The sequence below is a fragment of the Streptomyces sp. NPDC002446 genome, assembly GCF_053595675.1.
Window position 1 is genome coordinate 1 of record NZ_JBSFYC010000021.1, and the last position, 108,767, is coordinate 108,767.

A 108,767-nucleotide genomic window follows, 5' to 3' on the forward strand; every position below is an offset into this window, starting at 1 on the left:
CATGATGTTGCGGTGGAGGCCGTCGTAGCTGCCGGGGATGCCCTTGGCCTTCATGATGTCGAGCGACTCACGGATCCAGCCGTCCAGGTTGTTCGTGTAGCGCTTGGGAGCGGCCTTCGGCGCCTTCTTGGGGGCGGCCTTCGGCGCGGCTATCACCTTGCGCTCCACGGAACGGCTGGCGGCCTGCTGGGCGGTGTGGCCCTGCTTCTCGACAGCGGTGACCTTGAGGCGGTCGGCCACGGACGAGGCGACCGGCCGGCTCTTCTCGCCGTCGTCGGCCCGGTCCTTGGCGGTCATCGGCATGCCGTTGGCGCTGACCGGCTTGACGGTGCCCGACGCGGCCGAGGTGGTCGCGGCGTCGCTCGGAGCGGCGGTGAACGCCAGGGCGGCGGCGCAGCCTGCGGATGCCACCAGCGCAGCGGAGATCTTGTGCGTGCGGGTGATACGGGCAGTGCGGGGCAGGGTGAAGCTGGGCATGCGAGGTGACCTCTTCCAGGGCTTGGCGGCGGGGGGAGCGGCCTTCGGTTGGCGCGTGAGGACCGAGGGTCATTGCCGCGCTCGCCGCTCTGGCTGAGTTCGCCGGCTCGTTCTCGGTGCTACCCGGAACATGTTTAGCGAGGGCCCTGGATGGTGGCAAAGGTGCCTTGTACTACCTATCTTCGTGAGTTAGGGCGAAATGTCCGCAATAAGCGCCCTGTTTTACGGCGTCCGCCCGGAATCGCCTCGACTAGCCGGGTTCGTACGTGACGTACGTCGCGTGCCCCGCATCACCTGGAGGAGCTCGCAAAGCCGCCTCCGCGGCCCCGTGAAGTTGCCTGGGTCACACCGGTGAAGGGGCGCCGGGGCGGTGTCCGCCCGTCCGCCTGCCGTGCCCCGGAGGTCAGTCCTCCAGGAGCCGGGCCGCGAGATGCTCGATCCGGTCGTGCCAGGCGTCCAGCGCGGTCTGTGCGTCGAACCCGCGCGGGCCGGTCTGGGTGAGGACGAGACGGGCGCCGTGGCCGGTGCCGCCGCCCAGCTCCCAGCGGACCACGCCGTCCCGGTGCGACCGGTAGGCGAGCACCGTCGGGGCCCGCACCTCGGTGACGGGCCCGCCCGGCACCTTGTGTGTGGTGAACCCGGCCGGCGCCGGCGCGCCCGCCACGGGCTCGTCCCCCGACGTCAGCACCGCCCAGACGGTCTCGGCGGGGCGTACGAGCTGACGCTCGAAACGGATCCGCGGCCCCGCGGCGGTCTCCTCGACCGTGCCGTGGCCGAGATCGAACTGCTCCAGATACGCCTCGTGCAGCTCTCCGGTGTCGGGATCCACGGCCGTCGACTCGCCGTCGAGCAGCTGCGACAGCGCCGAGAGGCACAGATGCCAGCCGGAGGCGAAGCTGGCGCCGCCGAACCGGTCGCCGAAGGTGTGCACCAAGGTCAGCAGCGAGCCGTCGCCGTCCGGAGTGATCTCCCAGCGCAGATGGTCCTCGCCCCAGGTGAAGGCGAAGAGGCGCGGCTCCTCGGCATCGGTGACCGTGCCGGTCATGGCCACGTCGCCCGCACCGGGCATGGTGAAGGCCATCGCCCCGCCGGGCCGGAGCTCCACCGAGACCTCGGCGGGGAACCACTGCCCGAGCTGCGCCGGATCGGAGATCGCCGCCCAGACCTTCGCGGGGGAATGGGCCAGCCGGCGCTCCATGCGCAGCGCGGTGCGGCCGCCGGACGTGGTGAGGGTGTCGGAGTGCGGGTTCATCAGGGGGTGTCCTCCGTGGCGTCGGGCCCTCACACCAGCGCATCCGCCGCCTCGGTGACCACCGTCCGGTGCGTCGTACACGCGGCGGTACCGGGCACCGGCAGCTCCTCGCGCAGGACGGGCGCCAGCGCCGGCGCCGACCCCAGCGGCTCATCGGTGAAGAACCGGGTCGCCAAGTCCGCGACGTCCTGGGCACGTTCGAGCACCACCCAGTGATCGGCGTCGGGAATCGTCAGAAAGCTGCTGCCCGGGATGGTGGCCGCGAAGTCCCGCTGCCGGTCCGGCGAGGTCACCGTGTCGTGCTCGCCGCTGAAGACGAGGGTGGGGATGTCGTGCAGCCCGCCGGAGAAGTCCGGGCGGTCCGACAGCGCGCGGCGCAGCGAGTCGACGGCGTGCCGTGAGTGCCGGGCGGCGTGCAGCATCGAGCGCCGGACATAGCGGTACGCCAGGGTCCGGCCGACGACGTACCGGCGGTCGTCGAGACACATCAGCGCCTCGGTGACCAGCGTGGCGAAGGACTCGGCGTTGCCCTGTGCCAGCTGGTCGGTGGCCCGGCGCCACAGCTCCAGCTGCGCCTGGCTGGCATGTGCCGGTACGCCGCCCAGGGCGAGCCGCGCGACGCGTCCGGGCAGGTTCCGGGCGCATCCGAAGGCGAGGCCCGCCCCGTAGGAGAAGCCGAAGAGATTGACCTGCGGGACGTTCAGGTCGTCGATGATCCGCTCGATCGCGGCACACATCAGGGAGCTGCTGGGCCCCGGCGGCAGCGGGTCGGCGCTGCCCATGCCGGGCAGGTCCGCCGTCACCACGTCCGCCACAGGCCCCAGCTGGTCCTCCATCTGCGGCCAGCCGTGCATCCCCTGCAGCGCGCCGCCCAGCACCATGACGGGCTCGGTGATCCGCTCCGGCGGCCGCAGCCGCCGGTAGGCGAAGGACACCCCGCGCACCGACAAGGACCGGATCGTTTCCTCGTACATCTCTGCTTCCTCCTCGGAGAGTCCGGCGGGACCGGCCGGGTCGGCGTCCGCCGGACTAGCGGGTCAGTACGAGTGCGGCGTTGTGGCCGCCGAAGCCGAGCGAGGTCTTGACCGCACAGCCGAAGTCCGCCCGCCGGGCCCGCGCGCGGACGATCTCGATGGGCAGCCGCGGATCGGGGACGTCGAGATTCGCGGTCGGCGGCACCAGCTGCTGCTCCAGTGCGAGCACGGTGAGTGCGGCCTCGATGCCGCCGGCGGCACCCAGCGCATGCCCGGTCATCGCCTTGGTGGAGGTGACCAGGGCATGATCGCCGATCACCCGTCGCAGCATGGTGGCCTCGATCAGGTCGTTGACCACCGTCGAGGTGCCGTGCGCGTTCACATGGCCGACGTCACCGGGCGACACCTCCGCATCCGCCAGCGCGGTGCGCAGCGCCCGCTCGATGCCGTCGCCGTCCGGATCCGGGGCCACGGCCGCATAGGCGTCGCTGGAGGCGCCGTATCCGCGGAGGTGCGCACGGACCGGCGCCCCGCGCGCCGCGGCGTGCTCGGGCCGCTCCAGTACGAGGAGGCCGGCGCCCTCGCCGACGACGAACCCGTCGCGTTCGGCGTCGAACGGGCGGCAGGCCCTGGCCGGATCGTCCCGGCGGGTGGAGGCCGCCTTCATCCGGCAGGCGCTGGCGATCAGCAGCCGGGAGACCGGGGACTCGGCGCCGCCGGCGATGGCGATGTCGCAGGCCCCGGTGCGCAGCAGCTGGTGCGCGGTGCCCACCGCCACGGTCCCGGAGGAGCAGGCCGTCGACACCGCCAGGCTGGGGCCCTTCGCGCCGACGTCCATGCACACGCTGCTGGCCGCTCCGTTGACGACGGTCAGCGGCGCGAGCTTGGGGGAGACCCGCCGTGCCCCGCGCTCGGTCATCGTCGTGTGCTGCTGGTCGTAGAAGGGCAGTCCGCCGTGTGCGGAGCCGATGACCACCGCCACCCGGCTGCCGTCCCAGGCGTCCGTGTCCAGACCGGCGTCGGCGATCGCCTCGCGCGCGGCGATGACCGCGAGCTGCGCGAAGCGGTCCATCAGCCGCTGGGTGGCCACCCCGAGCAGCTCGGTGGTGTCCAGGTCGGAGGTGTACATGAAGTCGCAGGGCAGGTCGGCGAGTTCTTCGAGCCGCCGCACGCCGGTCGGCCGTGTTTCCTCGGTGACGGCGTGCCAGGTCGCCTTGGCCCCGACGCCCGCCGCGGTCACCATGCCCAGTCCTGTGACGGCCGCGGCGAACGGCTTGCGGCCGCCCGTCACGCCGGAACCAGACCGTCGACCGCCGCCACCAGCTGTCCCACGGTGTGGCGCGGGGTCAGCGGTACGTCGTCGAGGTCGACGTCCAGCCGCTCCTCGATCATCACCCGAAGTTCCTCCAGGGCCAGGGAGTCGATGCGCAGCGTGCGCAGCGGGGCCTGGTCCGCGAGGTCGCCCGCCGCGACACCGAATCGCTGGACCAGCAATGCGTTGACAACTTCTGCCGCATTCACGTGGCGCTCCTCCACTTGTTGTAGGCGTGCTGCCAACCGCGTCCTGGGCGGATGTTCGCCGGCGGCCCGGCTGGTTTGGCCACCCTTTATACGCCTTCGTCCCGATATCCCCCCAACATTGGTAGCTCGATGGGGTGATGGCGCAGCAGGACGCAGGAAAGGGACTTTCCCGGCGATACGGGTGCCCGGCGAGAAGCCTACGTTCCTGACGCCGTGAACCGGCGAGAGGCGCGGCGGGAAGCGTGCCGGAGAAGCCGGAACGCCGGTATCAGGCCTCGTCGAGTGCGCTGGTCACGCGCCCCAACAGGGTTCGGAGGGTCCGGAGTTCCTCGATGGTCAGGCCGGTGGCGGCGAGCATCCTGCGGGGGACCGGCAGGGCTCGTTCGCGCAGGTCATCGCCTTCGGGGGTGAGGTGGATGGTGACCGAGCGCTCGTCCTCGGTGCTGCGTTCGCGGCGGACCAGGCCCGCCGTCTCCAGGCGCTTGAGGAGCGGGGAGAGGGTGCCGGAGTCCAGCCGGAGCTGTTCGCCGATGGCCTTGACCGGCTGGGACCCGTGCTCCCACAGGACCAGCATGACCAGGTACTGGGGGTAGGTCAGACCCAGGTCCTTGAGGGCGTCCCGGTAGACGCCGCCGAACGCGCGCGAGGCGGCGTGCAGCGAGAAGCAGACCTGGTGGTCCAGGCGGAGCAGTTCGGCGTCGGGCACGGGGAGCGTGGTCATGGGTCCAGGTTAGCTCCCCGTAAGCGATTTAGTTGTGCGCAACTTAGTTGCGGACAATTTAAATGTGTGCGATCGTTGGCGGCGTCGGGCGGCCGGGGAACGGCCGCCGAGCTACCGAAGGGGTTCGTCATGGACGCGCTGTACACCGCTGTCGCCACCGCCAACGGCCGGGAGGGCCGGGCCGTCAGCTCCGACGGCAAGATCGACCTTGCCCTGGCCATGCCGCCGGAGCTCGGCGGCAACGGCGCCGGCACCAACCCGGAGCAGCTCTTCGCCGCCGGATACGCGGCCTGCTTCGCCAGCGCGATGAGCAACGTCGGCCGCCAGATGAAGCTCGACACCAAGGACGTCTCGGTCACCGCCGAGGTCTCCATCGGCAAGGACGACACCGGCTTCGGCCTGGCCGTCGTCATGCGGGTGGAGCTGCCGGACGCCCTCGCGGGCGAGACCGGGCGCCGCCTGGTCGAGGCGACCCACGCGTTCTGCCCGTACTCCAAGGCCACCCGCGGCAACATCGACGTCGAGCTCGTCATCGAGTGACGCGGGCTGGGACCTGACCCCTCGGACAGGCCCTGGTGGTGACCGGCCCCGTCACCTCACGGAGGCCGGTCACCGCGCCGACCAGCGCTGTGCCGATCGGACACGGCGGTCCGATGACGCCGATGGGCACGACCAGCGGCACCGGCTGGTCGTCGGGCCGCGTCCTGGTCGGAGCCGCGTCCCGGTCAGGGCGGCGTACCGGTCAGGGCGACGTACCGATCGGGCCGCGCTGTGTGCTGCGGCGGTGATGGCTGCGGATCAGCTCGGCGTAGTGCCGGCCGCTGTCCTTGAGGGTGCGGGCCTGGGTCGGGTAGTCGACGTGGAACAGGCCGAAGCGCTTGCCGTAGCCGTAGGCCCACTCGAAGTTGTCCATCAGGGACCAGGCGAAGTACCCGGCCAGCGGGGCCCCCTTACGGGCCGCGCGGGCGCACGCGGCCACATGCTGATGCAGATACCCGGCGCGCTCCGCGTCCGCGACGGTGCCGTCGGCGCGGACCACGTCCGGGTAGGCGGAGCCGTTCTCGGTGACATAGATCCTGCCCGCCGCGTACTCCCTGGTCAGCCGCAGCAGCAGGGTCTCGATGCCGCCCGCGTCGATCTCCCAGTCCATGCCCGTACGGGCGACATCCGGCCGGCGCACCGGGCGGGCGAACGGGGGCGGGCCGGCCGGGTCGGCGGCGACCACCGCCGGGAAGTAGTAGTTCAGCCCCAGCCAGTCCAGCGGCTGCGCGATGACCTCCGCGTCACCGGCGCGCTCCGGCAGCTCCACGCCGTACACCTCGCGCATGTCCGCCGGGAAGCCGCGGCCGTGGACGGGGTCGAGCCACCAGCGATTGGTGTGCCCGTCCATCCGCCGCGCCGCCTCGGCATCGGCCGTCGAGCCGGTGGCGGGCGCCACCGGGCTGAGATTGTTGACGATGCCGACCTCGGCGCCCGCGGCCCCGGCACGGATCGCGGCCGTGGCCAGGCCGTGCCCGAGCAGCAGGTGGTACGAGGCGCGTACCGCCGCGGTGAGGTCCCGCAGGCCCGGCGCCATCCGGCCTTCGAGATGGCCGATCCACGCCGAGCACAGCGGCTCGTTCAGCGTGGCCCAGTGCCGGACCCGGTCACCGAGCTTCCCGGCCACCACCGAGGCGTACGCCGCCAGATGCTCGGCCGTCTCCCGCACGGTCCAGCCGCCGCGGTCCTGGAGGGCCTGCGGCAGATCCCAGTGGTAGAGGGTGACGGACGGGGCGATGCCCGCCTCCAGGAGGCCGTCGACCAGCCGGTCGTAGAACGCCAGGCCCTCGGCGTTGACCCGGCCGTCACCGTCCGGGACGATCCGCGGCCAGGCGACCGAGAACCGGTAGGCGCCGACGCCCAGTTGGCGCATCAGCCCGATGTCCTCGCGCCAGCGGTGGTAGTGGTCGCAGGCCCGGTCGCCGGTGTCGCCGTCGTCGGTGCGGCCCGGCGTGTGCGAGAACGTGTCCCAGATGGAGGGCGCACGGCCGCCCTCGGCGACCGCGCCCTCGATCTGATAGGCCGACGTGGCCACGCCCCACGCGAAGTCGTCCGGCAGGGCGGCGAAGTCGATCCGGGCGAGGTCGGTCCGGTCGCGGTCGATCCGGTCGGTCACGGGGATCCTTTCGGCACGGTTCATTTGACGGCCCCGGCGGTGAGCCCGGCGACCAGATAGCGCTGGAGCAGCAGGAACCCGGCGACCACCGGGACGCTGACGACCAGCGACGCGGCCATGACCTGGTTCCAGTAGACGTCGTTCTGCGTCGCATAGCCCTGCAGCCCGACCGAGAGGGTGCGCGTGGTGTCATTGGTCATGACGGAGGCGAACAGCACCTCGCCCCAGGCGGTCATGAACGCGTACACGGCGACCGCGACGATCCCGGGGAGCGCGGCCGGCACCACGACCCGCAAGAGCGTGCCGAGCGGACCGCAGCCGTCCACCGAGGCGGCCTCGTCCAGCTCCCGCGGCACCGAGGCGAAGTAGCCGGTCAGCATCCACACGGAGAACGGGAGCGAGAAGGTCAGATACGTCAGGATCAGACCGCCGCGGGAGCCGTAGAGGGCCACGCCGGCGGAGTTCCCGATGTTGACGTAGATCAGGAACAGCGGCAGCAGGAAGAGGACCCCCGGGAACATCTGCGTCGACAGCACGGTCACGGTGAAGACCCGCCTGCCGCGGAACCGGTAGCGGCTCACCGCGTAGGCGGCGAAGACTGCGATGACCACCGAGCAGACCGTCGCCGAGCCCGCCACGATCAGCGAGTTGGCGAAGTACCGGGCCAGCGGCACGGTCTCCCAGATGTCGAGGTACGGACGGATCGTCACCTCGCTGGGCAGCCAGCGAAAGGCGCCCGAGACGTCCCGCAGCGGCTTCAGCGAGCTGCTGAACATCACATAGACGGGCAGCAGTACGAAGCCGGTCAGCGCGGTGAGGAAGATCCGGCGGGTCCAGAGGAAGGAGCGGGGCGGCGCGGTGGGCGAGCGCCGGCGGGTGGCCGGGCGTGGGGCGCGGGCAGTGGTGCTAGCCATCGGCGTACTTCCTTCCGCGCGAGGTGACCAGGAGGTAGCCCGCCGTCACCACCAGCAGGAAGAGCAGCAGCAGAACGGACATCGCCGCGCCGGTGCCGAAGTTCCAGGTGACGAACGAGGACTGGTAGATGTGGATGGACAGCAGGTCCGCGGCCTCCGGAGCGGCCTTGCCGAACAGCACATACGGCGTGTTGAAGTCGTTGAACGTCCACAGGAACAGCACCAGCACCAGCACCTGGTTGACCGGCCGCAGCGACGGCAGGGTGATCCGCCGTATCTGCCGGAGCATGCCCGCGCCGTCGAGCGCCGCGGCCTCGTAGAGGTCCTTCGGGATGCTCTGCAGCCCCGCCATCACCACCAGGAACGCGAACGGCCAGCTCTTCCAGACGGCGACCACCAGCAGCGCGACAAGGCTGTTGCCGCCCAGCAGCCAGAAGGGCCGCCCGTCGGTGAGCTGCAGCTGGTCGTGCAGGACGTGATTGACCAGGCCGTTGTCCCTTTGGAACATAAACGCCCAGGTGATCACGGCGGCGTAGACGGGCAGCGCGTACGGGGTCAGGAAGACGGCACGCAGCAGACCGCGGCCCCGGAAGTTCTCCTGCAACATGATCGCCGCCGTGGTCCCGATGAGCCAGCACAGCCCGACCGACAGCACACTGAACGCACAGGTGACCCAGAACGAGTGCAGCAGCGCGGCGCCGACCGGGGCGTCGAGGTCGACGCTGACCCGGTAGTTGCCCAGCGCCTTCCAGGGAGCCGCGCCCCAGTTGCCGATGTGGAACTGCGTCAGCTCCTTGAAGCTCATCACGATGCCGATGACCATCGGGACGAGATGGACCAGCAGCTCCAGCGCCAGTGCGGGCAGCAGGAGCAGATAGGGCAGGCCGGCGCGCCGCAGCCGGACGGTCCGCCGCCTCACTTCGCCATCTGCTGTTCTGCCTTGGCCAGGCGCGCCCGGACCGACTCGGTGGTGACGGGGTGGCCGGCCGCCGCATCGGCGAACAGGTCCTTGATCGCCGTGCCCACGGACGTCTCGAACTGCGCCTCGTCGGTGACCTGCGGCAGCGGCGCCGCGCTTTTCGTGAGCGTCTCGCGCAGCACCCTGGTGTCCTGCCGGTTGAACGCCGGGTCCCGCTGCGCGGCCCTGACCGGCGGGACGGAGCCGTACGCCTTGTTGAGCAGCCGCTGCTCGGCGTCGCTCGTCAGGAACTTCACAAACTTCCGGGCCCCGTCGATGTTGTGGGTGTTCTTGAAGACGGCGACATTGATGCCGGCGAGCATGGAATTGGTCTGCCGGCCGCCGCCCGGAGTGCCGGACGGGACGGGCACCGGGACCACGCCCCAGTCCCCGGGCTCCATCCCCGCGGCCGCGAAGCTGGTGGCCGCGGCCTGCCACAGCACCATCGCCGTCCTGCCCTTGGCGAAGTCCCGGAGCGACTGGTTCTGTCCGTACTCCGCGTTGCCCGGAGCGATGATCTTGTCCTTGGCCATGAAGTCCACGTACTGCTTGACCGCCGCGACCGCGCCGTCGGAGGTGAAGGCGGGCCTGCCCGCGGCGTCGAAGAAGTCGGCGCCGTGCTGCTTGCCGAGGACGAAGGCCTGATGGATGTTGTTGGTCAGCTGACCGCCCTCGGCGCCCAGGCCCCATCTGCCGTCCCTGGTCACCCTCTTGCCGGCCGCGACCAACTCGTCCCAGGTGGCGGGCGGTTCGCTGATCCCGGCGTCCTTGAACATCCGCTTGTTGTAGTAGAGCGCGTACGTCAGCGAGTACAGCGGCACCGCGGCCGGGTCCTTGCCCGCCGCCCCCGTGGCGCCCAGCGCCGGTGCCGCGAACCGGTCGCGTCCGCCGATCGTGTCGAAGTTCCGCTCGTCCCAGGGGAGCAGCGCACCGGTGGCCTGCAGCGAGGCGGACCAGGTGTTGCCGATGTTGAGGACGTCGGGTCCCTGCCCCGACGTCGTGGCCGCCAGGATCCGGTTGAGCAGATCGGGCCAGGGAATGACCTCCAGCCTGACCTTGATCCCGGTCCGCCGTTCGAACTTCTTCAGCTCGGGGCCGAGGATCTTCTTGTCCGCCTCGACGTTCGGCCCCTGGTTGGACGCCCAGTAGGTCAGTGTCCTGGGGGAGTCGTTGTCGCCCCCGGCGCCGGGGACCGTCCCGCCGCCGCATCCGGAGGCCGCCGCGGCGAGCGCGGTGACGAGGGCGGTGACGGTCGCTGCTCGGAGTGTGCGCATGACGGATACGCCTCTCTCTGAGGAGTCCGAAGTCGGCCAACTTCAGTTACTGAACAGGCCTCATGGCTTAACTTAAGGTGTGAGTTAAAGCCCGAGAGAAGGACGCGTCAAGGGATCGGACCCCGGCAGGGTGCGGGACGGAAAGGGGCCAGATGGCTGAGCACACCCGACGGACCGTGCGTGACCTGCGCAGGGCCAATCGCTCCGCGGTTCTGCAACGGTTGTATTTCGAGGGCCCCTTGAGCCGCCAGGAACTCGGACCCGCAACAGGCCTCAGTTCAGGATCCGTCAGCAACGTGGTCGCCGAACTCGTCGAGGACGGACTGCTGGAGGAGGCCGGCCTGGTCGGCTCCGACGGCGGCCGGCCCCGCACCCTGCTGCGGGTCGCCCCGGCGAGCGGCCGGCTGATCGGCGTGGACGTCGGCGACACCCGGGTCAAGGTCGAACTCTTCGACCTCTCCCTGGCCGAACTCGCCCGCTCCGACACCCCGTTGAGCGACCGGAGCTACGACGCCGGCCTGATCGCCCGGCAGATCGCCGACGGCATCGCCACCGTACTGCGCGAGAGCGCCACGGACCCCGCACTGCTCCTCGGCGTGGGCGTCGGCGTCCCCGGCATCGTCGACCGGACCGTCCCCGGCGGCGCGGTCGTACACGGCCAGACCGTCGGCTGGGACGCCATACCACTGGAACAGCTGCTGCGCGACGCCGTCGAACTCCCCGCCGACGTACGCCTCTTCCTCAACAACGGAGCCAAGGCGCTCGGCCAGGCGGAGATGTGGTTCGGCGGCGGGCGCGGCGCCCAGGACGCGGCCATCGTGCTCCTCGGCTCCGGCGTCGGCGCCTGCATCGTCACCGACGGCACCGTGCACGGCGGCGCCCGCGACAGCGCCGGCGAATGGGGCCACCTGACCGTCCGGGTCCGCGGCCGGCGCTGCCGCTGCGGAGCCCGCGGCTGCCTGGAGGCGTACACCGGCTCCGAGGCGCTGCTACGACGCTGGCGGGAAACGGGCGGTCAACCGCCCACCGACGCCGACGAGGAGACGGCGCTCGCCGCCCTGATCGCCGCCGCCCACCCCCAGGACGGCGCCGCCCCCGACCCGGTCGCCCGCGCCGTCCTGGACGAGACCGCCGAATACCTCGGGGCCGGCATCTCCGACCTCATCAACCTCTTCAGCCCCGAACGCGTACTCATCGGCGGCTGGGCCGGCCGCCAGCTCGGCCCGCACCTCCTCCCCGCCATCCGCACCCACGCCACCGCCTACTCCCTCGCCCACCCCGCCGGCCGCGTCACCATCGGCCTCGGAATGCTCGGCCCGGACGCCGTCACGGTCGGCGCGGCGACGCTGCCACTGGCGGACTTCCTCACGAACGGCGGCCGGCGGCCGACGGCGGCGCAGCAGCCGGCGGAGCGGGCGGCGACACCGGCGTGGCGGACGGCGCTGGAAGCCCGGACGCGGCAGACACCGCGGTGAACCGCCGCCCCCGTACCAGCGTCAGCGCCACCGCACAGGCGACCAGGCCCGCCGCGCAGCTCAGCCCGAACGCGGCCCGGAACCCGTAGGCCTGCGCCAGCGGACCGGCCGCGACCGCGGCCGCACACTGCCCGACGATCAGCCCGCACCCCAGCAGCGCCATCGCCTCGCCCATCCGCGCGGCCGGCGCCATGCGCTCCCCGAGCCCGAACACCGCGATCAGATGCGGTGCCACCGCCGCACCGATCCCGGCGATCACCAGCGTCGCGCCGGCGAACCCGTCCACGAGGAGCAGCGGCAGCACCAGCAGCGTCTGCGCCATGATCGCGATCCGCAGCCGGACCGTCAGACCCCGCTTCCCCGGCCGCGCCGTACTTACCAGACCCGCCACAGCGCTGGTCACCGCCATCGCGCCCCACACGAACCCGGCCATCCCCGCATCGCCCAGCTGCTTCGACAGGGCGCTCACTCCCGCGTTGGCGCCGCCCCAGATGACCCCCTGGGCCAGCGCCATCGCGCACAGCACCATCAGGGCGGGCGACACCAGCGGCACCCCGGCCGCCGCCCCCGTCCCCCCTCGCCCCAGGGGAGGTGCCCCCGTGACCCGCACCGGCCCCGGAGCCGTCGGATGCAGCGCGAACAGCACACCGAACACGGCGCTAAGCGCGGCCGCGAGCAGGAGTGCCGCCGAGGGGTGGAACAGGACCACGACGGTGGCCGCCAGAGCGGGCCCCGCCATAAAGCTGATCTCGTCGATCGTGGTGTCCAGGGACAGCGCACGCGCGGTCAACTCCTTCCCCTCCGGACGCGCCGCGGTCAACGCGATCCAGCGCGTCCGCGACAGCGGCCCCACCTGCGGCATCGTCACCCCGACCAGCGCCGCCACCAGCGCCTGCACCGCCACCGGCAACCCACCGAGCACCGATCCCACCAGCGCCACGATCGCCACCGCGTTCGCCGACGCGGCCACCAGGATCACCGGCCGGTGCCCGCACCGGTCGGCCAGCCGCCCGATCGGCGTACCGCCGACCGCCTGCCCCAGCCACAGCATCCCCGCGACCACCCCGGCCCGGCCGACCCCGTCCAGCTCCGTCAGCATCACCAGCGTGCCGATCGGGCAGAGCGCCGCGGGCAGCCGCGCCAAGAACGAGATCACCGCCAGCCCCGGCCCCGCCACCGAGAACACCGCACGGAACCCGCTCAACCACGACACCGCATCCCCCCCATCCCCCGCATGCCTCGGATCCCCACCCCGCATCCCCGCGGCCGCATGACTCGCCCCAGTACACCCGCGGCCCCGGCCGCCGGACCACCGGCACGTCATCCGAAGCGACGCCACGGAACTGCCGCCGGGTGTGGAGGAACACCCAGGAGGGGCCGTTCCCGGCACCGGCCGCGGCGCCCGCCGGAGGATGAAGCCGGAGGATGAAGTACGTCACGCCGGGAAAATCCCCGCATACCGGGGGCGGGGGTGAGGACGCCCCCTCTCGCGGCACGTCAGGGCGGCTTCACAGCCCTTCTCGCAACGTTTGCCCGATTCCTCCCCTCGCTCTGAGCTACAGACACTCGACGCTCCGCTCAACTCCACGCCACCACTCCACACCACCGCCCCTCCCCCTCCGCTCCAGGGGCGCCGGACTCCCCACCTGACGCTTCCTCAGTGCCGTCCCACTTGATAGACACGTCCGAATCATCCGCACGTGGTATGGGACGCGCATCATGAACGACCGCAACACCTCGGACCACCACATAGTCGAGTTCGACCTCACCGATCACGAGGCCCGCCGGAGGACCGAAGTCCTGGCGGCGCTGGGCGACGGCTGGGACCCCCTCGCGGTGATGGAGGGCGAGGCGGAGGCGCACCGCCTGCTCTACTCGGGCCTGGACGCGGAGCAGCAGGCCACCTACGACATGCTGGTCGCCGCGGGCGTGCTGCCGGCCTCCGGACGGGCCTGAGCATGCTTCCTCTGGACCCCACCGCCGACATCGGCCGCCGGGCCTGGGTGCCGTGCCCCGGCTGCCAGGACCACCAGGGCTGCGGAACCTGCCTCGACGGCCGCACCTGTCATGAACACTGGCGCTACCTCCTGTCGAACAAGGGCAGCGTGCTGCATCTGCAGTGCCCCAACTGCACCCATCTGTGGGCCTGGCAGTCAGGCTTCGGAGCGGGCGGCCGCACCGACGGCTGAGGTCACCGGCTGGGACCGATCGCCGTGATCAGTGGCTGAGACCGGCGGCTGAGACCGGCGGCTGGGACCGATGGCTATGACCAGTGGCTGAGGCCGAGGGCTGAGGCCGGGGGCTGAGGCCTGCGGCTGGCCGGCGGCTGAGACCGGCAGCCCCGCTACGCCAGGCGTCGTATCGCGTCCTCGTACGCCTCATCCAGCGCCCTGCCGGCGGATACGGCACGATCCGGCTGCACCCCGACGCCCTCCCAGTTGGTGCCCGTGACGGCGTTGATCGTCCGGGCCGTCGGCACCGTGACGGTGATGTGCTCCGTCACCGGATGCCGGTCGGTCGGGTGCGCGCCGCCCCGGCTCGTCTCCCCGACCACCACCGCGCGCCCGAGCGCCTGCAGCGTGTACGCCACGTCCTCGCCGCCCGAGAACGTGATCGCGCTGGTGAGGACGTACACCGGACGGCCGAGATAGCGCGGCGCGGGCAGATGCGCGGCGGTCCAGTACTGCCGGGTGGAGTCGGTGGAGCGCTCGTAGAAGTCGTTGAGGTGCACCTGATCGTCGGGGAAGAAGTAGCTGCACCACATCGCGGCGCCCGCCGGAGAGCCGCCCCGGCACTCCCGAAGATCGAGGATCAGGGCGCTGGAGTGCGCGACCAGCTCCATGGCCGCCCCGATCGCGCGGGCGCCTTCGCCGACGTCGGCGATCCACCGGATGTCGAGGTAGCCGACATTGCCGTCGAGGTGGTCGAAGCGACGGATGCCCTGGTTCTCGGCCCGAAGGAGCGCGAGGAACTCCGCCCGGCCCCCATCGTCGTCCTCCGGCTCGATGGACCGGGGCTCGTCCCGCCACAGCAGCCGCAGGTGGCTGTCCGGGCAGACCTCCTGCATCTGCGCGGTCACCGCCTCGCAGAGCGCGGCGCCGTCCAGCGCGTCGTACTCACCGGCCGCCAGCCGGCCCCGGATCGCCCGATCGACCTCCAGAGCCCGTTCCGGGAAGACATATCCCGCCACTATGCGCGCCAGGGCGCTGTCGATGATCTGTGCAGGGGCAAGCGGATGCGGCGTTGCCGGCGTTGCGGTCATTGCTGGTGAGCCCTCGATTCGGATCGGTCGGTGGGGGAGGGGCGGTACGGGTGGTCCCTGCGCGCCGGTGTGCCCGGGAGCGGTGCACCGGACGGCCGGCGGCGGTAGCGTGCCACGCATGGAGCTGCACGCGCGATCGCTTTGGCTGATGACCGAGCCGCTGCACGCGGTCTGCTACTTCGACGAGGAGTGCCGCGCCCTGGGAAAGGCCCTCGGCCTCAAGGGCTTCTGGATGGGGTATTTCGCCTCCCGTACCGCTCCGTTGGGGGCCGTGGGACCCGCGGCGGCCACGGCCGTACTCGGGGTGTTCGCCCCGGGGATGGTGGCCCGCGCGCTGCCCGCCGCCTGGAGCATCGCCGGCCCGGAGCATGTCCTCGACGAGCGGGGCAGCCGGGCCGCCCGCGCCCTGCGCCGAATCGGCCCCGAGCTGGAGGACCGGGCCGGCGAACTGCTGCCCCCGCTCCAGAAGATCGTCGACGATGCGCCCGCCCTCGCACGCCCCCTCTTCGCCGCCAACCGCGCGCTGTGCGACCACGCGGACCCCGTCGAGCGACTGTGGCAACTGGCCACCACCCTGCGGGAGTTCAGGGGAGACGCGCACCTCGCCGTGCTCGCCGACGAGGGCCTCGACGGCTGCGAAGCACTCGTCCTGGCCGCCGCGTCCGGCCGCGTACCCGAGGACACCATCCGGCAGGACCGCGGCTGGACCGAGGAGGAGTGGGCGGCCGCCGCCGACCGGCTGCGCTCCCGCGGCCTCGTCGACGCACGGGGCGGCGCGACCGAACACGGCCTGCGGGAACGCGAGCGCATCGAGCACGCCACCGACCGGCTGGCCGGCCGGCTGCTGCACTCGCTGACCGCGGCGGAGACCGAGGCGCTGCTGCACGCGTTGGAACCCGTCGTCCGGCGCATCCTGGCGTCGGACGTCCTCCCCTTCCCCAACCCGATCGGCCTCCCGCACCTCGACGAGCCCCTGCCCTCGCCCACCGGCCGCGACACGCCCCAGCCTCCGCCTGGCCCTGACCCAGCGGACATCCGCTAGCCCAGCGGCTTCCCCGCCCCCTTCAGCTTCTGCTCCAGATCCATCGTCTCGGAGGCGGGCGGCGCCTGGACCGTGACCGGCTTGTTGACGTCGAAGAACCGTATGGTCACGTCGAGCGGGCCCCGGTTCGCCTGCGCACGCTCCCGGAACTTCACCATCCGGTCGTCGGGGCCGACCCACATGTCCAGCTTCAGACTGCTCACCCCGAGCTGCTTGTACTGCTCGACGACGTTCTTGCGGCGCTCGGCGTTCAGCGCGCTCTTGCCGGGCCGCCTCGTCAGCAGATCCGTCACCTCGACCGTGCCGGCGTAGTGCGTTGTCCGCACCCCGTCGACGGTCTCCTCGCCGATCTTCTTGATGTCGTCGGACTGAGGAAGCAACGACGCCTGCGCCGCCGGGTCTTGGTTGGCCTGCCGCTGCATCCCGCCGAAGCCGCCCGCCTTGTCGGAGTTTCTGCGCTTCATGGGCAGCTTGAGCCAGCGCTTGCCGTCCATCGCGGCCGCCGCCTCCTTGCCGCCGCCCAGATACAGCGAGCCTCCGACGAGCCGCACCGAGAACTCGCCTTCCTCCGCGCCCCCGGACGCCTTCATCCGCATGTCGATGGCGCGCGGGCGGAGGCTGAACGACACCTTGCCCTCAACGGTCCCCTGTCCCGGGACCTTGCCCGAGAGGCGATAGGACACGGAGTTGAGCCTGGCGCCCTTGTCGACCGCCTTCCGTACGGCGGCGACCGGAGCCGCGTTGATGTTCTCCGAACTACCGGACCGGTCCGCGGACTTGCCGCCGGACGCCGAACACGCCGCCGTACCGCCGCACAGCACCGCACCGGCGAGCAGCGCACCCAGCACCCGCGACGACGTACGGGAACGAGCGCCGCCGGAATGCGGCACACCGGAATGCGAGATACCGGAATGCGGGATCCGGGAATCGGAGATGCCGGAACCGGCGATGCCGGAATCGGAGACGCCGGAACCTGCGATACCGGAATCGGTGATGCCGGATCCAGAGAAGCGCGAAAGGCGAGTCATGGTCCCCCCACGGACGCAAAGTACTGTGAAAATGTGACTGATCAAGACAGTAACCCACAGCACTGACAATCCGCTTCGAGTATCTCCGCCGCCGCTCTGGCCAGCGGATACGACACTTGGGTGATCTTGCACCACCCATCCGCCGGACACGCAGGGTGATTTTCATCTGGTGGTTCGATGGGTGCTTTGGGGTGCTTTGCTATGCCAGATCGGGACACCTCCGTGCAAGAGGCGTTGAATGGGTATGGATCCTAGAGAGTTGTGGGACCGCAACGCCGTGCTGGCGGAGGCGTTTTGTTTGGGTGACGAGCGCGTGCGGGAAGCCCAGGCCAGGCTTGACGAGGCGCAGGCCGACCGGTCACGGGTCTTGGCGGCGTTCGCGGTGACAGTGGGCAGCACCGGCGCGGTGGCCGGTCTGTTCGGATTGAACGAGCGGGAAGTGCGGATCGCCCGGCGCACGGTCGGCAAGGACGACGCCCGCGCCGTCGCCGAGAAACTTCTGGCCACCGGAAACCCCGCCATGACGCCCCCCTGCGAACCGGACGACGCTTCCCCAGGCCCTGATACCACTGCCGAATATCCCCACCAGAACCCGCATCCCGCAACCCGCCCCACCAGTCCGCACCGCGAGGCAACAAGCGGCACGACAACAACTCCCGACCAGAACTGGTCCCCGGCAATGGACGCGGTTCTCATCGGCAGTTGGCAGACCGGAGTGGATCTGCGCGAACTCGCCACCGAATTCGGGCTCGACCTCACGCGCCTGGTTACCCGTGCCCAACAACTGTCCGCCCAGGGGCGGTTCTACCCCGGCGCGGCGGAATCCCACGCGGGACGCCACCGCCGCGGCCCCGGAGACGTTCATGAAGCCGAGTTCGCCATCCCCGCACAGCAGACGGCCGCGTGGAACGCCGCCGCCCCCGCGACCCACCAGATGGCGTCGGCGTGGCAGACGGGCACGATGCCGTCCGCCGAATGCGTCCCCGACGTGACCGCCCTCGCCTCCGAGTGGGACACCGCGCTCGCCCCCTGGGGCAGCATCACACCCCCGCACGAGGAGACCGCACCCTCCCATCAGCCCTGGACCCAATACCACCTCAGTTCTTGACCCACGACGAACGACCCGGTTGCTGACCCATGACGAACGACGAAGAGCCGGCGCGCACGCTGGACGGAAAAGTGGCTCTGGTGGCCGGCGCCACCCGAGGGGCCGGACGCGCCATCGCGGTGGAACTCGCCCGCGCAGGCGCCTTTGTCCACGCCACCGGGCGCAGCAGCCGGACCGCAGGCCGGTCGGAGATCAACCGGCCCGAGACGATCGAGGAGACCGGTGACCTGATCGCCGCGGCCGGCGGATCCGGTACCGCCCTGCGGGTGGACCACCTCGACAGCGAACAGGTCAGCGACCTGATCCAGCGCATCGACCGCGACCACGGCCGCCTCGACCTCCTCGTCAACGACATCTTCGGCGGCGACAGATACGCCCAGTTCGGCACCACCCTCTGGGAACACGACCTCGCCGGCGGGCTGCGGATACTGCGCATGGGCATCGACACACACGCGATCACCAGCCACCACGCGCTGCCGCTGCTCATCCGCCGCCCCGGCGGCCTGGTCATCGAAATGACCGATGGGACCGCGGAGTACAACACGGCCTACCGGCACCACGAGGGCTTCTACTACGACCTGGTCAAGGCCGCCGTCCAGCGCATGACCCTCGCCCAGAGCCATGAACTCGCCCCGCACCACTGCTCCGCCGTCGCGGTGACCCCCGGCTGGCTCCGCTCGGAGCACATGCTCGAGGCCTTCGGCGTCACCGAGGACAACTGGCGCGACGCGACCGCCGATGTGCCGCACTTCTGCATCTCCGAGTCACCGGCATACGTGGCGCGGGCGGTGACCGCACTCGCCGCCGATCCCGACGTCGCCTGCTGGAACGGCAAGGTCGTCTCCAGCGGCCAACTCGCCCCCCTCTACGGCTTCACCGACACCGACGGCACCCGACCGGACTGCTGGCGCTACCTCGACGAGGTCCAGTCCCGCGGCCTCCCTGCCGACGACACCGGCTACCGCTGAGGCCTGGCCCCCCCCGACGCACCCAGGGCCTCCACTCGGCCGCGGCTCCGGCCGGGGTGGCCGTCGTCGGGTTGGGTCGGGTTGGGTTGTGGTGGGGTTCGGCAAGTCCTCGACCGAGCGCAGAGGGCGGCCCAGCACACGCTGAACGCCGTTGCCGAGACCGGTCACGCCCTCCTGGCGATAGTTCGCGTACAGGCCGTACAACCTGTCGATGACCGACGGCGTGACTCCACGGGACGGCAGCGTGCCCCGCCAGGCGTCGTCGAGGGGGAACGTCGACGTACCGCACAGGCCTGCCGAGAACCGCGCCGAAGCGGTCGGCAAGCTCCGGCAGCGTCAGCGCCTGCGGCCCGCTGATCTCTATCTCGCCGACGACTGGACGCTCCGCCAGCAGCTCGGCGACCGCGACCTCCGCGACATCCCGCACGTCCACATGTCCCCGAGCGCCCGCCCCGGCAGGATCGGCCAGCATGCCCCCGCCGATCGAGGCGGCTGCCGGGAGGGAGTTCTGCAGGAAGCGGTCGGGCCGCAGCACGGTCAGTGATTCGTCTCGGTGGCAACCTGGTCCTCGATGAACGGATGCGCCAGATAAAGCCGGTCCATGCCGACGACCGCACGCCGGACGTCCGCCGCATTGCTGGGCTCACCTTGGTGCAGCAGCCAATCGCTGGACGGCTTCGCCTCAGGACGCCAGTTCCCCCAGCAGGGCCCAGGTCCGGCGACGGTCGGCCTCGCCGGCTGTCTCCGTACCCGAGAACACCACCTCCGTCGCCCCGGCGTCCCGGTAGCGCCGTACCTCGGCGGCCACCGTCCTCTCGTCGCCGATCACGGCCACATCGGCGGCCCGTTTGCCGCCGGAGAGCTCGATGGCCCGCGCGTAGGACGGTATCTGCTCGTAGAACGCGAGCTGATCGGTCACCACGTCACGCACGGAGTCCACGTCGTCGGTGACCACGCCGTGCACGAGCGCCACGATGCGCGGCGCGGGACGGCCCGCGGCCTGTGCCGCGGCGGTCACGGCCGGGACGATGTGCTCGGCCAGGGCACGAGGCCCGGCCAGGTAGGGCAGGATCCCGTCCGCCAGCTCACCACTGACACGAAGGGCCTGAGGGCCCATTGCCGCGACGAGCAGCGGCACGCCGGCCTCGGCGCCCGGCACACGGGCGGGCAGCGGTGTGGTCGCGGTGAGCAGCTCGCCGTGGAAGTCCGCGGTACCGGTATCCGTCAACTGCCGCAGAGCGGTGAGGAATTCACGTAGACGGGCGATGGGCCGCTCGAAGGGGATGCCGAAGCCCGCCTCGGTCAGGAGCTTGGTGCCGAGCGCGAGTCCGAGGTGGTACCGGCCGTGCGTGGCCGCCTGCGCGGTCTGCGCCTGGCTGGAGACGAGCAACGGATGGCGTCCGAAGACGGGAATAGCGGAGGTGCCCACCTGCAGGCCCGGTACCTCACGCCCGACGATCGCCGCGAGTTGAGGCGAGTCGGCGCCGAAGGTCTGCCCGAACCAGGCGGACCGCAGCCCCGCGGCAGCCGCCTCCTCGGCGAGCCGCACGGTGGCATCGATCTGGTTGTCGGAACCGGTCGCGTCGAGTGCTACTCCCACGGTCATGTCAGTGAAAACCGCGGTCGGTTGGGCGCGTATTCCCCGTCCGTACGACGGTTTCCCGCCAGGCGTGTGCAGACGCGTTTCCGCAGTGCGTGCGGAGGTGTGGGTGTGTGGGCGCCTGGGCACCGTACTTGACCCCCGGCCCACGGCTGATCAGCGCCGGCGCCATACCAGCGTGTAGCGCCAGAACAGCCGACGGCGCAGCCGCGCGCCGGGCAGTACGCGACGGGCTTCGTCCACGATGCCGGGGAAGCTCATGACCGCCGGCCGGGTCGGGGCGGTCATCGAAGTCGGCCGGGGTGCGCTGCGGCCACGGTTCTTGATCCAGCCCATGGCGGCGTTCAGCGGGGCTGCGACCGTACCGAGCAGGTGATCAACGGGAGTCCGCGCGCGGGAGAGGCCGACGATGACCAAGGTTCCGCCGGGCGCCAGGTGCCGGCGGAATTGGCTGAGGGCGTCGGTGAACGGCAGGTGGTGGAGGGCGGCGACGCAGGTGATCACGTCGTAGGGACCGGGCGGTATCCCGGTCGGTGCATCGGCGACGGTGAAGGTCACCGGGGCGGCCTGGGCGACTTGGGTGGCCTGGGCGGCCTGAGAGGTCTGAGAGGTCAGCTTCCGTGCCTGGACGACGATCGCCGGGTCGGCGTCGATGCCGTGCACTGCGTCCGCGCGCGTGGCCAGGAGCCTGACCAGGTCACCGCTGCCGCAACCGACGTCCAGGGCGCTGCCGAAGCGCCGGGGGAGCTGCCGCAAGATCCATCGGTGGTAATGGGCGTTGTGGTCCCAAGGGTGGGCGGCATTGAACCGGTCAAGGGCCTGGAGGACGCGGCGCGGCAGTGTCGTCATGCGGTGAGTCCACCACGCCGTCGTGCCGCCTGCGACACCGTCACACCGTCAAGCCTGCGGTGGGGAGTTGCCGCGGGAAGGGTCCGCAGGCCCTCACCGGGTCTCTCAGCCCGCCGTCTCGCCCGCGTTTGGCGCCAGGACTCCCGCCGCGACCAGGGCGAACAGGGCTATGCCCAGCAGGATGCGGTAGACGACGAAGGGCATGAAGGACTTGTTGGAGATGAACTTCATGAACCAGGCGATCACGGCGTAGCCGACGACGAAGGCGATGATCGTGGCGAAGATGGTGGGGCCCCACGCCACATGGCCCCCCTCGCCGGCGTCCTTGAGCTCGAAGACGCCGGAGGCCAGTACGGCGGGGATGGCGAGCAGGAACGAGTAGCGGGCCGCGGACTCGCGGGTGTAGCCCATCAGCAGGCCGCCGCTGATGGTGGCACCGGAGCGGGAGACGCCGGGGATCAGCGCCATGGCCTGGCAGACGCCGTACAGCAGGCCGTCCTTGACGCTGAGGTCGGTGAGGGTCTTGCGCTGTTTGGCCGCGCGGTGCCGGCCCCCGGTCTCGTCACGGGCGGCCAGCCGGTCGGCGATGCCGAGTACCACACCCATCACGATCAGGGTGGTCGCGATCAGCCGCAGATCGCGGAACGGGCCCTCGATGGCGTCCTTGAGTGTGATGCCCAGCACACCGATGGGGATCGAGCCGACGATCACCAACCAGCCCATCTGGGCGTCGTGGTCGTGGCGCAGCTCACGGTTGAACAGGGAGCGGGACCAGGTCGAGATGATCCGCCCGATGTCCTTGCGGAAGTAGATGATCACGGCCGCTTCGGTGCCGATCTGCGTGATGGCGGTGAAGGCCGCCCCCGGGTCCTGCCAGCCGGCGAAAGCCGCGGTCAGGCGCAGATGCGCACTGGAGGAGATAGGGAGAAACTCGGTCAACCCTTGGACAAGTCCGAGGACGAAAGATTCAAACCAAGTCATGGAATTACGCTATCCAAGGGTGATCAAGCGCTTACCTGCGCGAGCGGGGTGACAGCGGACGCCGGTGGCGGATGTGGGTCTCCGCCGACCGGGGCAGCGTAACGTCCGAAGGTGACCGGCTGACCAACGGGTCCAGGTCCAGGCGCCCAATGAGTCCTGGAAGGACCGTGCCCGGCCGGATTCCGTCACCTTCCGGCCGGTACGGTCACCTCCTGACCGTTCTGGCCGGCGCGGTCACGTCCTGATCGTTCTGGCCGGTGCGGTCACCGTCTGACCGTTCTGGCCGGTGCGGTCACCTCCTGACCGTTCCGGCCGGTGCGGTCACTTCCTGATCGTTCTGGCCGGCGCGGTCATCTCCCGATCAGCCTCCGCGCAGCGACCTGCGCTTGCACCAGGCCACCACCAGCGCGCCCAGTCCGCTCAGGACGATGAACCCCATCGAGACGAGGAACGCCGGCGAAGTGGGCGTCGAGGCACGGGCGCCCGCGACGGCGTACGCCGCCGTGTTGGGGATGCTGCCGAGCGTCGTCGCCAGCAGGTAGGGGAACCAGCCCATACGGGAGACCGCGGCACAGTAATTCGTGGCACAGAATGGCAGACCGGGGAAGAGCCGGACCGCCAGCATCGAACGGAACCCGTGCTCGCTCAACTGCCGGTCGGCGGCCGTCAGCCACCGGGCGCGCAGCAACGGGCGCAGCGCGTCCTGACCGAGCAGCCGGCCCAGCCCGAAGGCCAGTGCGGCGCCCAGCACCGTACCGGCGAGCGCGGCCGCCAGCCCCACCATGCTGCCGAAGAGCGCACCCGCACCGAGGTTGAGGACCGGGCGCGGCACGAAAGCGGTGGTACACACGCCGTACGCCAGCACGAAGACCGTCATGGCCGCCGGACCGGACAGCTGCGCCGGCCAGCCGCCGACCAGCAGACGCTGCGGATGCCACAGCAGCATCGCCACCGCGGCACACGCCAGCAAGGCGAGCAGCAGGCCCAGCCGTGCCCACGGCGAGAACAGCACACGCGTGCAGCGTGCGGCGAGGCCATCGGCCGGTGCGGCAGGGTCGAGCATCCCGGGAGCGTAACCGACGTACCCGCCGACGAGCCGCATCCTGCGCGTACGGCTCCCGGAGCGGCCGCCCCGGCCGAGCGCCCTTCTCGCGGCATCCCCGCCACGCAGCGGCGGACCACCGACCGCGCACTCCGCATCGTCACGTACGAGCCTCAGGACGCGACACGACGTGACGTGACGCGCTACGACACGACGCGACGCGACACGCTACGACGCGACACGACACTCGCGAGATGACTCCCGGGCGGGAGCCACACGGCCCGCCTGGCCCGCCTCACCCCCCCCACACGATCCTCAAGCGCGTCATCACACCACCTCGGCCGCGCCAACTCCCCGGCCCGAATAAATCGTTCGACGCGACGGCCCCCGCCCGGCAACCTAAGACACATGTTCCGGCACGCCTTCCACTCGCTCCCGTCCGCAGTCGCGGACGAGCCGAAGGCTGCCGCCGACTTCCTCGCGGCCCTCGCCGCAGCCACCGACGGCGCACGAAGCTGACCCTCTCCGGATCGTCCGGCGGACCCCGCAGGGGGAGGGTCGGCTCGGCCAAGGGGTCCCCACGGCGCCAAGTCGCCGTCCTCACCGCATCGTTGCGAGGAAGAACACCATGCCCAAGACGGCATACGTACGCACCAAGCCGCATCTCAACATCGGCACCATGGGCCACGTCGACCACGGCAAGACCACCCTCACCGCCGCCATCACCAAGGTCCTCAGCGACCGCGGAAGCGGCACCTTCGTACCCTTCGACCGGATCGACCGGGCCCCGGAGGAGGCCGCCCGCGGCATCACCATCAACATCTCGCACGTCGAGTACGAGACCGACACCCGGCACTACGCCCACGTCGACATGCCCGGCCACGCCGACTTCATCAAGAACATGGTCACCGGCGCGGCCCAGCTCGACGGCGCGATCCTCGTGGTCTCCGCGCTCGACGGCATCATGCCGCAGACCGCCGAGCACGTGCTGCTCGCCAAACAGGTCGGCGTACGGCACATCGTCGTCGCCCTCAACAAGGCCGACGCCGGCGACCCGGAGCTCACCGACCTGGTGGAGCTGGAGGTCCGCGAGCTGCTGAGCGCGCACGGCTACGACGGGGAGCACGTACCCGTCGTACGGGTCTCGGGGCTGCGCGCCCTGGAAGGCGACCCGCGCTGGACGGAGGCGATCGAGGCGCTGCTGGACGCCGTGGACACCTACGTCCCGATGCCCGAGCGCTATGTCGACGCGCCATTCCTGCTGCCGGTGGAGAACGTGCTGACCATCACCGGGCGTGGCACCGTCGTCACCGGGGCCGTCGAACGCGGCACGGTGCGCGTCGGCGACCGGGTGGCGGTGCTCGGCGCGGACGCGGAGACGACCGTCACCGGGCTCGAGACGTTCGGCAAGCCCATGGAGTCCGCGGAGGCCGGGGACAACGTCGCGCTGCTGCTGCGCGGCCTGCACCGCGACCAGGTACGCCGCGGGCACGTCGTCGCCGCGCCCGGCAGCGTCACACCACGGCGCCGTTTCACCGCCGAGGTGTACGTGCTCTCCACCGAGGAGGGCGGCCGCCGCACACCGCTGTCCACGGGCTACCGTCCGCAGTTCTACATCCGCACCGCGGACGTCGTCGGCGACCTCGACCTCGGCGAGCGGGGCGTCGCCCGCCCCGGCGAGACGGTGACGGTGTCGGTCGAACTGGGCCGGGACGTGCCGCTGGAGACCGGCCTCGGCTTCGCCATCCGCGAGGGCGGCCGGACGGTGGGCGCCGGCACGGTCCGCACTGTGGAGGAGTGAGCACTTGCCTCACGACACCGCGCATACCTGAAGTCAGCACCGCATTGCGAACAACTGAAGCCAAAACCGCATTGCGGACAACTGACGTCAGTGCCCCGTGCGAAGTGCGCACCGCGTGACACGACGCCGCGCCCCGTACCTGCCTCCCAGGTACGGGGCGCGGCCGCGTACTGTCCGACGGGAGCGCGGGGTGCGAGACTGCTCGCCCGGACGGACGGATGGGTCGGCCGACGTACGACGTCCTGGCGCACGGAACGCGAGCGGCGAACCTGGCGCATGGCGATGGCGATGGCGAACGCGTACGGGCCCACGACGCATGGCGAACGCGGACAGGCACATGAAACGCGGACAGGCACATGAGTGGACGAGCCCACGGCGCATGGCGAACGCGGGCGGACGAGCCCCGAGCAGACGGGCCGACGGAACGCGGGCGGCCGACGGGCGGAACACCGCAAGGGACAGCTCACTGACGGAACAGCTCACTGACGGAACAGCTCACTGACGGAACAGCTCACTGACGGAACAGCTCACTGACGGGGCAGCTCACTGACGGGGCAGCTCACTGACGGGACAGGTCACTGACGGGACAGGAGGAACATCTGATGGCGGGCAAGGCACTGGTCCTCGGCGGCGGAGGGCTCACCGGAATCGGCTGGGAGGTCGGCGTGCTCGCCGGCCTCGCGGACGCGGGCATCGACCTCACCGACGCCGATGTCGTCATCGGTACCTCCGCCGGATCGATCGTCGCCGCCCACCTCACCGCGCAGCAGCGCACACTGCGGGAGCTGTACGAGCACCAGCTCGCCGCGCCCCAGGGCGGGGCCGCCGCCCGGATGGGGCCGGCCGCGCTGGCCCGGTTCGCGGCGATCGCACTGCGTTCCCGGGACGCGGCCTCGTTCGGTGCCCGGATGGGCAAGCTGGCGCTCGCGGCCCGTACGGTCCCAGAGGCGGAGCAGCGCGCGGCGATCGCCCGGAACCTGGGCGGCCTGGCCGACTGGCCGGCCCGCCGCCTGATGATCACGGCGGTGGACGCGGCAACAGGGCAGCGGACCGCCTTCGATGACACCAGCGGCGTGCCGCTGATCGACGCGGTGGGCGCGAGCTGCGCGGTCCCCGGGATCTACCCACCGGTGACCATCAACGGCACGCGGTGGATCGACGGCGGAGTGCACTCCAGCGCCAACGCGGACCTCGCCGCCGGATACGCCCGTGTGGTGATCGTCGCGCCGATGGCCGTCAGCGGCGGGCCGATCGCCGGCCCCCGGGCGCAGGGCGAGCGCCTGGCGCGAAACGGTGCCCGGGTGTGCGTGATCACCCCCGATCGCGCAGCCCGGTCGGCGTTCGGACGCAACGTCCTGGACCCCACCAAGCGAGCAGCCGCAGCACGCGCCGGACGACGCCAATCAGTCGCCCACGCCACCGAGCTCCGCCAGCTCTGGTCAGAAACACCTTGATCCGTCCAAACCCTGACCATTCAAACCTGATCCGTCCAAACCCGCGGCATCACGCGCCGAACGGTGGCCTGACGCCTGACATCCGGCCTGCCGTCACCCGGCGTGCCGGGATCCGGCGTGCCGGGATCCGGCCTACGGGGCCCGCCCTACGGGGCCCTGCCTACGGGGCCCGGACACCGAGCCCCGGCCCGTCGGTGCCCGGACTGTCGGACCCGACCCGTTGGCACCTCGATCGCTTGGACGGAGATCGTCGGCACCGGATGGCCGGGATCCTGACCACTGACCCCGGCCCCTCGCACTGGCACCTGGCTTGCCGGGCCCCGGTGCGCCCGGCTCGGACCGCCCCAGCCCGGACGCCAGACTCAAACCGCCGGGACCATGACCACCGCCAACCTGACCACCGGCACCCGGCTTGCCAGGACCTGGGTGACCGGTTGAGCCCGACCGCCAGACTCAGGTCACCGCGACCTTGACTAGGGGCGGCCGGCACCCGGCTTGCCAGGACCTGGGTCACCGACTGGGCCGGACCGCCAGACTCAGGCCACCAGGACCCAGATCACCGGCACAATGAGACGGTGGAACGACCCCCCGCGCTGGCCGCCGCGATAGCCGACCAGGCCCCCCAGGTACCCAAGCCTGAGGCACTCAACTCGGCCCCCATGCCCCCCGAGCCGATGCCCAAGCACCCGGAGTCACTCAAGACCCCGCAGCCACTCCAGACCCCGGACCCCATACCGGTTACTCGACCCGTGGACTGGGGCATCGCCAAGCTCCTGCCGGACGTCGACCGCCCCCGCGCCTGGCTGCTCACGGTGGACGGTGCCCCCCAGTCGTACGTCGACCTCGACGAGCCCACGCATCTCGAATTCGAGTACGTGCGCCGACTGGGCCATGTACTGGACGAACTGGCCATGCCGGGAGAGCCCCTCGACGTGCTGCACCTGGGAGGCGGGGCGCTGACCCTGCCGCGCTATCTGGCCGCCACCCGCCCCGCCTCCCGGCAGGACGTCATCGAGGCCGACCGCGGACTGCTCGCCCTCGTGGCCGAACACCTGCCGCTACCTGACCCACTGCCCGACGGATCCGGCATCGTGGTGCACCCGCAGGATGCCCGTACGGCGCTCGAGGCGGCGCCGACGGACAGCGCCGATGTCATCGTGGCCGATGTCTTCGGCGGCTCGCGGGTGCCGGCGCAACTCACCTCGGTCGAGTACGCGCGGGCTGCCGCCCGCGTGCTGCGCCCGCACGGCTGCTACGCGGCGAACCTCGCGGACGGTGCGCCCTTCGGCTTTCTCCGCGCCCAACTAGCCAATTTCGCCACGCTCTTCGAGCACCTCGCGCTGATCGCCGAGCCGTCGGTGCTGCGCGGGCGGCGCTTCGGGAACGCCGTGCTGCTCGCTTCGCGCGCGGAACTACCACTCGGCGCGCTGGCCCGCCGGGTGGCCGCCGACGCGTTCCCGGCGCGGGTCGAGCACGGCGCGGCGCTGCGGCGGTTGATTGCGGACGCGGTGCCTGTACCGGACGCCGAAGCGGTGGCATCTCCGGTGCCACCGGACGGCGCGTTCAGCGTGGGCTGATGTCGTGCGCTGGCGCCAGGCGGTGATTGACCCGGGTGCTAGTTGGTTGGCTCGGGGACCACGAGAGTCGCTAGGGGGCCATGAGGGGCGCTAGGCGGTTGGGTCCGGGGGCTACGGCTACGGGGCTCGTGTGCCGTCCGTCTTGTCTTGGTCTTGCTCGTGAGGCCCCTTCCTTCCTCTCTTGATCCCTCCCTTCTCTCCTCTCCTGTTCCTTCCCCCTTCCGCGTTCCCTTGTTCCGCCTTGTGTGCCTGTGCCTCCCTCCTTTCCTCTCGGCAACGATTACGGAGCGTGGTGAGTTCCCCCTATTTTATTACCATGGGTGATTGCAGTGGAAGGGGGAGGGGAGGAGGGGGCTGAGGGGGAGGAGGGGTAGAGGGAGGGGCTGGGGGTGGTCGATGTGTTGCTTAGTTAGGGGGTGGAGGGGGTGGCCTGTGGTTGGGGGGATGGTGAGGTGCTTGGTGGGGATTCGCGGCGGGTGAGGTGGCGTACGTCGGGGACGCACAGGACCGCGGCGGTCAGTAGGGCTATCAGGGTCGAGCAGGCCCATAGGGCGGCGGTTCGGCCGATGAGGGTCTGTACGGGGCCCGCAAGGGCGGTGGCCACGGGGACCATGGCCACGGAGCCGAGCCAGTCGTAGGAGGAGACCCGGGAGAACTTCTCCTCGGGGATCTCCTGGTGCAGGGCCATCATCCATGTCACCGCGAAGACCTCGATGGCGATTCCGGTGGCGAACATGACCGCGGTGAGTCCGGCGGCCGGCAGTGGCACGGCGAGCGCGGCGGACGGTAGGGCGAGCGGGAAGACGCACAGGGTGCCGGTGAGCAGGATGCGGCGCGGTCTTAGGCGGGTCATCAGCAGGGCGCCGCCCGCGGTGCCCGCCCCGAAGGCGGCCAGTGCCAGCCCCCAGGGGCCGGGGCCGCCCAGGTGCTGCTCGGCGACCAGTGGTCCGTAGACCGCTTCGGCCGCCGCTATCACCGCGTTGACGATGGAGAACTGGACCACCACCGCCCACAGCCAGGGCCGGGAGGCGACCTCGCGCCAGCCGTCCCGTAGATCGTGGAGTATCCCTCCGCCCGGGGTGCGCTCGGGGACTTCGCTGACGTCGAGGAAGGCGCGCAGCGCGCCCGCGAGGGCGAAGGCGGCGGAGTCGACGGCCAGCACCCAGCCGGGACCGACCGCGGCGACCAGCGCGCCGCCCAGGGCTGCGCCGCCGATGTTCGCGCCGTTCATGCCCATACGGAACACGGCGAAGGCGCGCCCCGCGTGCGCCCCGGAGACGCTGGCGAGCACCATTCCCTCGGAGGCCGGGGCGAAGAACGCCTGTCCGGTGCCGCCCAGTGCGGCCAGTGCCGCCATCTGCCACAGGTGTGGTTCTCCGGCCAGGACGAGCAGGGCGAACAAGCCCTGGGAGACGCAGCTGAGGGCGTTGGCGGCGACCATGACGCGGTGCCGGGGGAGCCGGTCGGCGATCGCGCCGCCGATGAGCAGGAACAGGACCAGCGGGATCGTGCGGGCGGCGGCGACCAGGCCGACGTCGGTGGCGGAGCCGCCGGAGCCCAGTACGGCGAAGGCGGTGGCGATGAGTGCGCCGGAGTGGCCGAGGCCCGCGATCACCGTGGCGCCCGTGAGCAGTAGGTAGTTGCGTCCTGCCCAGGTGGGGGCCCAGGTCCGGCGGTGGAGCGGGGTGTGGGGCGGGGTGTGTCGCTTGCGTCCGGTCGTCCTGGTTCCGCCGGTCACCTTGGCGTCCCCGAAGTCTCCGAAGTCTTCGAAGTCGTCGAGACCTCTGACGTCCCCGGTATCTCCGAAGTCCCTGGTGTCGCCGAAGTCTCTAGGGCCTCTGGCATTGCTGGCGTCTCCGGGCTCCCCGGTCCCTTCGGCCTTTCCGGTACCTCTGGCCTCCTCAGTGACTCCGGCCTTTCCGGTGTCTCCGGTAACTCCGTCCTCCCCGCCCTGCCCATCGTTCCCGCCGTTCCCGGTGCCCCCGGCGTCCCCGTCGCGTCGTCGTCCTGAGCGCATGGAGGTCAACGATATGCGGGGCGCGGGAAGGGAGGGATGGCGCGTGGGTGCGGTCGCTGGGGTGGTCTTGCGGCCGCGGTGCGCCTGGCTCTTCACAGCTAAGCTACTGCTAGGTAACATGATCTCATGTCCTCTGAGACCCTGCCGTCGATCGGCGAAATGATGGCGGCCTCCGTGCCGATGGTCCGCACCCTGAACCTTGAGTTCACCGAGACCACCGCCGAGCGCGCCGTGGTCCGCATGCCTGACCAGCCCGATTTCCACAACCACGTCGGCGGACCGCACGCCGGTGCCATGTTCACCCTCGCCGAGTCCGCGAGTGGCGCGATAGTGATGACGGCCTTCGGTGACCAGCTTGGACGCGCGGTGCCCCTGGCCGTGCGCGCCGAGATCGGCTACAAGAAGCTCGCCATGGGGCCGGTCACCGCCACCGCGGAGCTGGGCCGGTCGGTGGCCGAGGTGGTCGCGGAGCTGGACGCCGGTGAGCGTCCGGAGTTCCCCGTGAACATCTCGATCACCCGCGAGGACGGCGCGGTCACCGGCGAGATGAGCATCGTGTGGACCCTGCGCCCCAACAAGTGAGCCGGTCCGGCCCCAGGGGGTGAGTCAGGTCCGGCCCCGGCAAGTGAGTCGGGTCCGGCCCCGTAGGTGAGCGGTGAGCCTGGCCGAGCCGCAATAACGGTGAGGCGCCGTGCCGCGGCAGCGTGGGTCGCCATGCCGCGGCAGCGTGGGTCGGCGCGCCGCGGGAGCTCGGGTTCTTTCGCTGAGGAGCCGGATGTCGTGAACCGCACGTGGATTCGGCTGTCGGGCGGTGCGATCGAGTACGCTTCCGGGGCGCGCTGCGGCGTGTCAGGGGAACGACCGGCACCGGTGTCGAGAACGCCGGGGCGACGGCCCACGGGGGCCCTACACCAGCGGAGGAATCGGCGTTGCACATCCAGGAGTGGCTCGAGACGGTACCGGCCGTGGTCGTCTATCTCCTGGTGGGGGTGGTCATCGGACTGGAGAGCCTGGGCATTCCGCTGCCCGGCGAGATCGTCCTCGTCAGTTCGGCGATCCTGGCCGCGACCCAGGACCACATCGACCCGTTCGTGCTGGGCACCTGCGCGTCCGTCGGTGCGATCGTCGGTGACTCCATCGGCTATCTGATCGGGCGCAAGGGCGGCCAGCCCCTGCTCCAGTGGGCCGGACGGAAGTTCCCCAAGCACTTCGGCCCCGACCATGTGGCCATGGCGGAGGAGAAGTTCGACAAGTGGGGCATGTGGGCGGTCTTCTTCGGCCGTTTCATCGCGCTGCTGCGTATCTTCGCCGGTCCTCTCGCCGGTGTGCTGAAGATGCCGTACTGGAAGTTCCTGATTGCCAACGTCCTCGGTGGCATCGTGTGGGCCGGCGGTACGACGGCCCTGATCTACAGCGTCGGCATCGTCGCCGAGCCGTGGCTCAAGCGCTTCTCGACGTGGGGCCTGGGGGCCGCCGTGCTGTTCGGCATCGGCTCGTTCCTCGTCATGAAGCGCCGGGCGAAGAAGGCGGCCGCCGCGCGTGAAGCGGCACAGGCTCCGGTCGCCGCGACGGTCGACTGACCTGACCTGACCTGACCTGACCTGATCCGAACCGGACCGAACCGGCCGCGCCCGGTCGTGGCGGCGCGGCACCGGTCGCTCAGTTGCTCACCGCTTCTGCCCTCCAGCCGCTCACCGCTTCTACAGGGGCAGTGGCGGCATCTGCCAGGGTCGCTCACGGCATCTGCCAGATGTCGGGTCCGCCGTCGCGCCACTCGAAGACGGTGGTGTCGTCCCAGACGAACTTCGTGTTGCGGAAGCCGGCGCGGCGCAGGATTGCGGCCACGTCACCGGGGCGCAGCGCCCGGCCGAGGTCCTGCCCGTGGAGCGTCACTCGGCGACCGCCGCCGGTGGACGGCGGATGCACGATCACGGGGGCGCGCCTCATGGCCCCAGGATGCGGCCGGCCCGGCGTACCCGCATTCCGAGTGCGACCGGCACGTCACCCCGTGTGTCGGGCGGCCCCCCCGCACCCCGCCCCCGTCCCGCCTTCACGCCCCCCGCCCCCGTCCCGCCTTCACGACCCCGCCCGGAGTCGGGAGGAGATCGGCTGCGTCCGCGCGCCGTTGCCGCTGCCGCTGCGCTGCCACCAGGGCACGTTCTCGCCGAGGTCCGGGACCGGGCCGCCGGCGCGGAGCTCACGCCGCAGGCCGGCCAGCATGTTGCGGGCCCCCGCGATGAACAGCGGGTCACCGACGAGTTCCTTGGCCGCCAGCGCCTTGCGGCAGGCCCGCAGGGCCGCCGTCGGCTGCCCGTGGGTCCGTTCGGCCAGGGCCTCGGCGTACAGGACGGTCGAGTACAGCCAGAAGTCTCCGTCCGAATGCCGTCCCGCCCAGGCGTTGCGGGCCGCCGCCCGCGCCCGGTCCGCGTCCAGCGGTGCGAGGGCGATGGCGAGCAGTGCCAGGCTGTGCGCCGGACCCGGGCCGAACCAGGGATCGCGGGAGCGGTGTCCGGCGGCCTCCTCCAGACATGCCACGGCCGCGGCGCTGTCCTTGCGGTACATGGCCAGCACGGCGTGTGCATGCGCGATACGGGCCAGGCCGTCCGAGTCCGCGTGCATCACGGCCGCCGTCCAGGCCTGGCCGAGCAGCGCTTCGGCGGTGTCGGACGCATGCTCCTGCGCTGCCAGGTAGCCGGCCAGCCACAGTGCCCGCGCCCGTACGGCGGTGTCGTCGCGGGAGAGCAGCAGCAGTCGGTGCAGATGTGCCCGCCCCTCGTGGCGGAATCCGCAGGCCACCCAGTGGAACCACAGCGAGACCGCGATCTCCAGTGCGCTGAGCGCGTCGTCCGGGTCCTGCGGCGGGTGGGTCAGCGCGGCGTCGAGGTTGTGCTGTTCGTCCTCCACCAGACCCACCGCGACCTGCTGGTTCGGGCCCTGCCAGGCGATCTGTGCCTCGGCCGCGAGCGCCGCGCAGGCCTGCCGGAACCGGCGCAGTGCCGCGGCCTCCTCGCCCGCCTCGCGCAGCTGGGTCCGGCCGAAGTCGCGGGCGGCGCGCGGGAGCCGGTAGCGGGGCGGCAGCGTGGCCTCGGCGCCGTGGTGCGGACCGCCCGCATCGCGTACGCAGTCGATGACCGAGGCGGTGCGGAGCCGCTCCAGGGCGCCGTCGACCGCGCCTGCAGGAACGTCACTGCTGGTGCAGACGCAGCCGGCGAGCCAGGGGTCGAAATCGCCGGGCAGCACCGAGAGTCTCGCCCAGACCCGCCGGTCCGTGGGCGAGCAGAGGGCATAGCCCGCGGCGTGCGCGGCGTAGAGCGAGGTGTGCCGCACGCTGACCGCCGGCCCCGAGTAGTACAGCGTGCCGTCGGCGCCCACCTGGGCCGCGAGCTGCGGCAGCGACATCCGGTCCAGCTGGTGCGCGGCCAGCGCGATCGCCAGCGGTGAGCCTTCCAGCGCCTGGCAGACCGCGACCAGGAGCTCCGGTGTGGCGGGCCCGGTCCGCGCGGCCAGCAGCTCGACGGCCGGTCCGGCGATGCCCTCGCCCAGCGTCACCGGCAGCGGCGCGAGCGCGACCACCCGCTCCTCGGCCAGCCCCAGCGCGCGCCGTGCGGTCGCCACGATCCGCAGCTCCGGCTCGGCCCGCAGCAGCCGCCGTACGAGCTGCGCGCACTCGTCGAGCACCGGATCGCAGTCGTCCAGCAGCACGGTCGCGCGATACCGGCGGCAGTGCGCGGTGAGCGCCTCGACGGCCTCGTCGGGCGCCGGGGGAGCGGCCGACGGGGAGGCCCCGGCACCCGCCCGGGTGCGCGCCGGACGGCTGACGCACGGATGCGCGGTACGCCGGGCGAGTGCGTGTGCGGTGCTCCGGCGGGCGGCGTCCGGCAGCCCCGCCGCCCGCAGCAGCGCCTCGGTCACACCGCCCTCGGCCAGGCCGTCCCAGCAGGCCACCCGGATGACGGTGCCGTCGAGCCGGGCGGTGTGCTCCTCCAGTACGGCGCGGGCCAGGACGCTCTTGCCCACCCCCGCGGCTCCGGTGAGGGTCACCAGCGGGGCGCTGCGCAGCAGGCCGGACATCTGCTCGTGCTCAATGGCCCGCCCCACTACGCCGGGCAGCGGCCCATGATCGGCCCACGCGGTCATCGGTCATCCCCAACCACGGCACAGCGCCGCGCCCTTCCGAATGGGCAACCAACCATGCCAGAACCGACCGCGCGGTAAACGGGGAGTGGCCGCATCGAACGGGGGAAACGCCGCCGGCGGCCTTGACGCCACTGCCGTCTTCTTGCGGGCCGAGTGGTGGAGCCGCAGGTCACAAGGCCGGGGTCGGCGTCGCGGGGGCTGTGGCCGAACTTAAAGTGGTGTCTTCAGACCGGTGTCGCGGTGGCAGCGTGGGTGCCCGCGGCCGGCCCAAGGATCCGAGGAGAACGTCCCGATGAAGTGCCTGCGGGTGGGAGCTGCGGTGAGCGCGGTGGCTGTGGCTCTGGGGTTGCTGGCCGGATGCGGCGGCGGCACGGACGTCGTCGACGCGTCGGCTGTGCCGCGGCTGAGGGCGCAGCCCGCGGACGCGGACAACGGCATGCCGCGGGTGGTGCCGCCCCGTGGCCCGCGCTCCGCGTTCACCCCGTTCCGTACGACCGGGGACGACGGCACGCAGGTGGTGCGGACCACCTGGCACGGCCGCAAGTCGGGCTTCACCGGCGACATATGGGCCTGGGTGCCGCCGCAGTACCACCAGCCGCAGTACGCCAAGAGCGGCTTCCCGGTGCTGATCGCGCTGCCCGGTGCCTACGGCTATCCGTTCAATTACTGGGCCGGGGCGCCGTTCGCCCTCCAGGAGCGGATCGCGCAGTGGTCGCAGCAGGGCAAGACGCTGCCGTTCATCGTGGTGATGCCGGTGCTCAATCCCGGCAAGAAGTACTACGACGGCAGCGACATCCCGGGGCAGCCGAAGATGGGCACGTGGCTGACCGAGGACGTCCCGGACTTCGCGCGGGCCAACTTCCGTACGTACGACAGCCGTGACGGCTGGGCCTTCATGGGGTCCTCGTCCGGTGGCTTCGCCGCGCTCAAGGCCGTGCTCAAGCAGCCGGAGAGGTTCAAGGCGGCCATCGTCAACGGCCCGGACACGGCGCCGGATTCGCCGATGTGGCGGGGGTACCCGGCGGAGATGCGCGCCAACGACCCGCGCCATCTGGCGCGGCGGCTGGCCGCGCGGCAGGGGCCGCCGGTCTACCTGGCGTTCGAGCTCGGCAGCCGGGAGGCGGCGGTGCCCGATGTGAAGCGCTTCATCAAGGAGTACACCGGCGGGCCGGTCCGTTCCACGCTCTTCGAGATACCGGACGGCGTGCACAGCGCGCAGACCTATATGCAGCGCATGGCCGAGTCGCTGCACTGGATCAGCGAGCAGATGCAGGGGCCGGTGCCGGGGCGGTCGTCCAGGGGGTAGCGGAACACCTCCCTTGGCCCGGCCCCCGGCGCCCGGCCCCCCGGCGCCTCCGCCGGGGCCTGTCCGGACGGGGCATGGCCGGGACCGCGGCCCCTGCCCCGTCCGTCGGACAGCCCCTAGCCCTCCTGCACCGCCTCCCGGTGCTGTGCCGCCAGTTCCAGGTACATCGTGGCGTTGACCTTGATGAGCTCGCGCTCCTCGTCGGTCAGCCGGCGCTTGACCTTCGCCGGTACCCCGGCGACCAGGGAGCCGGGCGGGACCTGCATGCCCTGGGGGACCAGTGCCTGCGCGGCGACCAGGGAGCCCGCGCCGATGCGGGCGCCGTTGAGGACCGTGGCGCCCATGCCGATCAGGACGTCGTCCTCGACGGTGCAGCCGTGCAGCACCGCGTTGTGCCCGACGGAGACCCGTTCGCCGACGGTCACCGGGAAGCCGGGGTCGACATGCACCGTGCAGTTGTCCTGGATGTTGCTGTCGGCGCCGAGGGTGATCGGGCCGCAGTCGGCCCGGAGCACCGTGTGGTACCAGACGCTGGTGCCCGCGGCCAGGGTGACCTCGCCGAGCACCACGGACGTGGGCGCGATGAACGCCTTCTGATCGACCGTCGGCTGCTTGCCGCCCACCTGGGAAATCAACGCGCCTGCTGTCATCACCGGATCTCCTTGCCGCTCGTGCGCCGCGCCAACAGCACCGTAGACGACGGCCGGACCGCTGGGCGGGGGCGGCCGCCGGTGGGGCGAAGATCACAGCATGGCGCGCGGCCGGTCGCCCGGCGGGCCGATTACGGTGTGCGGGTGCCGATAAACCAGAACGTGTTCTCATCCGTCGCGGCCTGGCGGCGCCGGGCCGTGTCGCGTGCCGTCCATCGCGGTGCGCGCTGGGTGAGGGAGGCCGCGGCCGTCACGGCCGAGCGGCCGGGCCCGTACCGCTTCCGCCGGATCGGTGCCGGCACCCGCCTGGCCTTTCCGCAGGGCACGGTCTTCGGGGATCCCTGGATCGAGATCGGCGAGTACTGCATCATCGCCCAGGACGTGACGCTGACCGCCGGGATGATGCCGGACCTCGATCTCGGCCCGGAGCCGATCCTCACGCTGGGGAACGGGGTGGTGCTGGGCCGCGGCAGCCATGTGATCGCCGATGTCCGGCTGACGATCGGCGATGACTGCTTCTTCGGCCCCGGTGTCTATGTCACCACCACCAACCACAGCTATGACGACCCCGAGGTGCCGGTCGGCAAGCAGTGGCCGCGCACCGACCCGGTCGCCATCGGCTCCGGCAGCTGGATCGGGACCGGAGCGGTGATCCTGCCCGGTGCGCGGCTGGGCCGGAACGTGGTGGTGGCGGCCGGCGCGGTCGTCCGTGGTGAGGTCCCCGATCATGCGGTGGTCGCCGGCGCGCCCGCCAAGGTCGTCCGCAGCTGGGACGCGCAGCGGGGCTGGCAGCCGCCGCTGCGTACGCCCGCGCCGGTGCCGATCCCCGAGGGCGTCACGCCGGAGCAGCTGCTCGCGGTCGGGGAGTGGGAGCAGACGGCGGGGGCGGGGGAGGCGTACGGGGCTTCCTGAGGCGCCGTCGGCCCCGGGCTCGACGGTGTCCGCCGCCAGCCCGGGGCCAGCTGTGTCCGCCGTCGGCCCTGGGCGCGGCCGTGTCCGGGTCAGCCGCCGGAGGCGAGCAGGAGCGAGCCGACGACCGCGAGGGAGGCGCCTGCGGCCTGGATGGCTCGCATCCGCTCCTTGAGGACGCCGAGCGCGGCGAGCGCGGTGACGACGGGGTAGAGGGAGGCGAGCACCGCGGCCATGGTCACCGGGCCGTGCTGGGCGGCGATGGCGTAGGTGCCGTTGGCGGCGACATCGGCTATACCGACGAAGCCGAGCATCGGCAGCGAGCCGCGCAGGCTCGCGAACCCGCCCTCGGGCAGCGCCGGGGTGCCGCGCCGCACCGACGCGTACAGCGCGGCGCCGCCGACGGCGATATTGCACACCCGCTGGACGAACAGCGCGAGGAACAGCCCGGTCACGGTCGTGGACGCCTCCGCGATCAGCGCCATCACCGCGCCGAAACCGAGCGCCGACACCAGCGTGAGCACGATCGTCTGACGGGCCACCGACGCGCCGCTGATCCGGGGGCCGCCGGCCAGCAGGACGCCGACCACGGCCACGACCATGCCGGCGGCCTGCAGCAGGCCCGGCCGCTCGCCCGCCACGATGCCGACGCCGAGGGGGACCAGTACGGTGCCGAGCGCGGCGAGCGGGGAGACCACGCCCATCGGGCCGAGCGCCAGGGCGCGGTAGAAGCAGAGCATCGCGGCGGGCCCGACGACCCCCGCGCCGACCGCGAACCACAGCTGCGGTCCGGCCTCCCGCCAGCCTCCGGTGGCCACCACGACGGCGCCCAGTACCAGGGCGGCCAGGGTCTGCGAGACGACCACCACGGTCAGCGCCTGGAATCGTCGGGTGAGCAGTCCGCCGCCGAAGTCGGCGAGCCCCCACAGAAGGCTGGTGGCCAGGGCGAAGACCGCTGTCATGGTGAAACCTCGCAGTACAGTGAACCGGACGCTGAAGTACACCACACCGTAGTGCAACAAATTGAACTGCGGTATTGAATATATTGGCCTACGACGTGGACGGACCGTGACGGATCTCGACCAGCTCACGCAGTCGCTCGCCCGCAACCTCAAGCACTGGCGCGCCGAGCGCGGCCTCACCCTCGACGCGCTGGCAGCCCGCGCCGGGGTCAGCCGCGGCATGATCATCCAGATCGAGCAGGCCCGTACGAACCCGAGCGTGGGGACCACCGTCAAGATCGCCGACGCGCTCGGCGTCAGCATCACCACGCTCCTCGACTACGAGCAGGGCCCGCAGGTGCGCATCGTGCCGCAGCGCGAGGCCGTCCGGCTGTGGTCCACCGAGGCCGGCAGCTACACCATGCTCCTCGTGGGCGCCGAGGCCCCGGGGCCGTACGAGCTGTGGGACTGGCGGCTGATGCCCGGCGACGGCAGCTCCTCCGATCCGCATCCGCCCGGCACCGTCGAGCTGATCCACGTCCGGGCCGGCACGCTGACGCTGGTCGTGGACGACGTGGAGCACGAGGTGCCGGCCGGTGCCTCGGCGTCCTTCGAGGCCAAGGTCGCGCACGGCTACCGCAATGACGGCGGTGAACCGGTCGAGATGACCATGTCGGTGATCATCCCGCCCGCCCGCTGAGACGGCCCGCCGGGGCGCCGGCCGGGGCTGTTAGCTTGGCCGGCATGACCGTGCCGATGGATGCCTTCGACGAAGTCCGGCCCGCCGCCGAGTGCCTGGACCTGCTGACCGGGCCGGTGGCCGCCGCGATCCGCGCCTGGAGCGGATCCGTACCGGTCCAGGAGCTGCGCTATGTCGACACCGACCCGGCCATCGCGGACACCGCGCCCCTCGTCGAGCGCTACGGCCGCTGGCTTCTGGAGCAGTCGGCGAACTGCGTGGTGGTGGCGGGAAAGCGCGGCGGCGAGAGCACCCTGGCCGCCTGTGTGGTCCTCTCGCACACCCGTGTCGACGTCAACGGCGTGGTGCGTCGTCAACTCGGCGCCCGCAAGGCGTCGTTCGCATCCATGGACAAGGCGGTCGGCGACAGCGGGATGGAGTACGGCGGCATCACCCCGATCGGACTGCCCGCCGACTGGCCGCTGTTCGTGGACGCCGCCGTCGCCGACACCCCGTACGCGCTGATCGGCAGCGGCAGCCGCCGCGGCAAACTCATCGTTCCCGGCAAGGCGCTGGCCGAACTCCCCGGAGCCACCGTCCTGGAGGGGCTGGGCGTCGCCTAGCGGCCGTCCGATGGGTTAGGGCCTGTCCGATGGGTCAGGGTCGGACAGGCCCTAGGCCGGGACCTACGGCGCGGATGCGCGCGACCGCAGGTCCAGGGAGAGCGGTGTGGAGTGTTCGGCGAAGCCCAGGCTGCGATACAGGGGCTCGGCGCCGTCGGTGGCATGCAGATCGACCCGGGTGACGCCCCGCCCGGCGAACCAGTCGAGCAGCGCCTCGGTCGTGGCGCGCGCATAGCCGCGGTGGCGGTAGCGGGGGTCCGTGCAGACGTTGAAGACGAAGCCGAAGCGGCCCGAGGGGTGGCCCGGCGCCGGCAGCCGTTCCTCGACCGTCCCGACCGCGCACGCCGCCAGATGCGGCGCGCCCGGCCCGTCGCCCGCCACCACGAACGCACCCAGCCGCGGATCCGGCCCGGTCAGCAGCCGGCGCGCCATCGCCTCCGCGTCCCGCTCCCAACTCCCGGGCGCATCCTGCCCGTTCATCGCGGCGAACATCAGCCGGCGCAGCCGGACGAGCTCGGCGGCGTCCCCGGGAGCAGCGGCACGTATCGTGATCACGCAGGGACGCTAACGCACCCGCCGCTCAGCCCAAACGGGGTATCTCAATCGCCGGACAGCGGTCCATCACCATGTCGAGTCCCGCATCGCGCACCCGGTTCCAGGCCCCCTCGTCGACCACCCCCAGCTGGAACCACACGGCCCTCGCGCCGACGGCGACGGCCTCGTCGGCGACACCGGCCGCCAGCTCGCTGTTGACGAAGACATCGACCACATCGACCGGGAAGGGGATCGCGTCGAGCGAGGGGTAGCCCGGCTCGCCGTGCACCGTCTCGGCCTTCGGGTGCACCGGCACGATCCGCTTGCCGTAGCGCTGCAGCACCTCGGCGACGCCGTGTGCGGCACGCCGTTCGTTGCCGGACAGGCCCACGACGGCCCAGGTGTCGCCGTGCTCTGTGAGGATCCTGCGGATCGTTCGGGGATCGCCGTACACGCACTGCCTCCTGCGAAGGGAAGGGTCCTGTGCGGATCAACGGCCGGTGCCGTCGGAAGATTCCCGTACGGCCGGCGGAGGCAGCGGGAGGCGGAGGGACCCGCCTGCGGCCGCGGGAGGGCCCCGTACCGCGGGTGCTCCGGGAGCCGCGGACGGCAGACGCCCCGCCCGAAGGGGAAGACGGGCGGGGCGGGTTCGGTGCGCCGGGGCTCAGTTCGCGCCGCGCGCCACTCCGCTGCCGGCCAGACCGGCCCCGACGACGGTGCTGCCGTTGGCGGCGCGGGCCGGCTTGCCGATCGCGGGGCCGCCGCCCACCGGCTCGGCCCCGCCGGCCCCGGTGCCCGGGCGCAGCGGCCCGGCCGGGTCCTGGGCCCCCTCCGGCGTCTCTCCTGCCTCGGCCAGTGCCGCGCGCAGCTCCTCGGTGTCCACCAGCATGCTCACCGGGCCGGTGGGGTTCAGGTACAGGGCGTGCCCCGGCGGCAGCTGCTCGACGAGCTCGCCCACCGGGCGACGGTCGTACAGCAGGCGGCCCACGGATTCGAGGTAGCTCTCCGAGGTGTAGACGGGGATCACCGGGGTGCCCTCGGGCGAGGCGGCGGCCAGCGGTGTGCCGGTCGCGGTGACCAGGACGGCGACCTCCGCGTGCGCCAGCGCCTCGGAGACCTCGCGCCCCGGACCGTAGCCGGTCGCGGCCAGCTGCAGCGCGTGGTCGACCGGGTCGGTCGGCTCCGGCCAGTCCAGCATCTGGGGTGACGGGCGGTACTCCGGGTTGTCCCGCCACTCCTCGATCTCACCCGTCGCACCCGACCGCCACTGCCCGATCAGCGCCCAGAGCGGCGGCTGGCCCTCGCCCTGCCAGGTCAGATCCACCATGGCCAGCCAGTGGTCGGGCGCGTTGCGTGCCGCCTCGATGACCTCCGGCGGGGGCTCGGGCATCTCCTCGCCCGTCACGGGAACGCCCGCCGTCATCGCCGACTGTGTGCTCTCTTCCATGCAGCCCTCCGCCAACCCGCCGTTGTCTTGCGTCTACGAGCGGGGCCCCGGAAACACGAGGCTCTCGCACTGGCCTCACAGTGCCCACGGGCGGCGCGGACGTCTCCCCGACGCACCGTGCGGACGGTGCGGGTACGCCGCCTGGCCGTGCGCACTGCGCCCGGACGGCGCACACCCGTGCCCGTACGGCGGACACCCCAGCGCGGCGCGGGGCGCCGCCGACGGCCGGTGCCGCGTTGTCGGTGGGGCCGCATAGGCTGGTGCGATGCAGGAGCAGTACCGCACGCTCGCGCGCGAGGGTGTCCACGAGATCGAGATCAGCAAGTCCCGCTTCCTCTGCGCGCTCGCGCCCGTCGCGACCGAGGAGGAGGCGCAGGCCTTCATCGCGCGCATCCGCAAGGAGCATCCGACCGCCCGCCACCACTGCTTCGCCTATGTCCTCGGCGCGGACGGCGGCGTGCAGAAGGCCAGCGACGACGGGGAGCCGGGCGGCACCGCGGGCGTGCCGATGCTGCAGATGCTGGTGCGCCGCGAGGTGCGCTATGTCGTCGCCGTCGTCACCCGCTACTTCGGCGGCGTCAAGCTCGGGGCCGGCGGCCTGATCCGCGCCTACGGCGGAGTCGTCGGCGAGGCGCTGGACGTGCTGGGCACGGTCACCCGGCAGCGCTTCCGGCTGGTGACCGTCACCGTCGACCACCAACGGGCAGGACGGGTCGAGAACGACCTGCGGACGACGGGGCGGGCGGTGCGCGAGGTGACGTACGGGGCTGAGGTGCGCATCGAGGTCGGGCTTCCGGAGGCCGATCTGGACGGCTTTCGCGCCTGGCTCGCGGACACGACGGCCGGCACGGCGCGGCTGGAGCTCGGCGGCGAGGCGTACGGGGAACTGTGACCGGCCCTGACCAGGGCCCGGTCTGAGAAGTCCGGTTCGGGCCGGTGCGTCGGTGCACCGGCCGTGCCAGCCTGTGGCGCGCGACGACAGGCCGCGGTCCGCCGCGCGGGCCGGCACGAGAAGGGGCTGCCCATGCCGGAACTCCTCGACGGACGCGTGGGATTCGTCCGCCGGATCGGCCTGTTCCAGGCCACCGCCCTCAACATGAGCCAGATGTGCGGCATCGGGCCCTTCGTGACCATCCCGCTGATGGTCGCCGCGTTCGGCGGACCGCAGGCGGTGACCGGGTTCCTCGCGGGCGCGGTGCTGGCGCTCGCGGACGGGCTGGTCTGGGCCGAGCTGGGCGCTTCGCTGCCCGGCGCGGGCGGCAGTTATGTCTATCTGCGGCAGGCGTTCCAGTACCGCACCGGCAAGCTGATGCCGTTTCTGTTCGTGTGGACGGCCATGCTGTTCATCCCGCTGGGGATGTCCACCGGCGTGATCGGCTTTGTGCAGTACCTCGGCTATCTGTGGCCGGGCATGAGCCGGGGGCAGGGCGACCTCGTCGGCCTCGCCGTCACGGTGGGCGTCATCGCGCTGCTGTGGCGGCGGGTGGAGAACATCGCCAGGCTCACCGTCGTCCTGTGGACGGTGATGATCGCCTCCGTCGTCCTGGTCATCGTCGCCGCCTTCACCCACTTCAGCCCGGAGCGCGCCTTCACCTACCCCGCGCACGCCTTCGAGCTGACGGCCGGTCACTTCTGGGCCGGCTTCGCGGCCGGCCTGACGATCGGCATCTACGACTACCTCGGCTACAACACCGTGGCGTACATGGGCGCCGAGATCAGACAGCCCGGCCGCACCATCCCGCGCGCCGTCATCACGGCGATCCTCGGCATCATGACGATCTACCTGCTGCTGCAGATCGGCACCCTGGGCGTCATCGACTGGCGGGACATGCTCGACCCGCACTCCACGGCGTCCTCGTCCGTCGCCTCGGCGGTACTGGAGCGGGCCTGGGGCAGGGGCGCGGCCGACGCCGTCACCGTGCTCATCCTCGTCACCGCCGTCACCTCCGTCCTCACCGGACTCCTCGGCGGCTCCCGGGTGCCCTACGACGCCGCCCGCGACCGGGTCTTCTTCCGCCCCTACGGCACGCTCCACCCGCGCCACCGCTTCCCCGTACTGGGCCTGCTCACCATGGGCGCCGTGATGGCCGCGGGCTTCCTCGTCGGGCGGCACACCGACCTGGCCACCATCATCCAGCTGCTGACCACCGTCATGGTGATCGTGCAGTCGCTGGCCCAGGTCGCCGCGGTCACCGTGCTGCGCCGCCGCCAGCCGGGGCTGCGCCGCCCCTACCGGATGTGGCTCTATCCGCTGCCGAGCGCCGTGGCGCTGGTCGGCTGGCTGGTGATCTACGGCTACGCGGACGAGAACTCACCCGGCAGACACCCCATCGAATGGTCGCTGGCCTGGGTCGCGGCAGGTGTCGTGGCGTTCCTCCTGTGGGCCCGCCACGAGAAGGAGTGGCCGTTCGGGCCGAAGCGGATCACCGAGGAGTATCTGCACGGCCCGGATCCGGACGCCCGGCGGGAGGCCGGCGCCGGGCGGGCCGCTGCGGGAAGTGAGGGCGCGGTCGGGGCGGCCGGCTGAGCCGACGCTCCGGTGACGGCGCGTCAGTGGAGCGCGCCGCCGGCGACGGCGGTGCTCCGCGCCGTGTGCGGGGCGCGGCGCACTTCTCTTGAACCGGGAAATAATGACAGAAGGGTATCGATCGGGCGATACGGTACATATCCCGGCGACAGGGAGTGAAGAGCGGACATGGCAGCGGACAGGGCCGGCGGCCCGGCGGACGGCCTCACCGCACGGCAGGTGGCGTTCGACGCCGCGGACGCCGCCGTGCTGCTGCTCGACGCTCACGGGAGGATCGAGAGCTGGCCCGAGGCGGCCGAACGGCTGCTCGGGCACTCCGCCGCCGACACCGTCGGCCGCCCCGCCGCCGAGCTGCTCGCCCCCGACGACGCGGCGCGGCTGCCCGCGCGGGCCGCGCAGTGCCGCACCCGGGGCGCCTGGTCCGGGCTGGTCTCGGCACGGCACGGCGACGGCCACCACACCGCCCTCCAGGTCCAGGCGGTCCCGGTCACCGACGCCACCGGGCGCGGGCACTGGCTGGTCCTGGCGGCCGACGCGCCCCCCGCCCACGGCTGGGAGCTCAGCCGCCCGGTCCTGGAGCGGATCGTGACGACCTCGCCCGTCGGCATGGCCATCGTGGGCACCGACCTGCGGTACGTCTGGTCCAATCCGGCGCTGGAGCAGTTCGGCGGCGCGCCCGCCGGCAAGCGCATCGGGCGGCGGCTGGGCGAGATCCAGCCCGGTCTGGACGCCGAGGCCATCGAGGCGCAGATGCGGCGCGTACTGCGCAGCGGCACCCCTGTGACCGGCTACGAGCACACCGGCCGGGTGCGCTCCGACCCTCACCACGAGCGCGCCCAGACCATGTCGTTCGTCCGCCTGGACGACCCGGAGGGGCGGCCCCTGGGCCTGTGCTACACGGTCATCGACGTCACCGAGCGCTACCGCTCACAGCGGCAGATGGACCTGCTGGACCGGGCCGGCGAGTACATCGGCCGCACCCTGGACGTGCTGCAGACCGCACAGGACCTCGCGGACGTGGCGGTGCCGGAGCTGGCCGACCTCGTCGCCGTCGACCTGCTGGACTCGGTGGTCAGGGGCGAGGAGCCGCTGCCCGGACCGCTCAGCGACGCGGACATGGTGCCGCTGCGCCGGGGCGGTCTGCGGTCGCTGGGCGACCAGGTGCCCGGCGCCGTGCCCGAGACCGGCGGTCTGGTCAGCTACCACGCCTGGTCCCCGCCCGTGCGCTGTCTGGCCGGCGGCGGATCGTGGCGGGCGGAGCGGCTGGACCCGCTCGCTCCGCACTGGGCGGCCGAGATCCCCCACGGGCACTCCGCCCACCTCCTGGAGCCGGGGCTGCACACCTCGATGGTGGTGCCGATCCGGGCGCGCGGCATCACCATGGGCGTCGCCTCGTTCTTCCGCAGCCAGGGCGACGAGCCCTTCACCGAGGACGATCTGCGGCTGGCCGAGGAGTTCGTCGCACGGGCGGCGGTGTGCATGGACAACGCCCGCCGCTACACCCGGGAGCGCCAGGCGGCGCTCGCCCTCCAGCGCAGCCTGCTGCCGCAGAGCTCCCCCGAGCAGGACGCGGTACGCGTGGCCTCCGCCTACCGCCCGGCGAACGAACTGGGCGACGTCGGCGGCGACTGGTTCGACGTCATCACGCTCTCCGGAGCCCGAGTGGCACTGGTGGTGGGCGATGTGACGGGCCATGGCATCGACGCCGTCGCCACCATGGGCCGGCTGCGGACCGCCGTACAGACCCTCGCCGCCCTCGACCTGCGCCCCGAGGAGCTGCTGGCCCACCTCGACGACGTGGTCGGCCGGGTGGTGCGGGAGGAGAAGGACACCCGGCCGGGCCCCGGAACCCGCGGCAGCAGCTGTCTGTACGCCGTCTACGACCCGATCGGCCGCACCTGCACCATGGCCAGCGCCGGCCACCCCGCACCCGCCGTGGTCACCCCCGACCGCACCGTCACCTTCGCCGAACTGCCCGTGGGCCCGCGGCTGGGCGTCGGTGGACTGCCCTTCGAATCCGTCGAGCTGGACGTGGCCGAGGGCAGCGTGCTCGCGCTGTACACCGACGGACTGCTGTCCGGTGCCGCGGCCGCCCCCGGCGCGCACCACGGCAGGCAGCGGCTGCAACACGCCCTCGCAGCACCGAATCTGACGCTCGATCAGCTCTGCTCCCATGTCATCGACGGGCTGGTCTCCACACAGCCGCAGGACGATGCGGCGCTGCTGCTGGCCGAGACCTGCGCCCTCGACGCGGACCGGTGCGCCGTCTGGGACCTGCCCGCCGACCCCGCGATCGTGGCCCGGGCCCGCGCCGACGCCGCCGGGCAGCTGGCGCGCTGGGGCCTGACGGAGCTCGCCTTCACCACGGAACTGGTGGTCAGCGAGCTGGTCACCAACGCCATCCGGCACGCGACCGGACCGGTCCAGCTGCGGCTGATCCTGGGGCAGGCGCTGATCTGCGAGGTGTCCGACGGGAGCAGCACCTCGCCGTATCTGCGCCACCCCCGTACGACCGACGAGGGCGGCCGCGGGCTCTTCCTGATCTCCCAGTTCACCGGGCGCTGGGGGACCCGCTACACCACGACGGGCAAGGTCATCTGGACGGAACAGCCCCGCACCGCGCAGGCGACCTGAGGAGGGGCACCGGCAGGACAGCGCCGCGCACCCCTGGGCCGGTCCGCCGGGCCAGGGTCGGACAGGCCTCCTAGCCCGCCTAGCCCGCCCTCGTCTGCCGCCGGTAGCCGCCCGGGGCCAGGCCGTACTCCCGCTTGAAGGCCTTGGCGAAGGCGAACTCCGAGCCGTATCCGGTGCGGGCGGCGACCGTCGTCAGGGGGGCGTCGGACTCGCGCAGCAGGCGGGCGGCGGTCGTCATGCGCCAGCGGGTCAGATAGGCCATCGGCGGTTCGCCCACGAGTGAGGTGAACCGCCGGGCGAAGGCGGCGCGGGACAGCCCGGCCCGCTCGGCCAGCGTCTCGACCGTCCAGGCGTCCGAGGGGGCGTCGTGGATCGCCGACAGGGCGGGCGCCACCGCCGGGTCGCCCAGGGCCGCGGCCCAGCCCTGGGCGGTGGCCGCGGGCTGATCGTCCAGCCAGGCCCGCAGGATGTACAGGAGCAGCGAGTCGATCAGCGCGGGCACGATGCCGTCCGAGCCGATCCGCGGGTTCTCCAGTTCGGAGCCGAGGAGCTGGACGGCGGCGCTCAGCTCCGGATGGCGGCCGTGCCGCGTCGGCAGGTGGATCACCTCGGGCAGCTGGCGCACCAGCGGGTGCGGGCGGCCCTGGTCCAGGTGGTAGTTGCCGCACAGCAGGCTGGTCTCGGGGCCCGTCCCGCCGAGCGTGACCGAGCCGATCGGCGAACCCTCCTGGAACTGCTCGGCCCGGGGCTCCTCGGCCGGGGTGGCGGGGTGGTCGGCGAGGATGTGGCCCCGCCCGTCGCGCAGGAACACCACATCCCCGGGGCTCAGCGGGACCGGCTCCACGTGGGGCGATGTGTCATCGAGGGGGACCAGCCAGCAGGTCCCGTACAGCACCACATGGAACCCGGCGCCCGCGACCGGCGGCAGCCGCAGGCCCCAGGGAGCGCGGCCGTTGGTCCGTACGGACGCCGGGTGCCCGGTGCGCATCGAGGCCAGTGCCTCGGTGAGGATGTCCATCCGGCCTCGCCCTCCCTGGTGCGGCCCGTCGTGGTCAGACCGTCAGGACAATCTTGCCCTGTACATGTCCCGAGGCGACCCGCTCATGTGCCCTGCCGGCCTGCGCCAGCGGGAAGGTCGCCTCGACGTACGGGCGGACCAGGCCCGCGTCGACCAGCTCGGTGAGCGCTTCGAGCGCCGCGTAGTCCGGCTCGACCGAGACACCGGCGAAGCGCCGCCCGGCCGCCTCGACGCGCGCGGCGAGCTCCGGGTCGCCGTGTTCCAGGATGCTGACCAGTACGCCGCCGGGGCGCAGTACGCCGAGCGAGAGATCGCCCTGGGCCGTGGAGTCGAGGACCACATCGGCGTCCTTGACGGCGTCGGTGAAGTCGGTAGTCCGGTAGTCGATGATCTCGTCGGCGCCGAGGCCGCGTACGAAGTCGTGCCGGGCCGCGCTGGCGACGGCGATCACATGGGCGCCGCGCGCCTTCGCGATCTGCACCGCGAAGTGCCCGACACCGCCCGCCGCCCGCTGGACCAGCACCCGGTCGCCCTCCTTGACGCCGGCCGCCTGCACCAGGCCCTGCCAGGCCGTGAGCGCCGCGAGGGGCATGGCGGCGGCGTGCACATGGTCGAGCGAGGCGGGCTTGCGGGCCACCTGGCGGGACGGCACGGCCACGTACTCCGCGTACCCGGTGGCGGCGCGCGGGAAGAACGGCATCCCGTACACCTCGTCGCCCACCGCGAACCGGGCGCCGGGCCCGGCTTCCTCGACCACCCCGGAGATGTCCCAGCCCACACCGAACGGCGGCTCGCCGAGCAGGGGGAAGGCGCCGGACCGGACGGCCACGTCCACCGGGTTGACCGCACTGGCGTGGACCTTGACCAACACCTCGCCGGACAGCGGCTTCGGCCGTTCGGTCTCCACGACCTCGAGGACCTCGGGGCCGCCGAAGGACTTCTGGATCACTGCGCGCACGGTAACTCTCCCTGGAGTTCGGCCGGTTGGTGCCCGGCCCTGCTTCCTTGCTGATGTCCTCAACCCTAGGGAGATCGAACGAGCCGCAGAATGGCCTTCCGTCTCGGTTACATGTCCCAGCGTCTCGATGACGGGCACGCTCGGCCATACGTCCCGTCGGGCCCCTTGCACCGCCCCAGCCGCGGCCACGGGCCCGCCGGAAGCGGGCGAGGCCGTCGGACAGGTCGACGACCGGGTCCGGGTAGTCGTACCCGGCGCGTTCGCGCGGCCCGAGCTTCCAGGGGTCGTGGACGGCGCGGCCGTCGAGGCCGGCGAGCTCGGGCACCCAGCGGCGGACATAGACCCCTTCGGGGTCGTACCGCTTGGCCTGGGCCACCGGGTTGACCCTCCTGCCACGCCGCGATCTCGTCCGCGGCCGACTCCTCGGACCGCCAGTGGTCGTGCCGGGTGCGGTAGTCGACGGTGGAGGCGTCGGGGCGGGCGGCGCGGTTGGGTACGGCGAAGCCCGTGGCGGCGATGCCGTCGTCGTACACGAACAGCGGCACCACCTCGTCCGAGGCGTCGAGCGCCGCGCGCAGCGGCGGATGGTCGTGCAGCCGCAGATCGGCGGTGAACAGGACGACCGAGACCTTCATCGCGCCGCTCCCGGCCCGCTCCGCTGGGCGGCGGCTCGGGCCACATTGCGCGCCATGCCGCCGAAGACGATGGCGTGGAACGGTGAAACACCCCACCAGTAGGCATGCCCCAGCAGCCCCCGCGGATGGAACAGCGCCCGCTGGCGGTAGCGGCTGCCGCCGTTCCCGTCCGCCTCGGCGTACATCTCCAGCCAGGCCAGTCCCGGCAGCCGCAGCTCCGCGCGCAGCCGCAGCAGACGGCCCGGCTCGATCTCCTCCACCCGCCAGAAGTCGAGCGAGTCGCCCACCCTGAGCCGCTCGGCGTCACGGCGGCCGCGACGCAGCCCGACCCCGCCCACCAGCCGGTCGAGCCAGCCGCGCACCGCCCAGGCGAGCGGGAAGGAGTACCACCCGTGCGCACCGCCGATGCCCTCGATCACCCGCCACAACGCCTCACGGGACGCCTCGACGGGCAGCTCCCGCTGGTCGGTGTAGAGGCTGCCGCCGGCCCAGTCCGGGTCGGTGGGCAGCGGGTCGCTCGGCGCACCGGGTACCGACGCCGAGGACCACCGGGTGGCGACCTGGGCCTCCTGGATCCGCCGCAGCGCCAAGGAGACCGCGGCGGAGAAGCCCAGCGGAGCCCCCGGCGGGGAGGGCACCCGGGCCGTGATGTCGTCCTCGTGGCAGACCACTTCATGCCGCAGCGATTCCACCAGCGGGCGGGCGATCGCCGGCGGCACCGGGGTGACCAGCCCCACCCAGTAGCTGGAGAGCCGGGGGGTGAGCACCGGCACCGGCAGGATCACCCGGGGCGGGAGCCCGGCGACCGCCGCGTACCGGCGCATCATCTCCCGGTAGGTCAGGACGTCCGGACCCCCGATGTCGAACGCGCGGTTCACCTCCCGCGGCATCCGCGCGCTCCCCACGAGAGCCCGCAGTACATCCCGTACAGCGATCGGCTGGATACGGGTGTGCACCCATCGGGGGGTCACCATCACCGGGAGGCGCTCGGTCAGGTACCGCAGCATCTCGAACGAGGCCGAACCGGAACCGATGATGACCGCGGCGCGCAGCACCGTGGTGGGCACGCCCGACGCCAGCAGGATCCGGGCGACCTCGGCGCGCGACCGCAGGTGCGGCGAGAGCCGCTCCTCGGGAACCCCCGCCGGGGTGAGCGCGCCCAGGAACACCACGCGCCGGACGCCCGCGGCACGCGCCTGCTCGCCGAAGATCCGGGCGGCCCGCCGGTCGGTCTCCTCGAAGCCGCGCCCGGTGCCCAGCGCGTGCACCAGGTAGTACGCGACGTCGATCCCGCGCATGGCCTCGCCCACCGAAGCGGGGTCGCCGACGTCTCCCCGGACGACTTCGACGCCGCCCGCCCAGGGATGGTCGCGCAGCTTGGCGGGCGAACGGGCCAGGCAGCGCACCCGGTGCCCGTCGGCCAGCAGCTCCGGGACCAGGCGCCCGCCGATGTACCCTGACGCGCCGGTCACCAGGCAGCTCAGACCGTGCCCCGCATCCCTGCCCATGGCAGCCTCCGTCCGTCACCGAGCCGGTCCCCGGGGCGTGCGCGCAGGGCAGGTCTCCGCCCGCGCTCGAATGCGGCGGCAGTATCCCGTCAGGACGGCGCACTTGCCAGCGGTATGAGCGAGGAGCGCCCGAGAATACCTCGTTCAGGTGGCGACCTGACGGACCGCCAACTCCCTTGACAGTGCCGCCATTAGGCTCCGCCGGGTCGTCTTACGATCTTCTCTTCGGATGGTTTGAGGGTGTAGATGGTCCAGAAGGAAGCACCGAACAGAGCGCCGGCTGCTGCGGTATTCGGGTGGCTGATACCGGTGGCGGGCACTGTTGCGGCCGCTGTGCTGGCCGTGTGTCTGGCTTCGGACCCGGCACGTTCCGCGGCCGTCTGGATCGGTGCGACGGCCGTCGTGGCGGTGGCCGGCACCGCGGTCGCGGCAGCGCGTCGGAGCCGGCTGGTCGACGCGCTGCAGGAAACGACCGCGGCGCAGACCCGGGTGATGGCGCGGCAGCAGGACCTGACCGTGTGGCTCGCCGACGAGCTGCTGCCCGAGATGCTGCAGCGGCTGCGTCAGGACGAGGGCCCGGAGGAGGTCCTCAACGCCTTCACCTCGCGCTGGGCGCAGTCGTACGCGGGGCTGCCTCCCGATTTCCAGGCAGCGCACCGGTCCTTGCTGCGCACGGTGTTCGACGCGGTGGACGCGGAGGAAGGGCTGCGGGATTCCGCGCAGCGGTCGCTGGTGAACCTCGCCCGGCGGGTGCAGGCCATCGTGCACCGGCAGGCGTCGGAGCTGCGCGAGATGGAGGACCGGCACGGGCGGCAGCCGGAAGTGTTCGGCGATCTGCTGCGGCTCGACCACGGTACGGCGCTGATCGGCCGGCTCGCCGACTCCATCGCCGTCCTCGGCGGCGAGCGGCCCGGCCGCCAGTGGAGCAGGCCGGTGGCGCTCTACAGCGTCCTGCGCGGTGCGATGTCCCGGATCGTCGGCTACGAACGGGTCGAGCTCAGTCCGACGATGGACATCGCCGTCGTGGGCCCTGCCGTCGAGCCCCTCATCCACGCGGTGGCCGAACTGCTGGACAACGCGATCCGCTACTCACCTCCGAACACCCGCGTCCATCTGACGGCGACCGAGGTGAACTCCGGTATCGCGGTCGAGGTCGAGGACGCCGGCCTGGGCATGGGGGAACCGGCCCGCCGGCGCGCCGAGCATGTGCTCGCCAAGGCACAGCAGGGCATCGACCTGAGCGACCTGGGCGAGTCCCCGCGGCTCGGCCTCAACGTGGTGGGCAGGCTCTCGCAGGCCTACGGCTTCCAGGTGTCGCTCCGCTCCTCGGCCTACGGCGGGGTGCGGGCCATCCTCGTCGTCCCCCAGCAGTTGATCACCACGGTGGCCGAGGCGTCCGGTGTCGCCCATGGCATCGGTACCTTCTCCGGCCCCCGGGTGGCCAAGACACAGCGAACGGTGCCCTCGCAGTTCGACACGGCACCGTTCACGGAACCGCACGACGAGATGCCGACGGCGGTCGGGCGTACGGCCAACGGCCTGCCGCAGCGACGCCGCAAGAGCCGGCTGACGGCGCCGCAGCCGCCGACCGGAAGCGCGCGCCGAACCGAGCCCGACCCGCAAAGCCCCCCGGGGGAATGGCTGGTGGCGTTCAAAGGCCTGAGGGGTGACGGCGAAGGCAGGGGCGAGACTCCCGGCCCGTCGAAGGGAGAACAGTGATTCAGCAGCGGCCCAACATGGACTGGATGCTCAAGGATCTCGCCGAGAGCGTGCCGCAGACCCGGTATGTCGTCGTGCTGTCCGCGGACGGGTTGCTCATGGGCCGGCACGGCGGGGCGACGGACACGGCCGAGCGGCTGGCCGCCGCCTGCTCCGGGCTGCAGAGCCTGGCCCGTGCGGTGGGGGCCGAACTCCCGCACGACGCAGGCAGGATGAAGCTGGTGGTCATCGAGATGGACGGCGGGTTCTTCTATCTGATGGCGGCCGGCGCGGGGGCCTACCTCGCGGTTCTGGCGGACGAGGGCGTGGACGCGGGTCTGATGGGACAGAGCATGCGGGATCTCGTCATCCGCATCGGCGACCACATCACCAGTCCGCCGCGCAACGACAGGCAGGTCAGGTGAACGGCCCGGGACATGATCCGACGGATGAGAGCCCGGAGCGTCTCTACGTCATCACCGGTGGGCGCTCATCGTCCGCCTCCGAGCTCGACCTGGTCACGTTGATCGTGGCCAGGTCCGGCCCCGCGCCCGGTATGCAGCCCGAGCACGCCGCGATCGTGAAACTGTGCCAGTCCCCTCTCTCGGTGGCCGAGATATCCGCCTACACCGGCCTGCCGGTGAGCGTCGTCACCGTACTGATCAGCGACCTCCTGGCCGAGCAGCTGGTGCTCACCCGTGCACCGGTGCCGGCTGCCGAGCTCCCCTCCCGTGCACTTATCGAGGCAGTGATCGATGGACTTCAAAAACTCTGAGCAGCTGGTGGAGCCGCTCAGCGAGGACAGGCTGCCGGATAGCGCCACCGCTGCGGTCAAGATCGTCGTGGTGGGTGGCTTCGGCGTCGGCAAGACGACCCTGGTCGGCTCGGTGAGTGAGATCCGGCCGCTCACCACCGAGGAGACCATGACCCAGGCCGGGGTGGGCGTCGACGATCGCGCGGGCGTGGAACGCAAGACGGCGACCACGGTCGCGATGGACTTCGGCCGGATCAGCATCAGCGACGAACTGGTGCTGTACCTCTTCGGTACACCGGGCCAGGAGCGGTTCTGGTTCCTGTGGCGCGGGCTCTTCGAAGGCGCCCTGGGCGCGGTGGTGCTGGTCGACACCCGCCGACTGGAGGTCAGCTTCGATGTGATGGGCCGCCTTGAGGAGAGCGGTGTCCCCTTCGTCGTCGCGGTCAACGCCTTCCCGGGCGCGCCGGTCTACTCCCTGGACGAGCTCCGTGGTGCTCTCGACATCCCCGCGGCCGTCCCCCTCCTCTCCTGTGACGCCCGGCTGCGCGATTCCAGCCGGGACGTCCTGATGACCCTGATGCGCTATCTGCATTCCCTCGCCGTTACGGAGGCATCATGAGCACGCCTGATCTGCCGCCGCCCGGGTGCCCGGCCCACGCCGTCCACCCGGGCGACCCGCACCGCCTCTACGGCCCGGAGGCGCAACGCGACCCCATGGCCCTGTACGAGAAGCTGCGCGCGGAACACGGAGTGGTGGCGCCCGTGCTGGTGCCGGGCGATCTGCCGGCCTGGCTGGTCCTGGGCCACCACGAGAACCTGGAGGTCGCCCGCACGCCCAGCCGGTTCGCCCGCGACCCCCGCACCTGGCACGCCCAGCAGGAGGGGAAGATCCCCCCGGACCATCCGCTGGGACCGATGGTCACCTGGTGGCCGGTGGTGAACTTCACCGACGGCGCGGTCCAGGAGCGGCTCCGGGGTGCCGTGCTGGAGTCGCTGCAGCGTTTCGACCGGCGCGGAATACGGCGTTATGTGAAGCGCTTCGCCAACCAGCTGATCGACGAGTTCTCGGCGGCCGGCCGGGCCGACCTGGTGGAGGACTTCGCCAGCCAGCTGCCGATGCTGGTGATGACCCAGCTCATCGGAGCGCCGGAGGAGCACGGCCCGCTCCTCGTCGAGGCCGTCCGCGACATGCTCAAGGCCACGGAGAGCACCGCGACCAGCGACAAGTACGTCACCACCACGCTGTACCAGCTCGTGGAGAGCAAGAAGACCGCCCCCGGCTACGACCTGACCTCCTGGCTGCTGGAGCACGGCGCGGAGCTGACGGACCATGAGGTCCTGGCGCACGTCCGGGTGATCCTGGTGGCCGCCTATGAGACCACGGCCAATCTCATCGCGAACACCCTGCGGATGGTGCTCACCGACCCCCGCTTTCGCGCGAACCTCTCCGGTGGCCATATGACGCTGCCGGACGCCCTGGAACAGGTGCTGTGGGACCAGCCTCCGATCAACACGGTCCTGGGACGCTGGGCGACGGCCGACTGCGTGCTGGGCGGACAGCGGATCCAACGCGGTGACATGCTGCTGCTGTCCCTCGCGGCGGGGAACGTCGACCCGGAGATCCGCCCGGACCTGTCCGAGCCCGTCCACGGCAACCGCTCGCATCTGTCCTTCAGCGCCGGACCGCATGAGTGCCCCGGTCAGGACATCGGCCGTGCCATCGCCGACACCGGCATCGACGTGCTGTTGACCCGTCTGCCCGACATCGAGCTCACCGTTGACGAGTCCGAGCTGCGGTACCGCGGCACGCTGATGGCCCAGCATCTGGAGGAGCTCCCCGTGAGGTTCACGGCGAAGCGCGCCGAGGGCTCCACCGCCGGGCAGCCCGCCGACGGCCCGGAGCCGTCCCCCACACCGCTCCTGACCGCACCGGCTCCGGTCGCGCGCCGGCGGTGGCGCTGGCTGGACCGCCTGCTCGGCCGCCGCTGACCGCCGCGAACGCGTCGGCCGCACTCCTGCGGCCGGGTTCCCGGTGGAAGGCGTGGGCCTCGGTCATGGCGTTCGTATGCGTCGCCGGCGGTCGTGTGTGCGTTGTGCCACCGGGGTTCCGGCTTGGGCGTGGCGGGCGGTGCGCAGCGACCACCCCAGGTCGCCCGCCACGAATGCCTTGAGGGCGTCGACGTAGGCGTCGACGCCCTCGCGCGTGGCGCCGGTGGCGGGGAGCCGATCGGTGAGGGACGCGAAGGTGTGCAGTCGTCGGGAGACCAGTTCGTTGACGTGGTCGACGGCGGTCTGGAGGTCGTATCCGAAAGCGTGCTGGGCGATGACCAAGCTGTTGGCGAGTTCGCCTTCGTAGGCGATCTCCTGGTGGTAGGACAGGATGTCGTTGCGCAGCAGCACGCTGTCGATGACCGCTTCGGCGATGCCCCGCATGTGCTCCGTGTCCAGGAGTGCGGCGGGCACGGCGTCGCCTCCGGCGTAGCGGGCCAGCGTGACGAAGAACGCTCCGCCGCCCGTCCTGCGGCGAATTTCGAGGTACTCGATCGGGTCGGGGACCCGTTGGCGTTTGGCGTTCGCCAGTTCCCAGGTCCAGCTGTTCACCATGTCGAGCGTGGCTTGGTAGAACTGGTCGCGCAGCGGCTGGGCAAGGGCTCGGGCACTGCGGGGGAAGAGGTCCGCCAGTCCTCGTTCCACACAGTTCCGGGGGCGGAAATCCCTGGTCGGAGTCGCGAACAGGGAAGTGACGCGGTCGATCCAGCACTGCGCGCCGTCGGGGTCGTCGCCGTGCTTGAAGGTCTTGGCGATGAGGTCGTCGAAGTGGAATCCCCACACGTACCAGTCCGTGATGAGGTCGAGCTCGTCCCTCGATGCCTGGGGGTGGGCCATGGCGGTGAACAGGGGGAAGTCGATTGCGTCGTAGCGGGACTCGCTCCAGGCCGGCGCTGTCCCCGGCGCGAGTCCTCCGGTGAACAGCCCCATCCGTCGCGCCCATGCCCTTGCGTGCTCTGCCGTCGCCTGCAGGTGGGGGTTGATCCGCTCGGGATACGGCATGAAGAACTCGGGCACCGTGAACGCGCCGAAGGCCGTGGGCCCCAGAGGACGGCCGGACGGGCGCTGGACGCTCGGGGCAGGTACGGGCGATGGGTGCCGTCCACGCCATCGGGTGTCGGCGGCCAGGAACACGCGCAGTCCGTCGGCGTAGCCATGGAAGCCCGCACAGCCTCGCCGCGACCCGTCGGTGCCGTGCGGAGCGCGCGGTGGCGTCGCGGCGAGGTGGGCGAAGTGCCGCAGGCGGGAGTCGAGTACGCGAGTGAGGAGCTCGGCATGGCGGGGGGAGGGGCGGTGCGGCGGTGCGCTGTGGCTCAATGCCTGGCGCAGTCCCAGCACGTCGGCGAACGCCTCGGTCAGCGACTTGGCCGGCGCCTCACAAGCCGGGCACGAGGCAACGTCGATCCCCAGGGCGTGTTCGACCAGATGGGCGGCCACTTCGCCGCCGCCGGCCGATCGCTGTCGCCGCAGGTACTCGATCGGGTCGGCGCATTCCCCCGTCGCGGCCTCACGGTAGTGCAGAACCAGGGCCCGCGACCGGTTCGCCAGAGCCTCTGCGAAACGATCCGCCCAGGCGGCCGATCGGGAAGCGACGGTGCGTGGCCACAGCTCGGCGATGCCACGGCGCAGGGGATCGCTCGTTTCCGCCGGGTCGAAGGAGGCGCGCGTCGCTGAGGCCGCTGTGAGAGTAACCAGCCAGGCTACGGCGTCCCCCGCCTCGGCGGATTCGGCACCGGACGCGATCCGCCGACGGACCTCTCGGTCCACGTGCCAGGACCAGGTGTACCAGCCCTCCAGCAGATCGAGTTCGTCCGGGGAAGCGGCGGGATGGACGTCCCGCGCCGGTGGGACGAGGTCCGCCGGCGGCGCGGCAGGACCGATCCCGGCGCACGGGGGAGAGGCGACCTTCTGGGGCGGGTGGTGCGGGACGTAGGGGGCCACGGTTGTCTCCTCCGGCGGGCCGACACCGCGTACGCGGCATCCGAGCAGCGGGCGGCGGGGCGCTCGTGCATCGGTGTGAGAACGGAGATCAGTGGGCGGAAGGTTCCGGCCCGCTCCGGTCGGGTCGTCTCGCGTTCCGTGGTCGCTGCCTCCACGGCGACGGATCCCGAACGGCGCGAGCTGCGCGAGCTGCGCGAATGACCATCAATGTCACCAGAGCCATCCGTACGTGCGCAACGGCGCGTGGTGGCGAGGCGAGATCCGCCCGGGCCAGCTGCCTGACGGCATGTCACCAAGTGCCCTGCACGCGCCGTGTCCTGCGCCCTACCCGGCCGGCACCGAAGGGCCGGCAGAACGGGGGAAGTTGCCACCCGATGCGGGGTGGCCATGTGCGGTGACCATGCTCAGCCGCCTCCGACCCGGAAGAGCAGTAGCCGGGTCTCCACGGCGCGGTCGCGCCAGATGCGGAAGAGAGTGCCGTGGGCGAGGGCGCTGTCCCGCAGCCGCTCCCGCGACCAGGGGCCCTGGGCTCCGCCTTGCTCTATGCGGTGCAGCTCGGAGGTGTTCCACGCCATCGACTGCAGCCAGAACTCGCTGACGCCTTCGGTGACGTCCTCGTCCTGCTCCAGCTCGAAGCCCGCTTCCTTCGCGGCGTTGACGTACTCGCTGAGGGTGCCCAGTCGGGTCTTGTAGTAGCCGTTGATCCAGTCGACCCATTCCGGACGGCAGATGAAGTGCTCCTGGATGCCGAACCAGCCGCCGGGCCGTAACGCCTTGGCCACCACCTGGAAGAGCCGCTCGCGGTCCATGTAGCCGGAGCTCTCGTTGGCGTACGCGGCGTCGTACGTCCGCTCCTCGGCCAGGTCGTGGATGTCGCCCAGGCGCGGGGTGACGCGGTCGGCGACGCCCGCCTGGCGCGCGAAGCCCTCGATCACGGGTATGTGGTCGGCGGCGACGGTGACCGCGGTGACCTGCGCACCATGCTCCTGCGCCCAGTAGAGCGAACCGCCTCCCAGGCCGCACCCGATGTCGAGCAGGTGGCCCGGAGGTGTGCCGACGACCCCCCACGTGCGGGCCGCGTGGTCGAGGATCGACTCCTGTGCCTCGGCGATCCGGCGTTTGAGGACCTGCTGGGAGACGGTCGTGTTGAGCTTGACGGCCGGATCGAACAGGCCGACGTGGAAGTGAACTCGCGGTCCCGGCCCGTATTTGTGGAGTATGTCCGCCGTCTTGCGTCTGTAGTACAGGAGGACGTCGTTGTGGTCGGACGCTTGGCCATCCGCGGGTGGCTGGATGGTGGGGTCACCGTTCATCGGTTCTCCGGAAGGTGCTGTGGCAGACGTGGGAGGCCGAGCCACACTGCCCACTGCTGGCCGGAATGATTCCATCTCGATTCACCTCTGCGGCGGTTGGTATTCATTTGTGATCGGCGAACGATCTACCTCGCGATCGGTCGCTGGGCGGCGGGCTCGCCGCCCGGCGCGGTGCGGGAGCCGGGTGCCGTGGGCGAGCGCCGGGCTGCCGGCGGGGCGAGAGCGCTGGCTGTACGGCGTGCTCTGTCAGAGGTGTGCTGCCCCGGCCGGCGGCAGCGGGCCTCGGCCGGCCCCGGGCGGCGGCTCCCGGAGAGTGCGCCGAGACGGATGCGTCGGCGCACAGGGTATCGCCGTCCGTGGGTCCGTACGGAGTGGCGGAACGACGAAAACCGACCGTGATTCCTCGTAGACTCGTGCTGACCGGTCAGCCTACGGAGGGGAAAACATGCAGGTCGGAGCTGTTTCTTGAGATTTCTGCACACCTCCGACTGGCATCTGGGACGGTCTTTCCACCGTGTGAACCTGCTCACCGCGCAGCGCGCCTTCCTCGATCACCTCATCGAGACGGTGCGCGCCCGGGAGGTCGAAGCGGTGCTGGTCGCGGGCGATGTCTACGACCGGGCGGTGCCGCCGCTGGCCGCCGTCGAGCTCTTCGACGAGGCGCTGCACCGGCTCGCGGAGCTCGGCGTCCCCACCGTCATGATCTCCGGCAACCATGACTCCGCCCGCCGCCTCGGCGTCGGCTCCGGACTGATGGAGCGGGCCGGCATCCATCTGCGCACCGACCCGGCGGGCTGCGGCACGCCCGTGGTCCTCACCGACGCGCACGGCCCGGTGGCGCTCTACGGACTGCCGTACCTCGAACCCGCCATGGTCCGCGACACCCTCGGCGCGGCACGGGCCGACCACGCGGCGGTGCTCGGCGCGGCCATGGACCGGGTGCGGGCGGACCTCGCGGACCGCCCCGCGGGGACCCGCTCCGTGGTGCTCGCGCACGCCTTCGTCACCGGCGGGGCGGTCAGCGACAGCGAGCGGGACATCACCGTCGGCGGGGTCGCCTCCGTGCCCGCGGCGGTGTTCGACGGCGTCGACTACGCCGCGCTGGGTCATCTGCACGGCTGCCAGACCCTCACCGAGCGGGTCCGCTACTCCGGATCACCGCTCGCCTACTCCTTCTCCGAGGCCGGCCACCGCAAGTCGTCGTGGCTGGTCGACCTCGGCGCGGACGGCACCGTGCGCGCGGAGCGGGTGGACGCCCCCGTCCCGCGGCCGCTGGCCCGTATCCGCGGACCGCTGGAGCAGCTGCTGGACGACCCCGCGCTGGCCCGGTACGAGGACTCCTGGGTGGAGGCGACGCTCACCGACTCCACCCGCCCGCACGAGCCGATGGCCCGGCTCACCCGGCGCTTCCCGCACCTGCTCAGCCTCGTCTTCGACCCCGACGAGGGGCCCGCCCGCTCGCTGGCGTCGTACGCGCAGCGGCTGCGCGGCCGCAGCGACCAGGAGATCGCCGAGGACTTCGTGGAGCACGTACGGTCCGGCCGCGGCGCCGACGAGCACGAGCGGGCCGAACTGCGCTCGGCGATCGACGAGGTGCGCGTCGACGACCTGGCGGCGGAGGTGGCCCGGTGAGGCTGCACCGGCTCACGCTGACCGCCTTCGGGCCGTTCGGCGGCACCCAGACCGTCGACTTCGACCGGCTCACCCGCGACGGCCTGTTCCTGCTGCACGGGCCGACGGGCGCCGGCAAGACCTCGGTCCTGGACGCGGTGTGCTTCGCGCTGTACGGATCGGTGCCCGGGGCGCGGCAGAGCGGCCAGGCGCTGCGCAGCGACCTGGCGGACCCGCTGACCCTCACCGAGGTCGTCCTCGAACTGACCGTGGGCGAGAGGCGGTTGGAGATCACCCGGCTGCCCGAGCAGCACCGCCCCAAGAAGCGGGGCAGCGGTACGACGAAGGAGAAGGCGCAGAGCAGACTGCGGGAGTTCGTACCCTCAGGTGCCGGTGCCGGTGCCGGTGCCGGTGCCGGTGCCGGTGTGGACGGGCAGTGGAAGGCGCTGAGCCGCTCGCACCAGGAGATCGGGGAGGAGATCGGGCAGCTGCTCGGCATGAGCAAGGAGCAGTTCTGCCAGGTCGTGCTGCTGCCGCAGGGCGACTTCGCACGCTTTCTGCGGGCCGATGCCGAGGCCCGGGCCCGGCTGCTGGGGCGGCTCTTCGACACCCGGCGGTTCGCCGCGCTCGAAGAGCAGCTGAACGCGCGCCGCAAGGCCGCCGCGGAGCAGGTCGCGGCGGGCGACGAGCGGCTGCTGGCGCTGGCGCACCGGATGGCGCAGGCGGCCGGGGAGAGCGCCGACCTCGCCGGGCTGACCGGGATCGCGGACCTCGCGGCCCCGTCGCTGCCGGCGCAGGGGCGGGCCGCCGCGCCGGCGACCGCGACCGTGCCGGGGCAGGCGGGTGCCGCGGGGCGCGGCGGGCGGAGCCGTCCGGCCGCGGCGGCGCAGGATCCGGCCGCCGCCGGCCCGGGGGATCCGGGATTCGCGGACGCGGTGCTGGTGCGGGCCGCCGTCGCCCGGGTGAGCGCACGGGAGCGGCTGGCGGTCGCCGAGGCCGCGGTGCGCGCCGCGGAGACCGCGGAGGAGTCGGCGGCCCGCCGGCTGGATCAGGCCCGCGAGCGCGGCCGGCTCCAGCAGCGGTACGCGGACGCCCGGCGCCGGGCCGCCCGGCTCGACGCGTACGCCGAGGAGCGCGAGCACACCCGCGACCGGCTGGCGCGGGCCCGCGCGGCCGCCGAGGCCGCGCCCGCACTCGCGCTGCGTGATGCCGCCTGGCGCGAGCTGGACGCCGCGCAGCGCGCCGAGCGGCAGCGCAGGGCCCCGCTGCCGCCCGATCTCGCGGACGCCGGGAGCGACCAACTCGCCTCGATGGAACGGGAGTTGCGGCAGGAGCTGGGGGCGCTCGCGGCGGCCCAGCGGGCCGAACGGCGGGCCGGGGACCTCGCCCTGGAGCGGGCCTCCCTCGACCGCGAGGCGCGCGCCGACGAGGAGACGCTGCTGGACGCCGCCGAGTGGCTCGCCGCATGGGACGAGGCCCGGCGCGCCCACCAGCAGCGCATCGAGGGCGCACAGGAGGCCGCGACCCGGGCCGAACAGCTCGGTGCCCGGCTGGACCCGGCCGTCGAACGGCTCGCCGCGGCCCGCCGCCGCGACCGGCTCGGCGAGGAAGTCCAGGAAGCCGAACGGGAGTTGCTGGCCGCCAGGGAGCGGTCCGCGGCGGCCCATGAGCACTGGCTCGACCTCAAGGAGCGCCGGCTGCGGGGGATCGCCGCCGAGCTCGCGGAGGGGCTGCGCGACGGCCGGGCGTGCGCGGTGTGCGGCGCGACCGAGCACCCCGACCCGGCGCGGGCCGGCGCCGGCCATGTCGACCGGGCGGCCGAGGAGGCCGCGCTGGCCGCGCACCGCCGGGCCGAGGAGGCCCGGCAGCAGACGGAGGCTCGCTGGCAGTCCGTCAAGGAGGCGCTGGCCGGCGCCACCGCCGCGTCCGGGGACACCCCGACCGCCGAACTCGCCGCACAGGTCGAGGAGTTGCGCGCCGGGCTCGCCCGCGACCATGCGCGCGGCGCCGACCTCCACGCCGCCCGTGAGGCGCTCGCGCGCGCGGAGCGGGAGCACGAACGCCGCCGGGCCGAGCAGCAGCAGGCCGAGCGCCGGGCGGCCGCCCGTACCTCCCACCGCGAGGCGCTCGACCGTGAACGGGCCGCCCTCGAAGAGGAGTTGGCCCGGGCGCGGGGCGAGTGCGCGAGCGTCGCCGAGCGGGCCGGGCGGCTGGAGCGGCAGGTGGCGCTGCTGGCCGCCGCGGCGGAGGCGTCCCGTACGGCGCACTCCTGCGCCCAGCGGCTCAAGGAGGCCGACGCCGGTGCCGCCGACGCCGCCTACCGGGCCGGATTCGCCACCCCGCGGGCCGCCGCCGAGGCGCTGCTGCGGGACGAGGAGTGGCGAGCCCTGCAGCGGCGGCTCGACGACTGGCAGAGCGAGTCGGCCGCCGTGGCGGCCGAGCTGGCGGACCCCGAGACCCGCGCCGCCGCGGAGCAGCCGCCCGCCGACCCCGACGCCGCCCACGTCGTGCACCAGGCCGCGGCCGGACGGCTGCGCACCGCCGCGACGACGCTGGCCGCGGCCCGGGAACGCTGCGCCGCGCTCGACCGGCTCTCCGCCCGCGCCGAGGCCGACGCCCGCCAACTGGCCCCGCTGCGCGCCGACCACGACCGCATCGCCCGGCTCGCGGCGCTCGCCTCCGGCACCTCCGCCGAGAACGACCGCCGGATGCGCCTGGAGTCCTACGTCCTCGCCGCCCGGCTCGAACAGGTCGCGGCCGCCGCCAGCGCACGGCTGCACCGGATGTCGGCCGGCCGCTACACCCTCGTCCACTCCGACGAACGCGCCGGCGGCGCCCGGCGCTCCGGCCTCGGCCTGCACGTCATCGACGCTTGGACCGGCCATGAGCGGGACACCGCCAGCCTCTCCGGCGGCGAGACCTTCTTCGCCTCGCTCGCGCTGGCCCTCGGCCTCGCCGACGTCGTCACCGACGAGGCCGGCGGCACCCGCCTGGACACCCTCTTCATCGACGAGGGCTTCGGCAGCCTCGACGAACAGACCCTCGACGAGGTCCTCGACGTCCTCGACTCCCTCCGCGAACGCGACCGCAGCGTCGGCATCGTCAGCCATGTCGCGGACCTCAAGTCGCGCATCCCAGCCCAGCTGGAGGTCGTCAAGGACCGGGCGGGGTCGTCGGTCCGCCACCGCGTACACGACGCCTTCTGACCGCTGCTCGAACCGCCGGCACATCGCGGCTCGTCAGGGTGGATTCCTCTCGGTTGCGGGATCCCAGCGGCATTCGCGGTAGAGGCGGTTGTGGTCGTGCTCGGCGCCGGGTCGTCGGCGTTGCAGGGTTCGTAGCCGTGGGGGCCGATGCGGTGGTAGCAGCCGTGCTCGATGCATTCGGCTTGGCCGGGGAGGGTGCCGGGTCCCCTCCCGTCGGCCATCACTCGCGCCTGCCTACCGAAGCTATCCGCTTGGGGCTGGCGAACTCTGGGAACTCTACGCACCGACGAGACACGAGCCGAGGTCGGAGTCGACTGCGTGGCTGCGGCCGGTCGGAAGGCCTTCTCGGGAGATGCCGGGTGAGGTGGTTCACGGTGTCGGCCGAGGCTGCCAGAAGCTGGCGACCCCGCTGACACAAGGAAGTCGCCTATCCGCTCATTGCTGTCGATGATTGGTCGGTTGCTCGGACGGCGCGCAGCCGCACATCGGCGCATGCCCCGGACAATGGCCCATCAGGAGGCGAGAGCGAGCTGTAAAGAGAATGGCCCTGGTGCATTCAGTTGACCGTCCCGTGGCTGGCGTTGGCGCATATGGTCAGCCTTGCAAGTCACCATCTCCGATGGGTTCCGGCGTCACTTCGTCACCCGTCACAGCGTCAATGAAGACCGTTGACTCCACCTTTCGCTCGGGACCCCGCACCAGGGAAACCATCCAGACAGGTCGCCAAGCGTGGTTGACTCGTTGAGCAAGCAGCTTGACGGGAACCGCATCTGCGTTTCCCGCAATGTGTTCCGCCTGCTTCTTCGCTACAGTTTTCGTTACGGTGGTCTTCTGAAGTTTCGGATCTTGGATGCTTCGCGCAGCCATAGCCGTGATGCGACCAGCAGGCGAGACAGTCATGTCCAGTCGCATCGGCATCATCACTCCATCCACATAACGGCGGTAGACCAGTATGCGTGGCCCTTTCCTTTGGTGAATGGTTCTGTAGGTGACCTTGGCGCCTGCCACCTCATCGGGAAACCATTTTTTAGCGAATCGATCACCAACCGCCCGTATCTCGTCTGCGGAGAGTGAACCGGTGTCGCCTGCGCCCATCTTCGAGGTGAAGCTTTCGAGCTTTCGGTCCGGCCACAAGGCAGTAACGTCTCCACGCGCTGTTTCTGCTTTGAGTCGCCAACGTCCGCCGTTCAACTTTTCGCTCGTGGACTGCGTGATCTGCGTTTCCTTGCCGTACAGGTCGTTCACTGTCTTTTGCAGCCACGCGTCCTGCTTACGCATTTCCTTCATGTTTGCGTGCATGCGCTGCGATTTCGCCTCTTGGTGAACTGGCTCGACAGTAAAGGCGAACGATGCCGCAAGGATGAGGACACCTACCGCACCGGCGCAGATACCCCACAAGGCATCTGCCCGCGTGAAAGGCGAGCGGCGCTTCTGAACCCACGAGATCACGATCCCGAGGAAGGCGCCGAGAAGGCTGCCGAGTGCGTTCGCCTTGATGTCGTCGTAGCTACACGCGCGCCCCAGATCTGTCCATGATTGGACCAGCTCAACGCCACACGTCAACATCAACATTCCGGAAAGAGCCAAGATCGGCCGCCGGAAGAGGAGTACTGCGAGACAGCTCAGAGGGATAAACAGCAGTACGTTGAGACGCGCTGACTCGGAGCCCAGAAAGCCCTGCATGGGCAGGCCGGTATCACAAATCCCAGCCTGCCCTGAACCTCCTCCACCTGGCATAAGCGTTACGGCGAGCACGCCGGCCAGAGCCGCCGCGAAAAGCAGCGAAAGGCCGATACTCCGGCTCTTAGCCTTCGCTACCATAACTGACGGAATGCCTAGCATTACTGCGATGACGAGAAATGCCGGTATCAGGCCGGGCAGTGCGCCGATAGATGCTTCAATCACCAGGTATATCTTTCAAGAGGGCGGAAGGAGGGGTGTTTTAGCAGAGCTGTTTGATGTAAGGCGTCTCGTAACTCCTGCCATCCGCCCACATGGTGTTAACCCTCGGGTGCAAGCGATCTTTTAGCGATACGGCGTTCAGTGACTTAAGTCACCATGTTCAACCATCGACGGCGCCGGGGCATTGCCCAAAAGGAATCGGCCACTCGGGAGTCATCCAGCCACTCAAGGGGTTTGATGAATCTCTCGATGTTACGTTCGGCTGAATTGCGCCATGCGATGAGGGCGTCGTGGACGTCCTGGGTGACGGCGGGGCCAGAGGGCGGAGGCCAGGACGCGGGGGTGGACGCCTTCGCGGTGCAGGAGGAGGAGCGCCAGAGCTTCCTGCAGGAGGGCGCTGCGTTCGTCGTCGGGGGTGTCTAGGCCGGTGATCTCGTACGAGCCGATAATCCGGGCGTAGACCGCGGGTGGGGTGGGACCGGTGAGGTCGACGGCGAGGGGCGGCGCCGCTGGGCCAGGACCGTCGTCGGTGGGCGCGGCTTGAGCGAAGAGTTCGACGACAGCGTCGTGTTGTGCGGCGGGGAGGAGCTGGGCGGCGAGGTCCAGGCCGAGGAGCGGGGCGACAAGGCGGCCCTCGGGGGTGATCTCCAGTTGCCAGTTGGCGCCCGGCAGATCTGTCTGGGTCGTGGCCAGAAGATAACCGATGCCGAGCCGACCGGAGTCAGCAGCGAGTTCGCCAAGGTGCTGCGCCTCTTCCGGGGTGGGCTCGGCGCCGAGGAGGACCAGATGCGGCGCCGACTGGGCGTGCTGGGTACGGCCGGTACGGCCGGTGAGGATCGTGTCGTGCCCGGCCGCTGCAAGGGCGCGGCGGCGGTGATCGGTCTCGGCGTCCATGGTTTCGAGCAGAGCGGCCACGTCGGGCAGGTGGCGGAGCCGGGTGGGCGCGAGAGCGGGGAGGGTATCGCCGAAGCCGACGAGGGTGACGGTCATGCGGTCGGACCAGCCATTGGTCGCGAGTTCAGCGGCGATTGAGGACAGGACCGCGGTGCGGGCCGTGGGGGCGCCCGATAGCGACACGAGGCCAGGCACGGCTTCGAGGTTGAGCAGCAGGCGCGAGCCCTCCAGGGTGCCGAGGCTCACCAAGCCGGGATACGGGGCAGCGCTGCCCTCCTCTTGCGGCAGCTGCGGCACGGCTGCGCGTTCCAGACGCCAGAACATCTCCCCTTGGCCCAACGTCCAGGGAGCGGGCGGCTGACCTGCGCTGTGGGCGAGCTGGAGATGGAGTTCGGTACCGGTGAGCCAGGCGGCGTAGATGGTGGGTAGGGTCGGCCCGCGTTGTTCGACGACAGACCGAACTGGTCCATCACGTCACCGAGATACTGCGACGCGTCCGCCGCGCTCAGATTGTCGGCGGCAGCAACCTGCTTCGCCGACCGCGCATTCGCGATCGACGACGTGGAGGTCTGGCCGGCCTTTGCCAGCTCCAACTTCGCGTCCGCAGCCTTCGCCGCAGACGTACCGGGGATCTTCAGGTCGGCGCCGAGCTCACGGGCCCTCGCCGCGGCCTGCACCATCTCCTGGCCGGACGCGCCGGTGACAGCACCCCCCTCATTGATGGCGCGCTGGTACTCGTTGCCCTCTTTCGCGATCTCCGCAAGCCCGGCGACGATGCCGCCACCGACCACGAGACCGCGCAGATGGTGGGCTTCTTGCCGGGCACCGAGCAGACCGTGGAGGCCGCCCCGCGTTGCCATCTCCGTGCTCGGCCCTGTGGTCGGTGCCCTGCTTGGGGACGCGAGGTGGCGGGACGCGTCGAGAGCGGCAGGATCAGTAAAGCCCGTCGCCTGAACCCGTCGCGCCGCATGCCGTACAGTGCGCTCACTCGCGGGCAGGGGGTCCGCTGGAACCTGGGGGACGTTATGCGCCCATCTCGCCACGCCACTGCGTTCGTCGTGGCGGCGTTAGGTATCACAGCGTTTGTGACTGGCTGTTCGTCGTCAAAGGATGGGCCCGTGGAACCGCCGCACTCGTCAGTGCCGAAGCGAGAGGAGGCCACACAGGCGCCCCAGAAGCAAGTCGAGACACCAGTCGTTTCCGTAGGAAAGACGGTCTCTTACAACGCTGTTGATATCTCTTCCGGGGCAAAGACGACGATGTCCGTCACCTTTCACGCCGTCAAGTATGTGACAGCATCGGAGGTCAGTGCGGTAAAGCCCAAGGGGCGATATGCCGTGGTCACCGTGGAAGTCACCAATACCGGCGGTAAAGATGGTGGCTTCCACCCGTACGGGAAGATGAAGTGGGAGGACAAGGGCACGGCTGTGCAGGGGGTCGCCACGATGGACTCCACTGGTACGCAGAGTGTCGATACGACGTACCACCCTGGCGAGGCTGTAACCGGGGACATTGTCCTTGACGTTCCGCGCAAGGGGGGAACGGTCAGTTACTACGACGGAACCGGACCGGCATCGCTCACCTTCGTGATGCCCGCGAAATAGCGCCGACGAAGATCCCGCGCAGAGCGACTGTCCTCCGCGACTCCTGTGTGTCGCCGCGCGACTTCCTGGACGAGGCCGTCCTGGAGGGCCCGCAGGCGTGCGCTGGTCTCCTTCATCAATGAAACGGTCATCGCGATGCCGCAGGTGTATGTGTAGGGCGGGGTGGGCCAGCGGATCTCGGGGACGGTGACTGGCGGGTGGCAGGCAACGTGGGTGCGGTAGCCGAACTGATGGGGTGGAGTGCGCGTGAAGGGCTCTCTAACTTATAAGTACTTCACCCTTTTTGGAGACCTTGTAGTAGTCGGTGACCGGGAATTCCAGTTTGAACACCATTCCGAATTGCTTGCGTATGTCGGCGACCGTCTGCTGTGCTGGTTCGCGCAGGCATCGCGTGACCGGTGGATCGTTTTTCATGCACGGGCCGGGCTCTTGCACCAGCTTCCTGTGGCTGCTGCGTACGGTGTCCCATGACAAGGTCTGTGAGGGATTGGACACCTGGGCTGGTTCCGGCGTATGCGGGCCTGTCGGGTTCGGGCCGCGCCCCTGGTAGTAGTCGATAAGGTGCTTGCGGTAGTAGTCGTGGTGGAACGGGATGGTGTCTCCGGGGGCGCCGTCGGTGGAGTAGTGGTCTCCGACGGTGAAGATGCCGTCCAGGACGTCTCCGATGTGGTGGGGGTCAGCGCCGTAGTAGGCGGTGAGGCGCAGGGCGCAGCGGATCTTGTACTGGTCGTCGCCGGCCTGGAAGAACCACTGTTTCGCTGCTCCGCCTGAGCAGATGTCGTCCACGGTGACCAGGGCCAGGGTGAGGGGCGTTTTCTTGTCGTAGGCGTTTGCGATGGATCGCAGGCGTTTCTCTGCCCTGTGCCGGGATTCTTCGACCTGTGTGCTTCCTGCGAGTCTGCGTATCTCTTTGGGGCTGGTGGCGCGGTTTTGGGAGGAGCAGGCGGTCAGGGCGAAGATGAGGAGGACGGAGAGGAATCCTAAGAGGCGTTTTACGGCGTTGCGTATGGCGGTTGCGGCGTTCTGCGCCTGTTTCACGGTCATGGGGTCATTGTGTCCATGCGGTTGGTTGTGTCTATCCCTACAGGTACGCATACCGGTGCGTGGGCACCCCGTGTGGGATGCCCACGGCCGATCGTGGGTGGGTGTGGTTACAGGCCCATTCCTGCCATGGTGCGTTCCAGGGAGTTCGCGTAGAGGCACGCTCCGCCGACCTTGGGGTGGAACGACTGGGCGGAGAGGCCGTACTTGTTGATGAGGGGCCAGTCCCTGATCGGATCGTCGGATGCGGTGAGGGTCTTCACGATGCCGTGGACCTGTTCGGGGTCACCGCATACCGCCTGATTCACGAAGTCGTTCTTGGGGTTGGAGAACCAGACAGGTATGCCCTGCTTATTGGCGTCGTCGGCTGCGCCCTGCATGGCGCCGGCGAGGGTGTCGGCGGTGCTGTTGAGCCAGGCGGCGGAGGCTTCGGACAGACCTATGGTGGGCAGGCCGATGATGCTGATGTTGAGGCAGGAGCCCTTGTCGGAGATCAGGGGCGGGTAGCCCATGAGGGCGATCTTCGCCTTCGGGGCGAGCGCGTGGATCTGGTAAAGGGTCTGGGTGATGTCGGGGCGGACGATTTCGTTGATGATGCCGGGGACGGCGGTCTCCAGTGGCTGTCCGAAGAACTTCCTGTCCCGGCCGCCGACGGCGTCGTCCGGTTTGTCGAACGACTTGTCCTTGCAGTTGCCGTCTCCGAAGGAGATCAGGCACTTTTGGATGATGTCTGAGAAGCGGGCGTCGTTGCCGCCGATGGAGATGGTGACCAGGGTGTTGTTGTTGTCGAGGTAGCCCTGGTCGATCTGCGGAAGTTCCCCGCCGTTTTCCTGGACCTTGCTCAGGACGTTGTAGGTGCGGGCTCCGGAGCAGGCGATGAGGTGGTAGTCCAAGTCGAAGTTCGAGTTGTCGTCGAGGTATCCGATCGACTGGGACTCGCCGGGAAGTGTGGCCTGCCGTGACCAGGCGTAGCGCGAGCGGTGGCAGGCGTCGCGGGTCTTGTCGTTCTTCTTGTTGCGGTAGTTGGTCTCGGGGTAGTGATCGCCGTGCTTGCCGCCCGAACCAGGGACACCGCTCAGGCCACGGTGATGCGGAGTCTGGCTGAGCGAGCTGGGGTGCGGTGACGGAAGCCAGGCGGGAGTATGGGCGTCACTGTCCCCGTCCTCGCCGAAGGCGGGCCAGGTGGCTTCCTCACAGCACGTTGTGCGCAGAGCACATCGAGGGCAACCGCAAGTCACCCGCGTGGGCTCCGTAAAGTGTGAGTCATGTCGGCGGAATCCCCCCTTATACAGAGCATGCGTACGGCCGTTGCGGCGGCGCCCGATGACGTGCCCCTGCGGCTGCACCTCGCCGAGCTGCTGCTGAGCGCCGGGCATGGTGACGCCGCGGTGGGGGAGGTTTCCGTGGCGTTGCAGCACGCGCCCGGTGATGTCCAGGCACGCGAGTTGATGGTCCGAGCCCTGACAGGTACTCCGGCAACCACGCCCAGCGAAGCGGCCCTGCCTGCGTCACCGCAGGCTCCGGTGTCCGGCCAACCTTCCGCCCCCGCCTCGGGCCCGGGCTTCGACTGGCACGCCGCCGAGGACCAGGTCGGCGATGTCGTGCCGCCCCGGTTCGTGGAGGCACCGCTCACCATTGACGGCGGCGGCGACCCTGGGGACGCCGCCGCCTGGGACGTGGAGCGGCCCGGGGCCGTCCGCCTCGCCGATGTGGGTGGCATGCAGGAGGTCAAGGAGCGGCTGGAGGCCGCCTTTCTGGCGCCGTTGCGCAATCCGGAGCTGCGCCGCCTGTACGGCAAGAGTCTGCGCGGGGGGCTGCTGCTGTACGGGCCGCCCGGCTGCGGCAAGACGTTCATCGCGCGGGCCGTCGCCGGTGAGCTGGGGGCGAGCTTCTTGTCGGTGTCGGTCAACGACGTACTCGACATGTGGATCGGCAACTCCGAGCGCAACATGCACGAGCTCTTCCAGACTGCCCGCCGCCAGGCCCCGTGCGTGGTCTTCCTGGACGAACTGGATGCGCTCGGCGGAAAGCGCAGCCGCACCCAGAGCAGCGGTATGCGTAACACCGTCAACCAGTTGCTGACCGAGCTCGACGGCGTCGAGGCGGAGGCGAACGAGGGCGTGTTCGTGCTCGCCGCCACCAATGTGCCCTGGGACGTGGACATCGCGCTGCGCCGCCCCGGCCGGTTGGACCGGACCCTGCTGGTACTGCCGCCCGACGGGCCGGCCCGGGAGGCGATTCTCCGCTACCACCTGCGTGAGCGGCCCATCGAGAACGTCGACCTCGGCAAGCTCGTCAAGGCCACCGAGGGTCTGTCCGGCGCCGATCTGGCCCATGTGTGCGAGGCCGCGGCCGAGCACGCGCTGCTGGACTCGGCCCGTACCGGGACCGTACGTCTGATCGGGATGAAGGACCTGCTGGCCGCGGCGGGGCAGATCGCGCCCTCGACGGAGCCGTGGTTCGCGTCCGCCCGCAATGTGGCGATGTACGCGAATGACGGCGGGATGTACGACGACCTGGTGGCCTATCTGAAGAAGAAGCGGAAGCTGTGACCACACTGAACCCGACCGTCGAACAGGCCCAGGCTCTGATCGATTTCGAACGCTACGACCAGGCCCGGGCCCTGCTGTCGCGGCACCTCGCCGAGGACCCCGGCGACATACGCGCCTGGGTCAAGATCGGCTACTGCCACCTGTACACGGAGCAGCCCGAACAAGCCCTTCACTCGGCTGACGAGGCGCTCAAGCTGGCTCCGGAGGACTTCTTCGCACTCATCCTGCGGGCCAAGGCACTGACCCGCATACCCGACAGGGCATGGCGCGAGGCCGAGCCCGTACTGCGCGAAGCGGTCCGGGCCGACCCACAGCACTGGTACGGCTATGCGATGCTCGCGGACGCCGTATGCCGCATGTCGCTTGTCCGTTATCTCCAGGCGAATGGCTCCACATTCCCCCCGCCCCACGAGCGCGACCATGTCCTCCGCGAGGCGACCGACCTGGCCGCGGAGGCGCTGCGACTGGCCCCCGAAGAGGTCTACGCCCACGAAATCGCCCACCAGATCGCCACCTTCTCGCTCAACAACGCCCTCGCCGACCAGCTCGAACGCGCCATCCTCCGACTCGACCCCACCCACGCCGAGTCCCTGGCCGCGCAGACCAAGAAGGCTGCCCAGGCACCGGGCGTCAAGGCCGCCCGGGCCGCCGACCTCTACGCCACTGGGCTTGCGGCCGCACCGGACTCCGCCGAGATGCAACGCGGTCTCGACCAGGCCACGTACCGCATGCTGCGCGGGGTGCGGTGGCTCGCCCTGCTCTGCGTCGCCTTCGCCGGGTCGGGGATGGACCTGTTCGACGTTGAGGGCAAGGTGCAGCGGGAGTTGCCGCTGTCGCTCGGCCAGCGCCTGTGGTACCTCGTGGTGGCGACCGCCATCTGGCTCGTCGGCGCCCTGCTGCGCTACCGGCGGCGGCGCGCCGGCGTCCGGCTCAACGTGCAATCGCTGATACGCCGCCGCCGGTGGGCCCGCATAGTGCTGACCCAGGCGGCCTGGGCCATGGTGTGCGCCCTGCTGATCGCCGAAGTCCCCTGGACGGACCGGCTGTTGCCGCAGGTGCTGTTCTGGGCAGGGCTCGCGCCGACGTTCGCCACGATCTGGTTCGACCGGAAGAAGACCCGGTGAAGAACGGCCCGAGCCGCAGGGGACGCTGTTGGTTAATTCGGGGCCTGGCATAACGTCGGTCTCCAAGACCTGGTTGTGGTCTTGGAGACCGACGTTGCCGTATGGGGTGGGTGTCGATGTCGATGTGGCCAGAGAGCCGGGGGAGATCCCGGCGGAGACGGAGCGGGTGGCGCGGGCCGCGTTCCCGAAAGGCAGTCTGGCGATCCGGGTTCGGAGGCGAGCTTGGGACACTGCTCCGGGACGAGGAGTTCATCTCGACGCTGTCTCGCTGGTACATCCGCGCCTGCCGGCGGTTGACCGTTCCTCAGACCGCCGGGTAGAAGCGCCAGCCCTGGGCCCGTGAAGGTTCTCCGCCCCACATCCTCCGGAGATAAACCATGGCATCGCCATGACCTGCGGAAGTAATGGCCAATTGCTCATTGCGGTCCGGGACAATGGCTACGTCCGGGTCATTGGGGTCCGTGCCGCGGACAGCCCTGAGGTGCCACCACTGGTTCTTGTTCCCGCTGGCACAGGTCTTTACGTCGATCGCCGTGTCGACACCGTCCCGCGCTTGCGCGCAGCCACCAGCCGGGTCGCTCTTGAAGGTGAAGATCGGGTCGGAGGAGGTGCCTCCGACCCGATCCAGGCGCCAATTCTTGGACCACGTCGGCGCCTCGTTCGCGTAGACCTGCAAATAAGTGTCGGGCTTCCCTGTCGTGTTGTCCGGCAGGAGGTAGTTGTCAGTCGTCTGGCTGACAACCAAGACCGGTCGAGAGATGGGGACGCCCCGGGTGGCAGCGGGGTCGGCCTGGGCCGGGGCGACGACCACGGTGCACGTCAGGGCGAACGCGACGGCGGTGACGGCCAGGAGCCTGCGCGAGGTGCGGATGGGCACGGGTTCTCCTCTATCGGAGGTGCACGACTGCCATGCACAATGCGTTGTCCGGAACAGAACTTCCCTGATCCACCGGAAACGCTAAGACACGCATGTCCACTTCAGAAGTGCGCTAAGTCGCCACCGGAGGGACGGAGTCGAGAATGCGTCACCGTTTTCCGGCAGGGAAGCTGGGATGCCGCGTCAGCGCGTAGGAACAGGTCCAGGAACGTTGGCGAATTCTGGACCGCTACCCGTGCGGAGAATTTCACGCTAGGTGCCAGAGAGGCATGCCTGATGATTAAGTCAACGGTAAGCTTGACGGGACTTGGTGGCTTGTTGTTCACCCTGCACGTCGATATCGATTAATTGTTCGCAGTGCAAGCGCGTGAGCGAACGCCGCGCCATGAGCTCGCGACCCGTTCGAATTCCAGACGGGGAAAGTTCATGGCGGGGCTCGCATTTAAGCAGTGCCTGGCTGAATGAAACCTGTGTGCCCGTCGGGGGAATCCATGGAGATATGCATATTTTCTCACATGTGCGCGAAGGGTTCCTGCTGGTCAGGACTTTCTCTGGCACTGGACCCGGTTTTGGCGACCGAGGTCACGCGAGCCCCCGAATTAACCAACAGCGTCCGCAGGGGAACGGGCCGCTCCGATCCCGCACCCACATAGCGGCCGTTCCTCGCGGATTGCTGGTGGACAGCTTCCAGAAAATCCCGTTGACCACCTGACGCCGGTCCCGCACCGGCCTGCCCATCCGCGACGGAGCCAGCAACGGCTCGGTCACCGCCCACGACTCATCAGTCAGCTCATGACGACGCGCCACGAACAGACCAACGAACCAACTACTTTGCGGACGCGACCTATGCCTCGGCGCGCTCAACCCTCCCGAGGGTGCGATCCGTCGCGGGAGAGCCCGTGCCGACCGCGCGGCGGGGGAGCGGGGAGGAGTAGACGACGCTGGTCGTCACCGCGCCGAGTGCGCCGATGCGGCCGGAGACCTCCTCCAGATGTCGCATGGAACGGGCGGCGACCTTCAGGACGAAGCAGTCGTCGCCGGTGACGTGGTGCGCCTCCAGGACCTCCGGTGTGGTCTCCAGCAGATCGTGGAACGGCTTGTAGTTGCCGTTGGGGTAGCGCAGCCGTACGAAGGCCAGGACCGGCAGCCCGAGCCGCTCGGGGTCGACCACCGCCGTGTAACCGGAGATCACCCCGGCCTCCTCCAGGCGCCGGACCCGTTCGGTGACCGCGCTGGGGGACATGCTCACGGCGCGGGCCAGCTCGGCGTAGCCCGCGCGGCCGTTGTGCTGCAGGACGTCGAGGATGCGCCAGTCGGTGGCGTCAGGGGAATAAGGGGAATGACCGGTCATGTGTGCTGTCTAGCAGTGGAATCACCGGATGATCAAGGGTTTTGCCGGTGATCACCGCTTCCCGGGGGTGAGCGGCGGACCATAGATTATCGGCCATGATCACACAGACACCGCGTCCCACCAGCCCCGTACTGGCCACCCCGCCGGCCGCACCCGCCGACGCCGCCGCGTACTTCGCCGCCCGCCTCGCCTTCCACACCGACGTCGCCGATGTGCACACCGCGCTCGTGGCCGGCGCCGCCGACTTCGTCCTCGTCGACTCCCGCAGCACTGAGGCCTGGGACCAGGGGCACGTACCCGGCGCCGTGCATCTGCCGACCGCGCGCATCCCGCAGGACGCGGAGGAGCTGCTGGACCCGGCGGTCCCTGTCGTCGTCCACTGCTGGGGCCCCGGATGCGACGGCGCCACCCGCGCCGCCCTGGCGCTCGCCAGCCTCGGCTACCGCGTCAAGGAGATGCTCGGCGGCATCGAGTACTGGATCCGCGAGGGGTACGAGGTCGAGACCTGGCAGGGTACGGAACGCCGCCCGGCCGACCCCCTGACGGCGCCCGTCGGGGGCGGGGACTGCGGCTGCTGAGCCTCCGGCCGACCGGGAAGACCGGGAAGACTGGGAAGACTGGGGACACCTTCGCGAAAAGCGTATGACGCCCCGGGCGGACGGCCGCCAAGCTGGTGCGTCATGACCCACGACAGCACCCCGTCCGCCGACGTCCCGCGCCGTGACCCGCTGCCGCTGCTCGGCCGTACCGCGCTGGTCACCGGAGCCAGCCGGCGCGGCGGCATCGGATACGCCGTCGCCCGGCGGCTGGCCGCGTACGGCGCCGGTGTCTATCTGCACCACCATGTGCCGCACGATGCCGAGCAGCCCTGGGGAGCGGACCCGGGCGGTCCGCAGGCGGTCGTCGCGGGGGTACGCGAACTCGCCGCCCCCGGGGCGGTGGTGGCCCACGGGCCGGCCGACCTGGCCCGCCCCGACGCCCCCGCCCGCCTCGTCGACACCGCGGCCGAGACCCTCGGCGGCCGGCTGGACATCCTCGTCGCCAACCACGCGCTCAGCGGCGCCGACGGCCCCCTCGGCGCCATCGACGCCGCGATGCTCGACGCCCACTGGGCGATCGACACCCGCTCGGTGGTCCTCCTCGTGCAGGCCTACGCCCGCCGGCGCGCTAGGCAGGAGCCGGGCGGCCGGATCGTGATGATGACCTCCGGCCAGGACCGGGGCGGCGGTATGCCGGAGGAGGTCGCCTACGCGCTCGCCAAGGGCGCGCTGGCCTCGGTGACCCGTACCCTCGCCACCGGCCTGGCCGGCCTCGGCGTGACGGTCAACACCGTCAACCCGGGGCCCGTGGACACCGGTTACGCGGTCGGCGAGCTGCGCGAGCGGGTCGCCGCGAGCTTCCCCGGCGGGCGCTGGGGCGCGCCCGACGACCCGGCGCGGCTGATCGCCTGGCTGGCGACCGATGAGGCGGCCTGGATCACCGGGGAGGTCATCAACTCCGAGGGCGGCTTCCGGCGTTGAGGGCGCAGACCGTCCGTACGTCGGGTGCGCGGCCGCCCGGCCGGCCAGCAGCCGGGCGGCTTCGGCGGCCGGCCACCGCAGCGTTCTGCGGTGGCCGGTCGCCGCGCCCGTATTGCCTGGTCAGAGCGCGGACAGCTCGTTCAGCAGATCGTCCAGGCCCAGCGAGCCCTGCGACAGGGCGGCCATGTGCCAGGCCTTGAGGTCGAAGTCCGCGCCGTGCCGGGCGCGGGCCGCCTCGCGCCCCTGCAGCCAGACCCGCTCGCCGAGCTTGTAGCCGATCGCCTGCCCGGCCATGCCCTGGTAGCGGATGATCTCGCTCTCGACGAAGTCGGCCGGGCGGCTGGAGTGGCGTGCGAAGAATTCGTGCGCCAGCTGCGGCGTCCAGCGCTCGCCTGGGTGGAAGGGGGAGTCCGCCGGGATCTCCAGCTCCAGATGCATGCCGATGTCGATGATGACCCGGATGGCGCGCATCATCTGCGCGTCCAGGTAGCCCAGGCGCCGCTCGGCGTTCGTCAGGAAGCCCAGCTCGTCCATGAGGCGCTCGGCGTACAGCGCCCAGCCCTCGGCGTTGGCGCTGACGATGCCCACCGTCGTCTGGTACCGCGAGAGCCGGTCGGCGACATGGACCCACTGCGCCAGCTGGAGGTGGTGGCCCGGCACCCCCTCGTGGTACCAGGTGGAGACCAGGTCGTACGCCGGGAAGCGGGTCTCGCCCATGGCCGGCAGCCAGGTACGGCCGGGGCGGGAGAAGTCCAGCGACGGCTGGGTGTAGTACGGGGCGGCCGCGGTGCCGGGCGGGGCGATCCGCGACTCCACCCGGCGCACCCGCTCAGCCAGGTCGAAGTGGGTGCCGTCCAGCGACTCGACGGCCTCGTCCATCAGCGACTGCAGCCACTGACGGGTCTCCTCGACGCCCTCGATCGCCTCGCCGTGCTCGTCGCACCAGGCCAGCGCCTCCCACGGAGTCTTCGCGCCGGGCAGCACCTTCTCCGCCTCGGCCTCCATCTCGGCCAGCAGCCGGTGGAACTCGGACCAGCCGTACGCGTACGCCTCGTCCGCGTCGAGGTCGGCGCCGTTGTAGTAGCGGGCCAGGCGGGTGTAGCGCTCGCGGCCCACCACGTCCGGTGCGCCCGCGATGGCCGGGCCGTAGCTGTCCCGGAACCAGTCGCGCAGCTCCACCAGAGCGCCGGTCGCCACCTCGGCGGCCGCGGTCAGCTCGCCGCGCAGCGCCTCCGGTCCCGGGTCGGTGAACTCGGCGAACCAGCTGCGGTCGGTGCCGATCCACTCGTCCAACTGGCCGATGACGGTTTTGACCTGGAGCGGGCCGGCGGGCATGTCCCGCTTGCGGCCGGCGTCGAGCGCGGCGCGGTACCCCTCCAGTGCGTCGGGTACGGCGCGCAGCCGCTGGGCGATCGCCGCCCAGTGCTCCTCGGTCTCGGTGGGGGTGAGGGTGAAGACGTCCCGGACGTGGTGCAGCGGTGAGCTGAGATTGCTGACCGTGCGCAGGCCCTCGCCCGCCTCGTGCACCGCCAGCTCGGCGGTCAGCCGTTCGCGCAGCAGCCGTGCGCAGATCCGTTCGGCGGGGCTGTCCGCGCCCGGCCGGGCCTCGGCCTCGGTGAGCTTCTCCAGCGTCGCACGGGCGAGCTGGGCCACCGCTTCCTGGCCCGTCGGAGAGAAGTCGGGGAGCTTGCCGGAGCTCTCGGGGATCCCGAGGAAGGTACCGGTGATCGGGTCCAGGTCGACGAGGGCGTCGACATAGGCGTCGGCGACCTGGCGGGGCAGCGAACCGCCCCCGGAAGGAGTGGTGTTGGACATGCGGGCCATCCTCGTACGGATCACCCCGCCGCGTCACCATCAATAGCCCGGACGTTCCTGTCGCTTTACGGCGCCATTGCCATACGGCACGGCCGGCCGGGCGCCACCACGCCCGGCCGGCCGCGGGGCCGTCCCGGATCAGCGGCGGCCGGTGCCGTCCTGGACACGTACGCTCTCGCGCGCCTCGTGCCGGGCCGGGACTCCCGTCGGACGGGCCGTGATCACCAGCGTGCCCTCCTCTATCTGGTAGTCGAGCGGCAGGCCGAGCCCGCGCATCGCCGCCACCATTCCGGTGTTGGACGCCTGGGTGATCGCATAGACGCTCTCGCAGCCGGTCTCGGCCGCCATCGCCACCAGCCGGCGCAGCAGCTCGGCTCCGATGCCGCGCTGCTGCCACTCGTCCTCGACCAGCAGCGCGACCTCGGTCTCGTCGCCGTCCCACAGCAGATGGCCGAGCGCCACCAGCCGTCCGGACGCGGTCTCGACGGCCAGGGTGCGGCCGAACCGCGGGCTGAGCAGATGCCCGAGGTAGCGGTCCGCGTCACCGACCGGGCCGTGGTAGCGCAGCGCGAGCGTGCGCGGCGAGCAGCGGTCGTGCATCTCCCGGGCGGCGGCCAGGTCGGAGGTGTCGGCGCGGCGGACGGTGATCTCGTTGCCCTCCGGCAGCGTCAGCACATCACGCCGTCGCGGCACCCGCTGGCCGAGCCGGGTGTCCAGCTCGACCAGTGCCCGCACCCGTGCGAACTCGGTGGGCGTGAAGGGCAATTGGGGCCTTTCGATGGTGAGCGAGCCCCCGGAGGGGTCGCGGAACTTCATCACATGCTCTTCCAGCACGCCCTCGGCGGGCACCTGCTCGGCGAGCGGCTGGCCGGTCAGCGAGCGGGCCGGCACCGAGTGGATCGTGCAGCGCCCGAGCAACTGCCGCAGCGCCAGGGGGAGTTCGGCGGAGTCCAGGGCCGTACGGGTCGCCAGGCCCAGCATCCGGGTCGGCGCGTCGACGAGGTCGTGCGCATCGGCCCGCTCCAGCCAGCTGTGGCTGCCGCCCGCGCCGGCCACCGTACGGGTCAGTTCGCCGGGCGCCAGCGGGCCGGGCGCGCGCAGCAGGAACTCGTCGACGGTCCCGTCGGACAGCGGGTGGGTCTGCAGGCTGAGTATGTCCACGTGCTGCGCGGCCAGCGCCGTGCACAGCGCGGCCAGACTGCCCGGCTCGTCACGGACCGTGGTCCGCATCCGCCACAGCGTCGTCTCCTGGCCGCCGGCCCGGGAGGCCGGATCGGCGGAGGACGGCGCCGCGGCGCCGGTATCGGTCGGTGGCGGGGCGTTTTCGTGGCGTCGTGACCACCAGACGTGGAAGCCGGCCGTGGCGAGCAGGGCCATCGCCGCGGCGCACAGCAGCACCGGGCCCGACGGGCCGTGCGCGACGGTGTTGGCGGCCGCGTCGGCCACCGCGACGGCCGTGAACAGGGCCGCCAGCTCGACGACGTCCCGGCGCCAGTGATGGCGGCGGGAGGATTTGGCAGAGGAAGCTTCAGTCATGCACACAGCCTTGCGGACCGTTGTTGCCTGATCGCCAACACCTTGTGTCCGACGGGTAAAAGACGGAATCGGCGCATTGCCCTCTACTGTCCTACCCGCCCCGGTTGGAGCACCTTGCTGAACAACACTTCTCCCCCCTCCTGACGCAGCCGCACCGTCAGCTCCCCGCTCGCCCCGTCGATGTCGATCTCGCCGAAGTTCTGCGGACTCTCCGCGGGGGAGGTGTTGGCACGGTCCGGTGCCTTGATGAACGGCTGCGCGGGCCCGAACGTTCCATCGAGTTTCAGCGCCTGGAACCCGCCCGCGTTCAGCGGCCCCGACACGAACTCCCAGAACGGCTCGAAGTCCTTGAACGCGGCCCGCTCCGGCGCGTAGTGCTGTGCCGAGGTGTAGTGGACGTCGGTCGTCAGCCAGACGGTTCCGGTGATCCGGGCGTGCTTGATGTGCCGCAGCAGCTCGGCCAGCTGCAGCTCACGGCCCAGGGGAGCGCCGGGATCGCCCTGCGCCACCGCCTCGAAGTCGGTCTTGCCGTCCGGGACGACCAGCCCCAGCGGCATGTCGGAGGCGATCACCTTCCACACCGCGTGCGAGCGGGACAGCTCCCGCTTGAGCCAGCGCAGCTGCTCGGCGCCGAGAATGCCCTGCGGGTCGTCGGTCTGCCGGCCCGGCGAATTGGCGTTGCGGTAGCGGCGCATGTCCAGCACGAACACGTCCAGCAGCGGACCGTGGTGCACCACGCGGTAGACCCGGCCGCCCCGGTCGGGCCGCAGCGTACGGATCGGGAAGTACTCGCCGAAGGCGCGCAGCGAGCGCGCGGCCAGCACATCGGCGTCCTTCTCCGTGTACCGGACGTCATCGAGCAGCTGCCCCGGGTACCAGTTGTTGTGCACCTCGTGGTCGTCCCACTGGGTGATGGTCGGCACCTGCGCGTTGAACCGGCGCAGATTGCCGTCCAGCAGGTTGTAGCGGAACGCGCCCCGGAACTCCGCCAGCGTCTCGGCGACCTTCGACTTCTCCTCGGTCGTCACGTTCCGCCAGATACGGCCGTCCGGCAGGGTCACCTTCTCCGTGATCGGGTTGTCCGCGTAGATGTTGTCGCCGCTGCACAGGAAGAAGTCCGGGTTCCGGCGGCGCATCTCCTCGTAGATGCGGTAGCCGCCACGGTCCGGATTGATGCCCCAGCCCTGGCCGGCGAGGTCCCCCGACCAGTGGAAGCGGACGTCCTGGCGGCGGTTGGCCGGCGCCGTGCGGAAGGTGCCGGAGACCGGCTCGCCGGTGCGCCGGGGATCGTCGGGGTCGGCCAGCAGCACCCGGTAGTGGACCTGCTCACCCGACGGCAGACCGTGCAGCGAGGTGACGCCGGTGAAGTCCGTTCCCGCGCCGAGCACCGGGCCGCGCCAGGTACGGGCGTTGCGGAACGACTCGGTCGCCGCGGTCTGCACCACCATCCGGGCCGGCCGGTCCGACCGCACCCACACCAGGCCCGAGGACGTGGTCACATCCCCCACCTGCACACCCCAGTCGGCGCTCGGCCGCCCACTACGGGTCTGCGACGGCATCGCGCAGGAGAGCGCGGGCAGTGCCAGCGCAGCGGAGCCCGCCGCGGTGCCCTGCAGCAGCGACCGCCGTCCGAAGCCGCCGACGAAACCCTGCGCCATCTCAAACCTCCATGCCGTCACCGAACTTACCGAGGACCGTTCGTACCGCTGTTTGGTGCCGTGCAGCGGAACGGGTGGTGAACAGGATGGCGCACACCGGCCCGTCCGGTCCCGCCCCCGCCGTGGTGGCGCGCGTCGCACCGGCCCGTTTCCGCTGGACAAGGCGGGTGCGGCCGGGTGGGATGGACGAGTGCTGATGGATTCCGCGACCGATGTCTTCGAAGAGCACCGCTCCGTCCTGTTCGGGGTGGCCTACCGCATGCTCGGCCGGGTGGCCGACGCCGAGGACGTGGTGCAGGACGCCTGGCTGCGCTGGTCGGGCGCGGACCGGACGCAGGTGCGCGAGCCGCGCGCCTTCCTCGTACGGACCACCACCCGGCTCGCCATCGACCGTCTGCGCCAGGTCCAGTCGCGGCGCGAGTCCTATGTGGGGCCCTGGCTGCCGGAGCCGCTGGCGACCGACTTCGCCGGGACCGTGCCCGACAGCGCCGAGCGGACGGTGTTCGCCGAGTCCGTCACCCTGGCCGTGCTCGTCACCATGGAGTCGCTCTCCCCGCTGGAGCGCGCCGTGTTCGTCCTGCGCGAGGCCTTCGGCTATCCGTACGCCGAGATCGCCGAGGCCCTGGACCGCAGTGAGGCCGCGGTGCGCCAACTGGCGGGCCGGGCCCGCCGGCACGTGGCGGAGGGCAGACCGCGCTTCGAGGTCGACCCCGTGCAGCAGCGCGACCTGACCGAGCGGTTCCTGGCGGCGGCGGCCGGCGACGACCTGGAGGGCCTGCTGCGCCTGCTGGCGGCGGACGCCCGGCTGGTCGGGGACAGCGGCGGGAAGGCCAAGGCGCCGCTGCGGATCATCGAGTCCGCGGACAAGGTCGCCCGCTTCCTCCTCGGCGTCGCCAAGAAGACGCCGTCCGGCACGGAGTTCACCCTCGTCGAACTCAACGGCGGTATCGCACTGCTGGCGCGCAACGGCGAGGCGCCGGACTCCGTCCTCCAGCTCGGCATCCGGGACGGCCGGATCCACACCGTCTACATCGTGCGCAACCCCGACAAGCTCGGGGCGCTGGCGGCGAGCTGAGCGGCCCTCCGCAGACCGGGCGCAGCGGCGCGGAGCGGCCCGCGAAACCGATCCGGGATTGGTCTTGACCAAGGGTGGGGGCAGTCATATCGTCGGGATACTGCAACAACCTTTAATAAAGAAGCGCTCATAAACGGGAGCGCGTACGGGGCCCGCATCCGTAGGTGCCTCGCACGCGGCCCGGGTTCCATGGGGGCGCTGCCCCGCGGGGCAATGGCCAGTGCGGAGGACAGGGTGGGGACCACGCAGCTCGAAACGGTGCCGGAGCCGAAGTACTGGCACCTCAAGACCGTGCTCAGCGACGCGCTGGACTCGGAGTTCGCGGTCGGCGAGATTCTGCCCAACGAGCGTGAGCTGGCGGCGCGGTTCGGCGTCGCCCGGGCCACGCTGCGGCAGGCGCTCGAACAGCTGGAGCTGGAAGGCAGACTGCAGCGCCGCCGCGGTGTGGGCACCACCGTCGCACCGCCGCGCGTAGGCGTCGCCGTCGACCCCGCCCGCCACACCTGGCCCGGCACCCCCGATGACGACTGGCAGCCGGTCGACGCCACGGAGAGCGACACGGTGCCGGCCGCGGTGGCCCGCCTGCTGGAGACCGCCCCCGGCGAGCGGGTGCACATCGTGCGCCGCTCCCGGGTCACGCACGGCCAGCCCGTCGCCGCCGAGCTGCTGTACGTGCCGTCGGCCGCGGTCCCCGGCTACGCCGAGGCGGACCGGCCCAGCGCCCCGGCCCGCGCCCGCGCCGTGCTGCACGAGCTGCAGAAGCGCGAACTGGACGGACAGGACCGTACGGTGGAGCTCGGCTCGGCCCGTGCGGAGGACGCCCGGCAGCTGGACCGGCTGCCCGGCGCACCCGTCCTCGTCGTGACCACCCGCTATGTCTCCGGCGGGCGGACGACCGCCGTCGCGGTGTCGACGTACCGCGCGGACACCTGCCGGCTGACCTTCGGCGCGAGTGACGCGATGTCACTTCTGGCCGGCTGAGCCGTCCCCTCGTTCCTACGGGCCCGCGCCGGACGCTCCGGTGCGGGCCCGCCGCACCGCCCGGCCCGGGGCCGGCTCAGCGCCGGGCCGTCGCCGTGCCCTCCACCGCGAAGAGCTCGCCCTCCACATGGTCGAGGGCCAGCCGCAGCGCGCCGGTGGCGACGGCCGCCTCGCCGAGTTCGGAGAGCGCCACCTGCGGCGGGCGCAGGCAGTAGCGCGCCAGCTCGTCGCGCAGCGGCGTGAGGACACCGGCCAGCCCCGCCGCCCAGCCGCCGATCACGACCAGCTCGGGATCGAGCGCCAGCACCAGCGCCGCGACGTCGTGTACCAGCCGCCGCAGGAAGCGGTCGATGGCTTCCCGGGCGCCCGCGTCGCCGTTCCGCGCCGCCGTGAAGACCGCGGCGACCTGGGCCTCGTCCAGCGGGTGCAGCGGCTCACCGGTCGTCGAGAGCAGCTTCTCCGGCGTCGCCTCGCGCCCCAGCAGATGCAGTGCGCCGATCTCCCCGGCCGCCCCGCCGAACCCGCGGTGCAGCCGGCCGCCGATCAGCGAGCCCGCCCCCGGGCTGAGCCCGGCCAGTACGAACACGATGTCGTCCGAGCCGGTCGCCGCGCCCTGCCAGTGCTCGGCCACCGCGGCGGCGTTGGCGTCGTTCTCGACCAGCACCGGGCAGCGGAACGACCGCCGCAGCCGCTCGCCCAGCGGCAGCCCCGTCCAGCCCGGCAGCGCGGTGCCCAGCCGTACGGTGCCGTCCGCCTCCACGATGCCGGGGGTGGCCACGCCGACGGCCCGCAGCGAAGTGCGCGGGATGCCCGTACGGCGCAGCAGTTCGGCGACCACGGCGCGGACCCGCTCCAGCCGCTCGTCGGCCGGTGCGGTCTCCTCCACGGGGCGCTGCCCGGTGTCCAGCACCCGGCCGCTCAGATCGGACAGCAGCGCCGTGATGCGGTGCGGACCGATCTCGATGCCCAGCAGGTGCCCGGCCTCGGTACGGAACCGGAACCGCCGGGCGGGGCGCCCCTGGCGGCGGGTCTCGCCCTCCTCGGCGGGCGCCTCGACCACCAGCCCGGTCTCGATGAGCCCCTCGACCACCCCCTCGACCGTCGGCCGGGACAGGCCCGTCACCTGAACGAGGTGGGTGAGCGTGGGGGCGTCCGCGGCGCGCAGCGCGTGCAGCACCACCGCGGAGTTGATCCGTCGCAGCAGAGAGGGATCCCCGGTGAGCCGCCCCAACGTCCGTCTCCCTAACTTTCCGTCCGTGGGGCGGATCGTAGCCGGTCACAGGGTGTGCGGCGAGCCCCGGCAGCGGCGCCCGCAGCGGCCTGGCCAGGCGATACGGATCTGTGCCGGCACGCGAGGACGGCGGGCGCGGTGCGCTGGCGGGGTGAGGGAACGTCAATTGTCAGACCCGGCAGGTTTACTGAGGGCATGACGCTTGACGAGCAGCTGACCACCATCGACGCGCTGCGCCTGCGGGCCTTCCCGGCGCAGCGGACCCGCCTCGGCCGCGTCGAGAGCGGACCGGGCTTCCACATAGCCGGGCTGCGGGTCAGCGAGGACTTCTGGGACGCCGACCTGACCGAGGTCGCCGAGGCCGAGGAGGAGTTCGAGGCCGGGCTGACGGCGCTGGTGCGGGCGCTGTCCTTACGGTGGGGCGAGCCCGAGTCCCTCGACCTCGCCGCCCATCTGGAGCGGACGGCGAGCGGGCTGCCCGTCCCGCCGCCGCTGGACACCCTGTGCGGATTCGTGCCCCGGATGCACGGCTGGCGGGTGCAGGGCCGCTGGATCGGTGTGGGGGTGGGGCAGGGCGATCGCGAGCTGCCGTTTCAGCTGCTGGTGGCGGTGGGGGAGGAGGCCGTGGCGGGCGGGGACGGTCAGGGGCGGCCCGAGTAGCGGGCGCCCGGGAGCCCGCCGGGGAGCGGGCACGCCGGGAGCGGGGAGCCCGAGCCGAACGACTCCGCCGTCAGACGTCGTCGCCCGGGGCGAAAGCCGCCGCCCGCAGCCGCCCGTACTCCTCCGCCATCGTCTGGAGCGTCCAATGGGCGTTGAGGCCACTGGGGTTGGGCAGCGCCCAGATACGGGTGCCGCCCAGGGTGCGCTCCTGCGGTCCGATCGCTGCGTGCTTGTCGTCGAAGGCGACGCGGTAGGCCGTGACCCCGGCGACGGCGAGCCAGCGGGGCCGCAGCCGCGCCACCTCCTCGGCCAGTATCCGGCCGCCCTCGCGGTACTCCGCCGCGGTCAGCTCGTCGGCCTTGGCGGTCGCCCGTGCCACGACGTTGGTGATGCCCAGACCGTGCTCCAGCAGCTCGTCCTGCTCGGCGGGCCGGAACTGCCGGGGTGTGAAGCCGGCAGCGTGCAGGACGGGCCAGAACCGGTTGCCGGGGCGGGCGAAGTGGTGGCCGGTGGCCGCCGTCATCAGCCCGGGGTTGATACCGCAGAAGAGCACGCGCAGGCCGCTCGCGGCCACGTCCGGGACGAGGCGGTCGCGAGCGGCTGCCAGCTCTTCGGGAGTGAAGCGCACGGCGAGCGCGTCAGAGGATCGCGCCCGGCGTGTACGCCGCGGCCTCCGGGTGCTGCTTGGCGATCTCCTCGATCCGGGCGACGACGGACGCCACCTGGTCGGCCGCCGCGCCGGTGAAGGAGAGCTTGTCCGCCATCAGCGCGTCCAGCTGCGCCCTGTCCAGCGGGATCCGGGCGTCCGCGGCCAGCTTGTCCAGCAGCTCGTTGCGCTCGGCGCCCTGCTCGCGCATCGCCAGCGCCGAGGCGACGGCGTTCTCCTTGATCGCCTCGTGTGCCTCCTCGCGGCCCACCCCGGCGCGTACGGCGCCCATCAGCACCTTCGTCGTGGCGAGGAAGGGCAGATAGCGGTCCAGCTCGCGGGCGACGACCGCGGGGAAGGCGCCGAACTCGTCGAGGACGGTCAGGAACGTCTCCAGCAGGCCGTCCAGCGCGAAGAAGGAGTCCGGCAGGGCCACCCGGCGCACCACGGAGCAGGACACATCGCCCTCGTTCCACTGGTCGCCGGAGAGCTCACCGGCCATCGAGGCGTAGCCGCGCAGGATCACCATCAGGCCGTTGACGCGCTCGCAGGAGCGGGTGTTCATCTTGTGCGGCATCGCCGAGGAGCCGACCTGGCCGGGCTTGAAGCCCTCGGTCACCAGCTCGTGCCCGGCCATCAGCCGGATGGTCTTGGCGATCGACGAGGGGGCGGCGGCCAGCTGCACCAGCGCGGTGACCACCTCGTAGTCCAGCGAGCGCGGGTAGACCTGGCCGACGGAGGTGAAGGCCTGGCCGAAGCCGAGGTGCGCGGCGATCCGCTGCTCCAGGTCGGCGAGCTTGGCCGCATCGCCGCCGAGCAGGTCCAGCATGTCCTGCGCGGTGCCCACCGGGCCCTTGATGCCGCGCAGCGGGTAGCGGGAGAGCAGCTCCTCCAGCCGGGCGTACGCCACCAGCAGCTCGTCCGCCGCGGTCGCGAAGCGCTTTCCCAGCGTCGTGGCCTGCGCGGCGACGTTGTGCGAGCGGCCCGCCATCACCAGCTCGGCGTGCTGCGCGGCCAGCGAGCCCAGGCGGGCCAGCACGGCGACGGTGCGGTCCCGCATCAGCTCCAGCGACAGCCGTACCTGCAGCTGCTCGACGTTCTCCGTCAGGTCGCGGGAGGTCATGCCCTTGTGGACCTGCTCGTGGCCGGCGAGGGCGTTGAACTCCTCGATGCGGGCCTTGACGTCGTGCCGGGTGACCTTCTCGCGCTCGGCGATCGAGGCCAGGTCGACGGTCTCCAGGACCCGCTCGTAGTCGGCCAGCGCCTGCTCGGGGACCTCCACCCCCAGGTCCTTCTGCGCGCGCAGCACGGCGAGCCACAACTTCCGCTCCAGCTTGACCTTGTACTCGGGGGACCACAGCACGGCCAGCTCCGTGGAGGCATAGCGGCCGGCCAGAACATTGGGGATGCGAGGCTTCGCAGACACAGCAGTCACGTGGTGAGAGTCTACTGGCGATTCGCGCAGGCCAGCGCCCCGGTCCCGGCTGTGTGTTCCTCCAACCGGGAGCGCGGCGGCGACGGTGCGGGCGTTGGCGGCGGCCGCAGCGTCCCTCGTCACCGCGCGCCATGTCCGCCGGCCGACGACCATGCAGGTTGACGGGGGCACGGCATGGACTTAGGTTCGCCTCACCTTACTCCCGACCGAAGGTTTTCAGCCATGCCCGGGTTCAGACCCTCGCCGCGTTCACCGCGCACCGCGCTCCGGCCGCCGACGTTCCCGCGTCACGGCGCCAACGGTGAGCGGACCGCGCTCGGCGAGAAGATCGCCGCCACGTTCCGCGACGTGGAACGCACGACGGAGAACTGACCCGTGGCACCGATCTCCGACGGGGCGGTAACTGCCCCGGTTTCCCGGCCCGTCGGGGTGCCGGGGTGGGCCGAGCCCGCTGACGGCGGCGCGGTCCGCGAGCGCCCGCCGACACCGCTGTGGGCGCTGGTCGTGCTGGGCGTTCTGAGCCCCGCCGTGCTGGCGGCCGCCTGCTGGGTGGCCGGCCACCTCCACGCCGACCCGCCGCTGCAGTTGGCCGCCCGCTTCCTCCACCTCGTGGCACTCGTCGTCGGGCTGGGCTCCGTACTCGCCGTCGACTGGTTCGCCGTGATGTGGATGCTCGGCCGACGCCGGCTGGCCGAGGTCCTGCGCACCGCCTGCACACTGCAGGTCCCGATCTGGCTCGGACTGGCCGGCCTGGTCGTCACCGGACTGTTCCTCCGTCCGGACCCGGCGTCGCCGCTGACCCTGGTGAAACTCGGACTCGTGCTGGCCGTCACCGTCAACGGTCTCTACGCCCACTGGCTCGGGCAGCGCCTGGACCGGTGCGGGAACGCGCCGGTGCCCCGCCGCCTGCGCATCCAGTCGGGTGCGGCGGCCGCCGTCAGCCAGATCGGCTGGTGGGGCGCCAGCCTGATCGGATTTCTCAACAGCCAGTCCTGACCCGGGATATCGCTCAGGGCCGACGCGCCCGCGGAAATCCCCGGTTTACCGGGCATCTGCGGGCGCGTCGGCCCTGAATCCGAAATCCGACCTGAATTCGGTCAGAGGCGGCGTACCCTCGCGGCGATCCCATGACCGAGCAGAAGGTAGATCACGGCGGGCAGGCCGTAATTCAGGAAAACCCGCAGACTCTCCACCTCCATGGTGAAGATGTCCTGGGACCAGCCGGCCAGCCAGTCGGCCATACCGTGCACAAAGCCGACGAAGACATTTCCCTGGTTGGCCTCCAGCAGGTAGAGCAGGATCCAGAGTCCCAGAAATCCTGCGGCGATGTCCGCGATCGTATGGATGGCCAGCGCTGCCCGGTTTGCTCCATCGCCGTCCCGGTTACGCCTATAGGTGGGCCGGTTTCCGTCATAGGGCTGGTAGGTGTCATTTGCGGGAAGAGGTTCATGGGGATTGCTCATGACCTCCTTGCTTGCCCCGCGCGATTACCCGAAACGTCTTCCAAACCTGCGATTCCATATCGTTTTCTGATCGTGTATCACGCTTGGATCCGCGCCCCGTTTTTCCGCGGCGATTCCTGGGGCGCCGGCGGCTTCAAGCGGCCGGTCCGGTGCAGTCCGTACAGCGCGGCGGAGCATGCGAGGCCCAGGGCGAGCAGGGCGAGCCACGGCAGGGCGGACACCCCGGCCGCCCGGGCGGCGTCCAGCGCGGCACCGGTAAGCAGATTGCCGAGGGTGATGCCGACGCCGCAGACGGTGTTGTAGAGCCCGTAGTGGGTGGCGACGAGACGGTCGCCGGAGAGCCGGACGATGGTGTCCATCTCGAACGGATAGGCGACCATCGTGCCCAGTGCCAGCAGCAGCGCGGAGAGCGCGGGTGGCACGGCGGCGAGCAGCCACCGCCCCGCTCCGCCGTCCGGCACGGTCACCGCGGTGGGCACCAGCAGCGGCACAAACGCGACCCCCATGGTGAGCAGCCCCCAGGCGAGCGCCCGGCCGGGCTCCATACGGGCCTTGCACCAGGCGGTCACCTTGGTCTGGAAGAGGATGGTGCTCAGGCCCGATACGGCGAAGAGCACCGCCACCGCCACCGTGCCGAAGGTCCCGTCCCCGCCGAGCCGCCGCACCTCCAGCGGCAGTGAGAGATATACCTGGAACTGCATGACATAGAAGCCGATCATGGCCGCGGAGAACAGCAGGAACGGCCGGTTGGCCACGATGCTCCGCCACTGGGCCAGCACGCTCTCGCGCCCACCGGCGGCCCGGTCCTTCGCCCCGGCGGCCCTACGGGCCGGCAGCGCCCGGATCTGCACGATGCTCAGCAGCGCGAAGACACCGGCCGCGACCAGGCACGTGATCCGGAAGTCGACGCCGGTCAGCACCATGCCCACCAGCGGACCGAGCAGTATGCCCGCCTGGTAGAAGACGTTGAACAGCGCGAACGCCTCGACCCGGCGCTCGCCCGCGTCCGCGGCGAGGTAGGCCCGGACGGCCGGGTTGAACAGCGCCCCGGCCAGACCCGTCGCGGCGGACGCCGCCAGCAGGGCGGGCAGCGAGTCCACCAGGCCCAGCGTCGCGAAGCCGACGATGCGCAGCACCAGGCCGGCGATGATCATCGGCTTGTACCCGAGCCGGTCGGCCAGTGTGCCGCCGACCAGGAACATGCCCTGCTGGCTGAAGTTCCGCACGCCGAGCACCAGCCCGACCACCCAGCCGGCCAGCCCCAGCGTCCCGGAAAGGTGCGCCGCCAGATACGGCATCAGCATGTAGAAGCCGAGGTTGATGGTGAACTGGTTCACCATCAGCAGCTGGACGCTGCGCGGATAGGAGCGCACCTGCGCAAAGGTCCCCTTCACCGGACGTCGCCCTCTCCCTCGGTGCCGGAGTGGGTCGGCGCGTCGGCGGCGTCGGAGCCTTCCGGCGTGTCGGAGTCGGGGAGCGCGACCGCGTCCGCCGGCTCCCGGGCGAGGGAGAGCGGGTCGACGACGGTGGTGCAGCGGGTCCAGCGGGTGACCTCCTTCTCGTCCAGGCGGCCGATCACCTCGGGATCCGGGGCGGGCGGGGAGTCGAGCAGGCCGTGGGCGGCGCAGTAGTCGTCGTCGTAGACGGTGCCGAGGTAGCGCTGCGGGCCGTCGGGGAAGATCGCCGCAATTCGGGTGTCCTCGGGCAGCGTGCGGGCCAGCCAGCCGGCGACCAGGGCGACCGCCCCCACGCTCCACCCGCCGGTGGCGTAGTGGGAGGTGGCCAGCTGCCGGCAGGTCCACACCGCCTCGGCCGGGGCGACCCAGTGCACCTCGCTGAAGTTGCCGTAGGCGACGTTGCGGGGGTAGATGCTCGACCCCAGCCCGCGCATGAGCCGGGTGCGGGCGGGCTGCCCGAAGATCGTCGAGCCGATGGTGTCCACCCCGACCAGCTTCAGCTCGGGATAGTGGTGCTGCAGGACCCGGGACACACCGGCGGAGTGCCCGCCGGTGCCCACGCTGCACACCAGTACGTCGATGTGGCCGAGCCCGGTCGCCAGCTCCAGCGCGAGCGGGGTGTAGGCAGTGGTGTTGTCCGGGTTGTTGTACTGGTCGGGGCACCACGACCCCGGGTGCTGGGCCATCAGCTGGGCCACCCGGTCGCGGCGGGCCTGCTGCCAGCCGCCCGTCGGGTGGGGCTCGGAGACGACATTGACCTGGGCCCCGTACGCGGACAGCAGCTGCGTCATGGACCGCTCCAGACCCGGGTCGGTGACCAGGGTGACCGGATGGCCGTGGACCATACCCGCCAGGGCCAGTCCCAGACCCAGGGTGCCGCTGGTGGATTCGATGATCCGGGCGCCGGGCCGCAGTTCGCCGCGGGCGCGGGCCCGCTCGACCATGTGCAGACCGGGGCGGTCCTTGATGCCGCCGGGGTTGAACCCCTCCAGCTTCGCCCAGAAGCCCCGGCCCTGCGGGGCGAGGGGCTCGGACACATGGAGGAGGGGGGTGTTGCCGACCAGCCCGGAAAGGGCGGAGCGGGCAGGGGGAGTGAGGATGCTCGAAGAATGCGACGAATGCATGGATCCGCTCTCATCTGTGAGGAAGGCGAGTTCAGGTGCTTCCTTGCGCGCGCCGCCACGAGCAGGGCGGGGCATGGCCCCTGGCCCTGGTGGCGGCGCACGGCAGCCGGTTCGTCCGGCTGCACCGGAGCGGTCTAGGTGCGCCACCGGCAGAGGGCGGTCAGTGTGGAGCGGCCGGCAGGCGCTCTTATGGCCCGTGTACGGAGGCCTTGCAGGAGCGCCGCACCGGAGACCGCCGCGACCGCCGGCACAGCGTCCCTGGCCATGGGAACGGCGGTCGCCGTGCCGTCCGACGACGCCTGCCGGCTTCCGGCCGCGGCGTCGAGCCCGAGTGAGGCACAAAGATCGTCGCTCGGACTGGAGGCGGCACGCGCCGCCGGTTCGGCGAACTCCGGGTTCCAGACGCCCTGTTGGGCGCCGCCGAAGGCTGTACGGGACGCGCCGTGCGCATGGTCGGCACCGTGCAGCAGCGCCGCGCAGTCGAAGGTGACCAGCAGCAATCCGCCCAGAACGAGGGCGAGCAGCCGGGCGGGCCACGGGGCGGGGCGGGGTGTGCGGTGGGTGGTGGTGTCGTGGAGACGAGGGAGTAACGGCACGGTTCCTCCGCGGAGCGCCGCGCGGCCGAGGGGCCGGGGCGCCGGGATGGGGGCGGAATGAGGGGGGCGAGATCGCCGGACAGCGCCCTGCGCGGCAGCCGCGGACCGTGCGGGAGCACGGCGACGGGAGGCCGGGCGCCGGTGACGGTGACGTGCGCGTCGCCGGACGCTGAGCGATGTCCGATGGGTCAGGGTGGGGAAAGCCCTAAATCCGCAGCACACCCGGTCCGGTGGGAGCCCTCGGCACAGCCCTGGTCAACGCATGGTCGGCCCGCGGCCCGGCACCGGACGGCAGCGTCGCGGAGCTCCCCCTGCCGTCGAGCGGCGAGGCGCAGGGGGCTGCCAGCGCGGGGCCCTGCTGCGGCTGACCGGACTGGCAGTCCTCTGCCGGATGGGAGTGCTCGCCATGACCGCCGCCGTGAGGGGCGATGGCCGCTTGTGCCTGTGCCGCTTCATCGGCCTTCTCGGCCTTCTCGGCCACGACGGACGCAGCCGCGCTCGCGCCGAGATGGCCCGCGATGCCCTCCGCGCTCACACCGTGCGCATAGACGAGGCTGAACAGCACCATGGCCACCCACCACACGCGCAGCGGACCCGCCGACGAGCGGGCCCGCGACATGCCGGAGGTCGACCAGGTCGTGACCATGCCGTGATCCTAGCGTGTCCCCGGGGCGGCACAAGGGCCGCTCTGAGACAGGACGTTGGGGCGAACGGACGCTGCGCTGCCGGCGGCCGGGTGGCACGCACGTCGCCGCGTGCGTGCCACCCGGCCCTGGGGTCAGGCCCGATAGGCCAGGTTCGCCATCATCCCGGCCTCACCGTGGTACGCGTTGTGGCAGTGGAGCATCCACTGCCCGGGGTTGTCGGCGTCGAAGAACACGGACAGCCTCTGCCGCGGCAGCACGATCGCGGTGTCCTTACGGGGGCCGGAGCCGCCGAGCTGGTACGTGTGGCCGTGCAGATGCATCGGATGCCACATGTCCGTGTCGTTGACGAAGTCCAGCCGGACCCGCTGGCCTTCCTCGACCATGATCGGGCCGGCGTCCGGCGCGGCCATGTCGAACGGCTTGCCGTTGAGGGCCCAGTCGTACCCGGCCATGCCGCCGGTGAGCCTGATCCGGTGCGTGACGTCGGTCGCGGAGGTCTTCAGCCGCACGTCGTCGGCCGCGCGGAGCTGAGCTGCGGTCATGACCCTGCCGCCGAGCTCCTTCGGTCGTACGGTCGGCGCAGGCCTGCTGCCCGGGCCCGTCCGCACGAGGGCCAGACCGCCCGTCTTCTTGCCTTCGGCGAGGGCGACCAGGGGGAAGACCCCGTCGCCGAGGGTGACCAGTACGTCGTACCGCTCGCCCATGCCGATGAGGAGCGCGTCCGTCTGCCGGTGCCGGACCGGGAAGCCGTCGGTGTGGGTCACGGTCAGTTTGTGGCCGCCGAGTGCGACCCGATAGGCGGTGTCGCCGCCCGCGTTGACGATCCGCAGCCGCACCTTGGTGCCGGGCTTGCCCCGGTAGACGTCGGGATCGGCCGGGATCCGGCCGTTGACCAGGTGGTACGGGTACTTCACATCGCCGGCGTCGCCGCCGAGCAGCTCGCTCCCGGCGCCCATGAGCATGAACTTCGCGTTCCCCGCGCCGTGCGTGCCGTGCCCCATGCCGGGCATGTCGTGCCCCGTCATTCCCGAGCTGGAGCTGGAGCTGGAGCTGGAGCCGCCGCCCGCGTGCATGCCGTCCATGTCGTCCGTATCGTCCATGCCGCCCATGCCCTGCCTGAGTTCGGCGAAGACCTCGTCGGGGGTGCCGGTGACGCCGTCGACCCAGTCGTCGAGGACGAGGACCCATTCGTCGTCGTACGCCAGCGGCTCCTTGGGGTCCTCGACGATCAGCGGGGCGTACAGCCCGCGGTCGAGCTGGACGCCGACGTGCGGGTGGAAGAAGTACGTGCCGGGGGTGTCGGCGACGAAGCGGTAGGTGAAGCGGGCGCCGGCCCGGACGGGGGTCTGGGTGGCCGGGGGGACGCCGTCCATGTCGTTGCGCAGGGCGATGCCGTGCCAGTGGACCGAGGTGGTGGTCTTTCCCGGGAGCTGGTTGGAGAGTTCGGCGGACACGGTGTCCCCGGCGGAGAGCCGGACTTCCCTGCCCGGCGTCCGGCCGTCGAAGGCCCAGGTCCTGGCCGTGACTCCGCCGCCCAGGCCGATCACCGCGGGTGCCGCGGTCAGGGTGATCCGGTGCTGCCGGCCGGTGCCCGTCCGCTTCTTCTCCGTGGCGGCGACGGCGGAACCGGAGGGGCTGACGAGGGCCGGGGTGGCGGCGGAGTTGCTGCAGGCGGCGAGCGCGCCCGCGCCGACGGCGCCGAGTCCGGCGAGCAGGACGGAGCGGCGGTTGACACTGTTCACGATAGGGGTCCTCTTCACTGGGTGTTTCGAACTGCGCAGGGTCGCGGCGGAGACGGCACACGGGTGCCGTGGGCGCGACCTAGATACGCAGTCGGGAGAGGACCGACAGGTCGGGTGGTGCGCGGCTGACCGTCCCGGCGGGCAGTGCGCCGGGCCCGGCCCGGTACGGGTCGGCGGGCTGTGCGGCGTGGCCCTGTGACGGCACGTCGAGCTGGAACACCTCGACGCTCGCGGTGGTGCAGTGCTGCATGCCGGGGTCGGTGCAGGCGCTGCCGTCGGCGCCGTGCGCGGGCGCGGGCGTGCCGTGCAGGTCCGTGTGGTCGGCGGCGGCAGCGTGCGGGGCCGGGGACGGGTGTCCCATGGCGGGCATGGCGTGCCCCGCATGCGCGGCGGACCGCGGCGGGGAGGCGGTGATCGCGGCCGTCTCATGGTGGATGAGCACGGCCAGCGCGGCCAGCAGCGCAAGGACGACGCCCCCTGCCCAGCGGACGGCACCGGCGCGGGCTGTCACTGGCGCCATCCCTCCACCCAGCTCGTCGTCTCCGAGCCCGCAGGCGGGGCTCACCGTCGTCCGGTCAATATACCCCCATGGGGTTTCTCGCCCCGGGGGCGGCCGCGGTCACGGCCGCGCGGCACAGCGGACGTCGGTCAGCGCCGGTCAGCGCAGGCCGACGCCGGTTGGCGTCAGCCAACGGCGGTGCGGACGAGTGCGGACGAGTGCGGACGAGTGCAGACGAGTGCGGGCGGTGGCGCGGTCATTCGGGCGGGGGCCCGATCACCAGGCAGGCGTTGTGCCCGCCGAAGCCGAACGAGTTCGACAGCACGGGCCCGGCGCCGACGTCCCGGGCGCTTCCGGTCACCACGTCCAACGGACAGTCCTCGGCCCGCCGTTCGTGGTTGGCCACGGGTGGGACGAGCCCGCTGGAGGCGGACAGCAGACCGGCCACGGCCTCCATAGCCGTCCCGGTCCCGGTCGAACGGTCTGGACGCCCGTTCCGGCGCGGAGTTGCGCGTACTGAGCGAGCCCATACGGGCGAAGCCGGCCATGGACAGCGGTATCACCGGGGCCTCCGTCCCGCCGGCGAGCGCCGTGGTGCAGGTGCCGTCCCGGATGAGCCGGGCCCCTTCCCCGCTCGCGGTCGCCCCCGACGCGCACGCCGTGGAGACCGTCAGACAGGGACCGGTGCGGCGGGTGAGCTGCGCGATGAGAGCGGCTGCCGCATACGGCAGCGCCCGCTCAGCAGGGGTGTTGTGGAGTGTATGGAGCGGATTTGGCGGCAGATGTCGGGAGTTCGTGCGCGACGGTGATTGACCGCTGCTGAACCGGTCGTGCACGGCGATGTGCGGCCGGTGCGCGGGCCGGACGGCTTGATGACGGCTTCGGCCCGGGGCGGTTATTGCGCCGCGGCGGGACCTGATGCGCGCCAGACGCGTTCGGCCCTCCAGTGGAACCCGTCCTGTTCGGCCCGTTCCACCGAGAACGTGACGTCCTCACCGGCGGTCAGCTCGCGAAAGCCGGTGGCCTGGATGGCCGAGTAGTGTGCCCACACCTCCTCCGGCAGGGCCGGGGACGTGAGGACGCCCCACCCTTCCTCGCTGTGCCAGTCGCGCACCCGCCCCGCGATCACGTCGTCCGGCGTTACCTCGGACATCGTCAAGCTCCCCTCTGCTCGTCGGCTACATATGGTGAATCTGCTGGTCAGGCAGCCCATGAGCGGTTCGGACGCACATGGGCGGCCGGGCGCACCACGGCCGGTCGGCGCGCCGTCCCTCCCGATGGCGTGCCGGACCCGGACCGATTCTTCCAGTGGCGGCGGCCGGTGTCCGGAATGAGACTGAGTGGGCCACCGGCCCCGGGACCGTGACAGCGCCCGCCGGTGACCGTCAGTTGGGCACACACGGACCCGCAGGGCCGACGCGGTTGCGGCCGGCGGAGGGATCGAGGGCCGGATGGACACCGATCACCGCACGGTGGTTCGTGCGAGGTGCGGCGCCGCACCGCAGTCCGTCCTGCTGGACGCCGCCCTCGAAGCCCTGGCCGCCGTCGGCCCGGTCGCCGAATGGCGTATCCGGGCAGGCGACATATGGGTGACCGCCCGCCCGCCGGGCCATGTGCCGCGCGTGCAGGGCTGGAAGATACATGTGAGCGCGGCCTCGGGAGCCGCCGCCGAGGTGCTCTCCAGGGTCGCCGGCGTCGCCGCCCGGCAGTCGTGCGCCTTCAAGTTCGCCGCCGGGCCCCGGCAGCTGGCCACCGTCAACTCGGCCGACTGCGACCGCGGTTCCTCGGGCAAGTTCCTCACCCTCTACCCCGATGACGACGCCCACTTCACCTCGCTGGCCGAAGCCCTGCACACCGCCACGGCCGGACTGCCGGGGCCGGCCGTCCTCTCCGACCGCCCCTACCGGCCGGGCAGCCGGGTGCACTACCGCTACGGCGGCTTCACCGGACGGCCCGAGCTCGGCCCCGACGGGATCTACCGCACCCTGCTCACCGGCCCCGACGGCCGGCGGACCGAGGATCTGCGCGGCCCCTGCTTCACCCCGCCGCCCTGGGCCGCCGACCCCCTGAGCCGGCCGCCCCGGACCGGCCCCGAACGGCCCGCGGGCCGCCCGCCCGTGGTGCTCGCCGGGCGCTACGCCCTCTCCGGCGCCCTGCGCCGCAGCACCAAGGGCGGTGTCTTCGCCGGTACGGACACCGTCACCGGGGAGCGCGTCGTGATCAAGCAGGCCCTCGCGCACATCGAGGTGGACGGCACGGGCCGGGACGCATGCGCCGCCCTGCGGCACGAGGCCGGGATGCTGGCACGGCTCGCCCCGGCGGGACCGGCACCGAGCCCCCTGGAACTCGTCCAGCGCGACGGGCGGCTGTTCCTGGTCCGGGAGGAGGTGCCCGGCTCGACGCTCGCCCGCTGGGTGACCGCGGCCCTGACCGACGCCGACGACCCCGGCGTGCCCTGGCCGGTGGCCGCGCCGCTCGCCGCGGCGCTGGTACGGCTCGTGGCGGACGTCCACGCACGCGGCCTGGTGCTGGGCGACCTCGCGCCCGGCAATGTGATCGTGCGCCCCGACGGCGCCGTACGGGTCATCGACCTGGAGTGCACCGCCGAGCGCGGGCAGCCCGTCGGCCGCGCCGGAACCCCCGGGTACCGGGCGCCGGAGACGGCGACCGCCGAGGCGCCGGTGGCCGACCCGCGCAGCGACCTGTTCGCCCTGGGCGGGCTGCTGTTCCTGCTGGCCACCGGGCACAGCCCACCGCCGCCGGACAACGCCGCCGGTGTGCCCCGCAGCTGGCTCTCACTCGCCGCCCGCAGCGGGGAGACCGCCCGGCGCCTCGCACCCGTGATCTGTGCCCTGCGGCGGACGGAACCCGCCCTGAGGCCCCCGCCGGCCCAGGTCCTCACCGCCCTCCGGCAGCGCAGCGGACGGCCCCTTCCCGCCCGCCCCGCCACCGCACCCGCCGACGACGCCCCGCTCGACCGGGCCATCGCCGACGCCGTGCGCCACCTCTCCATGACGGCCGACCCCGACCGGGACGACCGGCTGTGGCCCACGACCCCGAGCGGACTGCGCACCGACCCCTGCAACGTCCAGCACGGCGCGGCCGGTGTCCTCGCGGTCCTGGCCCGCGCGGCCGGGGCGGCAGCCCTGCCCGAAGACGTACGGGCCACCGCCCGCGCCACCGTGCGGACGGCCGCCGACTGGATCGTCCGGCGCCTCGCCGCCGATCCGGCCGAACTGCCCGGCCTGCACTTCGGCCGCTCGGGCACCGCCTGGGCCCTGCGGGACGCCGCGGTGCTCCTCGACGACCCGGCCCTCGCCCGGTACGCCGACGACCTGGCGCTGCGGCTGCCGGTGCGGTGGCCCAATCCGGATGTCTGCCACGGCGCGGCCGGCGCGGGCTTGATGAACCTGCGGATGGCGGCCGGCCGTCCCGCGACGCCGTTCCCGCAGCGCGTCCGGCAGTGTGCCCAGGGGCTCGTCGATGCCATGCGCCCGGCCCCGGAGGGGGTGCGGTGGCCGGTCCCGGAGACCTTCGACTCGGCCTTCGCGGGCCGCTCGCTGCTCGGCTACGCCCACGGGGTGGCCGGCATCGGAGCGTTCCTGCTGGCCGCCGCCGGGGCGAGCGGCGAGCGCGCCTTCCACGACGCGGCGGTACGGGCCGGCCGCACGCTGGCCGCGACCGCCCACCGGGGCGGCGACGGGCCGGACTCGGGCCGCGCCGGACCGGCCGCCGCCTGGTGGCCCCAGCACCCCGGCGACGGCGAGCCCGCACGGTCGGCCCACTGGTGCAGCGGCTCGTCGGGCATCGGCACCTTCCTCGTCCGGCTCTGGCAGGCCACCGGCGACGAGGAGGCCCGCGACCTCGCCCTGGCGGCCGGTGAGGCGGTGCTGCGCGCCCGCTGGCGCGGCACCACGGCGGTCTGCCACGGGCTGGCCGGCGGCGGCGAGTTCCTGCTCGACCTCGCCCGCGCCACCGACTCGCCGCGCTTCCATGCCGGCGCGCGGACGCTGGCGGCCCTCCTCGCGGCGCGCAGCACCACGCGCGACGGCCGGTCGGTGACCTTGGACGAGACGGGCCACGGCTGGGGGGCGGCCTACGGCACCGGCACCTCGGGGGCGCTGGCCTTCCTGCTGCGGCTGCGGCACGGGGGCGCCCGGCTCTGGACGGACCCGGTGCCGGACACCTCCCACGCGCCCACCCCGACCGGCCCACCACGGGCCCCCAGACCTGCGGCCGGGACATGACCCGGCCGCAGCGGCACACACCCCCCACCTCACAAATGGAGGCACACATGGAAGAGCACACGGAATTCGTGGATATGCAGGCGTCCCTGGAGGAGCTGCCGGACGTCATGCCGGAGGATCCGGCCGATCACGGTGAGACGGCGCTCTGCCTGATCTCTCTCAACGATCTCTGAGCAAATCCCGAGGCGCCGGGTCGGCCCCCGCCCCGGCGCCTCGGACACCTGCCCTCGATCAAACCCCCACCCGTCCCCAGTCCGCCACCGGCCCCGGGTTCGTGTGGTCCGCGGGCGTCACCCAGAAGGCCTTGCCGAGCTCGGCGCTGAAGTGGGCGCCCGTCCGGCTGTCCCCGGAGGAGCGGCCGGTCAGCCGCCGGCCTATCCAGGGCACCAGATGCCGGCGCGCGAACCGCAGGTCGGCGGTGCGCCGGGCGGCCCAGCGCGGCGGTACGGCGGCCGGCAGCGGGGCGTCCCAGTCCGACGCGGGCGGCAGGCCGAGCGCCTGCCAGACGGCCTCCGCCACCCGGCGGTGCCCCTCGGCGTTCAGATGCAGCCGGTCGTCCGCCCACAGCCTCGGGTCGGCCAGCGCCCGCGACGCGTACAGGTCCACGACCAGCGCTCCGTGCCGCGCGGCGATCTCGTCGATCCGCGCGAACAGCTGCTCCATACGCGGCCGGAAGCGCTCCAGCACCGGCCCCTGCCGGCCCGGACTGCGCATCAGCACCAGTTGACCGCCGCCCCGTGCCAGCTGCCCGGCGGCGTCCGCCAGCCGGGTGCACACCTGCTCGACATCGCACTGGGGCCGCAGCACGTCGTTGAGCCCCCCGACCAGCGTCACCAGATCGGCGCCCAGCGCGGCCGCCGGAGCGCACTGCTCGTCGGCGATCTGCCCGATGAGCTTGCCGCGCACCGCGAGATTGGCGTACCGGAATCCGGGTGCGCCGGGCGGGGCCGAACCCGGGAGGGCCGCCAGCCGGGCGGCGAGCAGATCGGCCCACCCGCGGTACGAGCCGTCCGGCAGTCCGTCCGACATTCCCTCGGTGAAGCTGTCGCCGACCGCGACGAAACTGGTGTAACGGGCATTCATCTCCATGGCGCGGCGATCCTACCGTTCGCCGTACCGACCGGTATGGCCTGCCCCCGGCTTCGGCCGGACCCCACCGCACCGCATGGTCCGCGGCCGCCTTCGCGGGGCCCGCGGTGTACGGTCTGATGTCGTCCGAAGGGCCACGAGAGGTACAGGTGAACGCGCGATGACTCCCCGCCGGGGCGAGGGCCCCGACGCGCCGACGTTCACCGAGCGGGCCCGCCGGCAGCAGCTCATCGAGGCCACCATCGACCTGGTCTCCACCCGCGGCTACCCCGCGACCTCGCTGTCGGCGATCGCCGAGCGGGCCGGGCTGTCCAAGGCCGCGGTGCTCTACCACTTCACCTCCAAGGACAACCTGACCCGCGCCGCGCTGGAACAGGTGATGGAGCAGTTCAGCGCCTATGTCACCGAGCGGCTGGCGCAGGCGCCCGGCCCCCGCGAAGCGGTCATCGCCTACGTACGGGCGATGATCGGCTACCAGCAGGCCAACCGCCGCCATGTCCGGGTGATCACCGAGATGCTGCTCGACGACGAGGGAGGCACCCGGCTCAAGACCCCGGGCTCGCACGACACCCGCGACCGCTGGCAGACCCTCGCCGCACTGCTGACGGAGGGTCAAAAGGCGGGCGTGCTACGGGAGTTCCACGCCCCGACCGTGGCGCTGGCGATCGGCGGGGCGATCGACGGGGTGATCGCCCACTGGCTGGCCCACCCCGATCTCGACCTGGACGCCGCGGCCGCCGAGCTGGTCCAGTTCACGCTGTACGCGATCGAGCGCCGGGACTGACCCGCCGGGCGAAGGCGGGCGCACGCTCGGGGCGTATGCCCATCCCGCCCAGATAGCCGGTCACGGTCCGCAGCGGCGGCACCCACCGCAGCAGCCGCATCGGCACCGGCAGCCGGTCGCCGTCGAGCGTGCCCGCCAGCGCGGAACGGATCATGGTGTGCTCGGCCCGCTGGGAGCTCTGGATCATCACCATCGGCAGCTCCCGTCGCCGCTGCACCCGGGCCAGATCCGCCACCCGCACCCGCCCCCGGCCGAGCGGCTCCGCCAGGATCCGGGCCGCGGCGACCGCGTCCTGCAGCGCCAGATTGACCCCGACGCCGCCGACCGGCGACATGGTGTGCGCGGCGTCCCCGATGCACAGCAGCCCCGGCCGGTACCAGCGCCGCAGCCGGCCGAACGTCACCTCCAGCAGCTTGACGTCGTCCCACGACCCGATCGCCCCGGTCACCTCGTCGTCCCAGTCGAACAGCGCGCCCAGCCGGTCCCGCAGCCACTGGATGCCGTGGGCGCGCAGCTCGGCGTCCCGGCCCTTCCCGATCAGATAGGAGGTCTGGTAGTACGTGCCGCGGTCCATGGTGACCGCCGCCTGGCCGCCGCCGAAGCACGCGAAGACCCGGCCGTCCTTCAGGCCGTCGGAGGCCGGGGGAGCGTCCACCCGCACCTGCCAGACGTCCATCGGCACCTCGAACAGCTGCTGCCGCAGCCCGGCCGCCCGCGTCACCACCGAGTCCCGGCCGTCACAGGCGACCGTCAGATCCGCGGCCAGCTCGCCGGGAGTCCCGTGCTCATCGGTGAACCGCACCCCCGTCACCCGTCCGCCCTCGGTGCGCAGCCCGGTGACCTCGGTACGCATCCGCAGGGTGAAGCCCGGCTCCTCGGCGCCCGCGCTCGCCAGCAGGTCGAGGAAGTCCCACTGCGGCACCATCGCGAAGTACTTGTGCCGGCCCGGGATGCGCCGCAGATCGCTCATCACGACCGTGGTGTCGCCGATCCGCGCCCGCATGTCCTCCAGCTTGGCGAACGGCAGCCGCGCGAACGCCTCCCCGAGGCCCAGCTCGTCCAGCAGCCGCAGGGTCGACGGATGGACGGTGTCCCCGCGGAAGTCACGCAGAAAGTCCCGGTGCTTCTCCAGGACGGTCACCTCGACACCGGCCCTGGCCAGCAGCAGTCCCAGCATCATCCCGGCGGGTCCGCCGCCCACGATGCAGCAGGTGGTGCGGTCCATGTGCATGCCCCCTCAACGCGTGTCTGACCGATCGGTCAGTAATCTAACCGATCGGTCAGACGCCGCGTTCGCCGCCCCCGGCTCCGGCCCCTCGTCAGCCGGCGGGCCGCTGCAGCACCAGCTCCCTGAGGACGTCCTCCATCGTCACCAGCCCGGCCAGCCGCCCGTCGTCGCCGATCACCGCGGCCAGATGCGTACTGGAGCCGCGCATCGCCGTCAGCACGTCGTCCAGCGGCGTCGCGGCCTTGACCCGGGCGATCGGCCGCAGCGCGGAGACCGGGAACGCCAGCCGGCGCGGGGAGGCGTCCAGCGCGTCCTTGACGTGCAGATAGCCGAGGATGCGGTGGGTGTCGTCGACGACGGGGAAGCGCGAGAAACCGGAGTCGGCGGCCAGCTGCTCCAGTTCCTCGGCGGTGATCCCCATCTGCGCGGAGACGACGTGCTCGGCCGGCAGCACCACGTCCCTGACCGGGCGGCGGCCCAGCTCCAGGGCGTCCCGCAGCCGCTCCTTGGCCCGTTCGTCCAGCAGCCCGGCCTGCCGGGAGTCGTCGACCATCTTCGCCAGCTGGTCGTCCGAGAAGGTCGCGGTCACCTCGTCCCTGGTCTCCACCCGCAGCAGCTTGAGCAGCCCGTTGGCGAGCGCGTTGATGGCGAAGATCACCGGTCGAAGCGCCCGGGTCAGCGCGACCAGCGGCGGCCCCAGGAGCAGCGCGCTGCGCACCGGCTCGGCCAGCGCGACATTCTTCGGCACCATCTCGCCGAAGAGCATGTGCAGGTACGTGGCCAGCGACAGCGCGATCACGAACGCGATCGGGTGGATCAGCGTGTGCGGGATCCCCACGGCGCTGAAGACCGGCTCCAGGAGGTGCGCGATGGCCGGCTCGGCGACCGCGCCCAGCACCAGCGTGCACAGCGTGATGCCCAGCTGAGCGGCCGCCAGCAGGGCCGAGACGTGCTGCAGACCCCACAGCACACTGTCCGCGCGGCGGTCACCGCGCTCGGCGAACGGCTCGATCTGGCTGCGGCGCACCGAGATCAGGGCGAACTCGGCGCCCACGAAGAAGGCGTTGACGACCAGCGTCAGCAGGCCCACGAACAGCTGTAGCGCGGTCATCGGCGGGCCCCCGTCTCCGGTTCGTCGCCGCCGCCCGGCAGCGGGGCGTGCAGCAGCACCCGCGCCGCGCGATGGCCGGAGGCGTCCAGTACGTCCATCGACCAGCCGCCCACCTCCAGCCGGTCGCCGGTGACCGGTATCCGGCCCAGTTCGGTGGCGATCAGGCCGGCCAGGGTCTCGTACGGGCCGTCCGGCAGCCGCAGGCCGATCCGCTCCAGCTGGTCGGTGCGTGCCGCGCCGTCGGCCTGATAGACCTCGCGTCCCTCGGCGTCCGCGCCGGCCGGCGCGAGATCGGGCGTCTCCAGCGGATCGTGTTCGTCGCGGACCTCGCCGACCACCTCCTCGACGATGTCCTCCAGCGTCGCGACGCCCGCCGTGCCGCCGTACTCGTCGATGACCACGGCCATCGTGCGCTTGCCGGACAGCCGGTCGAGCAGCCGGTCCACGGTCAGCGTCGTGGGGACCAGCAGCGGCTCGCGCAGCAGCTCGGACACCGGATGGCGGGGGCGGCGCTCGGCCGGGACGGTCAGCACGTCCTTGATGTGCGCCACGCCGACGACGCTGTCCAGGCTGCCGCGGTAGACGGGGAAGCGGGACAGCCCGGTCGCCCGGGTGGCGTTGGCGACGTCCTCCGCGGTGGACTGCACGTCCAGCGCCATCACCTGCACCCGCGGCGTCATGACGTTCTCCGCGGTCAGATCGGCGAGGTTGAGCGTGCGCACGAACAGCTCGGCGGTGTCGGCCTCCAGCGCGCCCTCCTTCGCGGAGTGCCGGGCCAGCGCCACCAGCTCCTGCGGGCCGCGCGCCGACGCCAGCTCCTCGGCGGGCTCCAGGCCCATCCGGCGGACCATGTGGTTCGCGGTGTTGTTGAGGTGCCCGATGAACGGTTTGAACGTGGCGCTGAAGCCGCGCTGGGCCGTGGCGACCCGCTTGGCGATGGCCAGCGGACTGGAGATGGCCCAGTTCTTGGGGACCAGCTCGCCGACGACCATCAGGACGACCGTGGAGATCGCCGTACCGAGCACCAGGGCCAGCGACTCCGCGGCCGAGCGCGGCAGGCCCATCGCGCCCAGCGGCCCCGCCAGCAGGGTGGCGATCGCCGGTTTGGACAGCATGCCGATGACCAGGCCGGTGACGGTGATGCCGAGCTGGGCGCCGGAGAGCTGGAAGGTCAGAGACCGCACGGCCTTCAGGGCGCTGTCCGCGCCCCGGTCGCCGCGCTCGGCGGCATGTTCGAGGTCGCTGCGTTCCACGGTCGTCAGCGAGAACTCGGCCGCGACGAAGACACCACAGGCCAGGGTCAGCAGAAGTGCCACACCGAGCAGGAGCAGGTCGGTCATCGAGTCACCTCCGTCCCATGATCGAACAGGATCGGGAGGATTGCGCTATGTCGCGCGGTCACTCGACAACTGGGAGGCTCGCCCATGGCCGGACGCTCACACACCTTTCACATGAGAAGGGAAGAGCACCATGGTAAAGGTCTGGCAAAGTGGCGAGCGAGGGGAGTAACGAGGGGAGTCCCTCCCCAGACCTCTCAGGTCACGCTGATCACGCTCGGACCAGCGGTTTCGTCCACCGCCGCCACTGATCCTCACGCCGGTAGCCCGCCGCCGCCCAGGCGTGGTGCGCAAGCTCGTTCACCTCCAGCACCATGGCGTCCCCGCGCCGCCCGCCGAGCTTCACAAAGCGCTCCTCGGCCGCTTCGAGGAGGGCCTTCGAGACGCCCCTCCTGCGGTGGGCCGGGTGCACGGCGAGCCGGTACAGCGACGCCCGCCAGCCGTCGTAGCCGGCGATCACCGTGCCCACCAGCACCCCGTCCGACTCCGCCAGAAGCAGGGCCTCGGCGTCGCGTTCGATGAGGCGGGTCACCCCGGCGACGTCGTCGCTGATGCTCGTGCCCTCGGCGGCCGCCTTCCAGAAGTCGAGAACGGTCTCGGCGTCGGCGGGAACGGCGGGGCGGATGTCCATATCGATCATGCCGACGACCCAACCAGCCGCGGCCCCGCCCGCGCCAGTCCTTTCTCCGGTCGCCTGAGATGGCCCGTCCGCGGCCGCTCGGGCAACCACGGCCCGCTACCGCAGCGGGCCGGACTCCGGCTGCTCGTGGTCGGCCTGCGGGCGCATGCGCTGGACGAGGTACCCGGCGGCGGCGACCGCGAGGAGCAGCGCCACCGTGCCGAGGGTGAAGGTCTCGAAGGAGAGGCGGGAGACGCCCCAGGTCGCCCGGAAGTCGTACGGGATGCCGACGAACGACTCCAGCGTGCCGGGGAACAGCGCCACCCATGCGCCGAGCAGGATCCATGCGTAGACGAGCACATTGGCGAGGGCGAAGCCCGGGGTACCGAAGGGGACGCGATAGGGGCGGGGCACCGCGCGGTGGCGCAGCCGCAGCGCCAGCAGGGCGGGGATCACGGCGACGTACGAGAGCAGCAGCGTGGTGATCGCGACGGTCAGCACCACACCGAAGGCGGCCGAGGTGTCCCCGCTCGCCAGGTTCATCGCGGCGGCCATGAACACGGTGGCGGTGACGCCGGACAGCAGATTCATCCGGACCGGAGTGCCCAGCCGCGGATGGAAGACCCCCAGGCCTCGGCTGAAGAACCCGCCGTCGGCGGCCGCCATCGCCTGCATCCGGTCCGCGACGATCATCCAGGCGCTGCCCTGGGTCACCAGCGCCACCACGAACAGCACGGCGACGAAGGACAGCAGCGGCCCGCGCCAGCTCCCGTAGATCCCGAAGACCAGCCGCACGGCATCCATGAAGCCACCGACCCCGGTGACCTGCCCGGCCGGGGCGACCGAGACGATCGCCAGCACCGGCAGCAGGTAGCAGCAAGTGGCGATGGCGCCGGACAGCGCGATCGCGACCGGCACATCGCGCTGCGGATCGAGCATCTCGTCACCCGCCGCGTTCGGCGCCTCGAACCCCACGAACGCGAACAGCAGCACCGGCACCAGCGCCAGGAACCCGGTGCCGCTGGGGGCGAAGACGGCGCTCTCCAGGCCGCGGAAGCCGTGCTGGACGCCGTACGCCAGCGCCGTGGCCGTGAAGAAGGCCAGTGCCAGGATCTTGGCGCCGGCGCCGCCCGTCGTGATCCACTTGCCGCGGCGCAGCGAGACCACCGCGGTGAGGATGGCCGCCCAGATGAACACCAGCTTGAAGGCGTAGTCGGCCACCGTTCCCGAGCCGAGCGGAAAGACGAAGCCGTCCCAGGCCTCCGCCGCCACGAAGACCAGCGAACCGCCCAGCCAGACCGGATTGGTGACCCAGTAGAACATCGTGGTCAGCGCGGCCGCCAGCCGTCCGAACGCCACCTCCACCCAGACGTACGGGCCGCCCTCCTGGGGGAACGCCGCCCCGGTCTCGGCGAACATCAGGGCGTACGGCAGCAGGAACGCCACCGCGATGACGGCGATCCAGGTGACGGCCTGGCCGCCCCCGGAGGCGATCTGCCCGATCACATCGAAGGAGATCACGGCGGCGACGCCCATCGCCATGATGTCGAAGCGGCGCAGACTGCGCTTCAGATGCGGGACGGTGGCGGGGGCGGACACTGCGGTGGTCCTCCTGAGGGCCGAGCGGTCACGGGCGGTCCGGTCAGGCGTCCGACGGATGACATCGTGCGGCATCCGCCCCGACGTCATCGGCAGCGGCACGCGGGCGCTCGGGCCCCCTTGGAGGGGCGGCGATGCTTGCCGGTGCTAGCGCATGCCCGCTAGCTTGGAGGGGTGGCGAAGACACAGCTGAACGTCCGGGTGGACGAGGCCACCGCCGAAGCGGCGCGGGAGCGCGCCCTGCAGCGGGGAGTGAGCGTGAACCGCTATATCGAGGAGCTCGTGCTGAGGGACGCCGGCGAGGTCGGCCAGACCTTCGTCGAGGCCGCCTCCGACTTCATGAAGCAGTACGAGCGGGTCTTCGCCGAGGAATTCGGCCTGGACACGGGCGGCGCCCCGGGCCGCAGGACCCCCACCGGCAACCACGAAGGACTGCCGGGCACGACGTGACACTGCGCATCGATCTCGCCTGGCTCCTGCTCATCGCCGAACAGCACACCCCCGGAGACCCCCAGGTCACCGACTGGGGCGCCCTGGTGGCCGCGGTCAGCCGCCATGAAGCCGAGATATTCGGCGTGCCGGTCTACCCCGATCCCCCGGACCGCGCCGCCGCGCTGCTCCAACTCCTGCTCCAGGTACCGGCGTTGGAGCGGTCGAACGCGATGTTCGCGACCGCCGTCGCCTACGGCTATCTCGTCGCCAGCGGTCTGAAGATCGCCACCTCCCCCGAGCAGGTACGCGAGCTCGCCCGCCTCGTCAAGGAAGGCACCGCGGACGTCCACACGATCGCGGACGAGCTGCGGACGTGGATGGTGTGACGGCGGTCGGTGCGGGCCGGAGAACCCCCGCGTCCACGCCGCTCTCAGCCCGTTCGTCCCACCGCTCTCCGCCAGGCGGCCGTCACCCCGCCGTCGGCCGTCGCGCCGTGCCCAGCACCGCCGGTGACGTCGGCAGCGTCGGCCCGCGCTCCGGGACCGTCAACCGCCGCAGCCGCAGCACCTCGAACCCGGCCGTCCGGATCTCGCCCAGTGGATCCCGCCCGGTGTGACACCCGCCCATCAGCAGCGGCCAGAACGTACGGTCCAGCGCCCACTGCACCGCCGCCAGCCCCCGCCCCGCGGCCCGCCCGTGCTCGAAGAACCGCAGCTCACCGCCGGGGCGAAGGACCCGCCGCAGCTCTGCCAGGGTCCGCTGCACATCGTGCACCGAACACAGCACCAGCGACGCCACCGCCGTGTCGAACGCCTCGCTCTTGACCGGCAGCGCCTCCGCCACCCCCGGCACGACGTCCACCGGCACCTCGGCGTGCGCCGCCGCCGACCGGGCCACCGCCCGCAGTGTGGACTCCGGCTCGATCGCCACCACCTCCGAGACGGTCCCCGGGTAGTGCGGAAAGTTCAGCCCGGTCCCCGCGCCGACCTCGATGACCCGGCCCGTCGCCCCCCTCAGCAACTCCTTCCGGAGCGCGGCCACCCCCACCCGCGCGTCCGCCGCCGGGCCACAGCAGGTCGCGTAATAGCGGGCGAAGATCGGGTGATGCACGGCGTCTTTGACAACTTTCCTGCGCTGCACCGGGGTCTCCTCTCGCGGGGGCGGCTGTCGCCGTTGTCCTACCCACGTTTTCGGCTTTCCCGCCGTGGGGGTTGGTCGCCGTTGCGCCTGCGGCCCTTCCGCTGCGCTTTGCCTGGGTCGACGTTTTCGGGTTTGTCGCCGTTGCGCCTGCGGCGGGCGGTGCCGCTGCGCGGGGCTGTTCGGCTGCCGGTGACGGTCCTCCGGGGCCTGGTGTGTGGACTGC

99 protein-coding genes and 5 pseudogenes are annotated in these 108,767 nt (G+C 71.6%); 42 read left to right on the forward strand and 62 right to left on the reverse strand.

The features are described 5' to 3' along the window. From ACWD6P_RS14430 to ACWD6P_RS14455, 6 genes are all read right to left on the reverse strand, one after another. A partial coding sequence (locus ACWD6P_RS14430) for a transglycosylase SLT domain-containing protein (protein WP_451444401.1) occupies positions 1–477 on the reverse strand: 477 nt, incomplete at its 3' end. A gap of 403 nt (positions 478–880) precedes the next feature. Next, on the reverse strand, positions 881–1,729 hold the full coding sequence (locus tag ACWD6P_RS14435) for an SRPBCC family protein (RefSeq protein ID WP_451444402.1): 849 nt from the start codon (positions 1,727–1,729) through the stop codon (positions 881–883). A 29-nt stretch (positions 1,730–1,758) separates the two neighbouring features. Continuing rightward, positions 1,759–2,703: an alpha/beta fold hydrolase gene (locus ACWD6P_RS14440; protein WP_451444403.1), complete on the reverse strand. Its 945-nt coding sequence runs from the start codon at positions 2,701–2,703 to the stop codon at positions 1,759–1,761. A 55-nt stretch (positions 2,704–2,758) separates the two neighbouring features. Next, a complete protein-coding gene (locus tag ACWD6P_RS14445; protein WP_451444404.1) occupies positions 2,759–3,994 on the reverse strand; it encodes a beta-ketoacyl-[acyl-carrier-protein] synthase family protein in 1,236 nt (411 codons plus the stop codon). After that, entirely contained in the window at positions 3,991–4,224 is a 234-nt protein-coding gene (locus tag ACWD6P_RS14450) for an acyl carrier protein (RefSeq protein WP_451444405.1), read from the reverse strand. Before ACWD6P_RS14450 ends, ACWD6P_RS14445 begins: the two co-directional genes overlap by 4 nt. 268 nt (positions 4,225–4,492) lie before the next feature. Beyond that, positions 4,493–4,945 carry a MarR family winged helix-turn-helix transcriptional regulator gene (locus tag ACWD6P_RS14455; protein ID WP_451444406.1) on the reverse strand — a complete coding sequence of 151 codons (453 nt, stop codon included), beginning with the start codon at positions 4,943–4,945 and terminating at the stop codon, positions 4,493–4,495. A gap of 129 nt (positions 4,946–5,074) precedes the next feature. Here ACWD6P_RS14455 and ACWD6P_RS14460 point away from each other — a divergent pair, with 129 nt between their 5' ends. After that, positions 5,075–5,485: an organic hydroperoxide resistance protein gene (locus tag ACWD6P_RS14460; RefSeq protein WP_451444407.1), complete on the forward strand. Its 411-nt coding sequence runs from the start codon at positions 5,075–5,077 to the stop codon at positions 5,483–5,485. Between the two features lie 202 nt (positions 5,486–5,687). On the opposite strand, the gene ACWD6P_RS14465 is transcribed toward ACWD6P_RS14460, so the two are convergent. The 4 genes from ACWD6P_RS14465 to ACWD6P_RS14480 are packed head-to-tail and all read right to left on the reverse strand — an operon-like array spanning position 5,688 to position 10,246. Continuing rightward, positions 5,688–7,100: a GH1 family beta-glucosidase gene (locus ACWD6P_RS14465; protein ID WP_451444408.1), complete on the reverse strand. Its 1,413-nt coding sequence runs from the start codon at positions 7,098–7,100 to the stop codon at positions 5,688–5,690. A 20-nt stretch (positions 7,101–7,120) separates the two neighbouring features. Then, complete coding sequence (locus ACWD6P_RS14470; RefSeq protein ID WP_451444409.1) at positions 7,121–8,014, reverse strand: carbohydrate ABC transporter permease; 894 nt, start codon at positions 8,012–8,014, stop codon at positions 7,121–7,123. Next, positions 8,007–8,933, reverse strand: coding sequence for a carbohydrate ABC transporter permease (locus ACWD6P_RS14475; RefSeq protein ID WP_451444410.1), 927 nt, complete (start codon positions 8,931–8,933; stop codon positions 8,007–8,009). Before ACWD6P_RS14475 ends, ACWD6P_RS14470 begins: the two co-directional genes overlap by 8 nt. Further along, on the reverse strand, positions 8,930–10,246 hold the full coding sequence (locus tag ACWD6P_RS14480; RefSeq protein WP_451444411.1) for an ABC transporter substrate-binding protein: 1,317 nt from the start codon (positions 10,244–10,246) through the stop codon (positions 8,930–8,932). The genes ACWD6P_RS14475 and ACWD6P_RS14480 overlap by 4 nt, the downstream gene beginning before the upstream one ends. 152 nt (positions 10,247–10,398) lie before the next feature. Here ACWD6P_RS14480 and ACWD6P_RS14485 point away from each other — a divergent pair, with 152 nt between their 5' ends. Then, positions 10,399–11,721 (forward strand): ROK family transcriptional regulator, encoded by a 1,323-nt coding sequence (locus tag ACWD6P_RS14485; RefSeq protein WP_451444412.1) that lies wholly within the window; start codon positions 10,399–10,401, stop codon positions 11,719–11,721. On the opposite strand, the gene ACWD6P_RS14490 is transcribed toward ACWD6P_RS14485, so the two are convergent. After that, positions 11,612–12,934 carry an MFS transporter gene (locus ACWD6P_RS14490; RefSeq protein WP_451444413.1) on the reverse strand — a complete coding sequence of 441 codons (1,323 nt, stop codon included), beginning with the start codon at positions 12,932–12,934 and terminating at the stop codon, positions 11,612–11,614. The two genes, ACWD6P_RS14485 and ACWD6P_RS14490, sit on opposite strands and share 110 nt — an antisense overlap. A 506-nt stretch (positions 12,935–13,440) precedes the next feature. Between ACWD6P_RS14490 and ACWD6P_RS14495 the strand changes: the two genes are divergently transcribed. Then, entirely contained in the window at positions 13,441–13,677 is a 237-nt protein-coding gene (locus ACWD6P_RS14495) for a DUF6400 family protein (RefSeq protein WP_451444414.1), read from the forward strand. A 2-nt stretch (positions 13,678–13,679) separates the two neighbouring features. Then, positions 13,680–13,910, forward strand: a complete 231-nt coding sequence (locus tag ACWD6P_RS14500; protein ID WP_451444415.1) for a hypothetical protein — start codon at positions 13,680–13,682, stop codon at positions 13,908–13,910. A 155-nt stretch (positions 13,911–14,065) separates the two neighbouring features. Here ACWD6P_RS14500 and ACWD6P_RS14505 read toward each other — a convergent pair whose 3' ends face one another. Then, complete coding sequence (locus tag ACWD6P_RS14505) at positions 14,066–14,983, reverse strand: S41 family peptidase (RefSeq protein WP_451444416.1); 918 nt, start codon at positions 14,981–14,983, stop codon at positions 14,066–14,068. A gap of 118 nt (positions 14,984–15,101) precedes the next feature. Here ACWD6P_RS14505 and ACWD6P_RS14510 point away from each other — a divergent pair, with 118 nt between their 5' ends. Beyond that, positions 15,102–16,025: an SCO6745 family protein gene (locus ACWD6P_RS14510; protein ID WP_451444417.1), complete on the forward strand. Its 924-nt coding sequence runs from the start codon at positions 15,102–15,104 to the stop codon at positions 16,023–16,025. Here ACWD6P_RS14510 and ACWD6P_RS14515 read toward each other — a convergent pair. Next, the gene (locus ACWD6P_RS14515; RefSeq protein ID WP_451444418.1) at positions 16,022–16,915 is read right to left on the reverse strand and encodes a hypothetical protein; all 894 of its coding nucleotides are present in this window, start codon (positions 16,913–16,915) and stop codon (positions 16,022–16,024) included. The two genes, ACWD6P_RS14510 and ACWD6P_RS14515, sit on opposite strands and share 4 nt — an antisense overlap. Positions 16,916–17,312: 397 nt before the next feature. Here ACWD6P_RS14515 and ACWD6P_RS14520 point away from each other — a divergent pair, with 397 nt between their 5' ends. From ACWD6P_RS14520 to ACWD6P_RS14530, 3 genes are all read left to right on the forward strand, one after another. Continuing rightward, on the forward strand, positions 17,313–18,161 hold the full coding sequence (locus ACWD6P_RS14520; RefSeq protein ID WP_451444419.1) for a hypothetical protein: 849 nt from the start codon (positions 17,313–17,315) through the stop codon (positions 18,159–18,161). Positions 18,162–18,190: 29 nt separating this feature from the next. Continuing rightward, positions 18,191–19,129: an SDR family oxidoreductase gene (locus ACWD6P_RS14525; RefSeq protein WP_451444420.1), complete on the forward strand. Its 939-nt coding sequence runs from the start codon at positions 18,191–18,193 to the stop codon at positions 19,127–19,129. Positions 19,130–19,340: 211 nt separating this feature from the next. Continuing rightward, positions 19,341–19,673, forward strand: coding sequence for a hypothetical protein (locus ACWD6P_RS14530; protein WP_451444421.1), 333 nt, complete (start codon positions 19,341–19,343; stop codon positions 19,671–19,673). A gap of 138 nt (positions 19,674–19,811) precedes the next feature. Here ACWD6P_RS14530 and ACWD6P_RS14535 read toward each other — a convergent pair whose 3' ends face one another. The 4 genes from ACWD6P_RS14535 to ACWD6P_RS14550 form a co-directional block, all read right to left on the reverse strand. Continuing rightward, on the reverse strand, positions 19,812–20,735 hold the full coding sequence (locus ACWD6P_RS14535) for a TIGR03564 family F420-dependent LLM class oxidoreductase (protein WP_451444422.1): 924 nt from the start codon (positions 20,733–20,735) through the stop codon (positions 19,812–19,814). A gap of 150 nt (positions 20,736–20,885) precedes the next feature. After that, positions 20,886–21,578 (reverse strand): class I SAM-dependent methyltransferase, encoded by a 693-nt coding sequence (locus ACWD6P_RS14540; RefSeq protein ID WP_451444423.1) that lies wholly within the window; start codon positions 21,576–21,578, stop codon positions 20,886–20,888. Between the two features lie 105 nt (positions 21,579–21,683). Further along, a complete protein-coding gene (locus ACWD6P_RS14545; RefSeq protein WP_451444424.1) occupies positions 21,684–22,559 on the reverse strand; it encodes an undecaprenyl-diphosphate phosphatase in 876 nt (291 codons plus the stop codon). Between the two features lie 361 nt (positions 22,560–22,920). Beyond that, positions 22,921–23,622 (reverse strand): TVP38/TMEM64 family protein, encoded by a 702-nt coding sequence (locus ACWD6P_RS14550; protein WP_451444425.1) that lies wholly within the window; start codon positions 23,620–23,622, stop codon positions 22,921–22,923. Positions 23,623–24,229: 607 nt separating this feature from the next. Here ACWD6P_RS14550 and tuf point away from each other — a divergent pair. From tuf to ACWD6P_RS14565, 3 genes are all read left to right on the forward strand, one after another. Next, a complete protein-coding gene (gene tuf / locus ACWD6P_RS14555; protein WP_451444426.1) occupies positions 24,230–25,402 on the forward strand; it encodes an elongation factor Tu in 1,173 nt (390 codons plus the stop codon). A gap of 602 nt (positions 25,403–26,004) precedes the next feature. Next, a complete protein-coding gene (locus ACWD6P_RS14560) occupies positions 26,005–26,856 on the forward strand; it encodes a patatin-like phospholipase family protein (protein WP_451444427.1) in 852 nt (283 codons plus the stop codon). A 674-nt stretch (positions 26,857–27,530) separates the two neighbouring features. Next, the gene (locus ACWD6P_RS14565; protein WP_451444496.1) at positions 27,531–28,433 is read left to right on the forward strand and encodes a spermidine synthase; all 903 of its coding nucleotides are present in this window, start codon (positions 27,531–27,533) and stop codon (positions 28,431–28,433) included. 409 nt (positions 28,434–28,842) lie between these two features. Here ACWD6P_RS14565 and ACWD6P_RS14570 read toward each other — a convergent pair whose 3' ends face one another. Beyond that, positions 28,843–30,171, reverse strand: a complete 1,329-nt coding sequence (locus ACWD6P_RS14570) for an MFS transporter (RefSeq protein ID WP_451444428.1) — start codon at positions 30,169–30,171, stop codon at positions 28,843–28,845. 405 nt (positions 30,172–30,576) lie between these two features. Between ACWD6P_RS14570 and ACWD6P_RS14575 the strand changes: the two genes are divergently transcribed. Both ACWD6P_RS14575 and ACWD6P_RS14580 read left to right on the forward strand, forming a co-directional pair. Continuing rightward, a complete protein-coding gene (locus ACWD6P_RS14575) occupies positions 30,577–31,032 on the forward strand; it encodes a DUF4442 domain-containing protein (RefSeq protein WP_451444429.1) in 456 nt (151 codons plus the stop codon). Positions 31,033–31,379: 347 nt separating this feature from the next. Beyond that, on the forward strand, positions 31,380–32,030 hold the full coding sequence (locus ACWD6P_RS14580) for a DedA family protein (protein ID WP_451444430.1): 651 nt from the start codon (positions 31,380–31,382) through the stop codon (positions 32,028–32,030). Positions 32,031–32,184: 154 nt separating this feature from the next. Here the strand turns inward: ACWD6P_RS14580 and ACWD6P_RS14585 are convergent, their stop codons facing one another. Beyond that, positions 32,185–32,397 carry a hypothetical protein gene (locus tag ACWD6P_RS14585; protein WP_451444431.1) on the reverse strand — a complete coding sequence of 71 codons (213 nt, stop codon included), beginning with the start codon at positions 32,395–32,397 and terminating at the stop codon, positions 32,185–32,187. A 129-nt stretch (positions 32,398–32,526) separates the two neighbouring features. Then, complete coding sequence (locus tag ACWD6P_RS14590; protein ID WP_451444432.1) at positions 32,527–34,587, reverse strand: ATP-binding protein; 2,061 nt, start codon at positions 34,585–34,587, stop codon at positions 32,527–32,529. A 292-nt stretch (positions 34,588–34,879) separates the two neighbouring features. On the opposite strand from ACWD6P_RS14590, the gene ACWD6P_RS14595 reads away from it, so the two are divergent. Next, positions 34,880–35,893, forward strand: a complete 1,014-nt coding sequence (locus ACWD6P_RS14595; RefSeq protein WP_451444433.1) for an alpha/beta hydrolase — start codon at positions 34,880–34,882, stop codon at positions 35,891–35,893. A gap of 116 nt (positions 35,894–36,009) precedes the next feature. Here the strand turns inward: ACWD6P_RS14595 and ACWD6P_RS14600 are convergent, their stop codons facing one another. After that, complete coding sequence (locus ACWD6P_RS14600; protein WP_451444434.1) at positions 36,010–36,543, reverse strand: gamma carbonic anhydrase family protein; 534 nt, start codon at positions 36,541–36,543, stop codon at positions 36,010–36,012. Positions 36,544–36,705: 162 nt separating this feature from the next. On the opposite strand from ACWD6P_RS14600, the gene ACWD6P_RS14605 reads away from it, so the two are divergent. Continuing rightward, positions 36,706–37,455 (forward strand): acyltransferase, encoded by a 750-nt coding sequence (locus tag ACWD6P_RS14605; RefSeq protein WP_451444435.1) that lies wholly within the window; start codon positions 36,706–36,708, stop codon positions 37,453–37,455. Positions 37,456–37,544: 89 nt separating this feature from the next. Here the strand turns inward: ACWD6P_RS14605 and ACWD6P_RS14610 are convergent, their stop codons facing one another. Then, on the reverse strand, positions 37,545–38,414 hold the full coding sequence (locus tag ACWD6P_RS14610) for an EamA family transporter (RefSeq protein ID WP_451444436.1): 870 nt from the start codon (positions 38,412–38,414) through the stop codon (positions 37,545–37,547). A gap of 106 nt (positions 38,415–38,520) precedes the next feature. On the opposite strand from ACWD6P_RS14610, the gene ACWD6P_RS14615 reads away from it, so the two are divergent. Both ACWD6P_RS14615 and ACWD6P_RS14620 read left to right on the forward strand, forming a co-directional pair. Further along, positions 38,521–39,093, forward strand: coding sequence for an XRE family transcriptional regulator (locus ACWD6P_RS14615; protein WP_451444437.1), 573 nt, complete (start codon positions 38,521–38,523; stop codon positions 39,091–39,093). A gap of 44 nt (positions 39,094–39,137) precedes the next feature. Then, positions 39,138–39,695, forward strand: a complete 558-nt coding sequence (locus ACWD6P_RS14620; RefSeq protein ID WP_451444438.1) for a YbaK/EbsC family protein — start codon at positions 39,138–39,140, stop codon at positions 39,693–39,695. Between the two features lie 63 nt (positions 39,696–39,758). Here the strand turns inward: ACWD6P_RS14620 and ACWD6P_RS14625 are convergent, their stop codons facing one another. The 3 genes from ACWD6P_RS14625 to ACWD6P_RS14635 all read right to left on the reverse strand — a co-directional run bounded on the left by ACWD6P_RS14625 (position 39,759) and on the right by ACWD6P_RS14635 (position 41,676). Next, positions 39,759–40,250, reverse strand: a complete 492-nt coding sequence (locus tag ACWD6P_RS14625) for a GNAT family N-acetyltransferase (RefSeq protein ID WP_451444439.1) — start codon at positions 40,248–40,250, stop codon at positions 39,759–39,761. Positions 40,251–40,275: 25 nt separating this feature from the next. Beyond that, positions 40,276–40,683: a CoA-binding protein gene (locus ACWD6P_RS14630; protein ID WP_451444440.1), complete on the reverse strand. Its 408-nt coding sequence runs from the start codon at positions 40,681–40,683 to the stop codon at positions 40,276–40,278. A 210-nt stretch (positions 40,684–40,893) separates the two neighbouring features. After that, a complete protein-coding gene (locus tag ACWD6P_RS14635) occupies positions 40,894–41,676 on the reverse strand; it encodes a type VII secretion system-associated protein (RefSeq protein ID WP_451444441.1) in 783 nt (260 codons plus the stop codon). Positions 41,677–41,941: 265 nt separating this feature from the next. Between ACWD6P_RS14635 and ACWD6P_RS14640 the strand changes: the two genes are divergently transcribed. From ACWD6P_RS14640 to ACWD6P_RS14650, 3 genes are all read left to right on the forward strand, one after another. Beyond that, positions 41,942–42,568 (forward strand): YigZ family protein, encoded by a 627-nt coding sequence (locus ACWD6P_RS14640; protein WP_451444442.1) that lies wholly within the window; start codon positions 41,942–41,944, stop codon positions 42,566–42,568. Between the two features lie 132 nt (positions 42,569–42,700). Beyond that, positions 42,701–44,203, forward strand: coding sequence for an APC family permease (locus ACWD6P_RS14645; RefSeq protein WP_451444443.1), 1,503 nt, complete (start codon positions 42,701–42,703; stop codon positions 44,201–44,203). A gap of 168 nt (positions 44,204–44,371) precedes the next feature. Further along, entirely contained in the window at positions 44,372–46,837 is a 2,466-nt protein-coding gene (locus ACWD6P_RS14650) for a SpoIIE family protein phosphatase (RefSeq protein WP_451444444.1), read from the forward strand. Between the two features lie 79 nt (positions 46,838–46,916). Here the strand turns inward: ACWD6P_RS14650 and ACWD6P_RS14655 are convergent, their stop codons facing one another. The 5 genes and pseudogenes from ACWD6P_RS14655 to ACWD6P_RS14675 all read right to left on the reverse strand — a co-directional run bounded on the left by ACWD6P_RS14655 (position 46,917) and on the right by ACWD6P_RS14675 (position 50,956). Continuing rightward, the gene (locus ACWD6P_RS14655; RefSeq protein ID WP_451444445.1) at positions 46,917–47,855 is read right to left on the reverse strand and encodes an AraC family transcriptional regulator; all 939 of its coding nucleotides are present in this window, start codon (positions 47,853–47,855) and stop codon (positions 46,917–46,919) included. 34 nt (positions 47,856–47,889) lie between these two features. After that, the gene (locus ACWD6P_RS14660; protein WP_451444446.1) at positions 47,890–48,813 is read right to left on the reverse strand and encodes an NADP-dependent oxidoreductase; all 924 of its coding nucleotides are present in this window, start codon (positions 48,811–48,813) and stop codon (positions 47,890–47,892) included. 181 nt (positions 48,814–48,994) lie between these two features. Further along, positions 48,995–49,222: pseudogene (locus ACWD6P_RS14665) on the reverse strand (FAD-binding domain-containing protein); the annotation flags it as partial. A 160-nt stretch (positions 49,223–49,382) separates the two neighbouring features. Further along, positions 49,383–49,448 (reverse strand): annotated as a pseudogene (locus ACWD6P_RS14670) (hypothetical protein); the annotation flags it as partial. Continuing rightward, positions 49,445–50,956: an SDR family oxidoreductase gene (locus ACWD6P_RS14675; RefSeq protein ID WP_451444447.1), complete on the reverse strand. Its 1,512-nt coding sequence runs from the start codon at positions 50,954–50,956 to the stop codon at positions 49,445–49,447. The gene ACWD6P_RS14675 and the pseudogene ACWD6P_RS14670, both read right to left, overlap by 4 nt. 246 nt (positions 50,957–51,202) lie before the next feature. On the opposite strand from ACWD6P_RS14675, the gene ACWD6P_RS14680 reads away from it, so the two are divergent. The 5 genes from ACWD6P_RS14680 to ACWD6P_RS14700 are packed head-to-tail and all read left to right on the forward strand — an operon-like array spanning position 51,203 to position 55,397. Continuing rightward, positions 51,203–52,675, forward strand: coding sequence for a sensor histidine kinase (locus ACWD6P_RS14680; RefSeq protein WP_451444448.1), 1,473 nt, complete (start codon positions 51,203–51,205; stop codon positions 52,673–52,675). 17 nt (positions 52,676–52,692) lie between these two features. After that, positions 52,693–53,079 carry a roadblock/LC7 domain-containing protein gene (locus ACWD6P_RS14685; protein WP_451444497.1) on the forward strand — a complete coding sequence of 129 codons (387 nt, stop codon included), beginning with the start codon at positions 52,693–52,695 and terminating at the stop codon, positions 53,077–53,079. Then, the gene (locus ACWD6P_RS14690; protein ID WP_451444449.1) at positions 53,076–53,429 is read left to right on the forward strand and encodes a DUF742 domain-containing protein; all 354 of its coding nucleotides are present in this window, start codon (positions 53,076–53,078) and stop codon (positions 53,427–53,429) included. Before ACWD6P_RS14685 ends, ACWD6P_RS14690 begins: the two co-directional genes overlap by 4 nt. Further along, positions 53,410–54,027, forward strand: coding sequence for a GTP-binding protein (locus tag ACWD6P_RS14695; protein WP_451444450.1), 618 nt, complete (start codon positions 53,410–53,412; stop codon positions 54,025–54,027). The genes ACWD6P_RS14690 and ACWD6P_RS14695 overlap by 20 nt, the downstream gene beginning before the upstream one ends. Beyond that, positions 54,024–55,397: a cytochrome P450 gene (locus ACWD6P_RS14700; protein WP_451444451.1), complete on the forward strand. Its 1,374-nt coding sequence runs from the start codon at positions 54,024–54,026 to the stop codon at positions 55,395–55,397. The genes ACWD6P_RS14695 and ACWD6P_RS14700 overlap by 4 nt, the downstream gene beginning before the upstream one ends. A 63-nt stretch (positions 55,398–55,460) precedes the next feature. On the opposite strand, the gene ACWD6P_RS14705 is transcribed toward ACWD6P_RS14700, so the two are convergent. Both ACWD6P_RS14705 and ACWD6P_RS14710 read right to left on the reverse strand, forming a co-directional pair. Next, on the reverse strand, positions 55,461–57,398 hold the full coding sequence (locus tag ACWD6P_RS14705; RefSeq protein ID WP_451444452.1) for a terpene synthase family protein: 1,938 nt from the start codon (positions 57,396–57,398) through the stop codon (positions 55,461–55,463). A 404-nt stretch (positions 57,399–57,802) separates the two neighbouring features. Continuing rightward, on the reverse strand, positions 57,803–58,711 hold the full coding sequence (locus tag ACWD6P_RS14710) for an SAM-dependent methyltransferase (protein ID WP_451444453.1): 909 nt from the start codon (positions 58,709–58,711) through the stop codon (positions 57,803–57,805). Positions 58,712–59,176: 465 nt separating this feature from the next. Here ACWD6P_RS14710 and ACWD6P_RS14715 point away from each other — a divergent pair, with 465 nt between their 5' ends. Next, complete coding sequence (locus ACWD6P_RS14715; RefSeq protein ID WP_451444454.1) at positions 59,177–60,343, forward strand: exonuclease SbcCD subunit D; 1,167 nt, start codon at positions 59,177–59,179, stop codon at positions 60,341–60,343. Next, the gene (locus tag ACWD6P_RS14720; RefSeq protein WP_451444455.1) at positions 60,340–63,528 is read left to right on the forward strand and encodes an AAA family ATPase; all 3,189 of its coding nucleotides are present in this window, start codon (positions 60,340–60,342) and stop codon (positions 63,526–63,528) included. Before ACWD6P_RS14715 ends, ACWD6P_RS14720 begins: the two co-directional genes overlap by 4 nt. A 594-nt stretch (positions 63,529–64,122) precedes the next feature. On the opposite strand, the gene ACWD6P_RS14725 is transcribed toward ACWD6P_RS14720, so the two are convergent. Both ACWD6P_RS14725 and ACWD6P_RS14730 read right to left on the reverse strand, forming a co-directional pair. Beyond that, complete coding sequence (locus ACWD6P_RS14725) at positions 64,123–65,433, reverse strand: VanZ family protein (protein WP_451444456.1); 1,311 nt, start codon at positions 65,431–65,433, stop codon at positions 64,123–64,125. A 275-nt stretch (positions 65,434–65,708) separates the two neighbouring features. After that, a pseudogene (locus ACWD6P_RS14730) lies at positions 65,709–66,792 on the reverse strand (hypothetical protein); the annotation flags it as partial. 650 nt (positions 66,793–67,442) lie between these two features. On the opposite strand from ACWD6P_RS14730, the gene ACWD6P_RS14735 reads away from it, so the two are divergent. Further along, on the forward strand, positions 67,443–67,928 hold the full coding sequence (locus ACWD6P_RS14735) for a DUF4352 domain-containing protein (protein WP_451444457.1): 486 nt from the start codon (positions 67,443–67,445) through the stop codon (positions 67,926–67,928). A 258-nt stretch (positions 67,929–68,186) separates the two neighbouring features. Here the strand turns inward: ACWD6P_RS14735 and ACWD6P_RS14740 are convergent, their stop codons facing one another. Both ACWD6P_RS14740 and ACWD6P_RS14745 read right to left on the reverse strand, forming a co-directional pair. Continuing rightward, positions 68,187–68,972, reverse strand: a complete 786-nt coding sequence (locus ACWD6P_RS14740; RefSeq protein ID WP_451444458.1) for a hypothetical protein — start codon at positions 68,970–68,972, stop codon at positions 68,187–68,189. Positions 68,973–69,079: 107 nt separating this feature from the next. After that, positions 69,080–70,207, reverse strand: a complete 1,128-nt coding sequence (locus tag ACWD6P_RS14745) for an SGNH/GDSL hydrolase family protein (RefSeq protein ID WP_451444459.1) — start codon at positions 70,205–70,207, stop codon at positions 69,080–69,082. A gap of 27 nt (positions 70,208–70,234) precedes the next feature. Here ACWD6P_RS14745 and ACWD6P_RS14750 point away from each other — a divergent pair, with 27 nt between their 5' ends. Together ACWD6P_RS14750 and ACWD6P_RS14755 are read left to right on the forward strand one after the other, a co-directional pair. Then, positions 70,235–71,521: an AAA family ATPase gene (locus tag ACWD6P_RS14750; RefSeq protein WP_451444460.1), complete on the forward strand. Its 1,287-nt coding sequence runs from the start codon at positions 70,235–70,237 to the stop codon at positions 71,519–71,521. Then, the gene (locus tag ACWD6P_RS14755; protein WP_451444461.1) at positions 71,518–72,645 is read left to right on the forward strand and encodes a tetratricopeptide repeat protein; all 1,128 of its coding nucleotides are present in this window, start codon (positions 71,518–71,520) and stop codon (positions 72,643–72,645) included. The genes ACWD6P_RS14750 and ACWD6P_RS14755 overlap by 4 nt, the downstream gene beginning before the upstream one ends. A gap of 304 nt (positions 72,646–72,949) precedes the next feature. Here the strand turns inward: ACWD6P_RS14755 and ACWD6P_RS14760 are convergent, their stop codons facing one another. From ACWD6P_RS14760 to ACWD6P_RS14770, 3 genes and pseudogenes are all read right to left on the reverse strand, one after another. Continuing rightward, on the reverse strand, positions 72,950–73,522 hold the full coding sequence (locus tag ACWD6P_RS14760; RefSeq protein ID WP_451444462.1) for a hypothetical protein: 573 nt from the start codon (positions 73,520–73,522) through the stop codon (positions 72,950–72,952). Between the two features lie 621 nt (positions 73,523–74,143). Continuing rightward, positions 74,144–74,386: pseudogene (locus ACWD6P_RS14765) on the reverse strand (transposase); the annotation flags it as partial. After that, positions 74,367–74,873: an Lrp/AsnC family transcriptional regulator gene (locus ACWD6P_RS14770; RefSeq protein ID WP_451444463.1), complete on the reverse strand. Its 507-nt coding sequence runs from the start codon at positions 74,871–74,873 to the stop codon at positions 74,367–74,369. The gene ACWD6P_RS14770 and the pseudogene ACWD6P_RS14765, both read right to left, overlap by 20 nt. Before the next feature lie 95 nt (positions 74,874–74,968). On the opposite strand from ACWD6P_RS14770, the gene ACWD6P_RS14775 reads away from it, so the two are divergent. Together ACWD6P_RS14775 and ACWD6P_RS14780 are read left to right on the forward strand one after the other, a co-directional pair. Beyond that, a complete protein-coding gene (locus tag ACWD6P_RS14775; protein ID WP_451444464.1) occupies positions 74,969–75,451 on the forward strand; it encodes a rhodanese-like domain-containing protein in 483 nt (160 codons plus the stop codon). A gap of 102 nt (positions 75,452–75,553) precedes the next feature. Further along, entirely contained in the window at positions 75,554–76,393 is an 840-nt protein-coding gene (locus ACWD6P_RS14780) for an SDR family oxidoreductase (RefSeq protein WP_451444465.1), read from the forward strand. A 120-nt stretch (positions 76,394–76,513) separates the two neighbouring features. On the opposite strand, the gene ACWD6P_RS14785 is transcribed toward ACWD6P_RS14780, so the two are convergent. The 3 genes from ACWD6P_RS14785 to ACWD6P_RS14795 form a co-directional block, all read right to left on the reverse strand. Next, the gene (locus tag ACWD6P_RS14785) at positions 76,514–78,208 is read right to left on the reverse strand and encodes a DUF885 domain-containing protein (protein ID WP_451444466.1); all 1,695 of its coding nucleotides are present in this window, start codon (positions 78,206–78,208) and stop codon (positions 76,514–76,516) included. Between the two features lie 138 nt (positions 78,209–78,346). Then, positions 78,347–79,744, reverse strand: coding sequence for an N-acetyltransferase family protein (locus tag ACWD6P_RS14790; protein WP_451444467.1), 1,398 nt, complete (start codon positions 79,742–79,744; stop codon positions 78,347–78,349). A gap of 83 nt (positions 79,745–79,827) precedes the next feature. Then, a complete protein-coding gene (locus ACWD6P_RS14795) occupies positions 79,828–81,402 on the reverse strand; it encodes an alkaline phosphatase D family protein (protein ID WP_451444468.1) in 1,575 nt (524 codons plus the stop codon). Between the two features lie 190 nt (positions 81,403–81,592). Between ACWD6P_RS14795 and ACWD6P_RS14800 the strand changes: the two genes are divergently transcribed. After that, the gene (locus ACWD6P_RS14800; protein WP_451444469.1) at positions 81,593–82,477 is read left to right on the forward strand and encodes an RNA polymerase sigma-70 factor; all 885 of its coding nucleotides are present in this window, start codon (positions 81,593–81,595) and stop codon (positions 82,475–82,477) included. Between the two features lie 234 nt (positions 82,478–82,711). After that, the gene (locus ACWD6P_RS14805; protein ID WP_451444470.1) at positions 82,712–83,458 is read left to right on the forward strand and encodes a GntR family transcriptional regulator; all 747 of its coding nucleotides are present in this window, start codon (positions 82,712–82,714) and stop codon (positions 83,456–83,458) included. 76 nt (positions 83,459–83,534) lie between these two features. Here the strand turns inward: ACWD6P_RS14805 and ACWD6P_RS14810 are convergent, their stop codons facing one another. Beyond that, on the reverse strand, positions 83,535–84,689 hold the full coding sequence (locus ACWD6P_RS14810) for an ROK family transcriptional regulator (RefSeq protein ID WP_451444471.1): 1,155 nt from the start codon (positions 84,687–84,689) through the stop codon (positions 83,535–83,537). 195 nt (positions 84,690–84,884) lie between these two features. On the opposite strand from ACWD6P_RS14810, the gene ACWD6P_RS14815 reads away from it, so the two are divergent. After that, positions 84,885–85,349 (forward strand): hypothetical protein, encoded by a 465-nt coding sequence (locus ACWD6P_RS14815; RefSeq protein WP_451444472.1) that lies wholly within the window; start codon positions 84,885–84,887, stop codon positions 85,347–85,349. Between the two features lie 70 nt (positions 85,350–85,419). On the opposite strand, the gene mug is transcribed toward ACWD6P_RS14815, so the two are convergent. Both mug and purB read right to left on the reverse strand, forming a co-directional pair. Next, the gene (gene mug / locus ACWD6P_RS14820; protein ID WP_451444473.1) at positions 85,420–85,977 is read right to left on the reverse strand and encodes a G/U mismatch-specific DNA glycosylase; all 558 of its coding nucleotides are present in this window, start codon (positions 85,975–85,977) and stop codon (positions 85,420–85,422) included. 10 nt (positions 85,978–85,987) lie between these two features. Then, on the reverse strand, positions 85,988–87,421 hold the full coding sequence (purB, locus tag ACWD6P_RS14825) for an adenylosuccinate lyase (RefSeq protein WP_451444498.1): 1,434 nt from the start codon (positions 87,419–87,421) through the stop codon (positions 85,988–85,990). Positions 87,422–87,652: 231 nt separating this feature from the next. Here purB and ACWD6P_RS14830 point away from each other — a divergent pair, with 231 nt between their 5' ends. Together ACWD6P_RS14830 and ACWD6P_RS14835 are read left to right on the forward strand one after the other, a co-directional pair. Next, on the forward strand, positions 87,653–87,802 hold the full coding sequence (locus tag ACWD6P_RS14830; protein WP_451444474.1) for a hypothetical protein: 150 nt from the start codon (positions 87,653–87,655) through the stop codon (positions 87,800–87,802). Positions 87,803–87,805: 3 nt separating this feature from the next. Next, a complete protein-coding gene (locus ACWD6P_RS14835) occupies positions 87,806–88,426 on the forward strand; it encodes a hypothetical protein (protein ID WP_451444475.1) in 621 nt (206 codons plus the stop codon). A 101-nt stretch (positions 88,427–88,527) separates the two neighbouring features. Here the strand turns inward: ACWD6P_RS14835 and ACWD6P_RS14840 are convergent, their stop codons facing one another. The 10 genes and pseudogenes from ACWD6P_RS14840 to ACWD6P_RS14885 all read right to left on the reverse strand — a co-directional run bounded on the left by ACWD6P_RS14840 (position 88,528) and on the right by ACWD6P_RS14885 (position 96,111). Next, the gene (locus ACWD6P_RS14840) at positions 88,528–88,893 is read right to left on the reverse strand and encodes a hypothetical protein (RefSeq protein WP_451444476.1); all 366 of its coding nucleotides are present in this window, start codon (positions 88,891–88,893) and stop codon (positions 88,528–88,530) included. Between the two features lie 77 nt (positions 88,894–88,970). Further along, a complete protein-coding gene (locus ACWD6P_RS14845; RefSeq protein ID WP_451444477.1) occupies positions 88,971–90,287 on the reverse strand; it encodes an MFS transporter in 1,317 nt (438 codons plus the stop codon). Then, complete coding sequence (locus tag ACWD6P_RS14850; protein WP_451444478.1) at positions 90,284–91,474, reverse strand: PLP-dependent cysteine synthase family protein; 1,191 nt, start codon at positions 91,472–91,474, stop codon at positions 90,284–90,286. The genes ACWD6P_RS14845 and ACWD6P_RS14850 overlap by 4 nt, the downstream gene beginning before the upstream one ends. Before the next feature lie 134 nt (positions 91,475–91,608). Then, positions 91,609–92,070 (reverse strand): hypothetical protein, encoded by a 462-nt coding sequence (locus ACWD6P_RS14855; protein ID WP_451444479.1) that lies wholly within the window; start codon positions 92,068–92,070, stop codon positions 91,609–91,611. Positions 92,071–92,275: 205 nt separating this feature from the next. Next, complete coding sequence (locus ACWD6P_RS14860; RefSeq protein WP_451444480.1) at positions 92,276–92,716, reverse strand: hypothetical protein; 441 nt, start codon at positions 92,714–92,716, stop codon at positions 92,276–92,278. A gap of 132 nt (positions 92,717–92,848) precedes the next feature. Next, positions 92,849–94,459 carry a multicopper oxidase family protein gene (locus ACWD6P_RS14865; RefSeq protein ID WP_451444481.1) on the reverse strand — a complete coding sequence of 537 codons (1,611 nt, stop codon included), beginning with the start codon at positions 94,457–94,459 and terminating at the stop codon, positions 92,849–92,851. A gap of 79 nt (positions 94,460–94,538) precedes the next feature. After that, positions 94,539–94,970, reverse strand: coding sequence for a hypothetical protein (locus ACWD6P_RS14870; protein WP_451444482.1), 432 nt, complete (start codon positions 94,968–94,970; stop codon positions 94,539–94,541). Positions 94,971–95,214: 244 nt separating this feature from the next. Next, positions 95,215–95,415 carry a hypothetical protein gene (locus tag ACWD6P_RS14875; protein ID WP_451444499.1) on the reverse strand — a complete coding sequence of 67 codons (201 nt, stop codon included), beginning with the start codon at positions 95,413–95,415 and terminating at the stop codon, positions 95,215–95,217. A 34-nt stretch (positions 95,416–95,449) separates the two neighbouring features. After that, positions 95,450–95,794, reverse strand: a pseudogene (locus ACWD6P_RS14880) (beta-ketoacyl synthase N-terminal-like domain-containing protein); the annotation flags it as partial. A gap of 59 nt (positions 95,795–95,853) precedes the next feature. Continuing rightward, on the reverse strand, positions 95,854–96,111 hold the full coding sequence (locus ACWD6P_RS14885; RefSeq protein ID WP_451444483.1) for a cold-shock protein: 258 nt from the start codon (positions 96,109–96,111) through the stop codon (positions 95,854–95,856). A 298-nt stretch (positions 96,112–96,409) separates the two neighbouring features. Between ACWD6P_RS14885 and lanL the strand changes: the two genes are divergently transcribed. Together lanL and ACWD6P_RS14895 are read left to right on the forward strand one after the other, a co-directional pair. Beyond that, positions 96,410–99,205 (forward strand): class IV lanthionine synthetase LanL, encoded by a 2,796-nt coding sequence (gene lanL / locus ACWD6P_RS14890; protein WP_451444484.1) that lies wholly within the window; start codon positions 96,410–96,412, stop codon positions 99,203–99,205. Positions 99,206–99,252: 47 nt separating this feature from the next. After that, positions 99,253–99,378, forward strand: a complete 126-nt coding sequence (locus tag ACWD6P_RS14895; protein WP_451444485.1) for a hypothetical protein — start codon at positions 99,253–99,255, stop codon at positions 99,376–99,378. Positions 99,379–99,436: 58 nt separating this feature from the next. Here ACWD6P_RS14895 and ACWD6P_RS14900 read toward each other — a convergent pair whose 3' ends face one another. Then, a complete protein-coding gene (locus ACWD6P_RS14900) occupies positions 99,437–100,294 on the reverse strand; it encodes an SGNH/GDSL hydrolase family protein (protein WP_451444486.1) in 858 nt (285 codons plus the stop codon). Positions 100,295–100,454: 160 nt separating this feature from the next. Here ACWD6P_RS14900 and ACWD6P_RS14905 point away from each other — a divergent pair, with 160 nt between their 5' ends. After that, entirely contained in the window at positions 100,455–101,078 is a 624-nt protein-coding gene (locus tag ACWD6P_RS14905) for a TetR/AcrR family transcriptional regulator (protein ID WP_451444487.1), read from the forward strand. Here ACWD6P_RS14905 and ACWD6P_RS14910 read toward each other — a convergent pair. From ACWD6P_RS14910 to ACWD6P_RS14930, 5 genes are all read right to left on the reverse strand, one after another. Continuing rightward, positions 101,047–102,303: an FAD-dependent oxidoreductase gene (locus ACWD6P_RS14910; protein WP_451444488.1), complete on the reverse strand. Its 1,257-nt coding sequence runs from the start codon at positions 102,301–102,303 to the stop codon at positions 101,047–101,049. The genes ACWD6P_RS14905 and ACWD6P_RS14910 overlap by 32 nt on opposite strands. Before the next feature lie 94 nt (positions 102,304–102,397). After that, complete coding sequence (locus ACWD6P_RS14915) at positions 102,398–103,417, reverse strand: hemolysin family protein (RefSeq protein ID WP_451444489.1); 1,020 nt, start codon at positions 103,415–103,417, stop codon at positions 102,398–102,400. After that, positions 103,414–104,757, reverse strand: a complete 1,344-nt coding sequence (locus tag ACWD6P_RS14920) for a hemolysin family protein (protein ID WP_451444490.1) — start codon at positions 104,755–104,757, stop codon at positions 103,414–103,416. The genes ACWD6P_RS14915 and ACWD6P_RS14920 overlap by 4 nt, the downstream gene beginning before the upstream one ends. 208 nt (positions 104,758–104,965) lie before the next feature. Further along, positions 104,966–105,394: a GNAT family N-acetyltransferase gene (locus ACWD6P_RS14925; protein WP_451444491.1), complete on the reverse strand. Its 429-nt coding sequence runs from the start codon at positions 105,392–105,394 to the stop codon at positions 104,966–104,968. Positions 105,395–105,490: 96 nt separating this feature from the next. Continuing rightward, entirely contained in the window at positions 105,491–106,972 is a 1,482-nt protein-coding gene (locus ACWD6P_RS14930) for an APC family permease (RefSeq protein ID WP_451444492.1), read from the reverse strand. 174 nt (positions 106,973–107,146) lie between these two features. Here ACWD6P_RS14930 and ACWD6P_RS14935 point away from each other — a divergent pair, with 174 nt between their 5' ends. Together ACWD6P_RS14935 and ACWD6P_RS14940 are read left to right on the forward strand one after the other, a co-directional pair. After that, positions 107,147–107,422: a hypothetical protein gene (locus ACWD6P_RS14935; protein WP_451444493.1), complete on the forward strand. Its 276-nt coding sequence runs from the start codon at positions 107,147–107,149 to the stop codon at positions 107,420–107,422. After that, a complete protein-coding gene (locus tag ACWD6P_RS14940; RefSeq protein WP_451444494.1) occupies positions 107,419–107,790 on the forward strand; it encodes a fic family toxin-antitoxin system, toxin component in 372 nt (123 codons plus the stop codon). The genes ACWD6P_RS14935 and ACWD6P_RS14940 overlap by 4 nt, the downstream gene beginning before the upstream one ends. Positions 107,791–107,872: 82 nt before the next feature. Here ACWD6P_RS14940 and ACWD6P_RS14945 read toward each other — a convergent pair whose 3' ends face one another. Next, positions 107,873–108,514, reverse strand: coding sequence for a class I SAM-dependent methyltransferase (locus tag ACWD6P_RS14945; RefSeq protein WP_451444495.1), 642 nt, complete (start codon positions 108,512–108,514; stop codon positions 107,873–107,875). Positions 108,515–108,767 lie beyond the last annotated feature (253 nt).

Bases quoted from the DNA above. Each gene is read 5' to 3' on its own strand.
- ACWD6P_RS14610 (WP_451444436.1), bottom strand. From the start codon at position 38,414: ATGACAGCGGTCTTCGCCCTGGCCACCAGCCTTCTGTGGGGGCTCGCC.
- ACWD6P_RS14620 (WP_451444438.1), top strand. From the start codon at position 39,138: ATGACCGTGCCGATGGATGCCTTCGACGAAGTCCGGCCCGCCGCCGAG.
- ACWD6P_RS14795 (WP_451444468.1), bottom strand. From the start codon at position 81,402: ATGGCGCAGGGTTTCGTCGGCGGCTTCGGACGGCGGTCGCTGCTGCAG.
- ACWD6P_RS14585 (WP_451444431.1), bottom strand. From the start codon at position 32,397: ATGAGGCGCGCCCCCGTGATCGTGCATCCGCCGTCCACCGGCGGCGGT.
- ACWD6P_RS14595 (WP_451444433.1), top strand. From the start codon at position 34,880: ATGAAGTGCCTGCGGGTGGGAGCTGCGGTGAGCGCGGTGGCTGTGGCT.
- ACWD6P_RS14510 (WP_451444417.1), top strand. From the start codon at position 15,102: ATGGAGCTGCACGCGCGATCGCTTTGGCTGATGACCGAGCCGCTGCAC.
- ACWD6P_RS14780 (WP_451444465.1), top strand. From the start codon at position 75,554: ATGACCCACGACAGCACCCCGTCCGCCGACGTCCCGCGCCGTGACCCG.
- ACWD6P_RS14815 (WP_451444472.1), top strand. From the start codon at position 84,885: ATGACGCTTGACGAGCAGCTGACCACCATCGACGCGCTGCGCCTGCGG.
- ACWD6P_RS14565 (WP_451444496.1), top strand. From the start codon at position 27,531: ATGCCCAAGCACCCGGAGTCACTCAAGACCCCGCAGCCACTCCAGACC.
- ACWD6P_RS14850 (WP_451444478.1), bottom strand. From the start codon at position 91,474: ATGCATTCGTCGCATTCTTCGAGCATCCTCACTCCCCCTGCCCGCTCC.
- ACWD6P_RS14650 (WP_451444444.1), top strand. From the start codon at position 44,372: ATGGCAGCGGACAGGGCCGGCGGCCCGGCGGACGGCCTCACCGCACGG.
- ACWD6P_RS14790 (WP_451444467.1), bottom strand. From the start codon at position 79,744: ATGACTGAAGCTTCCTCTGCCAAATCCTCCCGCCGCCATCACTGGCGC.
- ACWD6P_RS14695 (WP_451444450.1), top strand. From the start codon at position 53,410: ATGGACTTCAAAAACTCTGAGCAGCTGGTGGAGCCGCTCAGCGAGGAC.
- ACWD6P_RS14600 (WP_451444434.1), bottom strand. From the start codon at position 36,543: ATGACAGCAGGCGCGTTGATTTCCCAGGTGGGCGGCAAGCAGCCGACG.
- ACWD6P_RS14550 (WP_451444425.1), bottom strand. From the start codon at position 23,622: ATGCTCGACCCTGCCGCACCGGCCGATGGCCTCGCCGCACGCTGCACG.
- ACWD6P_RS14785 (WP_451444466.1), bottom strand. From the start codon at position 78,208: ATGTCCAACACCACTCCTTCCGGGGGCGGTTCGCTGCCCCGCCAGGTC.
- ACWD6P_RS14525 (WP_451444420.1), top strand. From the start codon at position 18,191: ATGACGAACGACGAAGAGCCGGCGCGCACGCTGGACGGAAAAGTGGCT.
- ACWD6P_RS14435 (WP_451444402.1), bottom strand. From the start codon at position 1,729: ATGAACCCGCACTCCGACACCCTCACCACGTCCGGCGGCCGCACCGCG.
- ACWD6P_RS14915 (WP_451444489.1), bottom strand. From the start codon at position 103,417: ATGACCGCGCTACAGCTGTTCGTGGGCCTGCTGACGCTGGTCGTCAAC.
- ACWD6P_RS14710 (WP_451444453.1), bottom strand. From the start codon at position 58,711: ATGAACGGTGACCCCACCATCCAGCCACCCGCGGATGGCCAAGCGTCC.
- ACWD6P_RS14840 (WP_451444476.1), bottom strand. From the start codon at position 88,893: ATGAGCAATCCCCATGAACCTCTTCCCGCAAATGACACCTACCAGCCC.
- ACWD6P_RS14480 (WP_451444411.1), bottom strand. From the start codon at position 10,246: ATGCGCACACTCCGAGCAGCGACCGTCACCGCCCTCGTCACCGCGCTC.
- ACWD6P_RS14770 (WP_451444463.1), bottom strand. From the start codon at position 74,873: ATGACCGGTCATTCCCCTTATTCCCCTGACGCCACCGACTGGCGCATC.
- ACWD6P_RS14895 (WP_451444485.1), top strand. From the start codon at position 99,253: ATGGAAGAGCACACGGAATTCGTGGATATGCAGGCGTCCCTGGAGGAG.
- ACWD6P_RS14485 (WP_451444412.1), top strand. From the start codon at position 10,399: ATGGCTGAGCACACCCGACGGACCGTGCGTGACCTGCGCAGGGCCAAT.
- ACWD6P_RS14500 (WP_451444415.1), top strand. From the start codon at position 13,680: ATGCTTCCTCTGGACCCCACCGCCGACATCGGCCGCCGGGCCTGGGTG.
- ACWD6P_RS14535 (WP_451444422.1), bottom strand. From the start codon at position 20,735: ATGACCGTGGGAGTAGCACTCGACGCGACCGGTTCCGACAACCAGATC.
- ACWD6P_RS14905 (WP_451444487.1), top strand. From the start codon at position 100,455: ATGACTCCCCGCCGGGGCGAGGGCCCCGACGCGCCGACGTTCACCGAG.
- ACWD6P_RS14675 (WP_451444447.1), bottom strand. From the start codon at position 50,956: ATGGGCAGGGATGCGGGGCACGGTCTGAGCTGCCTGGTGACCGGCGCG.
- ACWD6P_RS14640 (WP_451444442.1), top strand. From the start codon at position 41,942: ATGCAGGAGCAGTACCGCACGCTCGCGCGCGAGGGTGTCCACGAGATC.
- ACWD6P_RS14740 (WP_451444458.1), bottom strand. From the start codon at position 68,972: ATGACCGTGAAACAGGCGCAGAACGCCGCAACCGCCATACGCAACGCC.
- tuf (WP_451444426.1), top strand. From the start codon at position 24,230: ATGCCCAAGACGGCATACGTACGCACCAAGCCGCATCTCAACATCGGC.
- lanL (WP_451444484.1), top strand. From the start codon at position 96,410: ATGGACACCGATCACCGCACGGTGGTTCGTGCGAGGTGCGGCGCCGCA.
- ACWD6P_RS14775 (WP_451444464.1), top strand. From the start codon at position 74,969: ATGATCACACAGACACCGCGTCCCACCAGCCCCGTACTGGCCACCCCG.
- ACWD6P_RS14540 (WP_451444423.1), bottom strand. From the start codon at position 21,578: ATGACGACACTGCCGCGCCGCGTCCTCCAGGCCCTTGACCGGTTCAAT.
- ACWD6P_RS14530 (WP_451444421.1), top strand. From the start codon at position 19,341: ATGACCGACGGCGTGACTCCACGGGACGGCAGCGTGCCCCGCCAGGCG.
- ACWD6P_RS14910 (WP_451444488.1), bottom strand. From the start codon at position 102,303: ATGGACCGCACCACCTGCTGCATCGTGGGCGGCGGACCCGCCGGGATG.
- ACWD6P_RS14470 (WP_451444409.1), bottom strand. From the start codon at position 8,014: ATGGCTAGCACCACTGCCCGCGCCCCACGCCCGGCCACCCGCCGGCGC.
- ACWD6P_RS14590 (WP_451444432.1), bottom strand. From the start codon at position 34,587: ATGACCGCGTGGGCCGATCATGGGCCGCTGCCCGGCGTAGTGGGGCGG.
- ACWD6P_RS14495 (WP_451444414.1), top strand. From the start codon at position 13,441: ATGAACGACCGCAACACCTCGGACCACCACATAGTCGAGTTCGACCTC.
- ACWD6P_RS14685 (WP_451444497.1), top strand. From the start codon at position 52,693: ATGGACTGGATGCTCAAGGATCTCGCCGAGAGCGTGCCGCAGACCCGG.
- ACWD6P_RS14635 (WP_451444441.1), bottom strand. From the start codon at position 41,676: ATGGAAGAGAGCACACAGTCGGCGATGACGGCGGGCGTTCCCGTGACG.
- ACWD6P_RS14545 (WP_451444424.1), bottom strand. From the start codon at position 22,559: ATGACTTGGTTTGAATCTTTCGTCCTCGGACTTGTCCAAGGGTTGACC.
- ACWD6P_RS14440 (WP_451444403.1), bottom strand. From the start codon at position 2,703: ATGTACGAGGAAACGATCCGGTCCTTGTCGGTGCGCGGGGTGTCCTTC.
- ACWD6P_RS14460 (WP_451444407.1), top strand. From the start codon at position 5,075: ATGGACGCGCTGTACACCGCTGTCGCCACCGCCAACGGCCGGGAGGGC.
- ACWD6P_RS14455 (WP_451444406.1), bottom strand. From the start codon at position 4,945: ATGACCACGCTCCCCGTGCCCGACGCCGAACTGCTCCGCCTGGACCAC.
- ACWD6P_RS14700 (WP_451444451.1), top strand. From the start codon at position 54,024: ATGAGCACGCCTGATCTGCCGCCGCCCGGGTGCCCGGCCCACGCCGTC.
- ACWD6P_RS14655 (WP_451444445.1), bottom strand. From the start codon at position 47,855: ATGGACATCCTCACCGAGGCACTGGCCTCGATGCGCACCGGGCACCCG.
- ACWD6P_RS14750 (WP_451444460.1), top strand. From the start codon at position 70,235: ATGTCGGCGGAATCCCCCCTTATACAGAGCATGCGTACGGCCGTTGCG.
- ACWD6P_RS14830 (WP_451444474.1), top strand. From the start codon at position 87,653: ATGCCCGGGTTCAGACCCTCGCCGCGTTCACCGCGCACCGCGCTCCGG.
- ACWD6P_RS14925 (WP_451444491.1), bottom strand. From the start codon at position 105,394: ATGATCGATATGGACATCCGCCCCGCCGTTCCCGCCGACGCCGAGACC.
- ACWD6P_RS14575 (WP_451444429.1), top strand. From the start codon at position 30,577: ATGTCCTCTGAGACCCTGCCGTCGATCGGCGAAATGATGGCGGCCTCC.
- ACWD6P_RS14860 (WP_451444480.1), bottom strand. From the start codon at position 92,716: ATGGTCACGACCTGGTCGACCTCCGGCATGTCGCGGGCCCGCTCGTCG.
- ACWD6P_RS14505 (WP_451444416.1), bottom strand. From the start codon at position 14,983: ATGACCGCAACGCCGGCAACGCCGCATCCGCTTGCCCCTGCACAGATC.
- ACWD6P_RS14875 (WP_451444499.1), bottom strand. From the start codon at position 95,415: ATGGAGGCCGTGGCCGGTCTGCTGTCCGCCTCCAGCGGGCTCGTCCCA.
- ACWD6P_RS14645 (WP_451444443.1), top strand. From the start codon at position 42,701: ATGCCGGAACTCCTCGACGGACGCGTGGGATTCGTCCGCCGGATCGGC.
- ACWD6P_RS14920 (WP_451444490.1), bottom strand. From the start codon at position 104,757: ATGACCGACCTGCTCCTGCTCGGTGTGGCACTTCTGCTGACCCTGGCC.
- ACWD6P_RS14560 (WP_451444427.1), top strand. From the start codon at position 26,005: ATGGCGGGCAAGGCACTGGTCCTCGGCGGCGGAGGGCTCACCGGAATC.
- ACWD6P_RS14900 (WP_451444486.1), bottom strand. From the start codon at position 100,294: ATGGAGATGAATGCCCGTTACACCAGTTTCGTCGCGGTCGGCGACAGC.
- ACWD6P_RS14885 (WP_451444483.1), bottom strand. From the start codon at position 96,111: ATGTCCGAGGTAACGCCGGACGACGTGATCGCGGGGCGGGTGCGCGAC.
- ACWD6P_RS14680 (WP_451444448.1), top strand. From the start codon at position 51,203: ATGGTCCAGAAGGAAGCACCGAACAGAGCGCCGGCTGCTGCGGTATTC.